Here is a 103,492-nt window from a genome sequence, read left to right as displayed (position 1 = left end):
GGATCACCCGCGCTGGATCGCGCGGATCGGCAATACAAGCCGCCAGGCGCTGGCAAATCCCCATCGCGCGCTCGGCCTGTGCAAGCAGTAGAACACCGCCATCCGAGGTAAGCCGGCCACCGTCGAACGCAGCTGTGATTTTCTTGCGGCCGACTGCTGGGAATCCAAATGAGCTTGCGATATCATCGTTCATGGCGGGTGTGGCCCGTGGCATTTTCTGCCCTGCGGCAGGTTCGGCTTAGACACCCAGTTCCTAATTCAGATCAGAGGCTTACGCCACTCCCGCCAACCCTTCAGGACACTTTTGGTGAATAAGGCGGGCTAAATCAGCGATTCGAGCAGCCCGATCAACGGCAGGTCGGCGGGCGGCATGTCCAGCGCATACATCTGCGCCGGGCGCACCCATTGGAGCGCCGTGGCGTGGCGCGCTTCGGGCACGCCCTGCCATTTGCGGCATACATAGAGCAGCAGCAGCAGATGGCGCTCCCCCAGCGGCGCGCTCGCGAAGGTCGCGGGGGCGAGGCAGCTTGCGTGGGCGTTGATGCCCAGTTCCTCTTCCAGTTCGCGCACCAGCGCCGCTTCGGGCGTTTCCTGCGGCTCCACCTTGCCGCCGGGAAACTCCCACAGGTTGGGCAGGGACGTGTGGGGCGGCCGCTGTTGCAGGAGCACGCGGCCGTCCGCATCGACCAGCGCGGCGGCCACAACCAGAAGGGGAGAAATCTGCATCATATCGGTCCAGCGAAAGGGCTTTGTTAACCGCGCCTCCTTTACACAGCCAGCCGGGACTGTCTGCAACGGACTGGAATGTAAATGCGGGGGCTTATCGACAGTATCGTCCGATGCGGCCTCGCGCGGTGCCAGCGCGGCGCGACGGCAATTGAATATGGCCTGATCCTCACGCTTATTTTTCTGGCGATTATTTCGGCGGTTGGTCAACTGGCGAATGAAAATATCGAGATGTGGGACCATGTGGCGGAAGAAGTTAATTCCCACTAACCATCAATGTTTGACAAAATGGACCCGTCATTAAGTTTTTCTCAACTGAAACTGCCTAAATCGGATTTTGCTTATCTTCCGGTCAAAGAAGAGAAGCCGGGTAGTTGAACGATTTCTCTGGGAATGGAGACAAGACATGCAGTTTATTCGCAAGATGCTGAAGAATGAAGAAGGCGCGACCGCCATTGAATATGGCCTGATCGCCGCTCTGATCGCCGTCGCCGCCATCACTGCGATGACCAATCTGGGCAGCAGCATTAAAAACACCTTCGCGACAGCGGGCGCATCGCTTGATGGCGCTTCCACCAAAGAACAGACAGCAGGCACTGGCACGGACCATACCAGCACGGGTGGCTAATAAGCCGCTATTCATAGCTTAATAGATAAAGGCAGGGGGAGCAATTCCCCTGCCTTTTCTTATGCGCCAACGCCGTCAAACAATAATCTTCACTCGCTGCCCCGGCCGCAACACCGATTGCGCCGTCAGCGCGTTGATCGTCAGGAATCGTTCCAGCGGAGAGTCGGAATAGGCCATCCGCTTCGCCAGCGACTGCACGGTGTCGCCCGCCTTTACGGTGACGACCTCCACCCGGCGCGGCCGGATCGCGGCGGCGTCCTGCGCGGACAGGCGCTGCACCGACTGCACCATGGACGCGAACGGCCCCACGCCCTGCCCCGCGCCGGTCAGCAGCAGGAAATGATAGGCTTTACCGCCCCCGAAATCATAAGCGAACACCGTGGCGTCGACTTGCCCCGACTGGGTATTGGCCCGCACCGTGCGCCATGCCGCGGGCAGGCCGTTGACGGTGGTGCGGCTGACATCACCCTCCGGCGCCTTCCCGCCGCCCAGCCTGGCTAGAACCGAGTCGATATAGGCGGCCAGATTGCCCGAATAAGGCGCGGCGCTGAATTGCGCCTGCCCGCCCGATCCCGCGACCGTCACCGCAGTCGCGCCGTTTTCCATGCCGAAACCGGACGGTGCGGTGAAAGCGAGGCGCATGTCGGGGTGGCGGAAACGGCTGCCTTCGATCACGCCCTGTTTGGGATCGTCGCCATAGAGCACGCCATCCACCGCGTTCAGGAAGGCGTCGCGATTGCGGACGGTGCTCGTCGAGCCGCTGCGCTGCGCCTCGCGCGCGGCCCGGCCGACGCGGGATGCCGGGTCGGGGTGCGTGCTCGCCCATTCCGGCATGGCCCCCGCATTGCCCATCACGCGGCTGTCGAGGCTGCTTTGCGCGGCCAGCGAAGCCAGCATATCGGACAGCGCGCGCGGGTCATAGCCGCCTGACGCCAGATAGCGGATGCCCAGATCGTCCGCTTCATATTCCTGCGAGCGTGAGAATTTGAGGGTCAGCAACTGGCTGCCCGTCCCGATCCCCTTTTGCAGCAGGCCGCCGATCGCGGAATCACCCAGCAGCGCGCCGGTCAGCACCTGAAGCAGGGCGCCGCCCACGGCGTTGCGCTGCGCGGTCTTTTGCCGCCGCTGGCCGTGCTGGGCGGCGACATGGCCGATTTCATGGCCCAGCACGCCCGCCAGTTCCGCCTCGTCGTTCATCAGGGCCATGAGTTGGCGCGTCACATAGACATAGCCGCCGGGAATCGCGAAGGCGTTGTTCACCGGCGAATTGAGCAGGGTGACGGTGAAGTCGCCTTGCGCGTTGGAAAGACCCGACTGGACGGCGATGCGGCGGCCCACGCCCTCCACATATTTCGCCTGCGGTCCGGCATAGGCGCCGCCGAATTCCTCCAGCAGTTGCGGATGCTGCTTCGCGCCCGCTTCCTTTTCCTGCGGGTTGATCGAAGATACGGTGCGGATGGCGCGCTGCTGCCCGATCACGGACGGCGCGGCGGCCATGGCGCCCGCCAGCGCCAGCGTTCCCGTTGCGGCACAGGTCCAAAAATATCGTTTCTTCACGGCTGACAGTCCCTTTCCACTGCCCATGATGGCGGAAGGATAAGGGGCTGTCACCTGTTCGTGGAAGCGATTCATGCGAGGCGGGCTTGGGTGGATTTCAGGCACCCGTCCGTCATGCCAGGTTGATAAATAGCCTAAATCGGGAAGCGTCAGGCGCCGATGGCCAGGAACTTGTCCGCCCGATCCGTCCGCAATGCGTCGGCGCTCATGCCGGAGAGCGCATCCAGTTCCTCGCCGATCGCCGCGGCGAGGTTGGCGGTCGCGACGGCGGGCTGGCGATGCGCGCCGCCCAGCGGTTCGGGCACGATGCGGTCTATGACTTCCAGCGCCCGCAGATGCTGCGCCGTCACTTGCATGGCCGTGGCCGCTTCGCTCGCCTTGTCGGCGGTGCGCCACAGGATCGAGGCGCAGCCTTCGGGCGAGATCACCGAATAGATCGCATGTTCGAACATCAGCACGCGGTTCGCCGCCGCCAGCGCCACCGCGCCGCCCGATCCGCCTTCGCCCACGACAGCAGCCACCATCGGCACGCCAAGAGCCAGGCATTGTTCGGTCGAACGGGCGATGGCTTCCGCCTGCCCGCGCTCCTCCGCCTGCACGCCGGGGAACGCGCCGGACGTATCGACCAGCGTGACGACCGGCAGGCCGAAGCGGTCCGCAAGCTGCATCAGGCGGATCGCCTTGCGATAGCCTTCGGGTTTGGCCATGCCGAAATTGTGGCGGACGCGGCTGGCGGTGTCGTCGCCCTTTTCATGGCCGATCACCATGACGCGCCGCTCACCCAGCGTGGCAAGGCCGCCCAATATCGCCTGATCGTCGGCAAAGGCGCGATCCCCGGCCAGCGGCATGAAATCGTCGAACATGCCCGCGACATAATCCTTGAAATGCGGGCGTTCGGGGTGGCGGGCCACCTGCGTCTTCTGCCACGGCGTCAGCTTGGCATAGGTGTCCGCCAGCATCTTGCCGGCGCGCTGCTCCAGCTTGTCGATTTCGCCGTCGATGTCGATGTCGCCCGCATCGGCAGTGGCGCGCAGTTCGATGATGCGGGCCTCAAGCTCCGCGATCGGCTTTTCAAATTCCAGAAAGCTTACCATGGGCAGAGGCGTTAAGGCGCAGAGGCTCCGCCGTCAACGCGCCGATGGGGCATGGCGGCCAAAGGATGGCGGCTGTTGACCAGTTCGACCAGCCGGCGGCTGTCGACATGGGTGTAGATCTGCGTCGTGGCGATGTCGGCATGGCCCAGCATGGATTGCAGCGCGCGCAGGTCTGCCCCCCCCTCCAGCAGATGCGTGGCGAAGGCATGGCGCAGCACATGGGGGCTGACCCGTTGCGGCGCGATCCCGGCGGCGGCGGCGAGCGCCTTGATGAGCTGATAGAGACGGATGCGGCTCAGATGGCTCTTGCCGGAGGGGAACAGCCACGGGCTGTCGGCAGGCACATGGGCCAGCCATGCCGCCACCGCCGCCCGCGCCCGGTCGGAAATGGGGACGAGCCGCTCCCGCCCGCCTTTCCCCTTGAGGATCAGGAAGGGCCTGTCCGCGGCCAGCGCCCGGCGGGGCAGCGATACCAGTTCGGTGGCGCGCAGGCCGGAGCCGTAGAGCAGTTCGATCAGCGCGGCCAGGCGCAGGTCGAGCGGCGAAGGAGAAGAGGCTCCGGCGCGTTCCTCGATCCGGTGGAAGAGCCTTTCGACATCCTGCACGGACAGGATCTTCGGCAGCGGACGGCGCGTGACCGGACGGGGGAGGCTGGCGGATGGATTGTCGCTCCGCAGCCCCTCTTCCTCCAGAAAGGCGTAGAAGGCGCGCAGGGCGGACGCTTTGCGCGCCACGGTGGACGCGGCCAGTTGCGCCCAAGCCTCCGGCAGCGCGGCCAGCCTTTCCTTGCCAGCCGCCGCAAGCCCGCCGACAAGAGCGCCCGCGCCCTCCAGATCGGTGCGATAGGCCAGCAGCGTGTTGCGCGACGCCCCCCGCTCCGCCGCCATCATTTCCAGGAAGCGGTCGATCAGGACGGCGTCGTCGTTCATGAGTCAGGCGCGGGCATGAGTCAGGCGCGGGTCAGCGCTTCCGCCGCGATCATCCGCGCTTCGGGGTCCAGCCCGACGCGATGCAGCGCCGCGACGATGTGGAACAGATGCGCGGGCGGCAGGCGGCTCCATTCCCCCGCCTGCATCCCGACAGCCGCCAGCAGGGCGACGGTCGCCTTCTCTCCGCGCTGCGCCGCCGCGCCGATGGCGCGCGCCCAGCGGCTGTTGGCCGCGAGGGTGAAGCCATTGTCCTGCGCCAGCGCGGCCGCATCGCCCTGCGGCAGGCGCGACAATCCGGCCAGCGCCGCGATCAGCAGGCGGCCGCGTTCCGGCCCGGCTTCCCCGATGAAGTCCGACACCCGGCTGCGGCCGATATCGACGACCGCGCTCGGCGCGCCGACGGACAGCAAGGCCCAGAGATCGGACCCGCCTTCTCCATTCAGCTTTCCAGCCGCGCCCGCCCAGCGCGCCGCATTGCGATCATAGCCCGCCGTCAGCATGGCCGCGACCAGATTGGCCGCGTCGCGGGCCTCCACCTGCGCAAGGGGCAAGGCCGCCGCCGCCCGCGCCGTGGCGATCAGGCCGACATAATCGGGCCGGGCATTGTCCTGCCAGGCCATGTGCATCCCTTGCAGCCGCGCGGCGATGCTGGGTCCGCCATAAGCGGCGCGCAGCGCGTCGACCCTGTCGCCAAGGGCGGCCGGGACGTCGCCGTCCCCGCCAAGCTGGCTATAGAAACCGACAAGCGCCTTGCTCGAAAACACGCCCAGCCGCGCGGCGATATCCGCGCCCGGCTGGCGGCGGACGGCGGACAAGGCGGGCGCGCGCGCCTCCCACGCCCGGACATGCTGTCCCGCCGTCCCATAGAGCGCATCGGGAATCTCGACATTCAGCGCGGTCGCAAGGCCAAAGCGCCACGCCGTCAGCCTGTCGACCCCATCCCATTCGATCTTCACCGACCGGCGGGCATTGAAGCCGGTGCCCACGACCTTCTCCGCCAGCCGGTAGTCGATCCCGCGCGCGACGCCGCGCCGCCTCGTCTGATTGAGCGCGCCGCTGGCCGAACCCTGATCCCCCGAAAGCGCCGCGCAGATCGCGCGCGTCATGTCCCAGCCCGGTTCCTTGCTGACCTTCAGCGCGCCGGCGGACAGCGGACACAGCCCCGCCGGGTCCGCCGTCGCCAGATAGGTCTGCATCGCCACCGCATAGAGGCGCGGGGTGAAGCGGTCCGGATCGACGCTCTGCACCAGCAGCCGCGCGCTGTCGGCCTCGCCCATGCGCAGCAGCAGCCAGGCGCGCTCCGCCACCCAGTCCGCGCCGTCGATGCCGCGCGGCGTATCGGTCGCGCTCAGCAAAGCGCGGCGCAGCAGGATGCTTCCCCAGCGCGACACGATGGGCGCGCGCGTTTCCTTCATCAATATGGCAAGGAATTGCCCCGATTCCGATCCGAACGCACCCGGCTCCATCCCCAGGGTCCGGGGCGTCAGCGGGCCGACCCGGTCCAGCGACCGGCGGGCGCTGTCCGGCAGATCATATTTCGCCTTCTGGGCGGCCAGTTCCTCCTCGCTGCGTTCTTGCGCCGCGCTGTTGTTCGCTCCCTCCTCCGGCAAGGTCAGCGAAAGCGCGGGCGGGGGCGTCGGCGCGGCGGGCGTCGCGGGCGACGGCGTTCTTCCAGGCTGCGATGGAGTTGGAGCGGGAGCAGGCGCGGCCGGCGCGTCGCCGAAACCGGGGGGCAGAAGGGATTCAGGCGCGTCCTGCGCCACAACGGGCACGGCCAGCGCCAGGGCAAGCGTGCCCAGCGTCCACTTCGCATTCCCCCGGCGGCGCGGCATCTGCCTTATTTGCCCAGCTTTTCGGCGGGAACGACCTTTTCCACGCGCTGCTGCGGCCGTTCCCCGCCGCGCGACCAGAGGAAGGCAATCAGCGCAACCAGCACGATCACCAGCACGATGGGAATGACTGGCAACCGCGTGCGGCGACGCGAGCTGCCTTCGAAACTGCTGTGGGAACGATTATTCTTCATGTGTCCTTCTGCGGCCTGTTGCCGTTTCGAGAAAGCAAAGTTGCGATTTGCCTGGCTGACGGCTGGCTGTATAGCCCCGGTCGCCATGCAGCGAAACAGCAAATCCACGGCAGCCGCCCTGAAGCGCGGGCCGATCGTCCTGGTCGGCATGATGGGCGTCGGCAAATCCACCGTCGGGCGCCGCCTTGCCGCGCGCCTCGGCCTCGCCTTCGTCGATGCCGATGAAGAGATCGAAAAAGCCGCCGGCATGACGGTGAGCGAGATTTTCGAGCGCTTCGGCGAAGCGCATTTCCGCGACGGCGAGCGGCGCGTGATCGCCCGCCTGATGGACGGCGCGCCCAAGGTCATCGCGACCGGCGGCGGCGCCTTCATGCAGGCCGACACGCGCGCCGTGATCCTGGAGCAGGCGACCGCCGTGTGGCTGGACGCGGACATCGACATATTGGTCGACCGTGTGTCCCGCCGCGAAGGGCGCCCGTTGCTCAAGAACAAGGACCCGCGCGTGGTGCTGACCGAGCTGGCGGCTGTCCGCAATCCGGTCTACGCGCTCGCGCCCATTCATGTGAAAAGCATCGCCGCGCCGCACGAAGTCGCGGTCGAGCGGATTTTGGAGCAGCTTCCGGCATGGCAATAGTGCGAGTCGCGCTGGACGCGCGCAGTTACGATATCGTGATCGAACAGGGCGCGCTGGACCGCGCGGGCAGCCATCTGGCGGGCTATGCGCGCAAGGGGCGGCTGGTTGTCGTGACGGACGCCCATGTCGCGGCCGCGCAACTTCCCCGGCTGGACACCAGCCTGCGCGCCGCCAATGTGGCGGTGGAACCCATCATCCTTCCCCCCGGCGAACAGACGAAAAGCTGGCGGCACCTGGAAAGCCTGCTGGACGATCTGCTGGCGCTGGAGATCGAGCGGGGCGATCATATCGTGGCGCTGGGCGGCGGCGTGATCGGCGATCTGGTCGGTTTTGCCGCCTCGATCCTGAAACGCGGGTGCCATTTCATTCAGGTGCCGACAACCCTTCTGGCGCAGGTCGACAGTTCGGTCGGCGGCAAGACCGCGATCAACGCCAAGGCTGGCAAGAACCTGATCGGCAGCTTCTATCAGCCCGGCCTCGTCCTGATCGACCCGTCCACGCTCGACAGCCTGCCCCAGCGCGAAACCCGCGCAGGCTATGCCGAAGTCTTGAAATATGGCTTGATCGACGACCCTGATTTCTTTGCCTGGTGCGAACGGGAAGGCGAACGCCTGCTGGCGGGCGATCCGCAGGCCCGCGAATATGCCATCGAACGCAGCGTGCGCGCCAAGGCCGCCATCGTCGCCGATGACGAGCGGGAAATGTCGGGCCGGCGCGCCCTGCTCAACCTGGGCCATACGTTCGGCCACGCGCTGGAGGCGGACACGGGTTTTTCCGACAGGCTGCTCCACGGCGAAGGCGTGGCGGCGGGCATGGCGCTGGCCTTCCGCTACTCGGCCCGCCTCGGCCTGTGCCCACCCGCCGATGCGGAGCGCGTGACGGCGCACATCAAGGCGGTGGGCCTGCCCCAAGACCTCGCCAGCGCACATGTGCGGGCGGACGGCGCGGCGCTGGTCGCGCATATGCTGCATGACAAGAAGATGGCGGCGGGCACCCTGCCCTTCCTTCTGGCGCGGGGGATCGGTCAGACGTTCCTGTCGAAGGATGTAGCGCTGGACGACGTGGCGGCGTTTCTCGAAGAGGACCGCGCCACCGCCGGAGCGTGAGGATAGGCTTGCCATCCATTATGTTGGTTTTGGCGGCAAACGGCCATTTGCGGTCATCCACCCATCACTGCCATTCGACATGCGAGTGTGCGAACCGCATGCCGTCAAAACAAAAAGGGCGCCGTCGCGGGCGCCCTTCCCTTCATCCTTGCGGAGGATATTATTTCTTCAGCGTCAGACCGCCGAAACGCTTGTTGAAGCGCGCCACCTGGCCGCCCTGGTCGAGCTGGCGCTGGCCGCCGATCCATGCCGGGTGCGACTTGGGATCGATGTCGAGCGCCATCGTGTCGCCTTCCTTGCCCCAGGTGGAGCGGGTGCGGAAGGTCGAACCGTCGGTCATCTGGACGGTGATGAAGTGATAATCGGGATGCGTATCGGCTTTCATGATCTGCTCCGTTCATGACCGGTTTCCGACCGGCCGGGGATGCCAAAAACTTGCGAAGGCGCGCGGTTACATGCCTTTCCGCCCGAAAGCAAGGGGAAAGGCCGCCCTTTCCCCTGCCCGGTCAGTCCTTCGGCGGGTCCGATATCATGGCGACGAAATTGGCTTCCGCCACCAGCTTGCCCTCGATCATCGCCTTGCCCGCGAACTTGCAGATCGCACCGCGCGACTGGGTGATCTCGACATGCAAGTCAAGCAGGCAGCCCGGCTCGACCGGAGAGCGGAATTTCGCCCCGTCGATGCTCATGAAATAGACCAGCTTGCCGGAATTGGCGAGTTGCATGGTTTCGACGGCAAGCACGCCCGCCGCCTGCGCCATGGCCTCCACGATCAGCACGCCCGGCATGATCGGCCGCGTGGGGAAATGGCCCTGAAAGAACGGCTCGTTCGCGGAAACCGCCTTCACCGCGTGGATCGCGCTGCCCGGCACGAGCGAAACCACGCGGTCGACGAGCAGCATCGGATAACGGTGCGGGAGCGCCGCCATGACTCCACGGACATCCATGGAGCCAGGGGAGGCGGCGGCCGCTTCAATCTGATCCGTCATGCCCGATCAGCGCGAGGTCGGCTGCTGCGAGGGATTGGCGGGCGCGGCGGCGGGTGCCTGACCCTGCTGCTCCTGACCGCCCGGACGCCAGCCGGCCGGCGGCGTGATACCGACGGAGGGAACCAGCGCATTAAGCTCAGTCACCACATTCTGCGTGATATCGACACCGGGCTGATAGGACACGGTGGCGTCGGGACCGAGCACCAGGTCGACCTTTGCCTTGGTCATCGCGGTCTTGAGCGCGTCGGACAGCTTCGCCGTGATCTGCTCTTCGACATAGGCGTTCGCAAGGCCGATGGGCTGGCCCAGTCGCTGCAATTCGGCCTGGCCGTCCTGCTGGGCTTTCTGGGCCGCTTCATACTGGGCCTGGATGGCCGGCGTCGGCTTGCCGCCCGCCGCCTTCATCGCGGCGTCGAGTGCCGTGCTCTTGGCGCGCAGGTCGGCGTCGATGGCGTTCTTGCGCGCGGTGAAGCTGTCGATCTGCGCCTTGTAAGTGGTCTGGATCTGGCTGCGGGCCGTGGTGTAGGCGTTGCTGGTCGCGACGGCGCGCTGGATGTCGACCACGGCGATGCCCTGTTTCGACTGGGCGACGGCCGGCGCGGACGCAAGCGCGATGACGGAAACCGGCGCGAAAGCGATCGCGGCCGCCTTGAAGATCATGTTCATCAGAATTGAGTCCCTACGTTAAAGGTGATCAGTTTGGTGTCGTCGCCCGGTTCCTTGAGCAGCGCCTTGGCGATGTCGATGCGGAACGGCCCGAAAGGCGAGTTCCAGTTGACGCCGAAGCCGACCGACACGCGGGGCTTGAGCGTGTCTCCGAGATATTCTTCCACGAAGCCCGTGCCACTTATATGGCTGTAGCCGGAAGGACAGGTTGGCGCAGCGGCTGTCCCGCCTGCCTTTTCCGACGTTGCCGTCGTCGAGCCACTAGGAGGGCTGCAATACCCCCCAAATCCCGCAGCACCATTTACCAGAGCGGGATTCTTCAACCCCGCGACGGCACCAGCGTCGACGAAAACGGAAGGCCGCAGGCCCATTTCCCGTGCGCCGGAACCCAGCGGAATTTCGACTTCCGCGCGCGCCATATAGTAGATTCGGCCACCCAGCGCGTCATCAGTCCGATTGTTGTTAGCGGTGGACGGCGTGGCGGTAATGACTCCCCCGTCCGTTGTGCTCTCATAATATCTGCGAATAACGCGCGGGCCGATGCCGCGAATGTCGAAGCCGCGTATCTGCGGTTCGCCCAGAAAAAAACGGTCCGTGAGACGCACCGGATCGACAAGAGCGCCGGTGGAATCACGGCGGTCACCTTCCAGGCTGTGGATATAGCCACCCTCGCCCGAAATCGAGAAGATGAAACCACCTCCCAGCGGCCAATATTTCGATCCGTTGAGGCGGGTGCGGACATATTTGACGCTGCCGCCTAACCCCGCGAAATCCTGACTGAGGACGACATTATGCCCCCGCGTCGGACGGATGCGATTGTCACGCGTGTCGTAGATCAGCGAATAGCCGACCGAGGATGTCGTGCGCTTGCCGATCGCATCGCACAGATAACGGCCCGCCAGCAGCGGGTCGCACTCGATGCTTCCGTCGCCGTCCGTGTCCGAATAATAGGTATCCTTGTTCAGCGTCACGTCGTCGAAGTTCAGGCTGTAGCGCAGGGCCAGCGACATATATTCGGTGATCGGCACGCCCGCGCGGATCTGAAAGCCGGTGGTGGTCTGTTCATAGGTCGTATCGCGGTCGTTATTGTTGAGATAACGGAAACTGTTGAGGTCGCGGCGGTAGATGTCGCCGCCCAGCGCGATGTTCTTGTCCATGAAATAGGGTTCGGTGAAACCGACTTCGACGGACTTGGAATAGTTCGACCAGTTGACGCTGGTGCGCAGTTCCTGCCCCTTGCCGCGGAAGTTTCGCTGCGTGATCGACGCGGACAGGATGAAGCGTTCGAGCGAAGAGAAACCGGCCGACAGCGACAGTTCGCCGGTTGATTTTTCCTGCACATTGGTTTCAAGCACGATGCGGTCGGGCGCGGACCCCGGCTTCTGTTCCACATCCAGCTTTTCCTGGAAGAAGCCGAGCGAGTTGATGCGATCCTTGGACCGCTTGACGAGGAAGCTGTTGAAGGCGTCGCCTTCCGCCAGACGGAATTCGCGGCGGACGACCTTGTCCTGCGTCAGCGTATTGCCGTTGATGTCCACCCGCTCGACATAGACGCGCGGCGCGTTGGCGATGCGGAAATTGATCCCCATCGTCAGCGTGTCCTTGTCGCGGTTGAAGTCGGGCTGGACATCCGCGAAAGCATAGCCGAACAGGCCCGCCGTCTCGCTCAGCGTGTCGACCGTGTCCTCGACCTGCTTGGCGTTGTACCACTGCCCCTTCTTCATCGGCAGCATCCTGGTCAGCGAATCGCCCGACAGGTCGCGAATGTCGCTTTCGACCTTCACGTCGCCGAACTTGTAGCGGTCGCCTTCCTCCACCACATAGGTGATGATGAAGTCCTGCTTGTCGGGCGTCAGTTCCGCCACTGCCGATGTCACGCGGAAATCGGCGTAGCCTTCGGTCAGATAGAACTGGCGCAGCTTCTGCTGGTCATAGGCGAGGCGGTCGGGGTCGTAGCTGGTGCCGGAGGAGAAGATGCGGAACCAGCGCGACTGCTTCGTCACCATCTGGCTGCGCAGTTCGCCGTCGCCGAACTTCTCGTTGCCGATGATGTTGATCTGGCGGACCTTGGACTTGGGTCCTTCGGAAATCTCGAAGACGATGTCGACGCGGTTCTGGTCGAGCTGCACCATCTTGGGTTCGACCGTCGCGGCGAAGCGGCCCTGGCGGCGATAGAGTTCGATGATGCGGGCGACGTCCGCGCGCACCTTCGACCGGGTGTAGATCTGGCGCGGGGCGAGCCGGATTTCCGGCCGGATCTTTTCTTCCTTCAGGCGCTTGTTGCCTTCCAGGACAATGCGGTTGATGACCGGATTTTCCTTCACCTCGATGGTGAGCGCGCCATTGTCGTTGCGGATCTGAACGTCGGCGAACAGTTCCGTTTCATAAAGGTCGCGCAGCGCCTGATCGAGCGACTCCTGCGTGAAGGGTTCCCCCAGACGCAGCTTGGTGTAGGAGAGCACCGTGTCCGGCTCCAGCCGCTGCTGCCCGGCGACGGTCAGGCCGCGGATGGTTCCGGCGGGCGTCGCGGGCGGAGCGGGGGCGGCGGCCCGCGCAGGCGCGGCTGCCTGCCCATAAGCCGGCACGGCGGACAGGCCCGCGATCATCGTTGTCGCCAGCAAGGCCGCAACGACCGGACGCTGCCTGCTGCTGCTCATCATCGCTGTCACCCGCTCCACCCTCAAAATAAAGTTTGTTACCGTCCATACAAAAGACGATACGAAATCGCGTCTCCCTGCCCGATGCGGCTCAGCCGATCAAGTCGGACAGACGCTCCCAGAGCCCGAAAGAAGACAAATCGTTGAAAGTCACCAGCATCATCACGGTCAACAGCAGCGCCAGACCGGACCGATAGGCCCATTCCTGCACCTGCGGGCTGACCGGCCGCCGCTGTATCGCCTCCAACCCGTAAAACAGCAGATGACCGCCATCCAGCATTGGGATTGGCAACAGGTTGATGAACCCCAAATTAATCGAGATGAGCGCCATGAAGAAGACGAAGCTCTCCACGCCCAGCGTCGCGGCCTGACCCGACACCTCCGCGATCTTGAGCGGCCCGCCCAGTTCCTTGACCGATCGGCCGCCGCCGACGATCTGGCCCAGCGTTTCCACCATGGTCCGCACGATATCGCCCGTGCGGTCAACGGCGACCACAGGCGCGCGCCACAGGCTCACAGGCTCGATCACCGGCTCGCCCGGCGCGATGCCCAGCCGCCCGATGCGGAAACTGTTGCCGAAGCCGTCCTTCTCCTCGACGCTGCCGATCTCGCCCTGTTGCGTGAGCCGCGCGCCGTCGCGCTCCAGCACGATCGCCACCGGTTCGCCGGGACGTATCTGGGCATAGAGGCGGATATCGTCGAAGGTCGCCATTTCCCGACCGTTGAGCGAGACGATGCGGTCCCCGGCCACGATCCCCGCCGCCGCGGCGGCGCTGCCGGGCTGGACATGCCCGGCTATGGCGGGGGTGCGGCTTTCGCCGTGGATCAGGGCGAAGGCGGCGAGAATCAGGATCGCGAACAGGAAATTGATCGCCGGGCCTGCCGCGACGATCGCCGCGCGCTGCCACAGCGGCTTGGCGGGGAAGCTTTCCGCCCGTTCGCGCGCGGAAAGCTCCAGCCATCCCGGATCGGTCTGGCTCGCGGCGTTCATGTCGCCCTTGAATTTCACATAGCCGCCCAACGGGAAGGCGGCGATGCGCCAGCGCGTTCCCCGACGGTCCACCCATGCGGCCAGTTCCGGACCGAAGCCGATGGAAAAGGCGTCGGCCTTCACCCCGCACCAGCGGCCGACCAGATAATGCCCCATCTCATGCACGAAGACGAGGGGCCCGATAACCGCGACGAAAGCGAGAACGGTCAAAAGGAAACCGGGATTCTGGATCAAACCGTCAATCTTTCCATCACCTGCCTTGCCATGGCGCGCGCTTCGGCATCGGCAGCCAGCACATCGTCGATCCGACGAGGCGCAGCCGTGCTATAGCGGTTCACTACATCTTCCACAATTGCGGCGATATCAAGGAAGCCTATGGCCCCTTCGAGAAAGGCGGCGACGGCGACCTCATTGGCGGCGTTCAATATGGCGGGGACAGCGCCGTCCGCCCGCGCCGCCTGCCGCGCGAGGCGCAGGGCGGGAAAGCGGTCCTCATCGGGCGCCTCGAAATCGAGCCGGCCGATCCGCGCCAGATCGAGCGGCTGGCACGGCGTGGCGATCCGCCGCGGCCAGGCCAGCGCATGGGCAATCGGAATCCGCATGTCGGGCGACCCAAGCTGCGCCAGCGTGGAGCGGTCGCGATATTCCACCATCGAATGAATGACCGACTGGGGATGGACCAATATCTCGATCCGGTCGGCGCCGATGGGGAAGAGGTGCGCGGCCTCGATCAATTCCAGGCCCTTGTTCATCATCGTCGCGCTGTCGACGCTGATCTTCGCGCCCATGGACCAGTTGGGATGCGCCACGGCCTGCGCGGGGGTGATGGCGCGCATCTCCTCACGGGTGAAGGTGCGGAACGGCCCGCCGCTGGCCGTCAGGGTGATGCGGGCGACGTCCTCCAGCCTGCTTCCCGCGAGGCACTGAAAGATCGCATTATGCTCGCTGTCCACGGGCAGCAGCGTCGCGCCCGACGCGGCGGCGGCGTCCATCATCAACATGCCCGCCGACACCAGGGATTCCTTGTTCGCCAGCGCCACCGTGCCGCCCGCCTGGAGCGCCGCCATGGTCGGGCGCAAGCCCGCGCAGCCGACGATCGCCGCCATGCTCCAGTCCGCCCCGGCCTGGGCTGCGTCGACAAGGGCGCTTTCCCCCGCCATCGCCGCCACCCCTGAACCGCTGAGGGCATCCTTGAGGGGACCGTAAAGCTCTTCCCGCGCGATCACGGCCATGGCCGCGCCGCACGCCCTTGCGAGGCGGGCCAGCCCCTCCACGTCGCTATGGGCAGTCAGCGCCACGACGTCATAATCCTGGCAGTCGCGCTGGATCAGGTCCAGCGTCGACAGGCCGACCGATCCGGTCGCGCCGAAGACGGAAACCTTGCGCATCATGCCGCACCCAGCAGCAGGAAAAACGCGGCGGCAAGCGGCGCGGCGGCAACCACGCCGTCCAGCCTGTCCATGACCCCACCGTGACCGGGCAGCAGATTGCCGCTGTCCTTGACGCCCGCGCGGCGCTTCATCCCGCTTTCCAGCAGATCGCCAAGCTGCGCCGCCACGGCCAGCAGGCCGCTGGCGGCGGCAAGCTGGATCGGCAGGCCCGCGAAACGATGCAGCAAAAATCCGGTCAGCAGCGCCGCCAGCACGCCGCCGGCCAGCCCCGCCCATGTCTTCGATGGGCTGACGCGCGGGGCGAGCTTCGGCCCGCCGATGGAACGGCCCGCGAAATAGGCCCCGATGTCCGTCGCCCACACTAGCGAAAGCGCCCAGAAGGCCAGCAGCAGTCCCTGTCCGTCCGGCGCCTGCCCGCGCAGCAGCAGCAGTGCCATGACCGGCACGCAGACATATAATATGCCGAGCGCCAGAGCGAACGAGCGCGCCGTCAGCAGCACGAAGAAGAACGCGGTGGCCATCAGGACGAAAGCGACCCACGACACGCCTGCCGCCAGGGGGCACAAAATGGCGAGCGGCACGGAAACGGCGAACATCGCCATCTTCCGATGCTGTTCGGACGCCCCGACCAAAAGGCCCCATTCCCCCTGCATCAGCACGCCCGCCACGACCAGCAGCAGCCAGAAGGGGAAGCCGCCCATCCACAGCGCACCGAGCGCCACGATTATCAGAGCCAATCCGACGACCGTCCGCGTTCGCAATTCGTTCGTCATGAACTCACAATCCGCCAAAGCGCCGGACGCGCAACCGAAAGGCGTCCAGCGCCTGCGCGAGCATCTTTTCGTCGAAATCCGGCCATAGCGCGTCGGTAAAATACAGCTCCGCATAGGCGGCTTGCCACAGCATGAAGTTGCTGAGCCGCTGTTCGCCAGACGTGCGGATCAGCAGGTCGAGCGGGGGCAGGTCGCTGGTGTACAGCGCGCTGTCGATATCCTCTATGCCGATCCGGTCCGGCGCGATCTCCCCGTCCGCCGCCTTTTTCGCAAGCATACGGGCGACACGGACCAGCTCGTCCTGCGCGCCGTAATTAAGCGCGATGGCGACGATCGGCCCGGCGTTCGCAGCCGTGCGCGCGACCGCGCCGTCGATCAGCGCGACGAGCGAAGGGTCGAGCGCCCGGTAATTGCCGATGACCCGCAGCCGCACGCCATTGGCATGGAACTCGTCCAGATCGGACTGGATGAAATGCCGCAGCAGCGCCATCAGGTCGGCCACTTCGTTCGCCGGGCGCTTCCAGTTTTCCGAGGAGAAAGCATAGAGCGTCAGGCACTCCAGCCCCAGCGATTGCGCCGCGCGCGCAACGCGGCGCACCGCCTGCACCCCGGCCCGATGTCCCGCGATTCGGGGCAATAGCCGCTTCTTCGCCCAACGGCCATTGCCGTCCATGATGATGGCGACATGGCGCGCACCATGGGCAGGTCCGGATGGGCGGATATCGGGCTGGGCCTGGCTTGCCATCAGAAGAGGATGCTCGTGCAGGTCACGCAGGACAAGCCCCGGCTCAACGGCCGAGGATTTCCTTCTCCTTGGCCGCCGCGGTCGCATCGATGTCCGCGATGATGCTGTCGGTCAGCTTCTGGACTTCGGTTTCCTTGCGTTTGCGCTCGTCCTCGCTGATTTCGCCCTTCTTCTCGTCGGCCTTCAGGCTGTCCATGCCGTCGCGGCGGACGTTGCGGACGGCGACGCGCGCGCCTTCGGCATATTTGCTGGCGAGCTTGGCCAGTTCCTTGCGGCGGTCCTCGGTCAGATCCGGGATCGGCAGGCGCAGCGTCTGGCCGTCGACGATGGGGTTGAGGCCAAGGCCCGCAGACCGGATCGCCTTGTCCACCGGGCCGACATTGCTCTTGTCCCACACCTGCACCGACAACATGCGCGGTTCGGGCGCGGAGACGGTCGCCACCTGGTTCAAAGGCATATGCGCGCCATAAACCTCGACCGTCACCGGATCGAGCAACTGCACATTGGCGCGGCCGGTGCGAAGACCCGCCAGATCCCCTTTCAGCGATTCGACGGCGCCCGCCATGCGGCGCTCAAGGTCCGCTTTGTCATATTGAGCCATGGGTTTTCAGCGCTCCTGGTTTTGCACGATCGTCGCGACGCCGTCACCCGCCAGCACCTTGGCCAGGTTTCCGGTTTCGCGGATGTTGAAGACGACGATGGGAATATTGTTTTCACGGCAAAGCGCAATGGCGCTCGCGTCCATGACCTTGAGATTGTCGTTCAGCACCTTGTCGAAGCTGATCGCCTCATAGCGAGCCGCGTCCGGCACCTTCTTGGGATCGGCATTGTAGATGCCGTCGACGCTGGTGCCCTTGAACAGCGCGTTGCAATTCATTTCCGCCGCGCGCAGCGCCGCCGTGGTGTCGGTAGTGAAGAAGGGGCTGCCGGTGCCCGCCGCGAAGATGACGATCCGGCCCTTTTCCATGTGCCGCACCGCCTTGCGCCGGATATAGGGTTCGCACACCGACGCCATCGGGATCGCCGACTGGACGCGCGTGTCGTAACCGATCTTTTCCAGCGCGTTCTGCACCGCCAGCGCGTTCATGACGGTGGCGAGCATCCCCATATAGTCGGCGCTCGCCCGGTCGAAGCCTTTCGCCGCGCCCGCAAGCCCGCGGAAGATGTTGCCGCCGCCGACCACCACGCAAAGCTCGAACCCCGCATCCTTTGCGGCGGCGATTTCGCCCGCCACACGATCCACCGTTTCGGGATCGATGCCGAACTGGCCCTGCCCCATCAGCACCTCGCCCGACAGTTTGAGGAGGATGCGCTTGAAGGCCGGGCGTGTCATGCGGGGCAATATTCCATTTATAAACGGGCAAGGAAATGGCGCGCACCTTAGGCAGTGCGCGCCATTCTGTGAAGTCCCTAGCGTCCGCTTCGGACTTGTCGAGAAACGCGGCCTCCCGACAACGCCCGAACGGAACGTTCTGTCAGATCAGCCCCGGAAATCAGGCGACGCCGGCAGCGGCGGCGACTTCGGCCGCGAAGTCGCTCGTTTCCTTCTCGATGCCTTCGCCAAGCTGGAAGCGGACATAGTTCTTCAAGCTGATCGACGCGCCCGCATCCTTCGCCGCCTTGGCGACGACGTCGGCAACGGGGGTCTTGTTGTCCATCACGAAGAGCTGCGACAGGAGAGCGTTCTCCTTGGCGAACTTCGCGACCGCGCCGTCGACCATCTTCGCGACGATCTCGGCGGGCTTGCCCGATTCGGCGGCCTTTTCGGCGGCGATCGAACGCTCGCGCTCAAGCTGGGCCGGATCGATGTCCGCAGCCGACAGCGCCAGCGGGAAAGCGGCGGCGATGTGCATCGCGATCTGCTTGCCCAACGGCTCCAGCACGTCGGCGGGCGCATCGCCTTCCAGCGCGACCAGCACGCCGATCTTGCCCAGGCCCGGCGCGGCGGCGTTGTGGACATAGGAAACGACGACGCCCTGGTTCACTTCAAGCTGGGCGACGCGGCGCAGGGTCTGGTTCTCACCGATGGTGGCGATGTTCGACACCAGCTTTTCGGCCACGGTGCCGCCGGCGGGATGCGCCTGCGCGCCCAGGGCTTCGGCATCGGCCGCGCCGCTCTTGAGCGCGATTTCGGCGACGGTGCGGACGAAATCCTGGAACTGGTCGTTCTTGGCGACGAAGTCTGTTTCGCTGTTCACTTCGACGGCAACGCCCTTGGCGCCCGCGACGGCGACGCCCACCAGACCTTCAGCGGCGGTGCGGCTCGACTTCTTCTGCGCGGCAGCGAGGCCCTTGGCACGCAGCCAGTCGACGGCGGCTTCCATGTCGCCATTGGCTTCGGCGAGCGCCTTCTTGCAATCCATCATGCCCGCGCCCGAACGGTCGCGCAGTTCCTTGACGGCGGCGGCGGTAATCTCGGCCATGTTTCGGCTCCTAAGTTCTATGGGGTTCAAATAAGCGCAGGGCGCGTTCCGGTGGAGCGCGCCCTGGCCTGTCTACATTGCAGTTCGAAGACCGCGTGTCAGGCTTGCGCGACGACCTCTTCGGCCTCGGGCTCGTCCAGAGCGCCCAGGTCGACGCCGGCGGCCTGCTGCGCGCCACGGTTGCCCTTGGTCGCTGCCGTGGCGATGGCGTCGCAGTAAAGGCGGATCGCGCGGCTGGCGTCGTCATTCGCCGGAACCGGGAAGGCGATGCCGTCGGGCGAGACGTTCGAATCGAGGATCGCGACGACCGGGATGCCCAGCGTGTTGGCTTCCTTGATCGCCAGCTCTTCCTTGTTGGCGTCGATCACGAACATCACGTCGGGGATGCCGCCCATATCGCGGATGCCGCCGAGCGACAGCTCCAGCTTCTCGCGCTCGCGGGTCATCTGAAGGACTTCCTTCTTGGTGAGGCCGTGGGTGTCGCCCGACAGCTTCTCTTCCAAGGTCTTCAGACGCTTGATCGACTGGCTGATCGTCTTCCAGTTGGTGAGCATCCCGCCCAGCCAGCGATGGTTGACGAAATGCTGGCCCGACTTGCGCGCGGCTTCGGCGATGGGGTCCTGCGCCTGGCGCTTGGTGCCGACGAACAGAACCTTGCCGCCCGCGGCGACCGTGCCCGACACGAAGTCCAGGGCGCGCGCGAAGAGCGGCACGGTCTGCGACAGGTCGAGGATGTGGATGCCGTTGCGCTCGCCGAAGATATACGGCTTCATGCGCGGATTCCAGCGGTGGGTCTGGTGGCCGAAATGCGCGCCGGCCTCGATCAACTGATTCATGGAGACGACAGGAGTCGCCATAACTTCTTCTCCTTCCGGTTGATGCCTCTGGGAATCAGGAACCGAAGGAAGCCTGCGGCACCGGATATGTGCGATTCCCATGTGGAATAGGGCGGGCCTTTAGCGGCGCGCGCGCGGCGATGCAAGAGGGCTTGACGCTCCGGCGAGAATAGAACATATAGAGAACATTCGGAACAAAAGGCCATTTCGGGCCGTTTGCGCCATCATACTGGGTCAAGCCGTGCGAATGGCAAGATAGAAAGCGAACGTCATGTTCACCCTCGTCGCAGCAGTTGTTTTCTTCGCTTCCTTCCTGTTGGCGGCCGCCACGATCATCGGAATGTTCGCGCTTTACCGCGACAAGATGGTCGCCGCGCTGCTGTTCGAGCCGATCCCGCAGGAAAGGCCGGTCTATCGCCTGCGAATCAGCCGCCGCCGTGCATCGGCCGGGGAGCGGCCAGGCGCGCGAACCTCTCCCGTTCACGCCATGGCGGCATGAATCTGGGCGAATGTCAGGAAACAGCATTTAATTGCTGATGCCTGATCCGGGCATAGGACAACATGCCAAACGGAATGGTCGCGATATAGCCAGCGCACAGGACCAGCAGCGTTAGCCACGGATCGCTGATCAGCAACGCCGCGAGCAGGCCGGCAAGGGCGATGGCCTCCAGCCTGATCCGTTTCCGCAAGCGCAGCGCCGACCAGCTATAGGTCGCGACGCTGGAGATCATCAGGAACGCGGTAAAGGCGGCCCAGGGCGCGACCACATACCATTCACGGAAAATCGGCTCCCCCGTCACCAGCCACAGATACATCGGCATGAAGGCAATGCCTGCCCCCGCAGGCGCCGGAACGCCGGTGAGAAAGCCCGCCGATTTATGCGGCTGCTCATCCGCGTCGATATTGGCGTTGAAGCGCGCGAGGCGCAGGGCGCAGGACAGTGCATGGGCGAGCGCGAAGATCCAGCCGAATTTCGGCATGGCCTGCAACGACCAGAGATACAGGATCAGCGCCGGCGCGACCCCGAAGGCGATCGAATCGGACAGCGAATCCAGTTCCGCGCCGAATCGGCTCTCCCCGCGCAGCAGCCGCGCGATCCGTCCGTCCAGCCCATCGAGCACGCCCGCGAACAGGATGGAGAGCACCGCCCTCTCCCACTCGCCCGAAATGCCGTAGCGCACGCCGGTCAGGCCGAAGCACAGCGCCATCGCCGTGACGGCGTTGGGCGCGACCATCCGCAGGGTGATCCCCCGGCGCAAGCCGCGCGGGATGGTGCGCCGCCGCCTCACCGACGCCCCCTCATTGCTGAATGCCCTTGATGACGCGCATGTCGCCGATCTGGCCCAGGATCGTTTCGCCCGCGACCGTCCTCTGGCCCAGCACCACGCGCGGCGCGGTCCCGGCGGGCAGGTAGACGTCGACCCGGCTGCCGAAGCGGATAAGGCCGATGCGCTGCCCCGCCGCGACCATGTCGCCCGGCTTCACGAAGGGCACGATCCGCCGCGCCACCAGCCCCGCGATCTGGGTGAAGCCGATGCGCACGCCGTCATGCCGCTCGACCAGGATGTGCTGACGTTCATTATCCTCGCTCGCCTTGTCGAGATCGGCGTTCACGAACTTGCCGGAGATGTAGACGACAGCCTTCACCGTCCCGCCGATGGGCGTGCGGTTGATATGCACGTCGAACACGCTCATGAAGATCGACACGCGGATCATCGGCCGGTCGCCAAGGCCGTCCGCCCCCGCCATCTCGCGCGGCGGCGGCACGCGCTGGATCAGCGTGACGAGGCCGTCGGCGGGCGCGACGATCGCATTTTCATCCTGCGGCACGGCGCGGACGGGATCGCGGAAGAAGGCCAGCACCCACATGGTCACGATGACCATCAGCCAGCCCGCGATTTCCCAGCCCAGCAGGAACAGAACCCCGGTGATCGCGGCGGCAATCAGACCGAATTTGACGCCTTCGGGATGCACCGAGGGAAAGCGCCATTTCACATTGCCGCCCAGCGCGACGGTCAGTTCGTCATTTTCCATGGGATCGTCTTTAGGGAGAGTGTGGTGCAGTGACAACGTCCGATGGCGCGCGGGCGGTCCGACGCTCAAATGATCTCGCCCCGCAAAGGCGACTGGGCGGTTGAACATTGCCGCCGCTTTCCCTAGGGCAAGTCCCAAATTCCACCCGAAGCGAAGAAAGCGAAGCAGGCGCATGGCGAAGATCAAGGTCAAGAACCCGGTCGTTGAGATCGACGGTGACGAAATGACGCGGATCATCTGGGAGTGGATTCGCGAGCGCCTGATCCTTCCCTATCTCGACATCGACCTTAAATATTACGATCTTTCCGTTCAGAAGCGTGACGAGACAAACGACCAGATCACCATCGATTCCGCGAATGCGATCAAAGAATATGGCGTCGGCGTGAAGTGCGCCACCATCACCCCCGACGAAGCGCGCGTGGAGGAATTCAACCTCAAGCAGATGTGGAAGTCGCCCAACGGCACGATCCGCAACATCCTGGGCGGCGTCGTCTTCCGCGAACCCATCGTGATCCGCAACGTGCCCCGTCTGGTTCCGGGCTGGACCGACCCGATCGTCGTGGGCCGTCACGCCTTCGGCGACCAGTATCGCGCCACCGACTTCCGCGTTCCCGGCCCCGGCAAGCTCACCATGAAATGGGTCGGCACGGACGGCAAGGAACTGGAATATGAGGTGTTCGACTTCCCCTCTTCGGGCGTCGCCATGGGCATGTACAATCTCGACGAATCGATCCGCGATTTCGCCAAGGCCAGCATGAACTATGCGCTCGACCGTGGATGGCCGCTCTATCTGTCGACCAAGAACACCATCCTCAAGGCCTATGACGGCCGCTTCAAGGACCTGTTCCAGGAAGTGTTCGACGCCGAATTTGCCGACAGGTTCAAGGCCGCCGGCATCGTCTACGAACACCGCCTGATCGACGACATGGTCGCTTCCGCCCTCAAGTGGAGCGGCAAGTTCGTCTGGGCCTGCAAGAATTATGACGGCGACGTGCAGTCCGACACGGTGGCGCAGGGCTTCGGCTCGCTCGGCCTCATGACCTCCGTGCTGATGTCGCCCGACGGCAAGACCATCGAGGCGGAAGCGGCGCATGGCACCGTCACCCGCCACTATCGCCAGCACCAGCAGGGCAAGGCGACCTCCACCAACCCGATCGCCTCGATCTTCGCCTGGACGCAGGGCCTGTCCTTCCGCGGCAAGTTCGACGACACGCCGGACGTCACCAGGTTCGCCGAGACGCTGGAGAAGGTCTGCATCCAGACCGTCGAAAGCGGCGCGATGACCAAGGATCTGGCGCTGCTGATCGGCCCGGATCAGGCGTGGATGACGACGGAGCAGTTCTTCGAGCAGATCCGCGTCAACCTGGAAACCGAAATGGGCAAGTGGAACTGATCGCCTTCTCAGGCTTTCAATACGGAAACGGAACGAGGGCGGCGCTGGGTATCAGCGCCGCCTTTTCCATGACCGTCAGCCCAAGGGAACGACATAATGACGAAGACAGCCCGCCAGCGCCTGCTTGAGGTTCGCGCCGCCGTTCCGTCCGACGTGCGCGGCATCCAGCGGCTGATCGCCCGCGTCTATCCGGGGATGCCCAATTATTCGCTGGCCACCATAAGGGGGCAGATCAACAACTTCCCGAACGGCTGCTTCGTCGCGCTCTACGACAACAAGGTCGTGGGCTATTGCGCGACCATGCGGGTCAGCAAGGCGATGGCTTTCGCCGCCCATGACTGGGAGGAGATCACCGCCAACGGCTTCGGCACGCGGCACAGCGCGGCGGGCGAATGGCTCTATGGCTATGAGATGGCGGTCGACCCCAAGCTGCGGGGCCTGCGCATCGGCCAGCGCCTCTATGACGAGCGCAAGGAGCTGGCGGAGGAGCTGGACCTGCACGGCATCGTCATTGCCGGGCGGATGCCCGGCTATGCCCGCGCGCGGCGGCGAGTGGAGGGACCCGCGGATTATCTGGACAAGGTCGTCACCGGCAAGCTGCGCGATCAGGTGCTCAGCTTCCAGCTCAAGAACCAGTTCGAACCGCTGGGCGTGCTGGAAAACTACCTCCCCGAGGACAAGCAGTCGGTGGGTCATGCCGCGCATCTGGTCTGGCGCAACCCCTATGTCGATCCGGACGAAGCGCCCGAAATGCGGGTGCCGCGCGGGGTGGAAAGCGTCCGCCTCGCCACCTGCCAGCTACAAGCACGCGCGGTGAAGGATTTCGAAGAGTTCATCCGCAACATCGAATATTTCGTGGACGTGGCGGCGGATTACCGGTCGGACTTCATCGTCTTTCCCGAACTGCTGAGCCTCCCCCTCCTCTCCTATGAGACGAAGAAGCTGTCGCCCATCGAGGCCATCGACAAGCTGACCGGCTATACCCCGCGCCTGACCAAGGAACTGGAGCGGATGGCGCTGGAATACAACATCAATATCATCGGCGGCTCCCACCCGACCCGCGCCGAGGACGGCGACATCCAGAACATCGCCTATGTCGCGCTGCGCGACGGGTCGCTCCACCGGCAGGAGAAGATCCACCCGACGCCCAACGAAGCCTTCTGGTGGAACATCAAGGGCGGGGATTCGCTCGACGTGATCCAGACCGACTGCGGCCCTATCGGCGTGCTCATCTGCTACGACAGCGAATTTCCCGAACTGGCGCGGCGGCTGGTGGATCAGGGCGCGCGGATCATCTTCGTCCCCTTCTGCACCGACAGCCGCCTGGGCTATATGCGGGTGCGCTATTGCTGTCAGGCGCGGGCGATCGAGAACCAGTGCTATGTCGTCATGTCGGGCAATGTCGGCAATCTGCCCAATGTCGACAATATGGACATCCAATATGCCCAGAGCGCGATCCTAACGCCCTGCGACCTGCCCTTCGCGCGCGACGGGATCGCGGCGGAATCGACGGAAAATGTCGAGACGCTGACGATGGCGGACGTGAACCTCGCGGACCTGAGCTGGGCGCGGGCGGAGGGCACGGTCAGGAACCTGCGCGACCGGCGGTTCGATCTCTATCATATCGACTGGGACAGCGACCCCGACCACGCCCATGCGCCCAGCGGCGGGCCGGTCCCGGCGGGCGGGCACAATGCGCCGGGCGGAGGCTGAGGAACCCGTTCTTGAGCAGGCGGTTGACGTTTCATGCCGTCGACCGTCATCCGCCGCTTCGATTATGACGCCAGCGCCCATGCGCTCGACATCCAATTCGTCAGCGGCCGCCGCTACCGCTATTTCGACGTGCCGGAAGAAATCGTCGAACGGATGCGAGTTGCGCCATCAAAGGGCCGTTTTTTCAACGCCCGCGTGCGCGACCGTTACGACTTTACCGAACTGCACTGATCCTCATTCGACCGTCACGGATTTTGCAAGGTTCCTTGGCTGATCGACGTCCGTGCCCTTGGCCACGGCGACATGATAGGCGAGCAACTGCACCGGCACGGCGTAGACCATCGGCGCGATCAGCGGATGGACCTTGGGCATGGTGATGGTCGCGATGCAGCCCTCCCCCGCCGCAGCCACGCCGTCATAGTCGGAGATCAGCACCACCTTGCCGCCGCGCGCCTGCACTTCCTGCATGTTGCTGACGGTCTTTTCAAAGAGCGGCCCGCTGGGGGCGAGGACGATCACCGGCACGGACTCGTCGATGAGGGCGATGGGACCATGCTTCATCTCTCCGGCGGCATAGCCTTCGGCATGGATGTAACTGATCTCCTTGAGCTTCAATGCCCCTTCCAGCGCCAGCGGATAGTCCGGCCCGCGTCCCAGATAGAGCACGTCCCGCGCCCCGGCGATCAGATGCGCCATCGCCTCGATCGATTCGTCATAGGCCAGCGCGGCGTTCAATGCGGCGGGCGCTTCGGCGAGATGGCGGACCAGTTCCTTCTCCGCCTTTTCGTCCAGCCGTCCCTTGGCGCGGGCGAGATTGGCGGCGAAGGCGGCCAGCACCGCAAGCTGACAGGTGAACGCCTTGGTCGAAGCGACGCCGATCTCCGGCCCGGCATGGGTGGGAAGCAGCAGGTCCGCCTCCCGCGCCATGGAGCTGGTGGGGACGTTGACGACGGCGGCGATCTTCTGCCCCTCGGCCCGGGCGTGGCGCAGGGCGGCGAGCGTGTCGGCGGTTTCGCCCGACTGGCTGATGACGATCATCAGCCCCCCATCCTCCATCACCGGCGCGCGGTAGCGGAACTCGCTCGCCACGTCGATGTCGGCGGGGACGCGGGCGAACTGCTCGAACCAGTATTTCGCGACCATGCCCGCATAGAAGCTGGTGCCGCAAGCGACGATGGTGACGCGGCGGATCGCGCTCAGGTCGAAATCGGGGACCGGCAGCGACACCTGATCCTCCATGCGGCGCAGGTAGGAGCGCAGCGTTTGCGCCACGACCACCGGCTGCTCGTAAATCTCCTTGAGCATGTAATGGCGGTGATTGCCCTTGGAGATCAGCTCGCCGGTGACGCCGGAAATGGTGACGGGACGCTCGACGGGATTGTTGTCCTTGTCGAAGATTTCCGCGCCGTCGCGGGTGACGACGACCCAGTCGCCCTCTTCCAGATAGGCGATGCGCTGGGTCAGCGGCGCGAGCGCGAGGGCATCGGAACCCAGATAGGTTTCCCCCTCGCCATAGCCGACCACCAGCGGCGATCCGAGGCGCGCCCCGATCAGCATGTCGGGATGGCTGCGGAATAGGATGGCCAGCGCAAAGGCGCCATGCAGGCGGGGAAGGACCTGTTCGACGGCCTCGCGAGGGGACGCACCCTGCTCGACCAGTTCGCTGACCAGATGGGCGACGACCTCCGTGTCGGTCTGGCTGTCGAAGACGCGGCCCCGCGCGATCAGTTCCTCGCGCAGCGGCTTGAAATTCTCGATGATGCCATTGTGGACGAGAGCGACTTCGCGCGTGGCATGGGGATGGGCGTTGCTGGTGGTCGGCGCGCCATGGGTGGCCCAGCGGGTGTGGGCGATGCCGATGGTGCCGGGGAGCGGCGCATCCTCCAGCGCCTTCACCAGATTGACGAGCTTTCCCTCGGCGCGGCGGCGGTCGATCAGGCCGTCATGGACGGTGGCGACGCCCGCGCTGTCATAGCCGCGATATTCCAGGCGCTGGAGGCCGTCCACCAGCCGCTGCGCCACGTCGTCCCTGCCGATGATCCCGATAATACCGCACATGGATGTGAAAGCCCCGTGAAGAGAAAGATGCGCCTGTCATCCGCCTATAGCGGGGTCATTTCCACAAGGCATTAACGAAGGCGGAAGATGGCGAAGATTTCACGCCACAGAACGAAGGTCCCACCCTCCCCCCTCCCGCCAGCGGAAGGGGGAGTGAAGGCGTCGCCTATTGCGCCGTCCAGCCGCCGTCGATGCTCATATTGGCGCCGGTGATGTTGGCGGCGGCGTCGCCGCACAGGAACAGCGCCATGGCGGCGACCTGATCCACGGTCACGAATTGCTTGGTCGGCTGGCCCGCGAGGAGGACGTCGTTCATCACCTGCTCGCGGGTCATGCCCCGCGCCTTCATCGTGTCGGGAATCTGGTTTTCCACCAGCGGCGTCCAGACATAGCCGGGCGAAATGCAGTTGGCGGTGATGCCGAAGGTCGCCGTTTCCAGCGCCACCGTCTTGGTGAAGCCCGCAAGGCCGTGCTTGGCGGTCACATAGGCGCTCTTGAAGGGCGAGGCAGTCAGCGAATGGGCGGACGCGGTCTGGATGATGCGGCCCCATTTCCGCGACTTCATATAAGGAATGGCAAGCCGCGTAGTATGGAAAGCCGCATTGAGGTTCAGCGCGATGATGAGGTCCCATTTGTGGAGCGGAAATTCCTCCACCGGGGCGACATGCTGCATCCCGGCATTGTTGATGAGGATGTCGACGCCGCCAAAGGCGTCCGCCGCTTCCTTCATCATCGCTTCGATCTGGTCGACCTTGGTGAGGTCATGGCCGGAATAGAGCGCCCTGGCGCCTGACAGTTCCTCCAGCCCCTGCCGCTCCTTTTCTATCGCATCCGCGTCGCCGAAGCCGTTGATGACGACATTCGCGCCCTCCCCCGCCAGCGCCTTGGCATAGGCAAGGCCGATGCCGGACGTGGAGCCGGTGATAAGCGCGGTCTTGCCGGACAGGGATTTGCTCATGCCTTTTTCTCCTTGAGATGATCGGGGGCGTCGAGGTCGAAGGTCGCGCTCTTGCCGTCCAGGATGTTGCGGGCGATCAGGTCGCCCTTGTGCATCACTTCCTCCACGGCTTCCCGGCCCTGACTCCAGTGGTCGAGCATGGTGGAGCGCGAAAACTCGAAGTCGCGCGCGCCGCTTTCCCAATTGCGGCTGCGGTAGATCAGGTGGACGATGTTGACCGATCCGCAATCCATCATGCTGCGCAGGCGCTGCGCGTCGGGATCGTCCTGCAATTCGGGCGGCAGCTTGTCGAGCAGCGCGCGAATCGCGCCATGTTCGCGGCGCAGGCGCAGATATTGATCCGTCACCTGCCGGGTGCGGCTGGAATATTGGATGTCCTTGGTGCGGGAATAGACGTCGGTGATCTGCCGGGGCCTCGGCCCGGCGGCGGGGAACAGGTCCACCTGGAACACCAGCATGTCGTCGGTCTGGTGATCGAGCACATGGGCAAGCGGCGTGTTGGACACGATACCGCCGTCCCAATACCAGCGCCCATCGATCTCCACCGGCGGCAGGCCGGGCGGCAGGGCGCCCGACGCCATGATATGCCGCGCGTCGATGCGGGTCGAATTGCCGCCGGGGCCGCGCGTGTCCCAATAGGCGAAATTGCCGCTTTCCACGTCCACAGCCCCGACCGACAGCCGCACCGGCCCGTCGTTCAGAAGATCCCAGTCGACGCAGGCGTCCAGCATGTCCTTGAGCGGCGCGCTGTCATAGAAGCTGATCGCGCCCGGCGTTCCTTCGGGCATCAGCGGCGTAGGCCACAGGCGCGGGCGGAACATGCCCGGCACGCCGAAGGTCGCGACCGTGCCCGCCGCCATCAGATGCGCGAATTCGCGGATATGGTCGATTTCCGGCAGGACGACATTGGGTATTCCGCCCGACACGGTCAGCCAGAATTTCTTGAGGCGGCTCAAGCGCCGGTGCGGCGGATTGCCCGCGATGATGGCGGCGTTGACCGCGCCGATGGAGATGCCCGCAACCCACGTCACGTCGATTCCCAGCGCATCCAGCCGCTCATAGACCCCCGCCTGGAAGGAGCCGAGTGCGCCGCCGCCCTGCAGCAGCAGCGCGACCTGCCGGGGAAGCGGCAGGGGCGCAGCGCGCCGCCGGGGCCGGGAGGGAGCGGATTCTGTTTCGATATCTGCCATATCGCAGTGCAATATAGTCTTTGCGGGCGGCATTCCAACTTAATCTCCGATACGCCATGCTTTCATGACAGTTCCCAGCCCTCCCCGAATCGCGTAGGCAATGGGCGAGCAAGCGCACAGGAACGAGGACGCGATGCGGCTGGACGACGAACAGGAAAGCTCCAATTTCGAGGTGCAAAGCGGCCGTGGAGGCGGCTTTGGCGGGGGAGGATTGGGCGGCGGCCTTGGCATGTTGCTGCCGCTGATCGGCAGCCGTTTCGGCTGCGGCGGGATCGTGGTGGTGCTCATCATCCTCGCGGTGATGGGGGTCAATCCGCTGAGCATGATAGGCGGCGGCGGCGCGCCCCAGCAGCAGAGCGCGCCCGCCAGCCGCGATCCCGGGCAGTTGTCCGATATCCAGCACTGGTCGCTGAAGGTGCTGGGATCGACCGAGCGGGTGTGGGGACAGGTCTTCAAGGAGTCGGGGCAGAATTATCAGCCGACCATCCTCTCCTTCTACAGCCAGAGCGGCACGTCGGGATGCGGCGCGGCGCAGAGCGCCATGGGGCCGTTTTACTGCCCCAACGATCAGAAGGTCTATCTGGACACGGATTTCTTCACCGAATTGCAGCAACGCTTCGGCGCTCCGGGCGATTTCGCGCAAGCCTATGTCATCGCGCATGAAGTCGGCCACCATGTGCAGGATCTGGAAGGCACTCTGGGTCAGGTGAACAAGCAGCAGCGCGCCGTCAGCGAGGCGCAGGGCAATGCGTTGCAGGTGCGCGTCGAATTGCAGGCGGATTGCTATGCGGGCGTATGGGCCAAGCGCACAGGCCTTATGGAAGCGGGCGATCTGGAGGAAGGGATGAAGGCGGCGCAGGCGATCGGCGACGACACCCTCCAGAAGGCGGCGGGACGGCGGCCGGTGCCCGAAAGCTTCACCCACGGCAGCAGCCAGGAGCGGATGGAATGGCTGCGGCGCGGCCTCGACAGCGGCGATCCGGCCCAGTGCGACACATTTGGGCGGAGCGGGTAGCGGTCCGTCACCTTTTCGAACGCCGAAACGCCTGCCTTAAAGGCCGGATACCCAAGGATTCCGCCACATTGACAAATATGGCCCGTCCCGCCAAGCCGGTCAGTGCTTGTCCAGCTTGGCCAGCAGCGCGAGCATGTCGTCGGGCAAGGCGTCACTTGCTAGACGATAGGCGTTCCGCAACGCCCTGCTCACTCCCTCTCCCGGCGAGGGCAGGGCGATGGTCACGATCCCGGTCCCCCTGCCGGGGCCTTGCGCTGGTCGGCCATCTGCTTTGCGATGCATATCCATGCCCTAGAGAACGGCCAAAAGGCGCAAAAGTTTCTGGATTTCGTCGCAAGCGGACGCGATAGGCTGTGCCGATGGGAGACGGAATGGTGGAAGAGTGGGCGGACGTGGAGACGCGGATACGGGCGCATTCGCCCTTTCTGGCGCGGCTGATGGATCGCTTTCCGGCGGTGACGGAGGTACTGGCAAGCGGCGATCTCGACGCGGCCATGACGGCTGCGCGGGCGGTGGCGGAGGGCGACGACAATGTCGCGCGCGCGCTGCGGCGGCGGCGCGGGGCGCTGGCGCTGGTGACGGCGGCGGCGGACCTTGCGGGCGCATGGGGCCTCGACCGCGTGACGCGCACCCTGTCCGACTTCGCCGACGAGGCGCTGGAGCAAGCGCTGCGCACGGCCATGGCGGAACGCTATCCCGACGCGGAGCCGCGCGGTTTTGTGGTGCTGGCGCTGGGCAAGCATGGCAGCCGGGAACTCAATTATTCGTCCGACATCGACCCCATCCTGCTTTATGACCCCGCCACCCTGCCCCATGGCGAGCGGGAGGATGTGGCGGACGCCGCCGTCCGCATCGGGCGGCGGATGAGCGAATTGCTGAGCGCGCGGGACGGGGACGGCTATGTCTTCCGCGTGGACCTGCGGCTGCGCCCCTCCCCCGAAGCCACGCCCATCGCGCTCCCTATAGAGGCAGCCATCGGCTATTATGAATCGACGGCCCTGGGATGGGAGCAGGCCGCCTTCATCCGCGCGCGCCCTGCCGCGGGGGACATCGCGCTGGGCGACTATTTCATGCAGGCGATCCGGCCCTTCGTCTGGCGGCGGAATCTCGATTTCGGGGCTATCGACGCGATCACCGACATATCGCGCCGCATCCGCGACCATTATGCGCAGGGACAGGCTTTCGGGCCGGGCTATGACCTCAAGCGCGGGCGCGGCGGCATCCGCGAGGTGGAGTTCTTCGCACAGGTGCATCAACTCATCCATGGCGGGCGTAATCCGGCGCTGCGGCCGGGCAACACGCGCGAGGCGCTGGCGGCGCTGGCGCAGGCGGGCGTGTTCGAGCCGGAGGTTTCGGCCCGGCTGGACGAAGCCTATGTCCTCTTCCGCACCATCGAGCATCGCTTGCAAATGGTGGAGGACCGGCAGACCCACGAACTGCCCAAGCAGGCCGAAGCGCTGGATAATGTGGCGCGGCTGCACGGGCTGTCGGACGGCGGCGCGCTGCTGGATCTGCTACGGCCCGATGTGGAATGGGTCGGGCGCAATTATGACCGGCTGACCCCGGAGCAGGAGGATGCCGGCCTTTCCCATGACGAGGGCAAGCTGAAGGCACAGCTTGGCGAGATGGGCTTTGCCGATGCGGAAACGCCCTTCGCCCGCGTGGCCCGATGGCGCAGCGGCAATGTGCGCGCGCTCCGCAGCGCCCCGGCGCGCGAGGCGTTGGAGGAACTGCTGCCCGGCCTGATGCGCGCGCTGGGGCAAGCGCCGGACCCGGACCGGGCGCTCAACCGGCTGGATGACATGATCGGGCGGCTGCCGAGCGCGATCAATTTCTTCAAGCTGCTGGCCGCGCGGCCCGGCCTTGTCGAATTGCTGGCGGAGATATTGAGCCATGCGCCGACGCTGGCCGATGCATTGGGGCGGCGGGCGGAATTGCTCGACGGGCTGATCGACACATCCGCCTTCGACCCGCCGCCTTGCGTGGAGGCGCTGGCGGAGCAGTTCGCGCATCTCGAACGGGGCGAGGATTACCAGACGCTGCTGGACCGGGTGCGGCAGAAGGTGGGCGACCGGCGCTTTGCGCTGGGCGCGCAGATCATCCGGGGCAGCGACCCGCTGGAGGTCGGGCGCGGCTATGCCCGCGTCGCGGAGGCCGCCATCGAGGCGCTGGGGCGGGCCACCATCAAGGAGTTCGAGGCGCAGCATGGCAAGGTGCCGGGCGGCGAACTGGTCATATTGGCGCTTGGCCGGATGGGCGGCGGCGTGCTGACGCACGCATCGGACCTCGACCTCGTCTATCTCTTCACCGGCGACTTCATGGCGGAATCGGATGGGCGCAAACCGCTGGGCGCGACGCAATATTACAACCGGCTGGGACAGCGGATCACCAATGCGCTGTCCGTCGCGACCGCCGCCGGGCCGCTCTATGAAGTCGATACGCGGCTTCGGCCTTCGGGCGCGCAGGGGCTGCTCGCCGTCAGCCTCGACAGCTTCGCCAGATATCAGCGGGAGGATGCGTGGGATTGGGAGCATCTGGCGCTCACCCGCGCACGGCCTGTCTTTGGCTCCGCGCAGGCCCGCGAAGCGTTGAACGCCATCCTCACCGAAACGCTGGAGCGGCCACGCGATTTCGACGATCTGGCGCGTCATGCGGTGAAGATGCGGGCCGACATCGCGAAGCACAAACCGCCGGTCGGCGAGATGGACGTGAAGCTGGTGCCGGGCGGCCTTGTGGACCTCGAATTCCTGATCCACATCTCGCAATTCCATTACGGCACGGCGTTCGATCCCGATCTGGGCAAAGCGCTGGCCGAACTGGTCGAGGCAGGCCGTCTTCCCCGCGATCTGGTCGACGCACATGACCTCATCACCCGCTATCTGGTGGTATCGCGGCTCGTCTCGCCCAAATCGACCGAACCGCGCGAAGCCAGCCGGGCGCTGGTGGCGCGGGCCTGCGGCAAGGAAAGCTGGGACGCGCTGCTGGACAGCTACACCCATGCGCGGCAAAGCGTGCGCGCGGCATGGCAAGCGCTTGCCGCGCCATTCGAGGAGAACCGATGATGCTGGAACAAGGCGACAGCGCGCCCGACGTGGCGCTGAAGGACGCGGACGGCGCGGATTTCACGCTGGACCGCTATCGGGGCAAGCCGGCGGTCGTCTATTTCTATCCCAAGGCGGACACGCCCGGCTGCACCAATGAGGCGAAGGATTTCACGGAACTGGGCGCGGATTTCGCGAAGCTGGGCGTGCCGGTGGTCGGCATTTCCAAGGACAAGCCTGCGAAACTCAAGAAATTCGCGGACAAATACGGCCTCACCGTCACGCTCGCCTCGGACGAACCGGGCGCGGCCTGCGAAGCCTTTGGCACATGGGTCGAAAAGTCGCTTTATGGCCGCAAATATATGGGGATCGAACGGTCCACCTTCCTGATCGGCGCGGACGGCAGGATCGCACGCGTCTGGCCCAAGGTGAAGGTGAAGGGCCATGCCGCCGATGTGCTGGAGGCGGCGAAGGCGCTTTGACCCTGCCTGCCGCCATCGACAGCGTGGGGGCGGCCTGCGCCCATGTGCTGCTGACCCCCCATCCGCGCGGCAAGCTGATGGCAGCGCGGGCGGCGGCGCGCGCGTGGCGGCTGGGAACGCTGGCGCATCGGTTCGATGCCGCGATGCCGGATCGGCCCGCGCGCCCGGACGCGCCGGAACTGCTGCCGCCCAACCGGATGCCGCGCCGGGGGAAGATCGGGTCGGAGCGGGCCCGGATCGCGATGCTCCATGCGCTCGCTCATATCGAGTTTGTCGCCATCGACCTTGCCTTCGACCTGATCGGGCGGTTCGGTGGGCGATTCCCGGCGGCTTTCACCGGCGACTGGATGCAGGTGGGCGCAGAGGAGGCGATGCACTTCGCCCTGCTCGACCGGCGGCTGCGTCAGATGGGGAGTTTCTATGGCGCGCTGCCCGCTCATGACGGCCTCTGGCAGGCGGCGATAGAGACAGCGGGCGACGCGCTCGCCCGGCTCGCCATCGTGCCGATGGTGCTGGAGGCGCGCGCGCTCGACATCACGCCCGCCACCATCGAGCGGTTCGAAGGCGCGGGCGACGTAACGTCCGCGCGCATGTTGGGCCGAATCATGACAGATGAGATTCGCCATGTCGCCGCAGGGACGAAATGGTTTTGCGCCGCGACGGAACGAATGGGGGGCGGACCCCGCCAATCATTACCAAATCCTTGTGAAAAGGCATTTTCGTGGTCCGATTAAACCGCCGTTCAACGACTCGGCGCGGCGACAAGCCGGTTTAACGCGCGATTTTTATGACGCGCTTGCAACATGAGCCGGTATTTGCACTGTGCACTCAGTCGCGGGGTGATTGAGTTCGCTTGAAGTCAAACGGAGAGGGCCGAGAGGCAATAAGCCTCCGGGAAAAGTCGGGGTCGGCATGTCAATTCGTTCGATAAATGATCGTGGTGCGCGTTTGTTCCATTCTGCCGTGAAAGCAGTGAAATTCATGGGCGGCGTGGGCATCGCGGGCGCATTGTGTGCGGCGGCTCCGGCCCATGCTTCGGACGACGACGATCCCTATGGCGACGCATCCGAAATCAACATGAGCGCCCTTGGGCCGTCGGATGTCGGTTTCTCCAACCTTTTCTCCAGCCTCCAGCGCATGGATGGCAACGCCAAGTCGACCGCTTATATCCCTTCCGGCCGTCCCGTTCAGAAACTGTCGCTGACATCCAATTTCGGCGTGCGTTCCGATCCGTTCAACGGCGGCGCGCGAATGCACAAGGGCGTGGATATCCCCGGTCCCGTCGGCACCCCGATCTACGCCACCGCCGACGGCATCGTGAACCGTTCCGGCTGGGCCAGCGGCTATGGCAACCTCGTCCAGATTTCGCACGGTCACGGCATGGAAACGCGCTATGGCCATATGTCGAAGGTGCTGGTGGCCGCGAACAGCTATGTGCGGCGCGGCCAGGTCATCGGCCTGATGGGTTCGACCGGCCGTTCGACCGGCAGCCACCTCCATTATGAGGTCCGCGTCGACGGACAGGCCATCAACCCGATCCCCTTCGTCGCCGGTCCCGACTATCTGATCGCGATGAACACCCGGCCGCCGGTCGCCATGGGCGGCCCCACCAAGGCCGAGGAAAGAGCGGCGGACTGATCAGGGTTCCTGCGGCTGGTTTCGGCCATAACAGACCTTCAACCTCCGTCATGCCAGCGAAAGCTGGGATCTCGTTAGGTTTGGTTGTGCCCTAGGAAGAGAGATGGGAGATGACCGCTCCCCACCCCCATAACCGCCTCGCCTAAGCCGGCCGATACCCCTTGCGCCATTTGGTCAGGAGGTGCCGCGCCAGCATCAACGGGGGCATCCGCAGCCAGTGGGAGCGGAGATAGAAGGCGAATCGCAGCCCCTTGCGCGTCTCCCTTCCCCAGCCGTCGCGAGCCAAAAGGCGGGCAATGACGATGCGGTCCCACAATGTCAGCCGCGTCCGCCCCTCGCCGTAAAGCGCATCAGCCAGACGCCTTGCCTGCCGCACATGGGGCAAGAGACCATGCCGCTCTGCGCGCGTCTCCAATGCCGCCGGGTCAGCCTCCCCCAGCAGGCAATATATGTCCCACAGGTTCCGCAAGCCGCCCGCCAGATCGCCGTCAGCCAGCATGTGCGCCACCGCATGGCAGACCCGGTCCTCCGACGACAGGATGTATAAGCCATCGGATACGGGAACGGCGTCGGCGATCATGGCCTCGGCATCGGGCGTCTGCCTCGCCGTCAAGGGCAGGACGGTGTGATGCACGTCGATCATCCGGTCCCGATCCCGATGGATCAACGGGGGCAACTCATGCATCCACTGCCGGTAATAGGCGTCGTCATAGGGATCGGACTTCACCCACTCCCATCCCGCCGCGATCAGATGCTTCTCCACCGCATCCATGGAATCGCGCGGCACGAGAATATCGAGATCGCCGATGAAGCGCCCCGCCCCCGCTTTCAGCCCCGCCGCGGCATAGGCCGTGCCCTTGAGCAGCACGACCCGCAAGCCCAGCGGAGCTAGCGCCGCCGCCGCGCGATCCGCTTCCCAAAGAGCCTGCCGCGCCTCCCGCTCCGCATCCAGCCGCGCGTCTGCCAGAACGGCGCGCACCTCGCCAGGCACCGCCCCGTCGCCGATCCGCAAGGCCAGCGTGCCGATCAACCGTTCCGCCCGCGCCATGGCGATGAGCACGTTCCATTGCTCCGGCGAGAAGGCGGCGGCGCTCTCCGGCCTCCGCAAGGCGCGCACGAGCGGCAGGGCGCTCATGCCCTCTCCTCCCACAGCCGCTCGACCATGGCGATGGCCTCGTCGCCGGATGGGAAGTCCATCGCCATAGCGGGCACTTCGTCCACGAACCGGCCCAGCGCGGCAAAGGCCGCTTCCCCCAGTGCCACATAATTGGTCGACGCCTGCGTCAGGCGCATGAATGTCTCGCCCTGTCCCATCGGCCGGATCGCGGAGGCATGACCGAAGCGCGGGAACAGCAGCAGCGCGGGCGGCGCGCCTTCATCCATCCGCGCCACCGCATCGGCGCGGGGACGCATGTGCCGAATATCGCCCTTGGCCGTGCCTTCAAGCAGCGGTCCCATGCGCGCGGCGGGCACGTCCGCCGCGATCACGTCTATCGCCCGGTTCTTGAGCGAGACGAGGCGAGGAAAGGGCAGCACGGCTCCCGCCGCCAGATCGATCAGCGCGAACTCGTCCCCCATCAGCCGCCAGCCGCGTTCGCCCAATTGCGCGGCGAGGGTGGATTTCCCCGACCCCGACTCGCCGCTCATGAGGAGGACGCGCCCGTCTTTCTCCACGCTCGATGCGTGCAGCAGCAGGTGCCGCCGCCAGCCCAGCGCCATTTGCAGGTTCATTCCCATTTCCGCCGCCAGCAGGCTATGGGCAAGGCTCATCGGCGCGGCGTCCGCAAGGCCATGGTCCCCGGTGATGAAGATGGACGGCCGCAGCCAGCGGCGCAGCAGGCCGGCAGGCTCCAGCCGGACGGTGAAATCGGCCAGGCCGCCCGAAGGCGCGGGATAGTCCGCATAGAGGCGCCTCAACTCCCCTATCGGTCCCGACCATGCCGATCCGATACGGAACGTCGCCGGACCGATGCGAAGGGTGACGCGATGCTTCATGCGACGGCGCGGATCAGGCCCAGCGCGGCCATATCGGCCAGATGCGCCGCGATCTTCGGCAAGGCGGTCTCCTGCGGGCCAAGATCAAATCGCCGGGAGAGGCGCTGGAGCAGATCGCCCACGGAAACCGGGCTGTCATCCTCCATCGCCTCCAGGATTTCCGGCACGGGACTGATGACTATGTGGGTCTGGCCCGAGGGGCGATGATAGAGCAGCCCTATGTCGCCAAGCGTTCGAGACAGGATGTTCCCTTCCCTCTCCCGACAATAGCGTTGATCGACTGTCACGGCTCTGCCCCCGATGATTGCCGCCCCGCCATAGCGCAAAGGGGTAAGCAGGTGCCTAACGCATCAGGGGCGGATGAGCGAGCTTTCCCTGAACCGGTGCGGCCTGTTTCCGGCCAGGCTGCGGCAAGCGCCGGCATATCCGTCCAGCGCATCGGCCAGACGATAGGGCGCGGTGGCGGATGCAAGTTGCGGGAGCGGCGCGGGATGGCCCAATGCCCATTCGACGGCCCGCGCGAAAGCGGCGTCATCGCCGACGGGCACAGGATCATGCTGCCCCGCGGCCTGGAGGAGGGGACGGATGTTGGGCGTGCTGTCGGTCGCCACCACGCCGGCGCCGCAGCCCAGCGCTTCGATGACGGTCCCCGCCAACCCCTCCCAGCGGGACGGCTGGAGCAGCAGGTCGGCCTGTCCCATCAGTGCGGCGACATGCTGCGGATCGGCGATGAAACCCGGAAAGGCGACCCTGTCGCTTATGCCCAGCGCTCCGCAAAGCTGGATCAGTTCATCGCGCAACGGACCATCGCCCGCGATTTGCAAGCGCCAGTCCAGGTGCGGCAGGCGAGCCACCGCACGTAACGCCGTCGCATGATCCTTCTGCACGGCAAGACGGCCAACCATCAGCAGGCGGCAAGGATCGCCCGGCTGGCGAGGCTTTCGCGCCGCGAACGCAGCGTCCATCGCGGGCGTCACGCTGGGACGCGGCAACAGGCGGACATCGGTCGCTGCCAACGGCCCCGCCGCGGTCAGCAGGCGGCGGTCCGCCTCGCCCATCACGATAGTCATCGCGCTGGCGCGCGCTATGGCGCGGAAGCGGCGCAGGCGGAAATGAGCGGCCAGCCTCTTTTGACCGGGACGGATCAAGGGATTGGAAATGCGTCCCACCGCGCGCGTGCCGGTTCCCAGCGCCGCCAGGGCCACCAGCATGTTGCTCTGATTCCCGGCGGAATAGAGGACATCGGGGCCATGCCGCCGTACCATGACCGCCAAACCGGGAAATTGCGCGATCATGGCCAAGCGCCGCTCCAGAGGCGGCGAAGGCACGCGGCGCACCGTGACGGCGGGGTCGATCAGCCTCGCGACCGGCCCTTCCGTTCGCGCCATCCACAATTCGGCCCGCACGCCGCGCTGAACGAGATGATTGGCGAACAGAATCGCGACCCGATCCAACCCGCCGTCGCTAGGCTCATAGAGATAGATCGCGATGAAAAGGGACGCCGCCATCGGCGGATGGGCATGAAACATGAAAGCCTCTCAACGATGCGCCGCAATATGGCGACGTCAACGCGCGGAAGCTCCATCCGCTCCCTTTCAATCAGCGCGGCATCTGGAGCGAGGCGTAGCAGGTAAAACCGCTGGTGCCCGATTGCAGGCGGCGGATATAGTTCAGATAAGCCTGATTCTGCTCATAGCCGGCGCCGGGCAGCGGCCGTCCCCGCAACGCCTGCTTCACCTGTTCCCCGGTATAGCTGCGCCCGGCCGCCGGAAAGGCACCGGGCGTTCCGGCAGGCACGACCTGCCCGTTGGGCGCGATATAATTGCCCGCCCGCGCCTGATCCGGCACGGGAATGGTGCAATTGAGCACGGAGGCCGCCGTGTTGGCGAGCGCCGGACGAATCGACACGATGGCGGACGCCGCGACCGCGCCGCCCATCAGCAACTGCCGCCGGGACGACACCGGCTCGTGCGCGGCGTCTTCCCGCTCCTGCGGGAGGCGCTGCTGGGGATCGTCCTGTCCGGTCATGGGCTCGCTCATTTCGTCATGATCCGCTATCGCGCTTGCCAAAGCGTAAATTCTACGCGCTATGCCCTTAGCCATCGCAGCAAATGCGGGAAGAATCCAGCGCGGTAACCATGAATCGACTGAGCATATCGCAGATCACGGCTTCCATCGCCATGCTGTTGCTCGGCACGGGCGGCGCGCTTTTGCTGGGCGCATCGCCGCTGGCCATCGCGCTGCCTGTGCTGGCGGGCTTGCTCGTCCTGCTGATCTGCACCCGGGGCGGCGAACATGACGTCTCCGAACAAAGCGCGGAGCGCGTGCCGCAATCGCCCAGGCTGATCAACCATCCCGGCTTTGCCGACCTGCTGGAGGGCATAGCCGATCCGCTTCTGCTGATCGGGAAAGGGCGCATATTGCGCGCCAATCGCGCCGCGCGGCTGCTGCTGGGCGCGCATATCGAGGGAGAGGACGCCCGCATCGCCATCCGCCATCCCGCAGCCGCCGAAAGGCTGACGGACATGGCGGCGATGACCGAAGCGGACATGGTGGAGCTGGTGGGCCTCGGCACGCGGGAACAGCGCTGGCAGATGCGGATCGCGCCTTTTGGCGCAGCGGAGGATATGGGACGGCTGGTCCATCTGGTCGATCATAGCGGCGCCCATGCGGCGGAGCGGATGCGGGTCGATTTCGTCGCCAATGCCAGCCACGAATTGCGGACTCCGCTGGCCGGGATATTGGGCTTCATCGAAACGCTGGCCGACCCGGAACTGGGCAAGGACACCGAAACACGCCAGCGTTTCCTGAAGATCATGGACGGCGAGGCGCGGCGGATGCAGCGCCTGATCGACGACCTTATCTCCCTGTCGCGGATCGAAGCCGACAAATATCGCGCGCCCGACAGCGCGGTCGATCTCTCTGGCCTGGTGGCGGAAGTCGCGGGCGTGTTCCGCACCAGCCATGGCGAGCGCGGGGCGGAGGTGGAAATCAGTATCGACGCCGGTCTGCCGCCCGTCCGGGGCGATCGCGCGCAGCTTTCCCAGTTACTGCACAATCTGATCGGCAATTCCGCCAAATATGGCCGGCCCGGCACGCCGATCCGCGTGACCCTGACGGAAGGACCGAGCGGCATGACGCGCCTCATCGTGGCGGACGAGGGCGAAGGGATCGCGCCCGATCATCTGCCGCGCCTGACGGAGCGTTTCTATCGCGTGGATTCGGGCCGAAGCCGGGCCATGGGCGGCACCGGGCTGGGCCTGGCCATCGTCAAGCATATCGTGGAGCGCCATCGCGGGCGGATGGACATCGCCAGCATCGTGGGAGAGGGCACGACGATTTCCGTGCTGCTGCCGAAGATGCCTGCGGGCGAAATCAAGAGTGAGATGAAGAAAGGATAGCGTTTTTCCGGCTTTCCTATCCTATTGTCATGAAACTGAAACCTGAGTGTCACAAAGGCGCGATGAACCGCAGCTAGGCGCAGACCCATCGGGGGGCGGCGACCAGCGAATCGCGGCCTTTGCAATGATGGAGGTTTCCGTGAAGCATTTCGCTCTCTTTGCCGCGACGGCCGTGGCCGCGCTTACCCTTGCCGGCTGCGGCGATCAGGGCGGCGGCGGCGCGGGCGGAACCCGCGACCAGATCCGCGCGGTCGGTTCCTCCACTGTCTATCCCTTCGCCACGGCGGTCGCCGAACTGTTCGTGCAGGGCAATCCGGGCATGAAGTCGCCGATCATCGAATCGACCGGCACGGGCGGCGGCATGAAGCTGTTCTGCGCGGGCGTAGGCGCGCAATATCCCGACATCGCCGATGCATCGCGCCGCATGAAGAAGGCCGAGTTCGAGATGTGCCAGCAAAATGGCGTCAAGGACATCGTGGAGATCCAGATCGGCGTCGATGGCCTCGCCTTCGCCGAATCGAGCAAGGGACCGGGTTTCAAGCTGACCCCCAGGATCGTCTATGAGGCGCTGGCCGCCAACCCCTATGGCAAGGGCCCGAACAAGGCGCAGAGCTGGAAGGATGTAGACCCCAGCCTGCCCGCCATTCCCATTTCCGTCTTCGGCCCGCCGTCGACCAGCGGCACGCGCGATTCGCTGGCCGAACTGATCCTGGAGAAGGGCTGCCAGAGCGATGAGGCGATGAAGGCGCTCAAGGAAAAGAATGAGGACGAATATAAGGCCACCTGCACCCGCATCCGCGAGGACGGCAAATATGTGGACTCGGGCGAAAACGACAATCTGATCGTGCAGAAGCTGGGCGCCAATCCCAACGCGCTGGGCATCTTCGGCTTCAGCTTCCTGGAAGAAAACAAGGATACGCTGAAGGACGTGCCGATCAACGGCGTCGAGGCGACCTATGAAATGGTGTCGACCGGCCAGTATCCGGGCGCGCGTCCGCTCTACATCTACGTCAAGAAGGCGCATATGCAGGCGGTTCCGGGGCTTCAGGCCTATCTGAACGCCTTCGCCGCCAATTGGGGGCCGGACGGCCCGCTGACCAAGCGCGGCATGGTCGCAGCGCCCGACGATGTGCGGAAGGCGAGCGCGGAAGCGGTGAAATCGCTGACCGTGCTGGATGGTTCGGTCCTGAAATAAGCGACAGCGATGACCGGACCTGCAATCTTCCTGCTGCTGGCTGGCCTTGGCGCGATCGCCTGGGTCAGCGCACGCGCGCGCGCGCTGCGGTTGCAAACCGTGGCGCGGACGTCGGGGCGGCGTGATGCCGTACATAGCCTGCCGGGCTATCATGGCTGGTATGTGGCGCTGTGGACACTGATCCCCGCCGCCATTTTCCTCGCCATATGGGCCAATGTGTCGCCCGGCCTGATCACCCAGACGGTGCTGAGCGACCCGGCGGCGCAGAGCCTGCCCGCCGATGCCTTCTCCCGATCCGCCATATTGGGCGAGGCGCGCAACATCGCGTCGGGCGCGCAGGCCGCCGCCTTCAACCCCGCCGCGCAGGCGCTGGTCGAACCCTATCGTTCGGCGATCAGCGAATATGGCGTCATCGGCGCGGTGCTGGCGCTGGTGCTCGCCTTTGCGGGCGGAGCCTATGCCTTCACCCGCGTCCGGCCGGATTTCCGGGCGCGCACGCGGGTCGAGCGGCTGGTGATGGCGTCGCTGCTGATCGCGTCGCTGCTGGCGATCGTGACCACGCTGGGCATCGTCGTGTCGCTGCTGTGGGAATCGATCCGCTTCTTTTCGATGGTGAACCCGGTCGACTTCCTGTTCGGGACCAAATGGTCGCCGCAATCGGCGGCGCTGGGTTATGGCAACAAGGATGCGTTCGGCGCGGTGCCGCTATTCTGGGGCACGATCTTCATCGGCGCGATCATCGCCATGGTGGTCGCCATCCCGCTGGGCCTGATGAGCGCCATCTACCTGACCCAATATGCGCGGCCGCAGGTCCGCAAATGGATGAAGCCCATCCTTGAGGTGCTGGCCGGCGTCCCGACCGTGGTTTACGGCTATTTCGCGGCGCTCACCATCGCGCCTGCGCTCCGCGACTTCGCGGTGAGCGTCGGCATTCATGGCGCGAGTTCGGAAAGCGCGCTGGCGGCGGGACTGGTGATGGGGGTGATGATCATCCCCTTCGTGTCGTCCATGGCGGACGACAGCATCGCCGCCGTGCCGCAGTCGATGCGCGACGGCAGCCTCGCCATGGGCGCGACCACCAGCGAGACGATCCGCAAGGTGCTGATCCCTGCGGCGCTCCCCGGCGTGGTCGGCGGCGTGCTGCTGGCCGTGAGCCGCGCCATCGGCGAAACGATGATCGTGGTGATGGCGGCGGGCCTTGCCGCGAACCTGACGCTCAATCCCTTTTCCAGCGTGACGACAGTGACGACGCAGATCGTCCAGCTTCTGACCGGCGACCAGGAGTTCGACAGCGCCAAGACGCTGGCGGCCTTCGCGCTGGGGCTGGTGCTGTTCATCGTCACCCTGCTGCTCAACATCGTGGCCCTGCGGGTCGTGAAGAAATATCGCGAGGCTTACGAATGAGTGCGACGCGCAACCCCACCGACTGGAAGTCGGACGTGATGCAGAAGCGGATCGCGCGGCGTTATGCGGCCGAACGGCGCTTCAAGCTCATGGGCCTGTTCGCGGTGATGCTCTCCGCCGCTTTCCTCGCCTTCCTGCTGTTCACCATGCTGGGCAACGGGCTGCGCGGCTTCACCCGGACGGAGATCGCGCTGCAAGTCGATTTCCCGGCCTCGCCGCTGCTGCTCGACCCCGCCAATATCACCGATCAGGGATTGGTCGGCGCGAACCTGCCCATGGTGACGAGCGAGGTCGCGAAGAAGGCGCTGGGGCCGGACGCCGACGCGCTGCTGTCGCCGACCGCCTGGACCAGCATCCGCGACGCGATCAAGGCCGACCCGAAGATTCTCAGCCGCACCGAAACCATCAGCGTGCCCGCCTCGACCGTGATCGACCTGGCCGCCAAGGGCAAGGGATCGCCGCAGGCCGAAGCCGCCGTCGCGCGGCTGAAGCAGCAGGGCGTGTTGTCGACCGGGTTCAACGCGAGCTTCCTGACAGGGAGCGACGGCACCGATCCGACGCAGGTCGGCATCTGGGGGGCGTTCAAGGGATCGTTGCTCACCATGCTGGTGACGCTGCTGCTGAGCTTTCCCGTGGGCGTGGCGACCGCGCTCTATCTGGAGGAATATGCGCGCAAGAGCTGGTGGACCGACATTATCGAAGTGTCGATCAACAATCTGGCGGCGGTGCCTTCGATCATCTTCGGCCTGCTGGGGCTGTCGATCTTCCTCAACTTTATGCATCTGCCGCGTTCGGCCGCGCTGGTGGGGGGCATGACGCTGGCGCTGATGACCATGCCGGTCATCGTCATCGCCGGGCGCAACGCGATCAAGTCCGTGCCGCCCAGCATCCGCGACGCGGCGCTCGGCATCGGTGCCAGCCCCGTGCAGGTGGTGTTCCAGCATGTGCTGCCGCTGGCGCTGCCCGGCATCCTCACCGGCACGATCATCGGCATGGCGCGCGCTTTGGGCGAAACCGCGCCGCTGCTGATGATCGGGATGCGCGCCTTCATCGCGACGCCGCCGGGCGGGATCACCGACCCCGCGACCGTGCTGCCGGTGCAGATATTCCTGTGGTCCGACGAAGTGTCGAAGGGCTTTGTCGAAAAAACGTCCGCCGCCATCATCGTGCTGCTGGTCTTCCTGCTCGCGATGAACGGCCTGGCCATCTACCTGCGTAACAAGTTTGAAAAACGGTGGTAAATATGATGCATGAACCGCAAACGCTGGCCCCCGCCACCGAAACCAAGATGACCGCGCGCGACGTCAAGGTGTTCTATGGCGACAAGCAGGCGATCAAGGGCGTGTCGATCGACGTCGACATGGACAATGTGACGGCCTTCATCGGCCCTTCAGGCTGCGGCAAGTCGACCTTCCTGCGGACGCTCAACCGCATGAACGACACGGTGGCGAGCGCCCGCGTCGAAGGCGCGATCACGCTGGACGGGGAGGATATCTATGCCCCTTCCATGGATGTGGTGCAGTTGCGCGCACGGGTGGGCATGGTGTTCCAGAAGCCCAATCCCTTTCCCAAGTCGATCTACGAGAATATCGCTTACGGGCCGCGCATCCACGGGCTGGCGGCGGGCAAGGCCGATCTGGACGTGATCGTCGAAAAGTCGCTGCGCCGCGCGGGGCTGTGGGACGAGGTGAAGGACCGGCTGCACGACAGCGGCACGGCGCTTTCGGGCGGGCAGCAGCAGCGGCTTTGCATCGGGCGGGCCATCGCGGTGGAACCCGAAGTGATCCTGATGGACGAACCCTGTTCCGCGCTCGATCCCATCGCGACGGCGAAGATCGAGGAACTGATCCACGAATTGCGGGGGCGCTACGCCATCGTGATCGTCACGCACAATATGCAGCAGGCGGCGCGCGTGTCGCAGCGGACGGCCTTTTTCCACCTGGGCGAGCTGGTGGAATATGGCGTGACGTCCGACATCTTCACCAATCCGCGGCAGGAACGGACCAAGGATTACATCACCGGGCGCTACGGCTGACTTTGGGGCCGACCGGCGCGGGAGAGAGACGAGACATGGCTGAACATACGATCAAGGCGTTCGACGAGGAAATCGACAAGCTGCGCGGCCTTATCGCCGAGATGGGCGGGCGCGCGGAGGCGGCGATAGAAAATGCGATGCTGGCGCTGCAACGGCATGACAAGAAACTGGCCGCGCAAGTGGTGGCCGACGACAAGCGCATCGACGCGCTGGAATCGGAGGTCGAGAAGCTGGTGATCCAGATCATCGCCCTGCGCGCCCCGATGGCGAACGACCTGCGCGACGTGATCGCCGCATTGCGGATCGTGAGCGTGGTGGAGCGGATCGGCGACTATGCCAAGAACATCGCCAAGCGCGTGCCCTCCATCGCCACCAACAGGCGGACGCTGGAGCCGATGTCGATGCTGCCGTCCATGGGGCAGGTGGCGGGCGAGATGGTGCATGATGCGCTCAACGCCTTCGCCGCGCGGGACGCGGACCTGGCCGTGGCGGTGATCGAGCGGGACACGGTGGTGGACGATTTCTACGACAGCGTATTCCGCTCGCTCGTTACCTACATGGTCGAAAACCCCAAGACGATCAGCGAATGCGCGCATTTGCTGTTCGTCGCCAAGAATATCGAGCGGATCGGCGACCATGCGACCAATGTGGCCGAGATGGTCTATTACGCCGCGACCGGCCAGACGGCGCCCGACCGCGAACGCGGCGGCAGCGGCCAGGCGGAGGATTGAGCGTGGCCCGTGCCAAGATGCTGCTGGTCGAGGATGACGCGGCGCTCGCGGAACTGCTCATCTGGCATTTCAAGCGGGAGGATTTCGAGGTCGCCCATACCGTCGACGGCGAGGAGGCGCTGCTGCTGGCGCAGGAGAACGCGCCGGACATCGTGCTGCTCGACTGGATGGTGGAAAGCCTGTCGGGGATCGAGGTGTGCCGCCGCCTGCGCCGCATGAACGGGACCGCGAACGTGCCGATCATCATGCTGACCGCGCGGGGCGAGGAAGAGGACCGCGTGCGCGGCCTGGAGACGGGCGCGGACGACTATGTGACCAAGCCCTTTTCGCCGCGCGAACTGGTGGCGCGCGTGGGCGCGGTGCTGCGGCGGGTGCGGCCCGCGCTGGCCGGCGAGACGCTGAGCTTCGCCGATGTCGAGATGGACACGGTGGGTCACAAGGTCCGGCGCGGCGGACAGGTGGTGCCGCTGGGGCCGACCGAGTTCCGCTTGTTGAAGCACTTTCTGGAGCATCCGGGCTGGGTCTTCTCGCGCGAGCGGCTGCTCGACAGCGTGTGGGGGCAGGACAGCGACATCGAGCTGCGGACGGTGGACGTGCATATCCGGCGGCTCCGCAAGGCGATCAACGCGGACGGCAAATATCAGGACATCATCCGGACGGTGCGCTCGGCGGGATATGCGCTGGATACGGATGGGGTTGCGTAGCGGCGCTATCCGATTTGGGTGGCGGGAAATGGTCGCGACCAGACCAGGCCCATTCCGCCAAAACAGAAGCGCCCCAGCCTTTCAGCCGGGGCGCTTTTGTTTACGCGCTATGCTGAATTCAGGCCGCCGCCTTCCGCGCCTTGTCGAGTTTCTTCAGCAGCATGTCGCGCTTCAGGCGTGAGAGGTGGTCGATGAAGAGGACGCCCTGCAAATGGTCCATCTCATGCTGGAGGCAGGTGGCAAGGAGGCCTTCCAACTGTTCCTCATGGATGCGGCCGTCGCGGTCCATCCAGCTTGCGCGGATGGTCGCGGGGCGCTCCACCTCGGCATATTGGTCGGGGACGGAGAGACAGCCTTCATTGTAGACCGACAGGTCGTCGGAGCCTTCGAGGATTTCGGGATTGATGAAGACCAGCGGCTTCTTGACCGACGGCGCGCCTTCTTCGTCGGACTCCGGTTCCTGGAGGTCGATCACCAGCACGCGCCTGGGCACGCCGACCTGGATCGCGGCGAGGCCGATGCCGGGCGCGTCATACATCGTTTCGAACATGTCGTCGATCAGGCGCTGCAAATCGTCGTCGATCGCCTCAACGGGCGTCGAAATGGTACGCAGGCGCGGATCGGGCGCCTCAAGGATGGGAAGAATGGCCATGATCGCAAAATAAGCGGATCGGCGGTTTTTTTCAAGCGACCGGACGGCGGGCGCGCAACGCCTGCGCCAAAGTGCCTTCGTCCAGATAATCCAGCTCTCCGCCGACCGGCACGCCATGGGCCAACTGGGTAAGGCGGATGGGGAAACGCTCCAGCCTTTCGGCGAGATAATGGGCGGTCGTCTGCCCCTCCAGCGTGGCGTTCATGGCGAGGACGACTTCGTCTATGCCGCCCGCCTCCACGCGGGCGACCAGCGTGTCGATGCCGAGGTCTTCGGGCCGCACGCCCTCCAGCGCGGACAGGCGGCCGCCCAGCACATGGAAACGGCCGGGGAAAAGGCGGGACTTGTCGAGCGCCCACAGGTCCGGCACATCCTCCACCACGCAGAGCGCGCGGGCGTCGCGGCGCGGATCGGCGCAGATGCCGCAGGGATCGACCGTGTCGACATTGCCGCATATGCCGCAGGTGACGAGCCGTTCGTTCACGGCCTCCAATGCGCGCAAGAGCGGTTCGAGCGCGGTTTCGCGCTTCTTGAGCAGGTGCAGCACGGCCCGCCGCGCCGAACGGGGGCCAAGGCCCGGCAGGCGGGAAAGCGCCTGCGTCAGCGCGTCGATTTCTGGAGAAGCCATGGAACCGAGATAAGGGCTTGCAAGCTGAGGGTCAAAAGAGTTTGAGAGGCTTCCTCGGAAATGCGCCGGCAAGCGCATTTCGGATGCGGTGCCAGCCCGCTCCCCCACCCGGCCACCCAACGGCAGTATTCTATGGGTGGCCGGGTGGGGGAGCGGGCTGGTGCGGGAAACAAGCAAGAAGGCCGTTATGCGTATCGTCTATATGGGCACCCCCGATTTCGCCGTTCCGGCGCTCGACGCGCTGGCGCGGGCCGGGCATGAGATCGTCGCGGTCTATAGCCAGCCGCCGCGTCCGGCGGGCCGGGGCAAGGCGCTGCGCCCCTCCCCCGTGCACAGCCGCGCCGAGGCGATGGGGGTCGAGGTGCGAACACCGCTGACGCTGAAGGACGCGGCGGTGCAGGCCGATTTCGCGGCGCTCAAGGCCGATGCGGCGGTCGTGGCGGCCTATGGGCTGATCCTGCCCAGGGCGATATTGGATGCGCCGCGTTTCGGGTGCCTCAATATCCATGCCTCGCTGCTGCCGCGCTGGCGGGGCGCCGCGCCGATCCAGCGGGCGATCCTGTCGGGCGACAATCTGAGCGGCGTCACGATCATGGACATGGAAGCGGGGTTGGACACCGGTCCGATGCGCGCCAAGCATGTGACGCCGATCGAGGACAAGACGGCAGGCGAATTGACGCAGGAACTGGCGGAGGCGGGCGGCGCGTTGATGGTGGAGGTGCTCGATGACCTGTCGCTGCATCCGCCGGTGCCGCAGCCGGAAGAGGGCGTCACCTACGCCGCGAAGATCGACAAGGCGGAAGCGCGGATCGACTTTTCGCGGGACGCGCATCAGGTCGAGCGGCAAGTGCGCGCCTTCAACCCCTTTCCCGGCGCGTTCTTCGAATATCGCGGCGAGCGGTTCCGGGTGCTCGCGGCGCAGGTGGAGGAGCATGGCGGAGCGGCGGGCGAACTGCTCGACAACAGCCTGCTGATCGGGTGCGGGCATGGCGCGATCCGGCCCACGCTGATCCAGCGGGCGGGCAAGGGCGCGATGTCGGCGGGGGAATTGCTGCGCGGGTTCGACATGCCCGCGGGCAGCCGGGTCGATGGCTGAGCCCTACATGGCCGTTCGATAATCCATGACCCGCTTCGCTTTCACCGTGGAATTTGACGGGCGGCCCTTCATGGGCTGGCAGCGGCAGGCGCATGGGCCAAGCGTGCAGCAAGCCATGGAGGACGCGATCTTCGCTGTCACGGGCGAGCGCGCCGTGATCCATGCGGCGGGGCGGACCGATGCGGGGGTGCATGGGCTGGCGATGCGGTGCCATGCCGATGTCGAAAAGGACATGCCGCCCTTCCGGCTGATGGAGGCGGTCAATGCGCGGCTGCGGCCCCATCCCGTCGCCGTGCTGGCGTGCGAGGCGGTGCCGGATGACTGGCATGCGCGCTTTTCCTGCGTGGGGCGGTCCTATGTCTATCGCATCGTCAACCGGCGCGCGCCGCTGACATGGGAAAGCGGGCTGGCGTGGCGGGTGATCCAGCCGCTCGATGAAAAGGCGATGCAGGAAGCGGCGCAAGTCCTCGTCGGGCTGCATGACTTCACGACGTTCCGTTCGGCCCATTGCCAGTCGGCAAGTCCCGTCAAGACGCTCGACCGGCTGGACGTGGAGCGCGCGGGCGACCGGATCGCGATCCATGCGGCGGCGCGGTCCTTCCTGCATCATCAGGTGCGGTCGATGGTGGGCTGCCTCGCCATGGTGGGCATGGGACGGTGGAGCGCGGCGGATATGCAAAGGGCGCTGGAGGCGCGGGACCGGGCGGCGCTGGCGCTCAACGCGCCGCCGGACGGGCTGTATTTCGTGCGGGCGGATTATCCCTAAAGACGCGTGCGGAAGGGGGTGAAGTTCGTGCCCTCGTCATACACGTCCAGCCCTTCCCGGCGCTTCAGCGTGTTGACGGCGAGATAGGTGACGGGCGTCAGCACCGCTTCCCACGTCACCTTCATCGCCCAGTTCGTGACCATCACCGTCAGCACCTGCGCATTGGTCCAGTCGCCATAGAAGGCCAGCGGATAGAAAAGCAGGCTGTCCACACCCTGCCCCACGATCGTCGAGCCGATGGTGCGGGTCCAGAGATATTTACCCTTGGTGAGCAGCTTCATTTTCGCCAGCACAAAGCTGTTCGCCAGTTCCCCCGCCCAGAAGGCGGCGAGCGAGGCGAAGACGATGCGCCAGGTGCTGCCGAACACGGCTTCATAGGCCGCCTGGTCGGGCCAGCCCTCCGCCGGGGGGAGCGCCACCACGACCCAGCTCATCAGCGCCATGAACAGCATCGCGCCGAACCCCGCCCAGACGCAGCGCCGCGCGCGGGCGTAGCCATAGACTTCGGTCAGGACGTCGCCGATCACATAGCCCAGCGGGAAGAACAATATGCCCGCGCCGAAGGTGACGCCGCCCAGCGAGGACAGCTTGGCCGCGCCGATCAGGTTGGACAGCAGCAGGATCGCGACGAAAGCCGCCATGAAGAAATCGAAATAGCGCAGCGGGCGTGCACCCAGCGCCGTTGCATCGATTTTCCGGACTTCCACGTCGTTCATGCACGCTGCATATCGTGCGCGCGCGGGATTGCAAATGGCGCTGACGATTGCGCGCGCGCGCAAGCGCCGCTATCGAGCGCAGCGACGGCCCCGTAGCTCAGCTGGATAGAGCATTCGCCTTCTAAGCGAATGGTCGCAGGTTCGAATCCTGCCGGGGTCGCCACGCAAAGCAGGGCGTGCTTTTTCGGCCCGGGCGGGTGCATCGCCGACCCGGCCATGGCGAGAGGGCGGTCGAGATCGGAGATTGCCGGTCCATAACCGCATCCAGTTCATTGGAACGGACCCCGGAGGGCCACTCTACACGGCGGTAGAAATCCGCTCTAAGGCGACACATCCCTCACAAGTCTGGTCACGGAAATGGAAAACATGCAAGGCCCGCGTCATAGCGACGACAAGATGAACAGCTTGATGATGGCGGCGCGCTCCATCGTTGCGGAGAAAGGCCTGTCCGCCTTGAGCTTGCGCACGCTGGGGAAAGCCTCTGGATGGACGCTGGGCGATCTGACTTATCACTTCGGTAAAAAACAATATCTGCTTGACGCCTTCGCGGATCATGAAGCGAAAGAGCAGATTGAGGCAATAGGCGGTTTCGCCGCACTGGCAAAACTGATGACGCCGCTGGACAACCAGACCCTTGCGGCGCTGACGAACCTCTGCATCGATGATGCCGTTTCCAACAGAAGGGCATTGTCGCTCAGTTGGTTTGAGCTTCTGCTCGATCGCGAACATAGCGACGCGACGGCGGCCGCGATCGAATCGGTCCGCAAGGAGCAGACCGCAGCGTGGCAAGAGCTGCTGGAGCAAGGCGGGCATCCCCATGCCGGCTGGCTTGCACCCGCCATAGCGGCATTCGTTGCCGAAGAAACGCTGCACAGCCTTTCGCTGGGCGCCCTGCCGGAATATCGATTGCTGAGGAACGCCAACATCGCCCGCATGTTGGACGGCGTTTTCCCGGCCTCCCACGCTTTGGACTTCGCGCCCCTCATCGACCGTCTGCATTCCCAATTGCGGCGCGAGCCTTCCGACCATAGTGGACGGCGAGGGACGATTTCCCAGGCAATCGGAGATCTTGTCGCGACATCCGGCGTCGGCGCGATAAGCCATCGGGCGGTAGCGATGCGGGCCGATGTTCCTCCGTCCACGGTTGCGCACTATTTTCGGACGCGGGCGGATATTCTCCACGCCGGGATCGAATGGCTCTATGCCGCTTTGCAGGACGGACTGCAGCAGGACATGCCGCGCGGTCCCCGCGACAGCATGGGTATCCGGAAAATTCTCGATCCGGCCCCGGGCGCCGTCGTTCGAACCCTTTCACGCGTGGGACATCAGATCAGTCTTGCGGCGGCGCGCGACCCGGCCCTCGCCCCCTTCGCGGCAATGGCGCGCAGCCGCCGCGGCCGACATGCCAGAATTGTGTTTCCGGCCGCCGCCGCAACAGGAAACATGGATATCGGAGCCGCACAGGTGTTATCTCTGGTGGCATCCGGCGCACATATAACAAGCGGGATATGGGATAAAACCATGATCCGTTCCGTTGCGGAAATACTTGAAAACCTTATTAAATACTACAGAACATCACATGAATGATTAAATTCATGACGCATTGAACGAATCCAGCGCGCCATGTACTCCCTTGAGTAAGCCGTACACTTGTTATGTAGGCAGAGGCGGCTCAGGACATGAAATGGGGGAGGGCGCCATGCATCTCGTGCAAATTCTTGCAAGAACGAATTTTCGGACGGCTCTGGCCGCGGGCGTATCGTTGTTGGCCATGCCATTGGCCGAAGTCCGGGCGCAGGACGCGGCCGAACAGCATAGCGGACTGGAAGAGATCATCGTGACCGCGCAGAAGCGCGCGGAAAATATCCAGGACACGCCGATCTCCATGTCGGTGCTGGGCGAGTCGGCGCTGGAACAGCAGGGCATCACCGGGCTTCGCGATCTGATGGGCGGCGCTATTCCGTCCTTGCGCATCGCGCCATTTTCGGGCCGGCCATCCGCCCTCAACATCGCCATGCGCGGCATCAGCTCCGGCGACGCTACCCAGATCAGCCGTGACGGCGCCATCGCGCTCTATGTGGACGGCGTATATCTCGCCCGCGTCCAGGGGCTGGGCACCGAACTGTTCGATCTGGAGCGGATCGAGGTCTTGCGCGGTCCCCAGGGCACGCTGTTCGGCCGCAACGCCGTGGGCGGCGCACTGAACATCATATCGAAGCGCCCGAGCGGCGAGTTCGGGGTCGACGCCAAGGTGGGCCTGGCCAATTATGACGGACGCACTGCGGAGGCGCATGTCAATCTGCCCGAATTCGCCGGCATCCGCATCAAGCTGGACGGCATGGTGTCGCGGCGCGACGGGCTGGTGGACAATCCGCTGCGCGGGGCATGGGATTGGGGCGCCTATCGCCGGGAGGGTTTTCGCGCCCAGGCGCTCTGGCAGCCGACCGACGCCATCGAACTGCTCTATTCGTTCGATGTCTCCCGGGATCGCTCCAGCCCCAATTATATGCAGATCGAAGGCACCATAGCAGGAGGCGCCCCGATCGCCCTTCCGCCCATCTTTTCCCTTGAACCCGATCGTGTCCGCCGGGCGCGGATCGGCGTGCCGCTGGAGCCGAGCGTCGCGAAGGTTTCAGGGCATAGCCTCAACGCGAGCTGGGAGCTTTCCGACGCGCTGACCCTGCGGTCGATCACCGCCTATCGCAAATTGTCCCAAACCCAGGAGGACAATGACATAGGGCATCAGACCGGATATCGCCCGAACGGCAATTTCGCCCGCAGCAGCGCCGCGCGGGTCGACCAGGATCAGTTCAGCCAGGAACTGCAACTGATCGGCACGACGGATCACCTCAACTATGTGCTCGGCGCCTATTTGTTCAACGAGGACGCCAGCGACTGGGCCTATGCCTCCTTCGTCTATCGCTGGAACGACGATGGAACGGCCTATACGGTGAACAATCCGCCGTCGGGCGGCGTCTGGCCCGATCGGGCGTCGGATAACCACGCACGATCACGCGCCCTGTTCGGGCAGGCGACCTGGACGCCGGCCATTCTGGACGAACGCCTTCACTTGACAGGGGGCCTGCGTTACACCCACGACAAGAAACATGGCCGCATCCCGTTGCTGCGCGGGGCGCCGGCGGCGCTGACCTATCAATTCACCTCGTCGCGATTGGACCCGATGGCCACGATCGCTTTCGACTTCAGCCGCGACGTGAACGCCTATGCCAAATATAGCATCGGCTATCGGGCCGGCGGCGCCAATGGACGGTCGGCCACATACCGTCCCTTTGCGGAAGAAGAAGTGCGCAGCTGGGAGGTCGGCCTGAAATCGGAATTCTGGGATCGGCGCGCGCGGTTGAACATCGCGGCCTATTCGATGGATTATCGCGACATGCAGATCGATTTCTCCAATCCGGCCAATCCATCCGCGGTCGAAACGTTGAACACGAATGCGACGGCGAAGATCAAGGGTATCGAGGTCGACCTGACCCTGGCGCCCCTCCAGGGATTCACGCTGACCGGCAGCTATTCCTTCACCGACGCCAAGATCCCGCCGCTCGTCAACCCGTTCAGCGGCGTCCTGGCGAACCTGCGTCCCGCATTCACGCCGCGCAATGCCGCCAGTCTTTCGGCGGACTATGCCGTGCCCGTCGGCGACATGACCTTGAAACTGCATGCCGATTTCAACTATTCCGGCACTTTCCCGACAAGCGCGAGCTCGCCGGTCCTGGCCGACAGTTATCTGCTGACCAATGCGCGCATCACCCTGGCGGACATCGCGCTGGGCGGCGCGCCCAAGCTTTCCCTGTCGCTTTGGGGCAAAAACCTGTTCAATGAGGATTTCCAGACCTTCCGATTCAACTTTGGAGGCAGCGGGTTGACCAATGACCGGGTGGCGGCCCTGAACGACCCGCGGACTTATGGCGTCGAGCTGAGCACGCGGTTCTGATGGCGATGCGGTTCAAATCCTCTCTCGCGGCCGGCCTCTCCGTCGCCCTGGTGCTGGCCGGCTGCGCCGGTCAGCCGGTCGAGCGGCCGGTCAGCACCGCCGCGGCCGTCAACCAAGCCGTCATCCCCTTCGTCGAGGCGCAGGCGCACGCCGAGGAAGGGGGCGGGTATCGCCTCCGCTGGTCAGCCCCGGCGGCGGCCGGCGCCGTCACCGTGCTGGCGGGCCTGCAAGCCGACGGGCGGGATGGCCGGATCGTGGCGCATGGCGGATCGGCCGGGGATATCCGGATCGCCTCGCCGGGCAGCGGGCAGCGCTGGTATTTCACGCTCAAGCCGGAAGCCGGCGCGCCGCTGACGATTGCCGACCGCGGCCTGGGCCTTGTCACGGCGCCCAACTTCCGCGACGCGGGTGGGTACAGGACGACAGATGGCCGCTGGGTACGCATGGGGGCCATCTATCGGTCCGACCAGATGGACCGGATCAGCACGGAAGATATGGCGACGATCACCGCCCTGGGCCTTGACCTCGTCATCGATCTTCGCACGGAAAAGGAGCGGACCCGCGAGCCGGACCGCCTGCCGCCCGGCGCCGCCCCCCTGGTGCTGGACGTCATGCAATCGACCGGCGAGAAGGGCGGCGATATCGACCGCGCCATGGAGGCCATCGCCTCGGGACGGGGCGCGGAGTTCCTGATCGAACTGAATCGGGATTTCGTCGTCACCGATAGCGCCCGGAAAGCCTATCACGCCCTGGTGGCGCGCGTGTCGGCCGCGCCATTGCGGTTCGTCTATCATTGCACCGCCGGCAAGGACCGCACGGGATGGGCGACCGCCGTGTTGTTGACGGCGTTAGGGGTGCCCCGCGAGACGGTCTTTGCCGACTATCTGGCGAGCAATAGCTACCTCGCCGACAAGAACGCCGCCAGCTATGCAAAATTGGCCCCGCTTACCCGCGAGCAGCTTGAACCCATATTGACCGTACGGCGGGAATATCTGGAAGCGGCCTTCACCGCCGTCGACCGCCGATATGGGTCGTTCGACGCCTATCTTCGCGATGGCCTCGGCCTCGACAGCGCCGCGCTTCAGGCGATGCGGGACCGCTATCTCGTCGGCGCAAGCGCAGGGCCGGCGGAATAGCTGTATTCACGTTAAACACGATCCCGGCCCATCGGCCCTCTTCCCGATGCCATAATGGACGTCCCTGAAACATTTTCATGGGCCGTCCTCATGGCGGGACCGCAGCAGCAGGTCGTCCGTCACCGTCATGGTGAAGATGGGGTCCGCATCGGGCGGGACTTCGGCGATGGCGTCGACGAAGGCGGCGCGGGTTTCAGGGTCGTCATAGACCATTTTCCGGTCGAAGGCCGCGCGCCAGGTCGCCTCGTCCGGCCATTCGGCATAGCCGACGAAGCGCCCGTCCGCGTCGCGGTGCAGGCGCGATCCATAGCTGCCATATTTTTCGCGGATGAGGTCGGTGCCGCGTCGCCAGGCGCTGCGGAACTGGTCTTCCTTGCCGGGATGGACGCGCCACCAGTAGATCGCGACGAACATGGCCTTTTCTCCCCTGGTTGCACAGGAGAGAATGAACGGGGGCCGGAGATGTTTCCAGCCCCCGGACCATAATCAGAGCAGCGACTGGCCGGTCTTTTCCCAATCGGCGAGGAACCCGGCGATGCCCTTGTCGGTCAGCACATGGTTGAACAGCGCCTTGATGACGGCGGGCGGCGCGGTCATCACGTCCGCGCCGATCTTCGCGCTTTCGAGCACATGGATCGGATGGCGGACCGACGCGACCAGGATTTCGGTATCGAAGGCGTAATTGTCATAGATGAGGCGGATGTCCTCGATCAGCTTCATGCCGTCGAAGCCATTGTCGTCGTGACGGCCCACGAAAGGCGAAATGAAGGACGCGCCCGCCTTCGCCGCCAGCAGCGCCTGATTGGCCGAAAAGCACAGCGTCACATTGACCATGCAGCCATCGTCGCTCAGCGCCTTGCAGGTCTTGAGGCCGTCGATGGTGAGCGGCACCTTGATGCAGACATTGTCCGCGATCTTCCGCAGGATGGCGGCTTCCTTCATCATCGTTTCATGGTCGAGCGCGACGACTTCGGCGGAAACCGGGCCTTCGACGATGCCGCAGATCTCTTCCACCACTTCAATGAACTTGCGGCCCGACCTGGCGATCAGCGAGGGGTTGGTGGTCACGCCGTCCAGCAGGCCGGTGGCGGCCAGTTCGCGGATTTCGGCGGTGTCGGCGGTGTCGACGAAGAATTTCATGGGACTTTGCTCCGGGGGCGATGGGACGAATCGTTCCTGCCCTTTAGCGGCTGACCGCCGGAATCGCCATCGCCCTGCCCGCAAAGGCTTTGCATCGAAACGGACGCAACATTATGGCGGCGCAACCTTTCCAAAGGACCGATCCATGCCTTTTTTCGCGCGTCCACGCATGCTGTGGGGCGTTTTCCTTTCGCTGGGCCTGCCGACGGCCCCGCCCGCCCTTGCCGCGAGGGAGGAAAATCAGGCGTGGATCACCGAATCGGTGGCGATCAGGGCGAGCGAGACCGACATCGTGACGCTGGACATGAGCCAACGCTTCCGGCGCGCGGAGTCGGACGACGAGCAGGCGCTGTTCCGGCTGGCGCTGGATCATCGCGTGGCGCGGGGCGTGCTGGTCGGCGGCGGCATCGCTTATGTGGAGGGCAAGGCGGAAGAGGAAATGCGCCTGTTCCAGCAGGTGACGCTGAACCAAGGCATCTGGCTGGCGCGCACCCGGCTGGAGCAGCGTTTGTTCGACACGGCCGATCGCGCGAGCTGGCGATTGCGGCAGCGGGTGCAGGCCAGCGTGCCGGTGGATCGCGACAAGCGATGGGCGCTGGTGGGCGCGATGGAAGTCTTTTTCCACCTCAACCGCGCGCGGCCTTCGGATAAAAGCGGCCTTGCCGCCATGCGTCACCAGATCGGGCTGCGCCATGCGGTGGGCAAGGCGATGGACGTGCAACTGCTCTATATGCGCCAGCAGAATTTCCGCGATCATCGCCCGGATGCGGTGGCGCATGTTCCCTGGCTGACGCTCGCCTGGAAAATCTGAACGGGCGGCTTTGCCTCCTTCCCCCAGGCGCGTTAGGGACATGCCCATGAGTTCGCGCGCCCGTGTCCTGTTGCTGAACGCCGCCTTGGGGCCGCTCGACTATCGCGTGCCGCACGGGATGAACGCCAAGCCCGGCAGCATCGTCGTCGCGCCGCTCGGGCCGCGCCAGATCGTCGGCGTGGTGTGGGAGGAGGATGCTTTCCCCGATGTGGAGAGCGTGGGCGACAATCGCCTGCGCAACCTCGTCGCGCTGGTCGACGCGCCGCCGGTGCCGGAGACGCTGCGGCGGCTGATCGAATGGACGGCGGATTATTATCTCGCGCCGCCCGCCGCCGTGCTGCGGATGACGCTGGCGTCGATGGCGGCGCTGGAGGGCGCGCGGACGGTCATCGAATATCGCGCCACCGGCACCCTGCCCGACCGCATGACCGAGCAGCGCACGCAGGCCATGGAACGGATCGGCGAGCGGCAGGGGCTGATCCGCGAGCTGGCGATGATCGGCGGGGTGAGCGACGCGGTGATTCGCGGCCTCATCAAGGCGGGCGCGTTCGAGGCGATGGAGGTGAGCGTCGACACCCCCTTCCCGCAGCCCGACCCCGATCATGCGCCGCCCGCTTTGTCGGACCAGCAGCGCGCCGCCGCCGACAGCTTCGTGGAGGCGGTTCATGCACGCGACTTCGCGCCGTTCCTGCTGGACGGCGTGACGGGATCGGGCAAGACGGAGGTCTATTTCGAGGCCATCGCCGCCGCGATCCGCGAAGGGCGGCAGGTGCTGGTGCTGCTCCCCGAAATCGCGCTGACGGAGCCTTTCCTCGAACGCTTCGAGAAGCGGTTCGGCACGGTGCCGGTCAACTGGCACAGCGGCCTGCGGCAGAGCGAGCGGCGGCGGGCCTGGCGCGCCATCGCGGCGGGCGAGGCGCGGGTGGTGGTGGGCGCGCGATCGGCCTTGTTCCTGCCCTATCCCAATCTGGGCCTGATCGTCGTCGATGAAGCGCATGAGGCGAGCTTCAAGCAGGAGGATGGCGTCCACTATCATGCCCGCGACGTGGCGGTGATGCGCGGGCTGATCGAGAAATTCCCGGTCGTCCTCGCTTCCGCCACGCCCGCCATAGAGACGCGGCATCAGGTGGAGCTGGGCCGTTATCGGGAAATCAAGCTGCCGGGGCGCTATGGCGGGGCGGAAATGCCGGACATTGCGGGCATCAACCTGCTGACCGACCCGCCCGAACGAGGGCGCTGGATCGCGCCGCCGCTGGTCCTCGCCATCGACGAGACGATGGCGAAGGGCGACCAGAGCCTGCTGTTCCTCAACCGGCGGGGCTATGCGCCGCTGACGCTGTGCCGCCATTGCGGTTATCGCTTCCAATGCCCCAATTGCACCGCGTGGATGGTCGAGCACCGGCTGACCCGGCGGCTGGCCTGTCATCATTGCGGGCATGTGATCCCCTCACCCCGCTTCTGCCCGGAGTGCAAGGAGGAGGACAGCCTCGTCGCCTGCGGTCCGGGCGTCGAGCGGATCGCGGACGAGGTGAAGGCGCTCTGGCCGCAGGCGCGCACCGCCATCGTCACATCCGACACGCTCTGGTCCCCGGCGAAGGTGGCGGAGTTCGTGAAGTCGGTGGAGGCAGGCGCGGTCGACATCATCATCGGCACGCAGCTCGTGACGAAGGGCTATCATTTCCCGAACCTGACGCTGGTGGGCGTGATCGACGCCGATCTGGGGCTGGAGGGCGGCGACCTGCGCGCGTCGGAGCGGACCTTCCAGCAGATCGTGCAGGTGGCGGGGCGCGCGGGGCGCGGCGTGAAGCCGGGGCGCGTCTTCATCCAGACGCGGATGCCCGAAGCGGAGGTCATCCAGGCGCTGATCGCGGGCGATGCGGAGCGTTTCTATGCGGTGGAGACGGAGAATCGCCGCCACGCCAACGCGCCGCCCTTCGGCCGCTTCGCCGCGATCATCGTGTCGAGCGAGGATGCCGACGAAGCCGCGCAGGTCGCCCGCCTGATCGGCAAATCCGCGCCGCTCATCGACGGGATGCGGGTTTACGGCCCCGCACCCGCGCCGCTCTCGGTGCTGCGCGGGCGGCACCGGCACCGGCTGCTGATCCACGCCGCGCGGCAGGTGGATGTGCAGGCGGCGATCCGCGAATGGCTGGGCAATCTTACGTGGAAATCCGGCACGCGGGTCGCGGTGGACGTCGATCCCTATAGCTTCATGTGAGCGGGATCGTGATCGAAAGCCCCTGCATCAAGGTCTGCCTGCTCGACGAAACCGGCCGGACGTGCACGGGATGCGGACGCACGCTGGAGGAAATCGCCCGCTGGAGCCGCATGACCGATCGGGAACGCAGCGTCATCATGGCGCGGCTGAAATCCCCTTCCCTTTCGCCGCCGCGTCGAACTGCGCCTTGAGTTGCAGCGCCATGTCGCGCCCTTCGGAAGCATGGGGCGAATAAGCCAGCGGATCGAGCAGGCGCGATGCCGCGGCATAATCCCCCTTCGCGGCAAGGGCATGAACAAGCGCCAGGCGATAGTCCGGGTTTTGCGGCAGCAGGCCATAGGCCTTGTAAAGCCCGTCATAGGCCACTTCCGGCATCGGCCCGCCCCGCATGGCGTGATAACGATAGAAAAGCGCAAGCGGCACGGGGTCTTCCATATCCGCGCGATTGGCCTTGAGGATCGCGCCGCGCGCCGCAAGCCAATCCTCTTCCTTGCCGCTCTCCTGCGCGCGCTCCAGCCATATCTGCGCTTTTGTGCCAAAGGCGCGTGAAAGCCCCGGATCGATCGCAATGGCGCGATCCGCGTCCGCCAGAGCGGCGTCCGCCTGCTCCGCCTGCCGCTCCGCTTCCGCCAGCAAGGCCATCGCATAGGCGCTGGAGGGGAATTTTGCCGCCGTCTGGCGGATGGACGCCACGAGGGCAGGAAATTCGTCGGTCCGGGGATGGCCCATCAACCGCAGTTCGTCCCCGACCAAGGCTGCTCGCGCCGGTTCGACCGGCGTGATCGCAATCTCTCCAACGGTCGCGACATTGGGCGCGAGGCGGGACATGGTCAGGCGCTGACGCATATAGGCGCGCAGATCCCTTTCCATTCCAGCCAGCCCGCCAGCGAAATAGCTGTCGAGCTGCATATCCGGAACGCCCTTCGCCAGATCGTTCAGATAATGGACGAATTCCTCTCTACGGCTGTCCCGATATTGGAAATAATGAACCAGCAGCCATGCCGTGCCATAATAGCGGTCGCCATCGGCCCGTTTGAGGCCTTCGGTATCGCGGGCGAAAAGCTCTTTCAGGGGATAGATCGACCCCAGCACCAGACCCGGAACACGCGCTACGGGTATGTGGCCGAATTCGATGGCCCCGTCGCGCGGGAATTTGACGGTGGAAAAGAACTCCGCAAACCCCTCCACATACCAGGCGGGATAGGCCGCCGGGAAATGATGCAGCATGAAATGGTGCGTATATTCGTGGAACAGGATTTCCTGCGCGCCGAAATCGAACGCGCCGTCCTTTTCCCCGCGCGCCAGCACCGCATAGGCGAAACGGTCCGACGTTGTGTAGAATCCCCCGATATCGGGATTGCGGGCGAGTCCCTTCACCTTGGCCTCATTGGCCAGCAGGTAAACATGGACCGGGCTGCCTGCTTCCGGGTCGTCCACCCCCGTCACATGGCGCAGGAGAAAATCGAACTTTTCGAGCTTTTCCGCGAAGTCGCGCAGCTTCTTTTCGTTGTCTTCGCTGTAGATGGTGAAATGGCCGCTTCTGGCCTGAAGCCATTCCGCCCGCGCCGATCCCGGCGACAAGACCGTTAGCGCGGCGAGAAGGACCAGCAGCCTGAGAAACGTCCCCATGTCCAGCCATCCCCCAATGACACCGAATCACATGCAAAGTGGTGACGCACGGGGTCCGGGAAGGAAAGAGGATTGATCCCTTAACGCCCCTTTTCCCGCTCCAGCAGTTCCCGTTTCCGTTCGATCCCATAGGCGTAGCCGCCCATGCCGCCGTCGCCGCGCAGCACGCGGTGGCAGGGGATGAGGACGGCGAGATTATTGTCGCCGCAGGCCGTCCCCGCCGCCCGCACCGCGCCGGGCCTGCCGATGGCGGCCGCGATCTCGCCATAGCTGCGCGTCTCGCCGGGCGGAATGGCGCGCAGGGCCGCCCAGACCGCCTGCTGGAAAACCGTGCCGCGCACATCGACGGGAAGATCCGCACTGCCCGCCGGATCGTCGATCAGAGCCGCGACCTGCTTCGCCAGCGCATGAAGGCGCGCGTCGGCGGGCAAGATCTCCGCCCTGGGGAAGCGGCGGCGCAGATCGGCTTCATCCTCCTCGAAGCTGATCCGGCACAGCCCCTTTTCCGTCGCGGCGATCAGCGCGCGCCCAAGACTGGTGAGGACGATCATATGGCGAATCGTCGCGCCCTTGCCGCCGTCCTTCCAGGCGCTCGGCGTCATGCCCAGATGGCGCTCCGCATCGGCATAGGCGCGGCTGGGGGCGTTATAGCCCGCTTCGTAGATCGCTTGAGTCACATTGTTCTCCTTTCCCAGCGCCGATTTCAGCCGCTCGGCGCGCAGGGCGCGGGCATAGGCGGCCGGCGTCATCCCCGTTTCCCGCTTGAACAGGCGATGGAAATGATGCGGCGCATAGCCCGCATGGGCGGCAACCTGCTCCAGCGATGGCGGCGTTTCGGCGGCGGCTATCAGGTCGATGGCCGCTTCCACCGCCAGCCGATCGCGCCCGACCTCATCGGGACGGCAACGCAGACAGGCGCGGAATCCCGCCGCCCGCGCAGCCGCCGGATCGGGCAGGAAGATCATATTTTCCCGCCTGGGGCGGCGCGCCGCGCAGCTTGGCTTGCAATAGATGCCTGTCGTCAGCACCGCGCCAACGAACCGGCCGTCCATGGATCGGTCGCGGCGCAGGAAGGCCGCCCAGCAGGCGTCGGGATCGGGCATGGTCCGCACGGAGGCATCGGGGCGAGTCATCTGGTTCATGCATATGGGATAAGCCGAAGGGAATCGCCACGCTTCCCGCCGCTTGCGGTCAAAAAGCCGCTTCCTTGTCCTTCCGCATATTTCCCGATTGCCTAATAGCGGCCTTAGCATATGTATGCGCGCCACTATGGTCGCTTTTCTCCGCCGCCTCTGCCTGGTCCTTGCCCTCGCGATGCCCGCCATGGCGCGCGCCGAACAGCAGGACATCGCTGCCGCCGCGCGCGGCGTGGTCCGCGTCGTGCTGGTCGCGACGGACGGAAGCGAGGCCTATTTCGTGGGCCATGGCAGCGGCCTTGCCGTCGCGCCGGACAAGGTGCTGACCAACGCCCATGTGGTCGAACTGACCCGCGAGGAGAAGAATCTCGTCATCGGCGTGATCCCGTCCGAAGGGCGCAAGACCTTTGGCGGGCGCGTCATCGCCTATTCGCCGGGCAACGACCTGGCGCTGATCCAGTTGGAGGAAGGCTCCCTGCCCGTCAGCACCTTTTACGCCGGGGCGGTGGGCGACGGACAGCATGTGACCGCCATCGGCTATCCCGGCACCGTCGACCGCGCGCAGGGACTGGGCCTCAAGCAGATGGTGGAGCCGCTCGGCACGGTGAAGACCAGCGGCAACACCTCCTCGGGCCGTTCGACCCAGAGCTTCGACACGATCCTCCACACCGCGCCGCTCGCCGCCGGGAATAGCGGCGGGCCGCTGGTCGACGATTGCGGACGGGTGCTGGGCGTCAACAGCTTCGGTTCGGTGTCGGACGGCAATGATGCGGAATTCGGATTCGCCGTGTCATGGCGGGAGGTCGCCTCCTTCCTGCGGCAGGCGGGCGTGTCGTCGCTGCACACCGTCGTCCCCTGCCGATCCATGGCGGAGGCGGACGCGGCCGAAGCGGCGATCACCCAGCGCGAGGCGCAGGCGACCGAACAAAGCGAACGCGCGCAGGCCGATGCCCATGAAGCCGCGATGGACAAGGCCCGCGACGATGCCGAACGCGGCGTGATCTCCGCCCGCGAAAACGCCATGGCGGGCGCGGCGGTGCTGCTGGCCATCGCGGTGCTGTGCCTGGGCGCGGGCGGGCTGTTCTACACCCAGAAGCGGGAAAGACGCGCGACATGGTGGCTCGCCGGGGGCGGCATAGCCCTGTTCGGCGCGCTGGGCCTGTTCTTCCTCAAGCCCAGCTTTTCCAGCATCGACGAACGGATCGTCCTTCCCGACGACCATAAGGCGGTCGGCAACAACGCCTATGCCTGGGCGGGCGACAATATCTGCCGCATCGATGTGAACCGCAGCCGCCTCACCGTGTCGCAGGCGAACGACGTCCCGTTCCACTGGGCCGAAGGCGGCTGCGTCGACGGGCAGACGCAATATGTCTCCGTCGGCACCAAATGGCAGCGCCCGACGATTCCCGACAAAGGCCATTTCGTCAGCATCAGTGAATTCGACCCGGCGACGGGGCAGCTCCGAATCCAGCGCTGGCTCCCGGACATGGATGTGATGGACAAGGCGCGCGCGCTGGTGAAGGATATGTCCGTCAAGGGCTGCGGCGCCGATTCCGACCGGCTCGCGCGGATTTCCGCGCTCCGCTCCGATCTTTCGGCCCTTCTGCCCGCCCAGCCCAATGAACGGCTGGTCTATCGCTGCCAGAAGGGCCGCCTGACCCCCGCCGGTCCGCAAAACTGACCATTTGGCCGGCGGGCGCGCACGCGGCCGCAAGGCCATGCTTTACCCTGTGCGAAGGAATCGCGCGCCATGGCTTGCATCATCATAATCGCGCTGCTAACCGGCCCCGCAACAGGGGAACGGGCATGACTGCTCCCCTTTCTTTGCATGACCGGCATATTGAGTGGAGGACGGTAAGCGCGTGGAGACTACCGGCGGTATTCAGGCTAGCCTAAGCGGCCGCTATGCGGTGGCGCTGTTCGATCTGGCCCGCGACGGCAAGACGCTCGACACCGTTGCCGAGAGCCTTGCCGCGCTCAAGGCCGCGATCGCGCAGTCGGCTGATTTCAGGGAGCTTATCAACAGCCCCGTGCTGAGTCGCGATGCGGCGGGCAAGACCATCGCCGCCGTGGCCGCGTCGATCGGGACGGACCCCCTCACCGCCAAATTCCTGGGCGTGCTGGCGCAGAACCGCCGCCTGTCGCAGCTTCCCGCGGTCATCCGCGCCTATGAAACGCTGCTGTCGAATCACAAGGGCGAGGTTCGCGCCGAAGTGACGAGCGCCCATGCGCTCACCAAGACCCAGATCACTGCCCTGAGCAAGAGCCTCAAGGCGCGTGTCGGCCGCGATGTCACGGTCGATCCGAAAGTCGATCCCGCAATCCTCGGCGGGCTGGTCGTCAAGATCGGCAGCCAGATGATCGACAGCTCCATCCGTACCCGTTTGAATAGTCTCGCCCTGGCGATGAAAGGCTGAACATGGATATCAACGCCGCAGAAATTTCGAAGGTCATCAAGGACCAGATCGCCAATTTCGGCACCGAAGCGCAGGTGAGCGAAGTCGGTTCCGTGCTGACCGTGGGTGACGGCATCGCCCGCGTCCATGGCCTCGACAACGTCCAGGCGGGCGAAATGGTCGAATTCGCCAACGGCGTGCAGGGCATGGCGCTGAACCTGGAAGCCGACAATGTCGGCGTCGTGATCTTCGGATCGGACAGCGAGATCAAGGAAGGCGACACCGTCAAGCGCACCGGCACCATCGTCGACGTTCCGGTGGGCAAGGGCCTGCTGGGCCGCGTCGTGGACGGCCTGGGCAACCCGATCGACGGCAAGGGCCCGATCGAATATACCGAGCGCAAGCGCGTGGAAGTCAAGGCGCCGGGCATCATCCCCCGCAAGTCGGTGCACGAACCCGTGCAGACCGGCCTCAAGGCGATCGACGCCCTCGTCCCCGTGGGCCGCGGCCAGCGCGAACTCATCATCGGCGACCGCCAGACCGGCAAGACCGCCGTCGCCATCGACACCTTCATCAACCAGAAGGGCGTCAATGCGGGCGACGATGAGTCGAAGAAGCTCTATTGCATCTACGTCGCCGTCGGCCAGAAGCGTTCGACCGTCGCGCAGATCGTGAAGCAGCTTGAGGAAAATGGCGCGATGGAATATTCCATCGTCGTCGCCGCGACCGCTTCGGAACCCGCTCCGCTCCAGTATCTCGCGCCCTATGCCGGCGTCACCATGGGTGAGTTCTTCCGCGACAACGGCATGCACGCCGTCATCGTCTATGACGATCTTTCCAAGCAGGCTGTCGCCTATCGCCAGATGTCGCTGCTGCTGCGCCGTCCTCCGGGCCGCGAAGCCTATCCGGGCGACGTTTTCTATCTGCACAGCCGCCTGCTGGAACGCGCCGCGAAGATGAACGACGCCAACGGCGCAGGCTCGCTGACCGCGCTGCCGATCATCGAGACGCAGGCGGGCGACGTGTCGGCCTATATCCCGACCAACGTGATCTCGATCACCGACGGCCAGATCTTCCTCGAAACCAACCTCTTCTATCAGGGCATCCGTCCGGCCATCAACGTCGGCCTCTCGGTGTCACGCGTCGGTTCCGCCGCGCAGACCAAGGCGATGAAGAAGGTCAGCGGCTCGATCAAGCTGGAACTGGCGCAGTATCGCGAAATGGCGGCCTTCGCCCAGTTCGGCTCGGACCTCGACGCTTCGACCCAGAAGCTGCTGAACCGTGGCGCGCGCCTGACCGAACTGCTCAAGCAGGCCCAGTTCTCGCCCCTGCCCTTCGAGGAGCAGACCGCGTCGATCTTCGCGGGCACCAACGGCTATCTGGATAGCGTGCCGGTCAAGGACGTGACCCGTTACGAAGAACTGATGCTGGCCTATCTGCGTCACGATCACCCCGAAATCCTCGCGGAAATCCGTGACAGCAAGGATCTGGGCGATGGCGCGAAGGCAAAGCTCGTCGCCGCGCTCGACGCGTTCGGCAAGACGTTCGCGTAAGATTGTAACCGTCATCCCGGTCCCCATGCCGGGATGACGAACCAGAAGGTTCGTCATGGCCAGCCTCAAGGAACTGAAGCTCCGCATCGGGTCGGTGAAGTCGACCCAGAAGATCACCAAGGCGAAGCAGATGGTCGCCGCCGCGAAGCTGCGTAAGGCGCAGGCCGCGGCCGAAGCCGCGCGCCCCTACAGCCAGCGCCTCGAAGCCGTTGTCGCCTCCCTCGCGTCCAAGATCGCGGGCGGATCGGGCGAAGGCGCCTCTCCGCTGCTGGCAGGCACCGGCAAGGATGAAGTGCATCTGCTGGTCGTCGCCAACTCCGACCGCGGGCTTGCCGGCGCGTTCAACGCGAACATCGTCAAGGCAGCGCGCGCGCGGGCCGACGAACTCATCCAGCAGGGCAAGACGGTCCGCTTCTACCTGATCGGCCGCAAGGGCCGTCCGGTCATCAACCGCACTTTCCCCGGCATGATCGTCGCCCAGTTCGACACCACCGGCGCGAAGGAACCGGGCTATAGCCAGGCCGAGCAGATCGCCCACGAACTGACCGACATGTATCTGAACGGCAAGTTCGACGTCGCGCATCTCTTCTTCTCGCGCTTCAAGTCGGCCCTCGCCCAGATCCCGACCGAGCAGCAGATCATCCCGGTCAAGATCCCCGAGGACGCCGACCGCAACGCCATCGCCGCGACGGTGGAATATGAACCGAGCGAGGAAGCGATCCTCGACGATCTGCTGCCGCGCAACATCACGGTGCAGCTTTTCAAGGCGCTGCTGGAAAACAATGCGTCCGAACAGGGCGCGTCGATGACCGCCATGGACAATGCGACGCGCAACGCCGGCGACCTCATCAACAAGCTGACGATCCAGTACAACCGCAGCCGTCAGGCCGCGATCACCACCGAACTCGTCGAAATTATCTCGGGCGCGGAAGCTCTGTAAGTGACTAAGGGCCGATGGGCGCTTGCTGCGCTGATCGTCCTGATTGCCACACTGTTCTGGTTTTGGAACAGCAAATGGCTAGAAATAGACGCCTGCCTCGATAGCGGCGGCAGGTGGGACAAGAAGACGGCATATTGCCAGCATCAGGTTGGCGCAGAAGGTTAGAAGGCAAGGAAACGAAGTCATGGCAACCACCAACAATGTAGGCCGCATCTCGCAGGTCATCGGCGCCGTCGTCGACGTGACCTTCCCCGATGCGCTGCCCTCGATTCTCTCGGCGCTGGAAACCAGCAACAACGGTCAGCGTCTGGTGCTGGAAGTCGCCCAGCATCTGGGCGAAAACACCGTCCGCACCATCGCGATGGATTCGACCGAGGGTCTGACCCGTGGTCAGGAAGTGACCGACACCGGCGCGCAGATCAGCGTTCCCGTCGGCCCCGCGACGCTCGGCCGCATCCTGAACGTCGTCGGCGAGCCGATCGACGAGCGCGGTCCGGTGCAAACCACCCTCACCGCCCCGATCCACGCCAAGGCTCCCGAGTTCGTTGACCAGTCGACCGACGCCAGCATCCTCGTCACCGGCATCAAGGTCATCGACCTTCTCGCCCCCTATGCGAAGGGCGGCAAGATCGGCCTGTTCGGCGGCGCGGGCGTGGGCAAGACCGTGCTCATCCAGGAACTGATCAACAACATCGCGAAGGGCCATGGCGGCACTTCCGTGTTCGCGGGCGTGGGTGAGCGGACCCGCGAGGGTAACGACCTCTATCACGAATTCCTCGACGCGGGCGTTATCGCCAAGGATGCCGAGGGCAATGCGATCTCCGAAGGCTCCAAGGTGGCGCTGGTCTACGGCCAGATGAACGAACCGCCGGGCGCCCGCGCGCGCGTCGCCCTTTCCGGCCTCACCATCGCGGAATATTTCCGCGATCAGGAAGGGCAGGACGTGCTGTTCTTCGTCGACAACATCTTCCGCTTCACGCAGGCGGGCGCGGAAGTGTCGGCGCTGCTGGGCCGTATTCCCTCGGCCGTGGGCTATCAGCCGACGCTGGCGACCGACATGGGCCAGCTTCAGGAACGCATCACCTCCACCAACAAGGGGTCGATCACCTCGGTGCAGGCCGTCTACGTTCCCGCGGACGACTTGACCGACCCGGCGCCCGCGACCTCGTTCGCGCACTTAGACGCCACGACCGTTCTCAACCGCGCCATTTCCGAACTCGGCATCTATCCGGCGGTCGATCCGCTCGATTCGACCAGCCGCGTTCTGGAACCGCGCGTCGTGGGTCAGGAACATTACGACACCGCCCGCGCCGTTCAGGAAATCCTGCAGAAGTATAAGTCGCTGCAGGACATCATCGCCATTCTGGGCATGGATGAGCTGTCGGAAGAGGACAAGGTGACTGTCGCCCGCGCGCGCAAGATCCAGCGCTTCCTGTCGCAGCCCTTCCACGTCGCCGAAGTCTTCACCGGCATTTCGGGCAAGTTCGTCCAGATCGAAGACACGGTGAAGTCGTTCAAGGCCGTGGTCGAAGGCGAATATGACCATCTGCCCGAAGCGGCCTTCTACATGGTCGGCGGCATTGACGAAGTGGTCGAAAAGGCCAAGAAGCTGGCCGCCGAAGCCGCGTAAGTCGCAAGCTCAAAGCCCCTCCCCCGGCGGGAGGGGCCAAGGAAAAGAAGATGGCACTGCATTTCGAACTCGTGACCCCGGAAAAGCTCGTCCGTTCGGAGGAGGTCTGGCAGGTCGTGGTGCCCGGCACCGATGGCGACTTCGGCGTGCTGGAAGGCCATGCGCCCTTCATGTCGACTGTCCGCGACGGCGCGATCCAGATTTTCAGCACGGCGAACGCCGCGCCGGAGGTCATTCCCGTGCAGGGCGGCTTTGCAGAGGTCAATGAAAAGGGCCTGACCGTTCTCGCTGAACACGCCGGCTGAAATCGCCGCTTTCCGGTCCAATCGCAGGATTGGTATGGATATGGGAATAAACCCCGCGCCCTTTCGGTGCGGGGTTTTTCTTTTGAATGCTGGCTGATTGAGGGGCCTTCGTATCGCGAGACGACCGGTTACGGCCAGAGGCGAACTTCTCCCCTTCGTTCGGCCTGAGTAGGGGCTGATTCCTTGGTCAAGCTTGTCGAAGGGGCGTATCGAAGGACAGTGACGCGCGAGAAACCCTTCGATACGAGTCTTCGGCTTCGCTCAGCCCCTACTCAGGACGAACGGAGATGGGAATGGCGGGCAGGCCACTCCCCCTAACCGCCAGCGCCGCCGCTGTTTGCGACCCGCGCGCTCGGCCGCATTAGCCATTTGTCAAAGTTTCCGCCCTATTCACCTTTTCCAGCCATATCCGGTCGGCCTTGCCCTGCATGGCCAACCTGAACACGCAATTTGCGGTGGAGAGTCATGAGCGCATTTGGACGGAAAAATGGACCTGCCGGCATCAAGCCGGGTTTCGGCGTCGCGCGACCCATGCATGCCCCGGTGCGCGAAGAGGCGCGGGGCGGGGAACAATTTCCGCCGCTCGAAACGGTCGCTCTGCCGGGTGAAATGCCCCTCGACCCCCTGTCCGCGCCCACCAGCCAGATGCAGCGCAACGCCGACGCGATGCAGCGCCTGGCCGATCGCGCGAACCTGGAACATGCGGCGGATACCGGACCGCAGGGCTTTGAAGCGTCGGTCCACAAGATCAAGGAGCAGGTGCTCCCCCGCCTGCTGGAGCGCGTCGATCCCGAAGCCGCCGCGACCCTTACCAAGGATGAACTGGCCGAGGAGTTCCGGCCGATCATCATGGAAGTGCTGGCGGAACTGAAACTCACCCTCAACCGGCGCGAACAGTTCGCGCTGGAAAAGGTGCTGGTGGACGAACTGCTGGGCCTTGGCCCGCTGGAGGAATTGTTGGCCGACCCGGACGTCACCGACATCATGGTGAACGGCCCGGACCAGACCTATATCGAAAAGAAGGGCAAGCTCCAGATCGCGCCGATCAAGTTCCGCGACGAGGAGCATCTGTTCCAGATCGCCCAGCGCATCGTGAACAAGGTGGGCCGCCGCGTCGACCAGACCACGCCGCTGGCCGACGCGCGCCTGCCCGACGGCTCCCGCGTCAACGTGATCGTGCCCCCGCTCTCGCTGCGCGGCACCGCCATTTCGATCCGTAAATTCTCCGCCAAGCCGATCACCATCGACATGCTGTCCCAATGGGGCGCGATGAGCCAGAAGATGGCGACCGCGCTCAAGATCGCGGGCGCCTGTCGGTTCAATATCGTGATTTCGGGCGGCACGGGTTCGGGCAAGACGACGATGCTCAACGCCCTGTCGAAGATGATCGATCCGGGCGAGCGCGTGCTGACCATCGAGGACGCGGCCGAACTGCGCCTGCAGCAGCCGCACTGGCTGCCGCTGGAAACCCGCCCGCCGAACCTGGAAGGACAGGGCGCGATCAGCATCGGCGACCTCGTCAAGAACGCCCTGCGTATGCGCCCCGACCGCATCATCCTGGGCGAAATCCGCGGCGCGGAATGTTTCGACCTGCTCGCGGCGATGAACACGGGCCATGACGGCTCCATGTGCACGCTCCACTCCAACAGCCCGCGCGAATGCCTGGGCCGTATGGAGAATATGATCCTGATGGGCGACATCAAGATTCCGAAGGAAGCGATTTCCAAGCAGATCGCGGATTCGGTCGACCTGATCGTGCAGGTGAAGCGCCTGCGCGACGGCTCCCGCCGCGTCACCAACATCACCGAGGTGATCGGCATGGAAGGCGATGTCATCGTCACGCAGGAACTGTTCAAGTTCGAATATCATGACGAGGACGACAGCGGGAAGATCGTGGGCGAATATCGCTCCATGGGCCTGCGCCCCTATACGCTGGACAAGGCGCGGCAGTTCGGGTTCGACCAGCCTTTCCTGGAAGCCTGCCTTTAAGCCTCTGTAACGAAACATGGCTGACGGGCGTGGTCCGCCATATGTCCTTGCACTGACGCAGCGAAGCCGCCATCTTCGGGCCTGTCCGGAAAAGGGAGGATGTCCGATGAACCGCTTCGCCTGTATCGGCCTTGTGCTGACGGCCGCCTTGCCCGTCGCGCCGCTCGCCGCGCAACATGCCGGCCAGGGCGATCATGCCGCGCACATGGCGGCCGATCCGATCGCCGCCGCTGTCGCCGGCCGCGGTCGCACGCCCGCCAATGTGGCGCGCGACCGTTACCGCCATCCGGCTGAAACGCTCGCCTTCTTCGGCGTCACGCCCGATCAGACCGTGGTGGAATATTCGCCCGGCGGCGGATGGTATAGCGAGATACTGGCCCCGCTGCTGCGCGATCGCGGCACCTTCTACGCATTGCAGCCCAGCGGCCGCTATCTGGACGGATACAAGGCGTTTCTGGCCGCGAAGCCGGACGCCTACGACCGGGTGAAGCTGGTCGCCTATCCGGAGCAGGCGGGCCAGATTCCCGCAGGCTCCGTCGACACGGTGCTGACCTTCCGCAATGTGCACAACATGGTGACGGACGGGTCCGAAGCGGCGACGTTCCGGGCCTTTTTCGATATGCTCAAGCCGGGCGGCACATTGGGGGTCGTTGACCATCGCCTGCCCGAGGATCGCGACAGCGCGTCGGAAAAGAGCAGCGGCTATCTGAAGGTTTCGACCGTCCGCAAGATCGCCGAAGCGGCCGGCTTCGAATATGCCGGCGCATCGGAAATCAACGCCAATCCCAAGGATACGGCCGATTGGGAAAAGGGTGTCTGGACCCTGCCGCCGACCCTCAGCCAGCGCGATGCCGACCGGGACAAATATCTGGCCATCGGCGAAAGCGACCGGACGACACTCAAATTTCGCAAGCCGGCGAAATAGGGAATAATCGGCAAGTTTGCGATTAAACCGCTGCCTCGTCTTGCCACTCAGCCAAGAAGTTCCGCATCCAGACCGATCTGCGTATCCAGCAGCTTCGATATGGGGCAATTCGCCTTGGCCTTGCCCGCCAGTTCCTGAAAGGCGGCCTCGTCGGCGCCCGGAATCTTCGCCTTCAGCGTCAGCTTGCTGGCGGTGACGGCAAAGCCGCCTTCCTGCTGCTCCAACGTCACCACGGCGGTCGTTTCCATCTTTTCGGCGGTCAGCCCCGCTTCGCCCAGGATCATCGACAGCGCCATGGTGAAGCAGGCGGCATGGGCCGCGCCGATCAGCTCCTCCGGATTGGAGCCGGGCACGCCCTCGAAACGGGAGGCGAAACCATAGGGATAGGCGTTCAGCGCACCGCTCTGCGTGGAAATCGCGCCCTTGCCGTCTTTCAGCCCGCCGCTCCACACGGCCGATCCGCTGCGATTGATTTTCATGACCTTCTCCTGCTCCGTCGCGAGTGGAACTCCGCCCCGTTCTCATGGTTGCATTATCGGGACGCCAATTTTTGGAGCCTTATCTTACAGGAGAATGGCAATGGCCGACATGGTGAAAGAAAGTGGCAGCGACCTGATCGCCTCCGACCGCGTGGAAGGCACCGCCGTCTTCGATCCGGCAGGCGAAAAGCTGGGCCACATATCCAATTTCATGGTGGAAAAGCGGAGCGGGCAGGTGCGCTACGCCACCCTGTCCTTCGGCGGATTCCTGGGCATCGGCAACGATCATTATCCGCTGCCCTGGTCGATGCTGAACTATGACACGGACAAGGGCGGCTATGTCGTCGAACTCAGCAAGGCGGTGCTGGAGGACGCCCCCCGCCATACCGCCGACGAGCGCCCGGACTATGACGAAAGCTATGGGCGCGATGTGTTTCAATATTATGGGCTGATCTATCCCTGGTGACTATGCCGGACCGGGCGCGGTCCGACGGGAATCGCGCCCGGTCCCGTTCCTGTCCCCATGCGGCCAACCGCCGCAAGGCACAGCCCGTCGCTTTTTAATTGTCTACCAAAATAATAGAATTATTATAGCCTCTCTATCGGCATGAGGATGAGGCCGCTGACCATGGAACATTTCGGACATGCGCGTGACAGCAGACAGCCTGTCGTGCTTACCATTCCGGGGCTGAACAACAGCGGACCGGACCATTGGCAGAGCGTATGGGAAGCAAAGCGCGGCGATTGCCAGCGCGTCGATCTGGGCAGTTGGGCCAGCCCGAATCGCAACGCCTGGGTCACGCGACTCGATGCGGCGATCCGCAGCGCCGACGGGCCTGTGGTGCTGGCCGCGCACAGCCTGGGCTGCCTGGCCGTGGCATGGTGGGGAGCGCTGCAAAGCCAGGCCTATGGCTGGCCGGTGACGGGCGCGCTGCTGGTGGCGCCGCCCGATTGCGACCGGATGGAGACGCCCGAAACCATCGGCGGCTTCGGTCCGACGCCGCGCGCGCCGCTGCCCTTTCCATCCATCCTCGTGGCGAGTCGGGACGATCCCTATATTTTCTTCGAGCGCGCGCACAGCATCGCCAAGAACTGGGGCAGCAGCTTCGTGGATGCAGGCCATAGCGGCCATATCAATGCCGATTCCCGGCTGGGCGAATGGAGCTTCGGCCAGGGCTTGCTGGAAAATCTGATCGACCGGGCGCAGGACCAGGCGAGCGCCATGCGGCAAATCCGGCCCGCCCTCCATCCGGTGCATCAGGACGCGCATCCCATCAGTACCGGCCTGCCACGCTGATCCCAAGGGGCGCTGCAAGACAAACTTGTGCGCCCCTTATATTTGCTTTTTTGTCTATCATAATAGTTGAGATATAGCGAGCAACACCTTATGAGTGAAAAGGCTATGACAGACATCCGCAACGATCCAGCCGCGGCAACGCGCCACGACATCGCGCTCAGCATCGACAAGGTGCGCGGCGTCCTGGAAGCGCTCCGCTTCGGCTCCATCACGCTGACCGTGCATGACGCGCGCGTGGTGCAGATCGACGTGACGGAAAAGACGCGCCTCCACGCCTGACGGCGGAAACGGGGGGCAACGGAATTTTGGCGTCGCAGCAAAGGGCGGCGCGCGGCTTGGGGGGGTAAGCCGCACCGATGAGATTACCCCAGTATCGGTTTTGACCGGACCACCGGAAAGGCCGCGATCAACGTTCACCGGACAGCCGGAAGGGGAAGACTATGATTGCGCGTTTCCTGTTGCTCGCCAGCGTGGCGGGTACATCCATCATCACGCCCAGCGTCTTTGCGCAGGAAGCCGCTCCGTCCGCTGCGGACGGGGTCGAACAAACCAATGCCCGGGGCGACGTGATCATCGTCACCGCCCGCCGCCGCCAGGAAACGGCGCAGGAAGTGCCGCTGGCGATCTCCGTGATCCGGGGCGACAGCATCGAAGCCACCGGCAACTTCAATGTCGTGAAGCTCCAGCAGCTGGCGCCGACGTTGCAGGTATACACCACCAATCCGCGCAACACATCGGTCAACATCCGCGGTCTTGGCGTGCCGTTCGGCCTGACCAGCGACGGCTTTGAACAGGGCGTCGGCATCTATGTCGACGACGTCTATAATTCGCGCGTCGCCGCCGCGACCTTCGACTTTCTCGATGTCGCTCAGGTCGAAGTGCTGCGCGGTCCGCAGGGCACGCTGTACGGCAAGAACACCACCGCCGGCGCGATCAACATCACGACCAACCAGCCGACCTTCGATTTCGAGGGCCGCGCCGAACTGACCGTCGGCAATCTCAACTACAAGCAGGCCAAGGCCGCCATCTCCGGCCCGCTGTCGGACACGGTCGCCGCCCGCATCGCCGTCGCCGCGACCAGCCGGCGCGGCACGCTCTACAACACGACGACCGACCGCTGGATCAACGAACAGGACAATCTGGGCATTCGCGGCCAGTTGCTGTTCAAGCCCAACGAGAATTTCAGCGTCACGCTGTCGGGCGATTATAGCAAGCAGGACCCGGAATGCTGCGGCACCGTGTTCGTGCGCGTCGGCCGGACCCAGCGCGCGCTCACCCGCCAATATGATGCGCTGGTCGACGCGATCAACGCCGCCAATCCCGGCCGCAACTATGCGGCCAGCCGCAATCCCTACGACCGCCTGACCGATCTCGACAGCAGCCTGAGCGCGGGCAACAAGATCGGCGGCGTATCGGCCAAGGTGAAGTGGGATATCGGCCCCGGCACCCTGACCTCCGTCACCGCGTGGCGCTTCTGGGACTGGAAGCCGGAGAACGACCGCGACTTCACCGGCCTTTCGGTCGTGTCGAAGTCCCAGAACCCCTCGCAGCAGGACCAGTATAGCCAGGAGTTCCGTTACAATTATGAAAGCCAGAAGATCGACTTCGTCGTCGGCCTGTTCGGCTTCAAGCAGCGGATCGACACGCAGGGCACCGAGCAGCAGGGCGCCGACGCCGTCAAATGGAGCCTGGCGCCTTCGACGGATCCGGCCAACCCCTATAACAGGCCTGAAGTGCTGGCCGGCCTGACCGCCACCAACACGCAATATCTCAAGAGCACCAGCGCGGCGCTGTTCGGCCAGTTGAGCTGGAAAGTGACCGACGCGCTGACCATCCAGCCGGGCGCGCGCCTCAACTATGACAAGAAGTCGGGCTTTTATGAGCGCATCGTGACCAATGGCGCGGGCCAGGTCATTTCCTGCACTCCGGCCCCGGCTTCCGGCACGGATCTGGCGGCGCAATGCGGCGTCTACCAGCCGCAGGTCAGCGCGCCGTCCGACAGCGCCTGGAATTTCACCTACGACTTCAACGTCAATTACAAGGTCGCGCGCGACATCCTCGCCTATGCGACCTATGCCAAGAGCTTCAAGACGCTGGGCATCAACCAGAACGGCTTGCCGCTCAATGCCGACAATACGGTGAATTACGACGCGGGCACGGTGAAGCCGGAATCGGTCAACCATTTCGAAGTGGGCCTCAAGACCCAGTTCTGGGATCGCCGGGCCACCTTCAACCTTTCCGCCTTCCGCACCGAAATCAAGAACTTCCAGGCGACGGTGAACGGCGGTCAGTTCGGCACCGTGCGCGGCTACCTCGCCAATGCGGAGAAGGTCCGGTCGCAGGGTATCGAGGCGGACTTCAAGGTCGTCGCCAGCGAACGCTTCACCGCTTATGCCAACGGCGCCTATACCGACGCCAAATACAAGAAATTCACCAACGCGCCATGCCCGCCCGAATTGTCCGGCGGCACGTCGCAGCCGGCCGACGCCACGCCCGATTATTCGCAGCCCGGCGTCCCCGGCGCGCTCAGCCCGCGCCAGTGCGACATTTCCGGCCAGGACCTTCCCGGCGTGTCGAAATGGGCCTTCTCCTATGGCGCGGAATACAACATCCCGGTCACGCTGCTGGCGAAGGAAGGCCAGGTCTATCTGGGCGTCGACGGCAATTACCGTTCGCACTGGAATTCGAACGCCTCCCCGTCGATCTATACGGAGGTAAAGGGCTATGCGCTGACCAACTTCCGCGCCGGCTTCCGCGGCGAGGGCTTCGATCTCTTCGGATGGGTGCGGAACGCCTTCGATGTGAACTATATCGACAACCTTCAGGTCGCGCCCGGCAATACCGGCCTCATCGCCGGCACGCCCGGCGACCCGCGGACCTGGGGCGGGACGATCAAATTCTCGTTCTGACACCATCGCGGCCGGCATTTGCGCCGGGGAAGCGGCTGGGGTAGAGCACATCCCATGTCCACGACCTTCACGCTCGACACGTCGACCAGCCGCGCCAATCCCACCCCCGCGCCGATGAAGCGGCTGACCGTGCCCGCCATCCAGCGGCGCAAGTTCGAGGGGAAGACGGACGAGCCGCTGGTGATGCTGACCGCCTATACAGCGCGGCAGGCCCAGATCCTCGATCCCCATTGCGACATGCTGCTGGTGGGCGATTCGCTGGCGCAGGTGATTTACGGCCTGCCCTCCACTTTGCCCGTCACGCTCGACATGATGATCGCCCATGGCGCGGCGGTGGTGCGCGGCAGCTATCACAGCGTCGTCCTCGTCGACATGCCGTTCGGCGCTTATGAAGCCTCCCCGCAACAGGCTTTCGCCGCCGCCAGCCGCATCCTCGCCGAAACCGGCTGCGCCGCCGTCAAGCTGGAAGGGGGGCAGGCCATGGCGGAAACCATCGCTTTCCTCAGCCAGCGGGGCATCCCCGTCATGGCGCATATCGGCCTTACGCCCCAGGCGGTGAACGCGCTGGGCGGCTATGGCGCGCGGGGCAAAAGCCAGCAGGAACACGCCAAGATCATGGCCGACGCCCGTGCCGTCGCGGATGCAGGGGCCTTCGCCGTCGTGCTGGAAGGCGTGATGGAGGAACTGGCCGACGCCATCACCAACAGCATCGACATCCCCGTCATCGGCATCGGCGCTTCGGCGCAATGCGACGGGCAGGTGCTGGTGATCGACGACATGCTGGGCATGTTCGACCGGGTGCCGCGTTTCGTGAAGCGCTATGGGAATCTCGCCGAAACCATCGAGGGCGCCGTGAAGAATTATGCCGCCGACGTGCGTTCCCGCGCCTTTCCGACCGAAGATCAGGTCTATCGGCCCAAAAAGTGATTTGCGCCTAGCCGCGCGACCGCTAAAGATCGCGCTTTTCGCCATCCTTGCCATCTCATTTCCCGGAGACGACCGTGGCCCTGACGCCGCAAAATAGCGAAGCCTTCATGCGCGAGGTGGACGATGCCGTCCGTCAGGACCAACTGCTGACCTTCTGGCAGCGGTTCGGGCGCTGGCTCGTGGCGGCGGTGGTCGTCGGCCTCGCGGCCTTCGGGGGCTGGCTCTATTGGCAGCATCACAGCAAGACCCGATCGGAAGCCGTGTCCGAACAGATGGACAAGGTGCTGGATACCGCCATCGGCGGCGGCACGCCCGATGCGAAGGAACTGGATGCGCTGACGCAAGCGGGCCAGCCGGGCTATCGCGCCTCCGCGCAGCTCATCAAGGCGGGCATGGCATCGCGCAAGGGCGATGCGAAGACCGCCATCGCCCTCTATCAGGCGATGGCCCAAGACGGTTCGCTCGACCAGCCCTATCGCGATCTGGCGCTGATCCGGCAGACGGCGCTGGAATATGAAGCCTTGAAGCCCGAGCAGGTCGTCGACAGGCTGAAGCCGCTGGCGGTGGAAGGCGCGCCGTGGTTCGGCAGCGCCGGGGAAATGGTCGCCATCGCCTATATGAAGATGGGCAAGCGCGATCTCGCCGGGCCGCTGTTCGCCGCCATGGCCAAGGACAGGAATGTGCCGCAGTCCATCCGTTCACGCGCGCGACAGATGGCCGGGCTATTGGGGGTAGACGCGGTCGAAACGCCGACCGAAGGCACCGAGGGATAAGCGAGCGCATGGGGATGCAGAAAATGACCAGATTTTCGGCCATGGGCCGTGCCCTGACTATTGCCGCGATGGTGACGATGGTGGCCGGATGCGGCATCGTCGGCGGCAAGAAGGGCGGGCCAAAGACGCCCGTGGTCGGCAAGCGGACATCGATCCTGTCCGCCGAACAGGGCGTCGAGGTCGATCCCACGCTGGCGGACGTGCCCATCACGCTGCCCGAACCCTATGCCAATGACCAATGGTCGCAGCCGGGCGGAGCGCCCTCCAAGACCATGGGGCATCTGGCGCTGGGCGCGTCGCCCCGGCAGATCTGGTCCGCGTCCATTGAGGGCAGCACACCCAAGGCCCGCCTTGCCGCCGCGCCGGTGATTGCCGGGGGCAAGCTCTACGTCATCGATGCGGGCGCGCATGTCATCGCCTATGACGCCAATAGCGGCGCGAAGCTGTGGCAGACCCCCCTGCCCTCCGAAGGCAATGGCCGCGCGCTGTTCGGCGGCGGCGTCAGCGTCGTGGGCGATCGCGTCTTCGCCAGCACCGGCATCGGCGACGTGGCCGCGCTCAATGCCGGCAATGGCGCCGTCCTCTGGAAAAAGCGCCCCGGCGGCCCGCTGCGCGGCGCGCCGACCCTCGCCAACGGCCATGCCTATGTGATGGGGCAGGACAATCAGATCTTCGCGCTCAACCAGTCGGACGGCGAAGTGCAGTGGACCGACAGCGGCACCTTGCAGGTGACCGGCGTGTTCGGCGTCGCGGCCCCCGCCGCCGCGCAGGGCACGGTGATCGCGGGCTACAGCTCGGGCGAACTTACCGCCTATCGCTATGAGAATGGCCGCTCGCTCTGGGGCGACGCCTTGTCGCGCACCAGCATTTCCACGGCCGTCGCCTCGCTGACCGACATCGACGCCGATCCCGTGATCGACCGCGGCCGCGTGTTCGCCATCGGACAGGCGGGGCGCATGGCCTCTTACGAACTCGTCACCGGCCAGCGCCTGTGGGAAATCAATATCGGCGGCATTTCGACGCCCTGGGTCGTAGGCGAATGGGTGTTCGTCGTCACCAGCGACGCCAAGCTGCTCTGCGTCGCGCGCGCCACCGGCAAGATCCGCTGGATCAGCCAGCTTCGCCGCTGGCAGAAGGAAAAGAAGAAGGACAAGGCGATTCGCTGGACCGGCCCGGTGCTGGCGGGCAATCGGCTGGTTCTGGTGTCGACACATGGCGATCTGGTCTATGCCGATCCGTCGACCGGCAATGTGCAGGCCGATATCGAAATGGGCAAACGCATGTCGCTGTCGCCCATAGTGGCGAACAACACGCTCTACATCCTTGCCGATGACGGCAAGCTGACGGCGCTGCGGTAAGGCGCCACGCAAGGAAGGAAACGGGCCAACATCATGCTGCCCACAGTTGCCATTGTCGGGCGGCCCAATGTGGGCAAGTCCACCCTCTTCAACCGGCTTGTCGGCAAGAAGCTGGCGCTGGTCGACGACCAGCCCGGCGTCACGCGCGACCGGCGGGAGGGGGAGGCGCATCTCCTCGGCCTCGACTTCACGATCATCGACACCGCCGGCTATGAGGATGAAGACCCCCAGACCCTGCCCGGCCGGATGCGGATGCAGACGCAGGCGGCGGTCGCGAATTGCGATATCGCGCTGTTCCTGATCGACGCGCGCGCAGGCATCACCCCGCTGGACGAGGAAATCGCCCGCTGGCTGCGCGAAAGCCCCGCCCCGGTCGTGCTGGTCGCCAACAAGGCGGAAGGCAAGGCGGCCGATCCGGGCGTCATGGAATCCTTCAGCCTGGGCCTGGGCGAACCCATTCCCTTTTCCGCCGAACATGGGCAGGGCATGGCCGACCTGTTCCAGGCGCTCCTCCCCCATCTCGAACGCGAGGATGGCGACGAGCATGAGAGGGAGTTTTATGAGGACGATGAAAGCGCGCCGCTGAAGCTCGCCATCGTCGGCCGTCCCAATGCGGGCAAGTCCACGCTCATCAACCGGCTGCTGGGCGAAAACCGCCTGCTGACCGGCCCGGAAGCAGGGATCACCCGTGACAGTATCGCGGTCGACTGGATGTGGACCGACCCGGACGGCCTGGATCGCCCCGTCCGCCTGATCGACACCGCCGGGATGCGCAAGCGCGCCAAGGTACAGGACAAGCTGGAGAAGCTGGCCGTGTCGGACGGCCTTAACGCCGTCAACTTCGCGGAGGTCGTGGTGCTGCTGCTCGACGCCACGCGCGGGCTGGAGGCGCAGGACCTGCGCATCGCCGACAAGGTGCTGGAGGAAGGGCGCGCGCTCGTCATCGCCCTCAACAAATGGGACACGGTGGAAAACGGCTCGGCACTCTATCAGGGCATCAAGCAGGCGCTGTCGGACGGCCTGGCGCAGGTGCGCGGCGTGCCGATCATGACCGTATCCGCCACGACGGGCAAAGGACTGGACGACCTCATCCGCGTCGCTTTCGACACGCGCACGTCATGGTCGCAGCGCGTGTCGACCGGCATCCTCAACCGCTGGTTCGAGCGCGCGCTGGAGGCCAATCCTCCCCCAGCGCCCGGCGGCAAGCGGATCAAGCTGCGCTACATCACCCAGAACAAGACCCGGCCGCCGACCTTCGTGCTGTTCGGCACGCGGCTGGACGAGCTGCCGGAAAGCTACCGCCGCTATCTGGTGAACGGCATCCGCAAGGAACTGGGTTTCGGCGCGGTGCCGGTGCGCCTGACGCTGCGGAGCGCCAAGAACCCCTATGCCAACCGATAGCGCCGCGCTTTCCCCTGCCCCCATCCATGTGAACGCGCGCGGCATGAAGTGCCCATGGCCCGCGCTGCGCGCCGCCCGCGCCATGCGCAGCGCCGACGCGATCGTGATCGAGGCGGACGATCCTATCGCGCCCGGCGAACTGGAAGCGCTTGCCCGACAGCAGGGCTGGGCTTTCCAGGCGCTGGACGGCGGACGCTTTTCGCTCGCCCGCCCCGCATAGGCAGGCATCGCGCGCCTTAACCAGCTATTTACATGGTTTCCCTAGGGTCGTTCCGCTTAAGCAAGGAGTGGTGAGAGGTGTCCTACGACGATGCCGAATTGGTGAACCGGCGGGAATTTGCGCGGGCGCAATCCGAACTCGGAGCGGCGTTCATGCGGATTCTGGGTTATTTCCGCGAGGATGGCGAAAAGGCGGTCAGCCTGATCGAACAGGCTTTCCGGAACCGCAGCGCCGCCGCTCTGGTCGGTCCGGCCCACAAGCTGAAAGGGGAATCCGCCCAATTCGGCGCCCATCGGCTGAGCGCCATGGCGGAACGGATTGAAATGGTCGCCCGCCGCTGCGTCGAATGTCACGAAAGTCCGGAAGAACTGATCGAGATCGTGGTCGCCCTGCGCCGCTGTTTCAGCGAAACCCTGATGCTGCTGGATGGGGAAGCCAATCCCCCGGCCATGCGGAAACCGGTTCCGTTCGGCCGCCGACCGACCGGAACGGCAAGCGGATTTGGCAGGGCGGGCTGAACCCGTCGAAATTTTCGTATTGAAACAAAACTGGTCCTGTCCCCATATGCAGACCATGACCCGTCTTTCCCTGCTCGATCTCGTCCCCGTCGCTGAAGGCAGCGACGTCGCGACCGCCCTTTCCCATGCCGCCATGCTGGCCGCCCATGCCGAAGAGCTGGGCTATCGCCGCTATTGGGTGGCCGAACATCACGGCATGGCGGGCATCGCTTCGGCCGCGACCGCCGTTGTGCTGGCCCATGTCGGACATGCGACGTCGACCATCCGCATCGGCGCGGGCGGGATCATGCTGCCCAACCATGCGCCGCTTCTGATCGCGGAACAGTTCGGGACGCTGGCCGCGCTCTTTCCGGGGCGTGTCGACCTGGGTCTTGGCCGCGCGCCCGGATCGGACCAGCGCGTCGCGCAGGCGATGCGGCGGACATTGACGGGCGGGCCGGACCAGTTCCCCCGCGACGTGATGGAGCTTCAGGCCTATTTCGCGGACGACCCGCGCCTGGGCATACAGGCGACGCCCGGCGCGGGCGCGGACGTGCCGCTCTGGATATTGGGTTCCAGCCTGTTCGGGGCGCAGCTTGCCGCCGCGCTGGGCCTGCCCTATGCATTCGCCTCGCATTTCGCGCCCGCCGCGCTGGACGAAGCCATCGCCATCTACCGCCGCGATTTCCGTCCCTCGGCGCAGCTTGACAGCCCTTATGTCATGGCGGGCTTCAACGTCTTCGCGGCCGACACGATGGACGAAGCGCAGTTGCTCGCCACATCGATGCAGCAAGCTTTCGTCCGCCTGCGCACCGGCCAACCCGGCAAGCTCCAGCCGCCCGCGCGCGGCTATTATGAAACGCTGCCCGTCCAGGCCCGCATGATGCTGGACGATGTGCTGAGCGTTTCCAGCATCGGCACGCAGGCCGATGTGGAACGCGATCTTACCGCCTTCATCGACCGGACGGGCGCCGATGAAATCATCGTGAGCGGCCAGATCTTCGATGCGGCGGCGCGGCGGCGCAGCTTCGCCATCGCCATGGCCGCCGCCCGGGCGATCGACGCGCGGAAAGCGGCCTGACCCTTAGGTCTCGCGCAGCCGGCCCCCGCTCAGGAACGCAGCCGCGCCGGGCGCCACGCGGCTGAGCAGCGTGCCCAGCAGCACCACCGCGGCAAGTATGAGGAAGGGCTGCGCGATCAGGTAGAAGGGGTAGAAGGGCGATCCCATCTTCCCGAACAGCATCCCCAGCAGCGGCCCGCCCAGCCAGATCAGGATCAGGTGGACGCAGAACAGCAGGAAAGCATAGGGTTCGATCTTCAGCAGCAGCCCGCGCGCCGGACTGGCCGCCAGCGCCCAGGACAGCCGCCAGAAGAACAGGGCGGCCGCGATCCGGACCGCCATGTCCAGCGCCGCGCCCGGCACGCCGGACGGATCGGGACCGGGCCGCAGGATGAGGATAAGCTGAAACGACATCAGCAGGATGAAGGGCACGGCCGCCGCCGCAAAGGGCAGCGCCGCCGTCCGGTCCGCCAGCGTTCCACGCCGCGCCAACATGCCGATCACGAAAAAGAACAGGATCGACGGCCGCATCAGCACCGGCGGTCCCAGTCCCGTGATCTGGCAGGCGAGCGCAATTCCCGCCACCGTCATCAGCAGCCAGCGCGGCAACCGCACCAGCAAGGGCGCGGCGAGCATGCACAGGAACAAGTCGCGCAGGAACGGCATCTGCACATTGATGTCGGGATTGCGGCTGACGATGAAAAGTTCCTGCACGATCCATTCCGCCGAATGCGGCACGGGCGCGAGCATATGGAACAGGAAGGCCGCGCCGGACACCAGCAGGATGCCCAGCGCATTCCACGTCAGCATGGGCAGCAGGATGGTCTGCATCTTGCGACCGACATGGCTGCCCCAATCCCGCGTGCGGGACGAACCGCTCACCAGCCAGCCGGAAATCAGCCCCAGCAAGGGCACCGCGCTATGGCCGAAAATCTCCATCAACACCCAGCGGAGGCTTTCCTGCGACGTGCCGCGGAGCTGCTCCAGGTCGGCGCCGCTCAATCCCGTCCACGCATGGACATAGACCACGCCCAATATGCACAGCACCCGGGCGATGGAAATGGCGTCCGACTGGCGCGCAGCGTTCATCGTCAATCTTGTCTGCACGCACGCTCCTGATCGTTACGCATGTTCAATGCCCTGACGCAACTCCGGTTCCTCCCGCCTGTCCGCTCGCAATCCGATCCGAAACGGACTTTCCGCAACCCGCGCTTAACCCGTTTGCGCCATGCTGCCGTCATGTCCGCGCGCCTCGCGCTGCATAAGCCTATCTTTACCAATCGGCGCTAGCCTCCTTCTGTTTGCCGGAAGATGAACCGGCCTTTTCGGGGGGTAGGAAATACAGATGAGCTATATGCCGGACGCTGCCCATTTCAAACCCGCCGCCGCGCCCGTTCCCCCGTCCCTCGTCGGCCCGGTCGGCATGGTGTTCGAAGCAGCCGGATCGAGTTCCAGGATCATCCTCGACGCTGTCCGCCTGGAACAGCTTTCCGAACATGACGACCCGTGCATCGCCATGGCCGGGCAGGTCGGCAGCCAGGTGAAGATGCGCGTCGGCCAGAGCTGGCTGATTGCCAGCATCCGCGCCATGGCGCTGGATCGCGACGGTAACGGCACCATCGTCGCGGACATCGATTTCCTGGGCGAAGGCGAAGAAGAACCGATCACCCGCTGTATTCGGAATTTCCGCCGCGGCGTCACCCGCTATCCCCGGCCCGGCGCGGAAATCCACCCGGTTTCCAGCGAAGACATGCGGCAGATCTATGCCGCCGCCGATCAACCGCATGTGCAGATCGGCACGGTCTATCCCACCACCGACACGCGCGCGGCGCTCTATGTCGATGCCATGCTGGGCAAGCATTTCGCGCTGCTCGGTTCCACCGGCACCGGCAAGTCGACCAGCGCCGCGCTGATCCTGCATCGCATCTGCGACTTGTCGCCGCAGGGGCATATCGTCATGATCGACCCCCATGGCGAATATGGCGCGGCCTTTGCCGCCAATGGCGCCGTGTTCGACGTCGGCAATCTGGCGCTGCCCTATTGGCTCATGAATTTCGAGGAGCATTGCGAGGTGTTCGTGACGTCGCAGGGGGCGGAGCGCACCGTCGACAGCGACATCCTCGCCAAATGCCTGCTCGCGGCGCGCTCGAAAAACCGTCTTGCCGAAAGCATCGGCCGCCTGACGGTCGATTCGCCCATCCCCTATCTGCTGTCGGACCTTACCAACATCCTGCAGAACGAGATGGGCAAGCTGGAAAAGGGCACGGGCGCCCTGCCCTATATGCGGCTCAAGACCAAGATCGACGAAATACGGTCGGACCCGCGTTATTCCTTCATGTTCTCCGGCATGTTGGTGGCGGACACCATGCAGGACTTCCTCGCGAAGATATTCCGCCTGCCCTCCGGCGGAAAGCCGATCTCCATCATCGACGTATCCGCCATGCCGTCCGACATCACGTCCGTCGTGGTGTCGGTGCTCTCCCGGCTGGTGTTCGACTATGCGCTCTGGGCGCGGGACGAGCCGCAGCGGCCCATCCTCCTCGTCTGCGAAGAAGCCCACCGCTATATCCCCAGCACCACGGCCGGATCGGGCCAGGCCGTGCGCCGCATCCTGGAACGGATCGCCAAGGAAGGCCGCAAATATGGCGTATCGCTGGGCCTCATCACCCAGCGTCCGTCCGACCTTGCCGAAGGCGTACTGTCGCAGTGCGGCACCATCATTTCCATGCGCCTCAACAACGACCGCGACCAGGCTTTCGTGAAGGCCGCCATGCCCGAAGGCGCGCGCGGCTTCCTCGATTCGATCCCCGCGCTGCGTAATCGGGAGGCGATCATCTGCGGCGAAGGCGTCGCCGTGCCGATCCGCGTCGCGCTCGACACGCTGGAGGAAGAACGGCGTCCCGCGTCGGGCGACCCCAGCTTCACCGAGTTGTGGCGCGAAACCGGAGGCGAGGCCGACATACTCGACCGCACCATCACCCGCTGGCGCAGTCAGGGGCGCTGAACCCGCCTCATCCGGCCGGTGCGATGCGTCCGGCCGGTTCGCTTTCGGCATGGACGGATTCGCGGCATTCCTCCTCGTGCAGCGGCACGATCAGCTTGGCCTTGCGCCATCCCCCGTGCAGGTAGACGGCGGCCGCCAGCGCCAGCGACACGCCCGATCCCACCGGGAAGCTGTACCACAGCGCATTCGCGCCGATATGCGGATAGGTCCAATAATAGAAGCCCAGCCGCACGCCGAACAGGGTGAAGATCAGGATCAGCAGCGGGCGCACCACCACGCCATTGGCGCGCATCACGCCGAACAGGATCATGACCAGCCCGAACAGCATGAAGCTCCAGCTCGCGCGAAGCTGCATCTCCCATGCGGCAGCGCTGGCAGCTTCGTTGCTGCCGAGGAACAGGGCCAGCAAGGGTTCGTGGAACAGCAGGATCACGGCAATCATCGCGCCGGTGATCGCAAGCAGATAGAGTATGCCGTAACCGGCGATCCGGCTGATCCTGTCCCACCGTCCCGCTCCGATATTCTGCGCCGCCATGGCGCTGACCGCCGCGCCCATCGCCATGGCGGGCATCTGGAGATAGGTCCAGACCTGCTGCGCCGCGCCATAGGCCGCGGTAATGAGGAACCCTTCGCGATTGACGAGGCCGATCATCACGAGGCCGGAGGCGGACATGACGATCATCTGCAATCCCATGGGCAACCCCTTGCCCATCATCACCCGCACTTCCTCCCACGCCGGACGGAGATAGGCGATCTCGCGCCCCCTCAGGCGCAGCGGCAGGTCCTTGGCATAGCTGTAGCAGACAAGACCGATCAGGCTGGCGAAACCCGCGATTGCCGTGGCCGCCGCCGATCCGCCGATGCCCAGCGCCGGAATCGGCCCCAGCCCCAGGATCAGCACCGGATTGAGCACCAGATCGATAGCCACGCTGACGATCATGAAGATCAGCGGCGTGCGCGCATCGCCCGTGCCGCGCAGGCCCATCATCATCATGACGCTGAGCAATGTCGCCGGCATCGCCACGAAGATGACACGCAGATAGACGAGCGCGAGATGAAACGCCTCCGGCGGCGTCGCGAGCAGGCGCAGCAGGGCGGGACTGCCGATCCACCCGCCGATCGCAACCGCCATCGCCAGCACGAAGCAGAAGCCGATGGCCGACCCGAAGGCCCGCCGCGCCGCGTCCACATTCCCCGCGCCCATGGCCTGCGCGACCATCACCGTGGACGCCATGCCAAAGCCGAACACCACGGAGAACATCAGGAACATGATGATGTTCGCATTGGCCGTCGCCGCCAGCGCCTGCGCGCCCAGGAAGCGGCCGACCCAGATCGCGTTGATCGATCCGTTCAGCGACTGGAGCACGTTGGACGCGAGGGTCGGAATGGCGAACAGCAACAGGGTCGATGCGATCGGTCCCTGTGTCAGATCTTTTCCGCTCTTGCCCGCAGCCGCCGTCGCCATCCTGCCATCCCCTCTTTTTTATGCCGGCAGGATAGCCGATCAGCCGAGCCGTTCCAGCGCCGCTTTCAGCTTTTCCGCTTCGGCGCTCTTTTCGGCGTGGTCCTCACGGGCCTTGGCGACGGCTTCGGGCTTCGCCTTCTCGACGAAGCTCGCATTGTTCAGCCGCCCGGCAAGCGCATTCCGCTCCTTCTCCGTCGCGTCGAGCGCCTTGGCGAGGCGCGCTTTTTCCGCCGCGATGTCGATCACGCCTTCCAGCGGCAGGATGAAGGTCGCCTCGTCCACGACGATCTGCGCCGCGCCGCCTTCCTGCGGCTCGCCGAAGGACAGGCTTTCCACCCGTGCCAGCCGCGCCAGCGCCGCGCCCTGCCGGTCCAGCCGCCGCCGCGTCTCTTCCGAAGCGTCGCGCACCAGCGCCTTCATCTTCGCGCCCGGCGGCACGTTGAGTTCGGTCCGCGCCGCGCGGATGGCGCTCACCAGCCGGATCAGCCAGTCGATCTCCGCCTGCGCCTCGCTGTCCACGGCGTAAAGCGCCTGCGGCCATTGGGCGACGATCAGGTCGTTCGGGCGCGGGTGGGCGGAACCGGACATAGCATGCCATAACTCTTCGGTAATGAAGGGCATGAAGGGGTGCAGCATGACGAGGATCTGGTCGAAAGCCCAGCCCGCGACGGCGCGGGTTTCCTCATCCATCTGGCCCTTGGAAAGTTCGATATACCAGTCGCAGAACTGGTCCCAGACGAAGTGGTAGATGGCGTTTGCCGCCGCGTCGAAGCGCAGTTCCTTCATCGCGGTGTCGATCGCCTGCACCGTCGCAACCGTCTCCGCGACAATCCAGCGGTTGACGGGCGCCTGCGCCGACGGCGCTTCATGGCTGGCGGATGCGCCCACGCCATTGGCTTGCAGGAAACGCGCGGCGTTCCACAGCTTCGTCGCGAAATTGCGGTATCCCTCGACGCGCTTCTCATCCATTTTCACGTCGCGGCCCTGGCTTTCCATCGCCGCCATGAAGAAGCGCAGCGCATCCGCGCCGAAGCGGTCAATCAGACCCAGCGGATCGACCACATTACCCTTGGACTTGGACATTTTCTGCCCATCCGCAGCCCGAACGAGGCCGTGGAGGTAGAGCTTGCGCCACGGCACGTCGCCCATGAACTCCAGCCCCTGCATCGCCATGCGCGCATCCCAGAAGAACAGGATGTCGAAGCCCGAAATCAGCAGGTCGTTGGGATAATGCCTGGCAAGCGTTTCGGTCTGCTCCGGCCAGCCGAGCGTGCCGAAGGGCCACAGCGCGGAGGAGAACCATGTATCGAGCACATCGGGATCACGGATCAGCTTCCTGTTGCCCGCAAGAGCCTGCGCCTCGCCCTCCGTCTCCGCGACATAGGGGGTGCCGTCCTCGTCATACCAGGCCGGAATCTGGTGCCCCCACCAGAGCTGGCGCGACACGCACCAGGGCTGGATATTTTCCATCCAGTTGAAGAAGGTCTTTTCCCACGTCTTCGGCACGATCTCGATCCGCCCGTCGCGCACCGCCTGCATCGGCGCGACGGCGAGCTTTTCGGCGTCGACATACCATTGGTCAGTCAGCCACGGTTCGATCACCACGCCCGAACGGTCGCCATAGGGCGTCTGGATCGTGCGCGGTTCGAAGTCGGCCTCTTGCGGTTCGCCGTCCTTGTTCTTCGTGACATGCGGCACCAGCAGGCCCAGCCCCTTCATCTCCGCGACCACCAGTTCGCGCGCGCCGTCGACGCCATCCCTGCGGAAACGGTGCAGGCCAAGGAAGCGATCCGGGATCAGGCCGTCCGCCGTCTGGATCACATTGGCGTCGGCATCGAACATGTTGAGCATGTCGGCGGCCTTCATCCCCGCGCGCTTGCCAACCTCGAAATCGTTGAAGTCATGGCCGGGCGTGATCTTGACCGCCCCAGATCCCAGTTCCGGGTCGGCATGGTCGTCCGCCACCACCCTGAAGCGGCGGCCGGTGATGGGTTGGAGAATGTCCTTGCCGATCACATCCTTGTAGCGCGGATCGTCGGGATGCACGGCCACCGCCATGTCGGCCAGCATCGTTTCCGGGCGGGTGGTGGCGACAACGATATGATCCGACCCATCGGCCAGCGTCACTCCGTCCGCCAGCGGGTATCTGAACCGCCAGAAGCCTCCATTCGTCTCCTTCGTCTCGACCTCAAGGTCGGAGATGGCGGAGCGGAAATGCGGGTCCCAGTTCACCAACCGCTTGTCGCGATAGAGCAGGCCGCGCTTGTGCAGTTCCACGAACGTCTTGATGACGGCCCGCGAAAAGCCCTCATCCATGGTGAAGCGCTCATTGGCCCAGTCCATCGAGCAGCCCAGCCGCCGAAGCTGGCCGGTGATCGCGCCGCCGCTCTCCGCCTTCCACTCCCACACCTTCGCGACGAAATCCTCGCGGGTGAAGTCCGTGCGCTTGCTCCCGGCGGCGTTCAATTGCCGCTCCACCACCATCTGCGTCGCAATGCCCGCATGGTCGGTGCCCACGACCCAAAGCGCATCCTTGCCGCGCAGCCGCTCGTAACGGATCACGATGTCCTGCAACGTATTGTCGAGCGCATGGCCGATATGCAGGCTGCCCGTCACGTTCGGCGGCGGATTCACGATGGTGAAGGGTTCCGCGTCGGGCCGTTCCGGGCGGAACAGGCCATTGCTCTCCCAATGGGCATACCAGCGGGATTCGATTGCGGCGGGGTCGAAGGTTTTAGGCAGTTCAGTCATGGGAAGGCGCCTTAGAGCATCACGCGAAAAAGTGGGAACCGGTTTTTCGCTTTACGCGATGCGGCAATCAAAAAAACGCCCTCCCTTTACCATTCAAGCCTTCTTTACTTGCGCGTCCACTTGTCCAGCCAGGACAGCGCCTCATCATACCATTGCAGTGAATTGCGAGGCTTGAGCACCCAGTGATTTTCATCCGGGAACACCAGCAGCTTCGACGGCACACCGCGCCGCTGGAGCGCGGTGAAGGCCGCCAGTCCCTGCGTATAGGGGATGCGGAAGTCCTTTTCGCCGGTCACGACCAGCATCGGCGTTTTCCACGCGGCCACATGATTGACCGGGTTCCACTTCTCGAACTCTTCGGGCTTTTCATAATAGGGGCCGCCATGTTCCCATTCATCGAACCACAGCTCCTCGGTTTCATAGGCCATGGCGCGGGCGTCGAACACGCCGTCATGCTGGACGAGGCATTTGAAGCCGTCCGGCCAGATGCCCGCGATCCAGTTCATCATATAGCCGCCATAGCTGGCCCCCAGCGCGCAGGCATTGCCCGCATCGACATGGGCATCCTTTGCCGCTGCCGCCGCCAGCCCCAGTTTCAGGTCTTCCAGCGGCTTTCCGCCCCAATCCTTGTTGATGCTGTCGGTGAACGCCTGGCCATAACCCGTGCTCCCGTGGAAATCGACGATGACGGCGGCATATCCATGAGCCGCGAAAGCCTTGGGATTCCAGCGATAGGACCAGCTGTCGTTGAAGCTCCCCTGCGGACCGCCATGGACAAGGAAAGCCACCGGCAGCTTGCCCGCAACCCCCTTGGGCTTCACGATCTGACCCCAGACGGTATCGCCATTCGCGCCCTTGAAGCTGAACCGCTGGACCGACACGTCATCGACGCCCGCCAGCTTGTCGGCGTTGACGCTGGTCAGGCGCATAGCCTTGCCCTGGGCCGGCATCTTCCAGAAATCGGCAGGCGACTGGATGCTGTCGAGCGCATAAACGAAGCCGCCATCGGGCAGCGGCGTCACGCTGCCGACATGGCCCGCCTGCGTCAGGCGCGTGACCTTTCCGGAGGCGACATCGACGCGAAAGACGGGATGATCCAGCACATCGTCAGCGGTGACGAGGATGCCCTTGCCATCCGCTTCCCATACGATCGACGCCACGGAGCGATCCCATGCTTCGGTCAGCGCCTTCGTCTCGCCGGTCGCAATGTTGCGGAGCATCAGCACCAGCCGGTCAGCCTCATAGCCCGGACGCTTCATCGCCGCATAGGCCAGCCACTGACCGTCGGGCGACACCGCAGGCATGGTGTCGGCCGCGTCATTGGCGTCGGTCAGGTTGATCGGAGCGGCGCTGCCATCCGCCGGGGCCGCGAAAATATCGAGGTTGGTGGAAAGCGGTTCGATCCGCCCTGCTTCCCGCAGGGCGAAGAACAGCGTCTTGCCATCCCTGCTCCACGCAATTTCTTCCGCTCCGCCAAAGGGCTTGGATGGGCTATCCCCGACAAGGCCACCCATCACAGACACTGCCTTGCCGCCCGGCTGCCCGCCCGACAGGGGCATGACGAAGATCCGTGACCGCTGGCCGTCCGCCCATGTGTCCCAATGGCGCACGAACAGTTGCTCATAGACGCGGCCCGTTCCCGCACTTGGCGGGTCGGCGGGCTTTACATCGTCCAGCACCTTCGCGCCCACCGGCCGGTCGGCCCAAAGCGCCACTTTCTGCCCATCGGGGCTGAGCAGATAGCCGGAAACACCGCCCGGCGCCCGGCTGACCTGCTCCGGCTGTCCGCCAGCAAGGGCCACGCGCCAGAGTTGATCGTCACCGCTGGCGTTCGAAACGAAATAGAGCGATGCGCCATCCGCCGAGAAGGCAGGTGAAGCCTCATTTTTGTCCGGGTTCGACGCGATCATTTTCGGCGCCTGCCCCTTGCGGCTGATGTCCAGCAGATACAGGTCCGTGCGTCCCCGATTACCCGACAAATCAGTGACGCGAAGCTGATAGGCCAGCCATTTGCCGTCGGGCGACGCCACCGGCGCGGAAATGCGGTTGAGACCGACCATGTCGCTCGGCGTAAAGGGTCGCGCGACCGCTGGAGCCTGCGACAATACCAGGACAGCCAGTCCGGCAAGCAATATATGTTTCATGAATGGTCCCTTGCTATCGGACGGCGCGGGCTTTCATCCGTGCCGCCATGATGGAAGGGTATTAGGCCGACAATACAGCGTCGGCAAGAACCGGAGAGCCGCCTGCTCAGCGTCCGGCGATGCGCTGGATTTCCTTCGCCACCATATCCTCGACCAGCGCGGGCAGGCGGGCGTCCAGCCATTCCTTCAGCATCGGGCGCAGCATCGCGCGGACCAGCCCTTCCAGCGTGTTCTCGCCGCCGTCCTTGGGCGTCACCAGCATGGAGGACAGCGCCGACAGCGAATGACGCGCGGCGACTTCGCTTTCGACCGACAGGATGCCGTCGCCTTCCACCGCTTCCGGAGCGGCGGCGGCGGCGGATTTGGAAACGGGCATGGGTTCATCCTCCATCCCGACCTGGTCGGTCAGTTCCAGCACTTCCTCGATAGCGGGTTCGACCGCCGGGGCAGGCACGCCCAGTTCGACCGGCGCTTTCGCCGATTCGCCCCGGCCACGGCGCGGCGCGGCCTGCTGCGCGGCTTCCTCGCCTTCCTCGGCGATGATGCGCTTGATGGAGGAGAGGATCTCTTCCATCGAGGGTTCCTTGCTCATGTCGCCCATGGACGTCCCCTATCGGCTTTCCTCAGCCCGGCCCGCTCTTGAACCCGTGCAAACAAAGCCCGCCAGCTCAAGGCTGTTCGGCTCCTTCCTGCACATTGGCGTTTTGCGCGGGCGTGTCAACGGTGCGCGTCGCCTGCGGGACAGGCGCGCGGTCATAGTCCCAGTCGAACCATTTGCCCTTCACCCGGTCATAATTGACCATCGGATCGTAAAGCGCGCCGCCCTCCAGCCCCAGGTCGCGCGCTTCGGCATGGCCCATGGCGGCGAGCAGGGTGAAGCCCGCGACATAGGCGTTGCGCCGCGCGGACACCAGTTCCACGCGGGCGTTCAGCGATTCCTGCTCAGCGTTGAGTATGTCGAGGATCGTGCGGCTGCCGACCGAATTTTCCGCCCGCACGCCTTCCAGCGACAGGCTGGCGGCTTCCACCGCCTTCTGGCTGGATGCGATGGTCTGGAGCGAAGCCTGCCAACTGGCATAGGAGGCACGCGTCTGCGCGATGACGCCGCGCTCGATCTCGATCTGCTGCTCCATCGCCTGCGATTCAAGCGCCTGGTTCTGCCGCACCTGCGCCGCCGGACGCCCGCCCTGATAGAGCGGGAGATTGATCTGGACCCCCGCGACAGCCTGCTTGTTGATCTGCGTGCCCGTGCTGTTTTCCAGCGAATCCAGATAATTGGTGTAGCCCGCCTGCGTAAAGGCCGACAGGCGCGGCGACGTGCCCGCCCTGGCGACCTTCACATCGTAACGGGCAGCCTCGCTCGCCTTCTTCGCCGCGAGGATGTCGGGATTGTCGCTCAGCGCCACCTGCACCGCTCCCATAGGCGAATCGGGCAGGCCCGGCAGAGCGGGCGGCGGCTCCAGATTGTCCGGGACATCCCCTACCAGAGCGACATAGTTCTCCCGGCTGGAGATCAGGTTCGCTTCGGCGGTCTGGAGGTCGGACCGGGCAAGCGCCAGCCGCGATTCGGACTGCGCGACATCCGTGCGCGTCACGTCGCCCACCTCGAACCGATCGTTCGTCGCCTGGAGATTGACTTCCAGCACGTTCACATTGGCGCGGTTCAGCGACACGATCGCGCTGTCGCGGATCACGTCCATATAGGCCGCGACCACTTGCGAGAAGATGCTTGCCTCCGTGCCGCGCAGGTTCGCCTGCCCCGCCTCGACCCGGACCTTCGCGGCCTTGACGCCGTTCCGCACCGCGCCGCCGGAATAGATCGGCACGCTCAATTGCGCGTTGGCGTCGATGGTCCGCTGCGGCGAGGTGAAGCTGATCGTCGGCTTCAATATGCTTTCGGAATAGCTGCCCGTCGCGTCCAGCGCGGGCCGCCCCGCCGCCTTTTGGATCGGGACATTCTCGTCCGTCGCCCGCTGTCCCGCCCGCGCGCCGGTCAGCGTCGGGTTGGAACGATACGCCTTGACGAGCGCGCCCTGCAACGTCTCGGCCCATGCCGGGCCGGTCATTGCGGAGGACACCAGCAGCAAAGCCGTGGCAGCGCAGAGCCGGATGGAGGATAGCTTCGCTGTCATGGCGTCCCGTCTTCTAGAAGGTAAATCGCTCCGGCTCGGCGAAACCGGGCAGGACGGCCATTTCCATGTCGGCCAGCCGCGCCAGGCCCAGCGCGCCCGCGACCGCCCGGCCGCTGCACAGGCGCGTGACGCCGCGCTCGGCAAGGCCGGTCACGACCCGCCCGCCCTCGGCGAGCTGGGCGACGAGCGCTGCGGGCACGTTCTGCACCGCGCCGTCGATGAACAACAGATCATAGGGCGCGCCATCCGCTGCCCCGGCGTTGAGCGGCCCGCGCACGACCGTCACGCCCGGCACCGAAATCTCCGGCCCGCCTTCTTCCTCGACGGCGGTGACGCTGGCGCCCAGTTCGGCCAGCAGCGCCGCGCCATATCCCGTGGCCGCGCCGATCAGCAGCACCCTGTCGCCCGGTTCGACCTGCGCTTCCTTGAGCAGCCGCCCCGTCGCCACCGGCGGATTGAGCGCCCGCCCGTCCCACAAGGGGACCGCCCGGTCGATATAGGCCATGGCGCGGCGCTCGGCGGGCAGGAAGTCCTCCCGCGGCACGCGCGCCATCACGGCGATCACACGCTGGTCGTCCACATCGCTGGTGCGAAGCTGGCTCTCGACCATGGCGGCCCGCATCGATGAAAAATTCTGCTCGGTCACGACGATTCCCCGCTTGGCATAACTGTATTGACAATGCAATACAGCAAGGCGTTCACCGGACCTCTAGATCAGCGCAAGGCCCACGCCAAGCGGCTTTGCGCCGGACCAACCCAGATTCTTGGCTCTCCCGCCCACGACCGCGCTTGACTTTGCCGCCAAAGCCGCACATTTGCCGCCCCCACCACCCAGGACGGCCCGATGGCGGAGTGGTGACGCAGCGGACTGCAAATCCGTATACGCCGGTTCGATTCCGGCTCGGGCCTCCAGTATCCTGTCAGCAGACGTGTGCTGATGGTTGAAAAAACCTTAGATTTCCGCTGATTTCGGCCATTCATCGATTGGCGGCGGATCGCCTGACCAAGCCCCCTATGGCGCATGCCGGCCAAGGCCGGCCGCGCCGTACCGCTGTCTTTTCGTCTCCATTTCCATAAAGGTCCGTCAAGTCCGGAGTAGCTTAACAGCCCGTCCGAATGTCCGGCGCCGCCTCACACGCCAACTGGTCGAGGATATTCAGCAGCGCTGGCCGCAATCTTTGCACTTCCTCGCGGTGAATCGCGGACAGCGTCTCCAGCTTGGCATAAGCGCTGTGCGTCAGACGTAGAAAGACCCGGCGGCGATCGTCCGCCGCACCCTCGCGGACAATCAGCCCCAGCGCCACCAGACGGTCGACAAGGCCTGTCGCGCTATGGGGCTTCAGGATCAGCCGTTCCGCCACATATCCGACCGTCGCCTGCTCCGGCGCCGCGGCCCGGATGGCCAGCAACGCCTGATGCTGCTGCGGCGTCAGCCCGGCCTGCGCGGCCTGTCCCTCGCTGAATGACTGAAATCGGCGGATCACATGGCGGAACGCCGCAAGCGCCCGATAATCCGCGTCGGTCAGCCCCTTGTCCTGCGTCACTCCGATCTCCATCATTGAATTATATCGCATTGCGATATAATTGGCACTCCTTCCGACCCTCCAAAGAGTGCCATTCCGCATGTCCTTTACGCCAATGCGCGCCATCGAAACACATCGGCTGGCTGATCATAGCGCGGATCGCCGCATGGCGCTGCTCGCGATGATGGCGCTCGTCGTCGGCACGGGCGGCGCGATGGGCGCGTGGATATTGGTCAAGCTCATCGCCATCGCCACCAACCTCTTCTGGTTCGGCCGCCTGTCCGCCGATGCCGTGGCGATCACCGACGCCTCGGTCGGCTTCATGGTGGTGTTCATCCCGATCATCGGCAGCCTGATCGTCGGGCTGATGGCGCGCTTCGGGTCCGACAAGATCCGGGGGCACGGCATTCCCGAAGCCATCGAAACGATCCTGTTCGGTGAAAGCCGTCTTTCGGTGAAGGTCGCCCTGCTCAAGCCCCTGTCCTCCGCCATTTCCATCGGCAGCGGCGGGCCATTCGGCGCGGAGGGACCGATCATCATGACCGGCGGCGCCATCGGCTCCCTCTTCGCCCAATGCTTCCACCTGAGCGCGGCCGAACGCAAGACATTGCTCGTCGCGGGCGCGGCTGCGGGCATGACGGCGATCTTCGGAACCCCGCTTGCCGCCATCCTGCTGGCGGTGGAGGTGCTGCTTTTCGAATGGAAGCCGCGTAGCTTCGTCCCGGTGGTCGTGGCGGTGCTCATCTCCTTCGCATGGCGGCCTTTCATCATCGGGTCCGGCCCCATGTTCGCGACGGCCCTGGCGGTGCCCGCATCGGCCTGGAATCTGCCGGCGGCGACCGGCATCGGGATCGTCGTCGGTCTGGAAGCGGCCTTCCTCTCGACCGCCCTCTACCGGATCGAGGATCTGTTCCACAGGCTCCCCGTCCACTGGATGTGGTGGCCCGCCATCGGGGCGGTCGCGGTAGGCATCGGCGGCCTGATCGACGCGCATGTGCTGGGCGCGGGCTATGCCAGCATAGAGGCGCTGCTCGCCGCCGCCCTCCCGCTTCGGGTAGTTGCCGCGCTGCTTGTGGTGAAGGGCATCGTATGGCTGATCGCGCTGGGGTCCGGCACATCGGGCGGCGTTCTCGCTCCCCTTCTCATCCTCGGCGGCGCGGCAGGCTTTCTTGTCGGGCAATTCCTGCCCGGCGATCCCGGCTTCTGGGCCATGATCGGCATGGCCGGGATCATGAGCGGCGCGATGCGCGCGCCCATGACAGGCGCGATCTTCGCGGTCGAACTGACCGGCCATTTCGAAGCGGTGCCCTGCACCGTCGCGGCCGCGGGCGGCGCCTATGCCATCAGCGTGCTGCTGATGCGCCGGTCCATATTGACGGAGAAGATCGCGCGGCGCGGGCGTCACATCCTTCAGGAATATACGGTGGACCCGCTCGACCTGTTGCAGGCGGGTCAATTGATGACCCGCGATCCCGCGACCTTGCCGGGTTCGATGACGATCGCGGAGGCGGTTTGCTTCTTTGCGGCGGATGCCGTCCACCGCAGCTATCCGGTGGTCGATGCCGAAGGGCGCCTGCTGGGCCTGGCATCGCGAACCGACGCCTTGCGCTGGCAGATGGAGGCGGACGCCGGCCCCATCGCTCTGGCCGATGCCATATCGGACGCCGCGCAACCCGCAGCCTATCCCGAGACGCCAAGCGGCGTGGTGGCTGACCTCATCATCGAATCGGGCGTCGGCCGGATACCCATCGTCGACCCCGACAGCCGCCGCGTGCTCGGCATCCTGTCGCGGCAGGATCTCCTCAAGGCCCGCAGCGCGCATCGGCAGGCGGAAACGGGGCGAAAGCGCTTCATCGGCCGTCGGGAAGACACGCCCTTCGCATACCGCACAAACGGGCATATGGCGGCGCCGGAAGATTATTCATAGCCGACATCATGAGCGTGGGCCTTGGCGTGGCCATGCATTCGGAGGTAACGCGCCTCGATCGAAGCGATCAGCGCCTGCGCCTTTTCGCCGAACCAGCTCCATCATGGCGCATTGACGCGGCGCGCCTGCCGCCCGGCTGCGCCGACGTCTTTCATGCCGGAATAGCAATGAATTGCCATTTGGAAGCAACATATTGCGCGGAGCGGCGTTACGTGCTCGCAACAGGACGGGACAGGCGCTTTGCCGAATATATGGTTGTCGCACGTGACCGAGCGTGAAGCGGTGATCGGGCGATGAATATCATGGAACGGCTGAAGCGGCTCGGGCCGGGACTCGTCACGGGCGCGGCCGACGACGATCCAAGCGGTATCGCAACCTATTCGCAAGCGGGCGCCCAATTCGGCCCCAGCTTGATGTGGACGATGACGCTGGCCTATCCGCTCATGGTCGCTGTGCAGCTTGCCTGCGCCCGGGTAGGCCGAGTCACCGGTCACGGTCTTGGCAGGAGTTTGAACGCCGTCTTTCCGCGGTGGCTCGTGATCGGGCTGATCGCGCTGCTCTTCATCGCCAATACGATCAATGTCGGCGCCGACCTTGCCGCCATGGGGGAAGCGTCCGCACTGGTGATCGGCGGTTGGAAGCGGACGGCCACCGTCGCATTCGCGCTCCTCTCGCTGCTGCTGCAGATCTATGTGCCGTATCACCGCTATTCCTCCATCCTGAAATGGATGACCCTCGTGCTCCTCGCCTATGTCGCGCTGATCCTGATGGTGAAGGTCGATTGGAGCGCGGCCGCGCGGGGACTGGTGATCCCAACGATTGCGGGGGCCGGCGCCATCACGACGATCGTTGCGATATTCGGCACGACGATCAGCCCCTATCTTTTTTTCTGGCAAGCGGCGCAGGAAGTCGAGGAACTCGACCAGATCAAGGAACGGCAACCGCTCAGCCGCGCGCGCGCGCAGGCATCCGACGCATTGAGACGCATCCGCTGGGATACGTTTACCGGCATGGCGGTATCGACCATCGTTGCGCTCGCCATCATTCTTGGGACGGCAACAACGCTCCACGCGGCCGGCAAGACCGATATTCAGAGCGCCGCGGACGCCGCGCAGGCGCTGAAGCCCATTGCCGGCAAATTCGCTTTCGCGCTTTTCAGTCTCGGCATCATCGGCACGGGCCTGCTCGCCGTTCCCGTGCTCGCGGGATCGTCGGCCTATGCCGTGTGCGAAATCGGGGGATGGAACGGCAGCCTGGAGGCCAAGCCTCTGCGGGCCAAGGCATTCTATGCGGTCATCATACTGGGCATGATATTGGGTCTGGCGCTCGACTGGACACCGATCAACCCGATGAAGGCGCTGTTCTGGAGCGCGGTGATCAACGGCGTGGCGGCGGTCCCGGTCCTGATTGGATTGATGATTATCGTGTCCAAGTCCAGCATCATGGGTGAGTTCGTCGCGCCTCCCCTCCTCAAATTCCTCGGCTGGCTCGCGACAGCCGTGATGGGCGCGGCGGCAGTGGCCATGATCGCCTTTCCCGGCTAGTTGCAAGAAGCCATGAAGACTCATGCTCATGACTGGATGGGACGGATCGGCCGCCCGGCCAGGCGCGTTCTGGAGCGCATGGCGCATCCTGCCGGTCTGCTCCAGCCCAACCGCTATCCGGATTGAACCATATGGCGAAGTCAGGCTCTGCCATCCATTTCCGCGAAAATATCGTTCTCTATGGCGCGCTGGCGGCTAATGTCGGCATCGCCGTCGCGAAGTTCATCGCCTCGGCATTGACCGGCTCATCCTCCATGCTGACCGAAGGCGTGCATTCGCTGGTCGACAGCGGCAACCAGCTTCTGCTGCTCTATGGGCAAGCCAAGGCAAAAAGGCCCGCCGACGCGGCGCATCCCTTCGGCTATGGCAGGGAACTCTATTTCTGGGCTTTTGTGGTCGCGATCCTGATCTTCGCGGTCGGCGCCGGGGTATCGGTCTATGAAGGCTGGGCCCACATCAAGGCGCCCGAGCCGCTCCGCGATCCGGGCGTGAATTACGCGGTCCTCTTTGTCGCCTTCCTCCTGGAAGGCACCTCCTGGACGATCGCGGTCCGGGATTTTGGCCGAAAGCGCGGATCGAACAATTGGTGGCAGTCGATCCGGCGCTCCAAGGACCCGGCGGGATTTATCGTGCTGTTCGAAGATAGCGCGGCGCTGTTCGGGCTGCTGATTGCGGCCATCGGGATATGGGCAAGCCATCATTATGACGAACCGCGTCTGGACGGGATTGCGTCTATCGCGATCGGACTGGCCCTGGGCGCCGTGGCCGTCCTGCTGGCGCGCGAGGCCAAGGGTCTGCTGATCGGTGAAAGCGCGGATATCGCCATGATCGAAACCGTGCGGCGATTGCTCGACCAGCGGCCGGAAATCACCGCCGTCAATCATATCCGCACCATTCACACGGCGCCCGATGCGGTCTTCGTCGCGATCAGCGCCGACTTTGCCGACGACCTGCCCATGGGTCGGGCGGAGGGCCTTATCGAAGAGATGGAAAGCGCGATGAAGCTGGCCATTCCTTCACTGACATCGATCTACATCCGGCCGGAAAAGCGGGAGAATGCAATCGTCCAATCGCTGCCGAAAGGATCGGAATCGTCCTGATTCGGTGCCGCAAAAATGCTTGCGAAAGCTCCGGTGCGACCCAAGGGCGCCGGATCATCCGTTCACGACCGTTCCGCCATTGGGATGCAGCACCTGGCCGGACATGTAGCTGGAATCGTCGCACGCCAGGAACAGGAAGGAAGGCGCGACCTCGTTGGGCTGGCCGGGCCGGCCCATGGGCGTGTTCTCCCCGAAATGCTCCAGCTTTTCCGGGCTCGCGCCGCCGGAGGGATTGAGCGGCGTCCAGATCGGTCCGGGCGCCACGGCGTTCACCCTTATGCCCTCTCCCACCAGATTTTCGGAAAGCGATCGGGTGAAGGCGGTGATGGCGCCCTTGGTGCTGGAATAGTCCAGCAGTTCCTTGGACCCCTGATACATGGTGACCGACGTGCAGTTGACGATCGCCGCCCCGCGCCTGAGATGAGGCCGGACCGCCTGCGTCAGAAAGAACATGGCGAAGATATTGGTCTGGAAGGTGCGGCGAAGCTGCTCCTCGCTGATGTCGGTGATATCCTTGTCGGGATGCTGCTCACCGGCATTGTTGACCAGAATGTCTATGCCGCCATATTCCTTCACCACGTCCGCCACGGCCCGGTCGCAGAAAGCGCTGTCGCCCAGATCGCCCGCGATGGTTATGGCCCGCCGGCCTTCCGCCTTCACGATCTCGGCGGTTTTGGCGGCGTCATCATGTTCGCACAGATAGAGGATGGCGATATCCGCCCCCTCCCGTGCATAAAGCGCGGCAATCGCGCGGCCGATGCCGCTGTCGGCGCCGGTCACGACGGCCACCTTGCCGGCGAGACGGCCAGAGCCGGGATAACGCGGTTCCCATTCGGGCTTGGGTTCCAGCGCACTTTCGTGGCCGGGCAAGGCGTCCTCGTGAATCATGTCCTGGGTTTCGGTCATCGCCAATCTCCTCATCCCTGCACAACGCCTTTCATCCCGAAGAGTTCTGCGGAGGAAGGCGCCGTCGTTCAATTCCGTCCCGCCGGTCGGCCGACGGGCCGTGGTGAACGGAGCGTCATCCCGCTCTCGACTTTCTCCCCGCGCCGTCTAAAGCTTAGGCCATGATGAAGCTGTTCATTGGCAACAAGGCCTATTCGAGCTGGTCGCTGCGCGGCTGGCTGGCGTGCAAGCTGTCGGGCCTGCCCTTCGAGGAGGTGGTCGTCCCCCTCTATGACGAAGCCTGGGAAAAGCGGCGGGAGGGCGACGAATTCGCGCCGTCGTCGGGCAAGGTGCCGATCCTTTGGGACGGCGACGACATCGTGGTGTGGGACAGCCTCGCCATCATCGAATATCTGAACGAAAAGACGGGCGGCGACCAATTCTGGCCCACCGATCCCGCCGCGCGCGCCATGGCCCGTTCCATGGCGGCGGAAATGCACAGCAGCTTCGCCGCGCTCCGCCGCGAGCACAGCATGAATATCCGCCAGATTTACGAGGCCGTCCCGCCATCCGAAGCGGTGGCGCAGGACATTGCCCGCATCATGCAACTCTGGGCGCAGGCGCGCGCGCGCCACGGCGGCGAAGGCGACTTCCTGTTCGGCGCGTTCGGCGCCGCCGATGTGATGTTCGCGCCGGTCGTCACGCGCTTCATCACCTACCAGCTCCCCGTTGCCCGCTTTGCCCAGGCTTATATGCACGCGGTCATCGCCCATCCGTGGATGCAGGAATGGATCGGCGGCGCGCAGGCGGAAGAATGGGTGATCGACAAATTCGAAAGCCCGCCGCAGACGGTGTGAAGCCGGTTGCATGGGCAGCCAACGACCGTAGCGGGTTTCTTCGAGTTGGAAACGCATGTAATCCGCTGGTCAGGACACCCGCTTCGGCGGCTCCTGTTTCCAGCAACCCGCCAGGCTGGACAATGCAGCCTCCACCCAGCGGGCCAACGGCGTGCCTCTATTCGTCCTCAGCGTGATGCGCCCATTGCCGAATGGCGGCGCGCTTTGCGCGTCCAGTCGGTAGGTGACGCCATCGGCCATCATCACGATGTCGTCTCTGCCATCCAATCCGTAAACGTGCGGACGGGGAACTTCCAATGCCGCCAGTTCCTCAAGCACGGAACGGCCGCCCGGACAGGACAGGGTATCGGCCCACAATGTTTCGGCGATTTCGCCCCCGTCGGGTTGCACCGTCTTGCGGAACCAGTAATCCTTCGTTCCACGCCCACCCGCCAGCAAACCGACATCCACGCGCGTGGTTACACGG

General features: G+C 65.0%; 99 protein-coding genes, 2 tRNA genes and 1 pseudogene (1 of these 102 only partly in view). 54 read left to right on the top strand and 48 right to left on the bottom strand.

What is annotated here, in order from left to right; translation table 11 throughout:
* Both IQ35_RS04300 and IQ35_RS04295 read right to left on the bottom strand, forming a co-directional pair.
* Positions 1 to 214: transposase (locus IQ35_RS04300; RefSeq protein ID WP_199739911.1), on the bottom strand; the 214-nt coding region annotated here is incomplete at its 3' end.
* A 107-nt stretch (positions 215 to 321) separates the two neighbouring features.
* On the bottom strand, positions 322 to 729 hold the full coding sequence (locus IQ35_RS04295) for a (deoxy)nucleoside triphosphate pyrophosphohydrolase (RefSeq protein ID WP_021245664.1): 408 nt from the start codon (positions 727 to 729) through the stop codon (positions 322 to 324).
* An 81-nt stretch (positions 730 to 810) separates the two neighbouring features.
* On the opposite strand from IQ35_RS04295, the gene IQ35_RS04290 reads away from it, so the two are divergent.
* Positions 811 to 996 carry a Flp family type IVb pilin gene (locus IQ35_RS04290; RefSeq protein WP_145072053.1) on the top strand — a complete coding sequence of 62 codons (186 nt, stop codon included), beginning with the start codon at positions 811 to 813 and terminating at the stop codon, positions 994 to 996.
* 136 nt (positions 997 to 1,132) lie between these two features.
* Positions 1,133 to 1,354: a Flp family type IVb pilin gene (locus tag IQ35_RS04285; RefSeq protein WP_145072052.1), complete on the top strand. Its 222-nt coding sequence runs from the start codon at positions 1,133 to 1,135 to the stop codon at positions 1,352 to 1,354.
* Positions 1,355 to 1,429: 75 nt separating this feature from the next.
* Here IQ35_RS04285 and IQ35_RS04280 read toward each other — a convergent pair whose 3' ends face one another.
* The 5 genes from IQ35_RS04280 to IQ35_RS04260 form a co-directional block, all read right to left on the bottom strand.
* Positions 1,430 to 2,851 carry a M48 family metalloprotease gene (locus IQ35_RS04280; RefSeq protein WP_145072077.1) on the bottom strand — a complete coding sequence of 474 codons (1,422 nt, stop codon included), beginning with the start codon at positions 2,849 to 2,851 and terminating at the stop codon, positions 1,430 to 1,432.
* Positions 2,852 to 3,060: 209 nt separating this feature from the next.
* Entirely contained in the window at positions 3,061 to 4,005 is a 945-nt protein-coding gene (locus tag IQ35_RS04275; RefSeq protein ID WP_145072051.1) for an acetyl-CoA carboxylase carboxyltransferase subunit alpha, read from the bottom strand.
* Between the two features lie 11 nt (positions 4,006 to 4,016).
* A complete protein-coding gene (locus IQ35_RS04270; RefSeq protein WP_145072050.1) occupies positions 4,017 to 4,934 on the bottom strand; it encodes a tyrosine recombinase in 918 nt (305 codons plus the stop codon).
* 20 nt (positions 4,935 to 4,954) lie between these two features.
* A complete protein-coding gene (locus tag IQ35_RS04265; RefSeq protein WP_021245670.1) occupies positions 4,955 to 6,766 on the bottom strand; it encodes a hypothetical protein in 1,812 nt (603 codons plus the stop codon).
* A gap of 5 nt (positions 6,767 to 6,771) precedes the next feature.
* Positions 6,772 to 6,957: a cbb3-type cytochrome oxidase assembly protein gene (locus IQ35_RS04260; protein ID WP_021245671.1), complete on the bottom strand. Its 186-nt coding sequence runs from the start codon at positions 6,955 to 6,957 to the stop codon at positions 6,772 to 6,774.
* A gap of 85 nt (positions 6,958 to 7,042) precedes the next feature.
* Between IQ35_RS04260 and IQ35_RS04255 the strand changes: the two genes are divergently transcribed.
* Together IQ35_RS04255 and aroB are read left to right on the top strand one after the other, a co-directional pair.
* Positions 7,043 to 7,591, top strand: coding sequence for a shikimate kinase (locus IQ35_RS04255; protein ID WP_021245672.1), 549 nt, complete (start codon positions 7,043 to 7,045; stop codon positions 7,589 to 7,591).
* Complete coding sequence (gene aroB / locus IQ35_RS04250) at positions 7,582 to 8,697, top strand: 3-dehydroquinate synthase (protein WP_145072049.1); 1,116 nt, start codon at positions 7,582 to 7,584, stop codon at positions 8,695 to 8,697. The genes IQ35_RS04255 and aroB overlap by 10 nt, the downstream gene beginning before the upstream one ends.
* Positions 8,698 to 8,857: 160 nt before the next feature.
* Here the strand turns inward: aroB and rpmE are convergent, their stop codons facing one another.
* The 12 genes from rpmE to rpsB form a co-directional block, all read right to left on the bottom strand.
* A complete protein-coding gene (rpmE, locus tag IQ35_RS04245) occupies positions 8,858 to 9,082 on the bottom strand; it encodes a 50S ribosomal protein L31 (protein WP_021245674.1) in 225 nt (74 codons plus the stop codon).
* 121 nt (positions 9,083 to 9,203) lie between these two features.
* Complete coding sequence (gene fabZ / locus IQ35_RS04240) at positions 9,204 to 9,686, bottom strand: 3-hydroxyacyl-ACP dehydratase FabZ (protein WP_031291532.1); 483 nt, start codon at positions 9,684 to 9,686, stop codon at positions 9,204 to 9,206.
* Between the two features lie 6 nt (positions 9,687 to 9,692).
* Positions 9,693 to 10,352 carry an OmpH/Skp family outer membrane protein gene (locus IQ35_RS04235; RefSeq protein WP_021245676.1) on the bottom strand — a complete coding sequence of 220 codons (660 nt, stop codon included), beginning with the start codon at positions 10,350 to 10,352 and terminating at the stop codon, positions 9,693 to 9,695.
* Positions 10,352 to 13,012, bottom strand: coding sequence for an outer membrane protein assembly factor BamA (bamA, locus tag IQ35_RS04230; protein ID WP_145072048.1), 2,661 nt, complete (start codon positions 13,010 to 13,012; stop codon positions 10,352 to 10,354). Before bamA ends, IQ35_RS04235 begins: the two co-directional genes overlap by 1 nt.
* An 88-nt stretch (positions 13,013 to 13,100) precedes the next feature.
* A complete protein-coding gene (rseP, locus tag IQ35_RS04225; protein ID WP_145072047.1) occupies positions 13,101 to 14,234 on the bottom strand; it encodes an RIP metalloprotease RseP in 1,134 nt (377 codons plus the stop codon).
* Entirely contained in the window at positions 14,231 to 15,388 is a 1,158-nt protein-coding gene (locus IQ35_RS04220; RefSeq protein WP_145072076.1) for a 1-deoxy-D-xylulose-5-phosphate reductoisomerase, read from the bottom strand. The genes rseP and IQ35_RS04220 overlap by 4 nt, the downstream gene beginning before the upstream one ends.
* Positions 15,388 to 16,164, bottom strand: a complete 777-nt coding sequence (locus tag IQ35_RS04215) for a phosphatidate cytidylyltransferase (protein WP_145072046.1) — start codon at positions 16,162 to 16,164, stop codon at positions 15,388 to 15,390. The genes IQ35_RS04220 and IQ35_RS04215 overlap by 1 nt, the downstream gene beginning before the upstream one ends.
* Positions 16,165 to 16,168: 4 nt before the next feature.
* Entirely contained in the window at positions 16,169 to 16,909 is a 741-nt protein-coding gene (gene uppS / locus IQ35_RS04210; protein WP_021245681.1) for a polyprenyl diphosphate synthase, read from the bottom strand.
* Positions 16,910 to 16,952: 43 nt separating this feature from the next.
* Positions 16,953 to 17,510, bottom strand: coding sequence for a ribosome recycling factor (gene frr / locus IQ35_RS04205; protein WP_021245682.1), 558 nt, complete (start codon positions 17,508 to 17,510; stop codon positions 16,953 to 16,955).
* A 6-nt stretch (positions 17,511 to 17,516) separates the two neighbouring features.
* Positions 17,517 to 18,242: a UMP kinase gene (gene pyrH, locus IQ35_RS04200; RefSeq protein ID WP_021245683.1), complete on the bottom strand. Its 726-nt coding sequence runs from the start codon at positions 18,240 to 18,242 to the stop codon at positions 17,517 to 17,519.
* A 160-nt stretch (positions 18,243 to 18,402) separates the two neighbouring features.
* On the bottom strand, positions 18,403 to 19,332 hold the full coding sequence (gene tsf, locus IQ35_RS04195; protein WP_021245684.1) for a translation elongation factor Ts: 930 nt from the start codon (positions 19,330 to 19,332) through the stop codon (positions 18,403 to 18,405).
* A 98-nt stretch (positions 19,333 to 19,430) separates the two neighbouring features.
* On the bottom strand, positions 19,431 to 20,189 hold the full coding sequence (rpsB, locus tag IQ35_RS04190; RefSeq protein WP_021245685.1) for a 30S ribosomal protein S2: 759 nt from the start codon (positions 20,187 to 20,189) through the stop codon (positions 19,431 to 19,433).
* 250 nt (positions 20,190 to 20,439) lie between these two features.
* On the opposite strand from rpsB, the gene IQ35_RS04185 reads away from it, so the two are divergent.
* Complete coding sequence (locus tag IQ35_RS04185; protein WP_021245686.1) at positions 20,440 to 20,667, top strand: hypothetical protein; 228 nt, start codon at positions 20,440 to 20,442, stop codon at positions 20,665 to 20,667.
* Between the two features lie 13 nt (positions 20,668 to 20,680).
* Here IQ35_RS04185 and IQ35_RS04180 read toward each other — a convergent pair whose 3' ends face one another.
* Together IQ35_RS04180 and IQ35_RS04175 are read right to left on the bottom strand one after the other, a co-directional pair.
* Positions 20,681 to 21,403 carry a CDP-alcohol phosphatidyltransferase family protein gene (locus IQ35_RS04180; protein WP_051187185.1) on the bottom strand — a complete coding sequence of 241 codons (723 nt, stop codon included), beginning with the start codon at positions 21,401 to 21,403 and terminating at the stop codon, positions 20,681 to 20,683.
* 64 nt (positions 21,404 to 21,467) lie between these two features.
* On the bottom strand, positions 21,468 to 22,202 hold the full coding sequence (locus IQ35_RS04175) for a phosphatidylserine decarboxylase (protein ID WP_021245688.1): 735 nt from the start codon (positions 22,200 to 22,202) through the stop codon (positions 21,468 to 21,470).
* A gap of 172 nt (positions 22,203 to 22,374) precedes the next feature.
* Between IQ35_RS04175 and IQ35_RS04170 the strand changes: the two genes are divergently transcribed.
* The 3 genes from IQ35_RS04170 (at position 22,375) to IQ35_RS04160 (ending at position 25,539) form a co-directional block, all read left to right on the top strand.
* Positions 22,375 to 23,595 carry an NADP-dependent isocitrate dehydrogenase gene (locus IQ35_RS04170; RefSeq protein WP_145072045.1) on the top strand — a complete coding sequence of 407 codons (1,221 nt, stop codon included), beginning with the start codon at positions 22,375 to 22,377 and terminating at the stop codon, positions 23,593 to 23,595.
* A gap of 96 nt (positions 23,596 to 23,691) precedes the next feature.
* Positions 23,692 to 25,308 (top strand): GNAT family N-acetyltransferase, encoded by a 1,617-nt coding sequence (locus IQ35_RS04165; protein WP_021245690.1) that lies wholly within the window; start codon positions 23,692 to 23,694, stop codon positions 25,306 to 25,308.
* 33 nt (positions 25,309 to 25,341) lie between these two features.
* Positions 25,342 to 25,539, top strand: a complete 198-nt coding sequence (locus tag IQ35_RS04160) for a KTSC domain-containing protein (protein ID WP_145072044.1) — start codon at positions 25,342 to 25,344, stop codon at positions 25,537 to 25,539.
* A gap of 3 nt (positions 25,540 to 25,542) precedes the next feature.
* On the opposite strand, the gene glmS is transcribed toward IQ35_RS04160, so the two are convergent.
* The 3 genes from glmS to IQ35_RS04145 all read right to left on the bottom strand — a co-directional run bounded on the left by glmS (position 25,543) and on the right by IQ35_RS04145 (position 29,514).
* A complete protein-coding gene (gene glmS / locus IQ35_RS04155) occupies positions 25,543 to 27,366 on the bottom strand; it encodes a glutamine--fructose-6-phosphate transaminase (isomerizing) (RefSeq protein WP_021245692.1) in 1,824 nt (607 codons plus the stop codon).
* 166 nt (positions 27,367 to 27,532) lie between these two features.
* Positions 27,533 to 28,324, bottom strand: coding sequence for a 3-hydroxybutyrate dehydrogenase (locus IQ35_RS04150; RefSeq protein WP_145072043.1), 792 nt, complete (start codon positions 28,322 to 28,324; stop codon positions 27,533 to 27,535).
* Positions 28,321 to 29,514 (bottom strand): patatin-like phospholipase family protein, encoded by a 1,194-nt coding sequence (locus IQ35_RS04145; RefSeq protein ID WP_021245694.1) that lies wholly within the window; start codon positions 29,512 to 29,514, stop codon positions 28,321 to 28,323. Before IQ35_RS04145 ends, IQ35_RS04150 begins: the two co-directional genes overlap by 4 nt.
* 133 nt (positions 29,515 to 29,647) lie before the next feature.
* Between IQ35_RS04145 and ypfJ the strand changes: the two genes are divergently transcribed.
* Positions 29,648 to 30,529, top strand: coding sequence for a KPN_02809 family neutral zinc metallopeptidase (gene ypfJ / locus IQ35_RS04140; RefSeq protein WP_145072075.1), 882 nt, complete (start codon positions 29,648 to 29,650; stop codon positions 30,527 to 30,529).
* Between the two features lie 99 nt (positions 30,530 to 30,628).
* Here the strand turns inward: ypfJ and IQ35_RS04135 are convergent, their stop codons facing one another.
* On the bottom strand, positions 30,629 to 30,811 hold the full coding sequence (locus IQ35_RS04135; protein WP_236614781.1) for a hypothetical protein: 183 nt from the start codon (positions 30,809 to 30,811) through the stop codon (positions 30,629 to 30,631).
* Positions 30,812 to 30,888: 77 nt separating this feature from the next.
* Between IQ35_RS04135 and IQ35_RS04130 the strand changes: the two genes are divergently transcribed.
* The 4 genes and pseudogenes from IQ35_RS04130 to IQ35_RS04115 all read left to right on the top strand — a co-directional run bounded on the left by IQ35_RS04130 (position 30,889) and on the right by IQ35_RS04115 (position 35,690).
* Entirely contained in the window at positions 30,889 to 33,591 is a 2,703-nt protein-coding gene (locus tag IQ35_RS04130) for a bifunctional [glutamine synthetase] adenylyltransferase/[glutamine synthetase]-adenylyl-L-tyrosine phosphorylase (protein WP_376699482.1), read from the top strand.
* Positions 33,591 to 34,052 (top strand): thioredoxin-dependent thiol peroxidase, encoded by a 462-nt coding sequence (gene bcp / locus IQ35_RS04125; RefSeq protein WP_145072074.1) that lies wholly within the window; start codon positions 33,591 to 33,593, stop codon positions 34,050 to 34,052. Before IQ35_RS04130 ends, bcp begins: the two co-directional genes overlap by 1 nt.
* Positions 34,049 to 34,859: pseudogene (locus IQ35_RS04120) on the top strand (ferritin-like domain-containing protein). Before bcp ends, IQ35_RS04120 begins: the two are co-directional and overlap by 4 nt.
* Positions 34,860 to 35,033: 174 nt before the next feature.
* Positions 35,034 to 35,690, top strand: coding sequence for a M23 family metallopeptidase (locus IQ35_RS04115; RefSeq protein ID WP_236614782.1), 657 nt, complete (start codon positions 35,034 to 35,036; stop codon positions 35,688 to 35,690).
* A 142-nt stretch (positions 35,691 to 35,832) separates the two neighbouring features.
* Here the strand turns inward: IQ35_RS04115 and IQ35_RS04110 are convergent, their stop codons facing one another.
* The 5 genes from IQ35_RS04110 to IQ35_RS04090 all read right to left on the bottom strand — a co-directional run bounded on the left by IQ35_RS04110 (position 35,833) and on the right by IQ35_RS04090 (position 39,725).
* Complete coding sequence (locus IQ35_RS04110) at positions 35,833 to 36,825, bottom strand: nucleotidyltransferase domain-containing protein (protein WP_145072041.1); 993 nt, start codon at positions 36,823 to 36,825, stop codon at positions 35,833 to 35,835.
* Positions 36,822 to 37,685, bottom strand: a complete 864-nt coding sequence (locus tag IQ35_RS04105; protein ID WP_021245702.1) for an HprK-related kinase A — start codon at positions 37,683 to 37,685, stop codon at positions 36,822 to 36,824. The genes IQ35_RS04110 and IQ35_RS04105 overlap by 4 nt, the downstream gene beginning before the upstream one ends.
* A complete protein-coding gene (locus IQ35_RS04100; RefSeq protein ID WP_145072040.1) occupies positions 37,682 to 37,972 on the bottom strand; it encodes an HPr-rel-A system PqqD family peptide chaperone in 291 nt (96 codons plus the stop codon). Before IQ35_RS04100 ends, IQ35_RS04105 begins: the two co-directional genes overlap by 4 nt.
* A gap of 63 nt (positions 37,973 to 38,035) precedes the next feature.
* Entirely contained in the window at positions 38,036 to 39,214 is a 1,179-nt protein-coding gene (locus IQ35_RS04095; RefSeq protein ID WP_021245704.1) for a glycosyltransferase, read from the bottom strand.
* A 70-nt stretch (positions 39,215 to 39,284) separates the two neighbouring features.
* Complete coding sequence (locus IQ35_RS04090) at positions 39,285 to 39,725, bottom strand: hypothetical protein (protein WP_031291543.1); 441 nt, start codon at positions 39,723 to 39,725, stop codon at positions 39,285 to 39,287.
* Between the two features lie 98 nt (positions 39,726 to 39,823).
* Between IQ35_RS04090 and IQ35_RS04085 the strand changes: the two genes are divergently transcribed.
* From IQ35_RS04085 to phoB, 7 genes are all read left to right on the top strand, one after another.
* Positions 39,824 to 41,086, top strand: coding sequence for an ATP-binding protein (locus IQ35_RS04085; RefSeq protein WP_145072039.1), 1,263 nt, complete (start codon positions 39,824 to 39,826; stop codon positions 41,084 to 41,086).
* 139 nt (positions 41,087 to 41,225) lie between these two features.
* Positions 41,226 to 42,281 carry a substrate-binding domain-containing protein gene (locus IQ35_RS04080; protein ID WP_145072038.1) on the top strand — a complete coding sequence of 352 codons (1,056 nt, stop codon included), beginning with the start codon at positions 41,226 to 41,228 and terminating at the stop codon, positions 42,279 to 42,281.
* A 9-nt stretch (positions 42,282 to 42,290) separates the two neighbouring features.
* Positions 42,291 to 43,685 (top strand): phosphate ABC transporter permease subunit PstC, encoded by a 1,395-nt coding sequence (gene pstC, locus IQ35_RS04075; RefSeq protein WP_021245708.1) that lies wholly within the window; start codon positions 42,291 to 42,293, stop codon positions 43,683 to 43,685.
* Positions 43,682 to 44,926 (top strand): phosphate ABC transporter permease PstA, encoded by a 1,245-nt coding sequence (pstA, locus tag IQ35_RS04070; RefSeq protein ID WP_062063876.1) that lies wholly within the window; start codon positions 43,682 to 43,684, stop codon positions 44,924 to 44,926. The genes pstC and pstA overlap by 4 nt, the downstream gene beginning before the upstream one ends.
* 5 nt (positions 44,927 to 44,931) lie before the next feature.
* Positions 44,932 to 45,720: a phosphate ABC transporter ATP-binding protein PstB gene (pstB, locus tag IQ35_RS04065; protein WP_373886186.1), complete on the top strand. Its 789-nt coding sequence runs from the start codon at positions 44,932 to 44,934 to the stop codon at positions 45,718 to 45,720.
* Between the two features lie 35 nt (positions 45,721 to 45,755).
* Complete coding sequence (gene phoU / locus IQ35_RS04060) at positions 45,756 to 46,451, top strand: phosphate signaling complex protein PhoU (protein WP_145072036.1); 696 nt, start codon at positions 45,756 to 45,758, stop codon at positions 46,449 to 46,451.
* Positions 46,452 to 46,453: 2 nt separating this feature from the next.
* On the top strand, positions 46,454 to 47,155 hold the full coding sequence (gene phoB, locus IQ35_RS04055; protein WP_031291547.1) for a phosphate regulon transcriptional regulator PhoB: 702 nt from the start codon (positions 46,454 to 46,456) through the stop codon (positions 47,153 to 47,155).
* A 118-nt stretch (positions 47,156 to 47,273) separates the two neighbouring features.
* Here phoB and def read toward each other — a convergent pair whose 3' ends face one another.
* Both def and recR read right to left on the bottom strand, forming a co-directional pair.
* On the bottom strand, positions 47,274 to 47,807 hold the full coding sequence (gene def, locus IQ35_RS04050) for a peptide deformylase (RefSeq protein WP_021245713.1): 534 nt from the start codon (positions 47,805 to 47,807) through the stop codon (positions 47,274 to 47,276).
* A 31-nt stretch (positions 47,808 to 47,838) separates the two neighbouring features.
* Positions 47,839 to 48,435, bottom strand: coding sequence for a recombination mediator RecR (gene recR / locus IQ35_RS04045; protein WP_062063866.1), 597 nt, complete (start codon positions 48,433 to 48,435; stop codon positions 47,839 to 47,841).
* A 187-nt stretch (positions 48,436 to 48,622) separates the two neighbouring features.
* Between recR and fmt the strand changes: the two genes are divergently transcribed.
* Positions 48,623 to 49,531, top strand: coding sequence for a methionyl-tRNA formyltransferase (gene fmt / locus IQ35_RS04040; protein WP_145072035.1), 909 nt, complete (start codon positions 48,623 to 48,625; stop codon positions 49,529 to 49,531).
* Positions 49,532 to 49,556: 25 nt separating this feature from the next.
* Complete coding sequence (truA, locus tag IQ35_RS04035; protein WP_145072034.1) at positions 49,557 to 50,297, top strand: tRNA pseudouridine(38-40) synthase TruA; 741 nt, start codon at positions 49,557 to 49,559, stop codon at positions 50,295 to 50,297.
* On the opposite strand, the gene IQ35_RS04030 is transcribed toward truA, so the two are convergent.
* The gene (locus tag IQ35_RS04030; RefSeq protein ID WP_031291549.1) at positions 50,294 to 51,013 is read right to left on the bottom strand and encodes a queuosine precursor transporter; all 720 of its coding nucleotides are present in this window, start codon (positions 51,011 to 51,013) and stop codon (positions 50,294 to 50,296) included. The two genes, truA and IQ35_RS04030, sit on opposite strands and share 4 nt — an antisense overlap.
* 86 nt (positions 51,014 to 51,099) lie before the next feature.
* On the opposite strand from IQ35_RS04030, the gene IQ35_RS04025 reads away from it, so the two are divergent.
* From IQ35_RS04025 to IQ35_RS04010, 4 genes are all read left to right on the top strand, one after another.
* A tRNA-Arg gene (locus tag IQ35_RS04025) sits at positions 51,100 to 51,176 on the top strand.
* A 194-nt stretch (positions 51,177 to 51,370) separates the two neighbouring features.
* A complete protein-coding gene (locus IQ35_RS04020; RefSeq protein WP_145072033.1) occupies positions 51,371 to 52,600 on the top strand; it encodes a TetR/AcrR family transcriptional regulator in 1,230 nt (409 codons plus the stop codon).
* Between the two features lie 184 nt (positions 52,601 to 52,784).
* Positions 52,785 to 54,965 carry a TonB-dependent receptor gene (locus IQ35_RS04015; protein ID WP_242003282.1) on the top strand — a complete coding sequence of 727 codons (2,181 nt, stop codon included), beginning with the start codon at positions 52,785 to 52,787 and terminating at the stop codon, positions 54,963 to 54,965.
* Complete coding sequence (locus IQ35_RS04010) at positions 54,965 to 56,101, top strand: tyrosine-protein phosphatase (RefSeq protein ID WP_145072031.1); 1,137 nt, start codon at positions 54,965 to 54,967, stop codon at positions 56,099 to 56,101. Before IQ35_RS04015 ends, IQ35_RS04010 begins: the two co-directional genes overlap by 1 nt.
* Before the next feature lie 75 nt (positions 56,102 to 56,176).
* On the opposite strand, the gene IQ35_RS04005 is transcribed toward IQ35_RS04010, so the two are convergent.
* Both IQ35_RS04005 and fsa read right to left on the bottom strand, forming a co-directional pair.
* Positions 56,177 to 56,515, bottom strand: a complete 339-nt coding sequence (locus IQ35_RS04005) for an antibiotic biosynthesis monooxygenase family protein (protein ID WP_145072030.1) — start codon at positions 56,513 to 56,515, stop codon at positions 56,177 to 56,179.
* Between the two features lie 72 nt (positions 56,516 to 56,587).
* Positions 56,588 to 57,241, bottom strand: a complete 654-nt coding sequence (fsa, locus tag IQ35_RS04000) for a fructose-6-phosphate aldolase (protein ID WP_021245722.1) — start codon at positions 57,239 to 57,241, stop codon at positions 56,588 to 56,590.
* A 145-nt stretch (positions 57,242 to 57,386) separates the two neighbouring features.
* On the opposite strand from fsa, the gene IQ35_RS03995 reads away from it, so the two are divergent.
* From IQ35_RS03995 to IQ35_RS03985, 3 genes are read left to right on the top strand one after another with little or no spacing between them, the layout of a single operon-like run.
* Positions 57,387 to 58,052, top strand: a complete 666-nt coding sequence (locus IQ35_RS03995) for a DUF2490 domain-containing protein (protein WP_145072029.1) — start codon at positions 57,387 to 57,389, stop codon at positions 58,050 to 58,052.
* Between the two features lie 46 nt (positions 58,053 to 58,098).
* The gene (locus IQ35_RS03990; protein ID WP_145072028.1) at positions 58,099 to 60,270 is read left to right on the top strand and encodes a primosomal protein N'; all 2,172 of its coding nucleotides are present in this window, start codon (positions 58,099 to 58,101) and stop codon (positions 60,268 to 60,270) included.
* Positions 60,267 to 60,461 carry a DUF1289 domain-containing protein gene (locus tag IQ35_RS03985; protein ID WP_199739910.1) on the top strand — a complete coding sequence of 65 codons (195 nt, stop codon included), beginning with the start codon at positions 60,267 to 60,269 and terminating at the stop codon, positions 60,459 to 60,461. Before IQ35_RS03990 ends, IQ35_RS03985 begins: the two co-directional genes overlap by 4 nt.
* Here the strand turns inward: IQ35_RS03985 and IQ35_RS03980 are convergent.
* Positions 60,406 to 61,899 (bottom strand): hypothetical protein, encoded by a 1,494-nt coding sequence (locus tag IQ35_RS03980; protein WP_145072027.1) that lies wholly within the window; start codon positions 61,897 to 61,899, stop codon positions 60,406 to 60,408. The two genes, IQ35_RS03985 and IQ35_RS03980, sit on opposite strands and share 56 nt — an antisense overlap.
* An 80-nt stretch (positions 61,900 to 61,979) precedes the next feature.
* Complete coding sequence (gene ada / locus IQ35_RS03975) at positions 61,980 to 63,041, bottom strand: bifunctional DNA-binding transcriptional regulator/O6-methylguanine-DNA methyltransferase Ada (RefSeq protein ID WP_145072026.1); 1,062 nt, start codon at positions 63,039 to 63,041, stop codon at positions 61,980 to 61,982.
* 127 nt (positions 63,042 to 63,168) lie between these two features.
* On the opposite strand from ada, the gene IQ35_RS03970 reads away from it, so the two are divergent.
* From IQ35_RS03970 to IQ35_RS03935, 8 genes are all read left to right on the top strand, one after another.
* A complete protein-coding gene (locus tag IQ35_RS03970) occupies positions 63,169 to 64,716 on the top strand; it encodes a S1C family serine protease (RefSeq protein WP_021245728.1) in 1,548 nt (515 codons plus the stop codon).
* A 181-nt stretch (positions 64,717 to 64,897) separates the two neighbouring features.
* The gene (locus tag IQ35_RS03965) at positions 64,898 to 65,452 is read left to right on the top strand and encodes a F0F1 ATP synthase subunit delta (RefSeq protein ID WP_021245729.1); all 555 of its coding nucleotides are present in this window, start codon (positions 64,898 to 64,900) and stop codon (positions 65,450 to 65,452) included.
* 2 nt (positions 65,453 to 65,454) lie between these two features.
* Positions 65,455 to 66,984 (top strand): F0F1 ATP synthase subunit alpha, encoded by a 1,530-nt coding sequence (gene atpA, locus IQ35_RS03960; protein ID WP_145072025.1) that lies wholly within the window; start codon positions 65,455 to 65,457, stop codon positions 66,982 to 66,984.
* 55 nt (positions 66,985 to 67,039) lie between these two features.
* Positions 67,040 to 67,924, top strand: coding sequence for a F0F1 ATP synthase subunit gamma (locus IQ35_RS03955; RefSeq protein WP_062063846.1), 885 nt, complete (start codon positions 67,040 to 67,042; stop codon positions 67,922 to 67,924).
* 184 nt (positions 67,925 to 68,108) lie between these two features.
* Positions 68,109 to 69,554 (top strand): F0F1 ATP synthase subunit beta, encoded by a 1,446-nt coding sequence (gene atpD, locus IQ35_RS03950; RefSeq protein WP_062063844.1) that lies wholly within the window; start codon positions 68,109 to 68,111, stop codon positions 69,552 to 69,554.
* A 50-nt stretch (positions 69,555 to 69,604) separates the two neighbouring features.
* Positions 69,605 to 69,859 carry an ATP synthase F1 subunit epsilon gene (locus IQ35_RS03945; protein ID WP_021245733.1) on the top strand — a complete coding sequence of 85 codons (255 nt, stop codon included), beginning with the start codon at positions 69,605 to 69,607 and terminating at the stop codon, positions 69,857 to 69,859.
* A 465-nt stretch (positions 69,860 to 70,324) separates the two neighbouring features.
* Positions 70,325 to 71,848 carry a TadA family conjugal transfer-associated ATPase gene (locus IQ35_RS03940; protein WP_021245734.1) on the top strand — a complete coding sequence of 508 codons (1,524 nt, stop codon included), beginning with the start codon at positions 70,325 to 70,327 and terminating at the stop codon, positions 71,846 to 71,848.
* A 106-nt stretch (positions 71,849 to 71,954) separates the two neighbouring features.
* Entirely contained in the window at positions 71,955 to 72,773 is an 819-nt protein-coding gene (locus tag IQ35_RS03935) for a class I SAM-dependent methyltransferase (RefSeq protein ID WP_145072024.1), read from the top strand.
* 47 nt (positions 72,774 to 72,820) lie between these two features.
* Here the strand turns inward: IQ35_RS03935 and IQ35_RS03930 are convergent, their stop codons facing one another.
* Entirely contained in the window at positions 72,821 to 73,252 is a 432-nt protein-coding gene (locus IQ35_RS03930; protein ID WP_021245736.1) for an OsmC family protein, read from the bottom strand.
* Positions 73,253 to 73,352: 100 nt separating this feature from the next.
* On the opposite strand from IQ35_RS03930, the gene IQ35_RS03925 reads away from it, so the two are divergent.
* The 11 genes from IQ35_RS03925 to IQ35_RS03875 all read left to right on the top strand — a co-directional run bounded on the left by IQ35_RS03925 (position 73,353) and on the right by IQ35_RS03875 (position 83,715).
* Positions 73,353 to 73,718 (top strand): PRC-barrel domain-containing protein, encoded by a 366-nt coding sequence (locus IQ35_RS03925; RefSeq protein ID WP_145072023.1) that lies wholly within the window; start codon positions 73,353 to 73,355, stop codon positions 73,716 to 73,718.
* Positions 73,719 to 73,880: 162 nt separating this feature from the next.
* Entirely contained in the window at positions 73,881 to 74,549 is a 669-nt protein-coding gene (locus tag IQ35_RS03920; protein WP_031291557.1) for an RBBP9/YdeN family alpha/beta hydrolase, read from the top strand.
* A gap of 105 nt (positions 74,550 to 74,654) precedes the next feature.
* Positions 74,655 to 74,828 carry a YezD family protein gene (locus IQ35_RS03915; protein WP_021245739.1) on the top strand — a complete coding sequence of 58 codons (174 nt, stop codon included), beginning with the start codon at positions 74,655 to 74,657 and terminating at the stop codon, positions 74,826 to 74,828.
* A 161-nt stretch (positions 74,829 to 74,989) separates the two neighbouring features.
* Positions 74,990 to 77,458, top strand: coding sequence for a TonB-dependent receptor (locus IQ35_RS03910; RefSeq protein WP_145072022.1), 2,469 nt, complete (start codon positions 74,990 to 74,992; stop codon positions 77,456 to 77,458).
* Between the two features lie 54 nt (positions 77,459 to 77,512).
* Positions 77,513 to 78,385: a 3-methyl-2-oxobutanoate hydroxymethyltransferase gene (gene panB / locus IQ35_RS03905; RefSeq protein WP_145072021.1), complete on the top strand. Its 873-nt coding sequence runs from the start codon at positions 77,513 to 77,515 to the stop codon at positions 78,383 to 78,385.
* 74 nt (positions 78,386 to 78,459) lie between these two features.
* On the top strand, positions 78,460 to 79,158 hold the full coding sequence (locus IQ35_RS03900) for a tetratricopeptide repeat protein (protein ID WP_145072073.1): 699 nt from the start codon (positions 78,460 to 78,462) through the stop codon (positions 79,156 to 79,158).
* A gap of 41 nt (positions 79,159 to 79,199) precedes the next feature.
* Positions 79,200 to 80,516 carry an outer membrane protein assembly factor BamB family protein gene (locus IQ35_RS03895; protein ID WP_051187188.1) on the top strand — a complete coding sequence of 439 codons (1,317 nt, stop codon included), beginning with the start codon at positions 79,200 to 79,202 and terminating at the stop codon, positions 80,514 to 80,516.
* Between the two features lie 33 nt (positions 80,517 to 80,549).
* The gene (gene der, locus IQ35_RS03890) at positions 80,550 to 81,917 is read left to right on the top strand and encodes a ribosome biogenesis GTPase Der (RefSeq protein WP_145072020.1); all 1,368 of its coding nucleotides are present in this window, start codon (positions 80,550 to 80,552) and stop codon (positions 81,915 to 81,917) included.
* Entirely contained in the window at positions 81,904 to 82,137 is a 234-nt protein-coding gene (locus tag IQ35_RS03885; RefSeq protein WP_021245745.1) for a sulfurtransferase TusA family protein, read from the top strand. Before der ends, IQ35_RS03885 begins: the two co-directional genes overlap by 14 nt.
* 77 nt (positions 82,138 to 82,214) lie before the next feature.
* The gene (locus tag IQ35_RS03880; RefSeq protein WP_145072019.1) at positions 82,215 to 82,655 is read left to right on the top strand and encodes an Hpt domain-containing protein; all 441 of its coding nucleotides are present in this window, start codon (positions 82,215 to 82,217) and stop codon (positions 82,653 to 82,655) included.
* A gap of 55 nt (positions 82,656 to 82,710) precedes the next feature.
* Positions 82,711 to 83,715, top strand: a complete 1,005-nt coding sequence (locus IQ35_RS03875; RefSeq protein ID WP_031291563.1) for an LLM class flavin-dependent oxidoreductase — start codon at positions 82,711 to 82,713, stop codon at positions 83,713 to 83,715.
* Positions 83,716 to 83,718: 3 nt separating this feature from the next.
* On the opposite strand, the gene IQ35_RS03870 is transcribed toward IQ35_RS03875, so the two are convergent.
* Complete coding sequence (locus IQ35_RS03870) at positions 83,719 to 84,783, bottom strand: acyltransferase family protein (protein WP_145072072.1); 1,065 nt, start codon at positions 84,781 to 84,783, stop codon at positions 83,719 to 83,721.
* Between the two features lie 256 nt (positions 84,784 to 85,039).
* Between IQ35_RS03870 and IQ35_RS03865 the strand changes: the two genes are divergently transcribed.
* On the top strand, positions 85,040 to 86,698 hold the full coding sequence (locus tag IQ35_RS03865) for an ATP-binding protein (RefSeq protein ID WP_021245749.1): 1,659 nt from the start codon (positions 85,040 to 85,042) through the stop codon (positions 86,696 to 86,698).
* A gap of 7 nt (positions 86,699 to 86,705) precedes the next feature.
* Here the strand turns inward: IQ35_RS03865 and IQ35_RS03860 are convergent, their stop codons facing one another.
* The 6 genes from IQ35_RS03860 to IQ35_RS03835 form a co-directional block, all read right to left on the bottom strand.
* Positions 86,706 to 88,163: an MATE family efflux transporter gene (locus tag IQ35_RS03860; protein ID WP_145072018.1), complete on the bottom strand. Its 1,458-nt coding sequence runs from the start codon at positions 88,161 to 88,163 to the stop codon at positions 86,706 to 86,708.
* 39 nt (positions 88,164 to 88,202) lie between these two features.
* Positions 88,203 to 90,914, bottom strand: coding sequence for a valine--tRNA ligase (locus tag IQ35_RS03855; protein WP_145072017.1), 2,712 nt, complete (start codon positions 90,912 to 90,914; stop codon positions 88,203 to 88,205).
* Positions 90,915 to 91,018: 104 nt separating this feature from the next.
* Positions 91,019 to 93,058 (bottom strand): alpha/beta hydrolase family protein, encoded by a 2,040-nt coding sequence (locus tag IQ35_RS03850; RefSeq protein WP_145072016.1) that lies wholly within the window; start codon positions 93,056 to 93,058, stop codon positions 91,019 to 91,021.
* A 106-nt stretch (positions 93,059 to 93,164) separates the two neighbouring features.
* Positions 93,165 to 93,659: a DUF2497 domain-containing protein gene (locus IQ35_RS03845; protein WP_145072015.1), complete on the bottom strand. Its 495-nt coding sequence runs from the start codon at positions 93,657 to 93,659 to the stop codon at positions 93,165 to 93,167.
* A 67-nt stretch (positions 93,660 to 93,726) separates the two neighbouring features.
* Positions 93,727 to 95,190 carry a TolC family outer membrane protein gene (locus IQ35_RS03840; RefSeq protein WP_021245754.1) on the bottom strand — a complete coding sequence of 488 codons (1,464 nt, stop codon included), beginning with the start codon at positions 95,188 to 95,190 and terminating at the stop codon, positions 93,727 to 93,729.
* A gap of 13 nt (positions 95,191 to 95,203) precedes the next feature.
* The gene (locus IQ35_RS03835; RefSeq protein ID WP_031291565.1) at positions 95,204 to 95,836 is read right to left on the bottom strand and encodes a protein-L-isoaspartate O-methyltransferase family protein; all 633 of its coding nucleotides are present in this window, start codon (positions 95,834 to 95,836) and stop codon (positions 95,204 to 95,206) included.
* 192 nt (positions 95,837 to 96,028) lie between these two features.
* On the opposite strand from IQ35_RS03835, the gene IQ35_RS03830 reads away from it, so the two are divergent.
* Positions 96,029 to 96,102, top strand: a tRNA-Cys gene (locus IQ35_RS03830).
* Between the two features lie 188 nt (positions 96,103 to 96,290).
* Here the strand turns inward: IQ35_RS03830 and IQ35_RS03825 are convergent.
* Complete coding sequence (locus IQ35_RS03825; RefSeq protein WP_021245756.1) at positions 96,291 to 96,749, bottom strand: MarR family winged helix-turn-helix transcriptional regulator; 459 nt, start codon at positions 96,747 to 96,749, stop codon at positions 96,291 to 96,293.
* A 64-nt stretch (positions 96,750 to 96,813) separates the two neighbouring features.
* Here IQ35_RS03825 and IQ35_RS03820 point away from each other — a divergent pair, with 64 nt between their 5' ends.
* From IQ35_RS03820 to IQ35_RS03810, 3 genes are all read left to right on the top strand, one after another.
* Entirely contained in the window at positions 96,814 to 98,640 is a 1,827-nt protein-coding gene (locus IQ35_RS03820) for a chloride channel protein (RefSeq protein WP_145072014.1), read from the top strand.
* Between the two features lie 293 nt (positions 98,641 to 98,933).
* Positions 98,934 to 100,184: an NRAMP family divalent metal transporter gene (locus tag IQ35_RS03815; protein ID WP_021245759.1), complete on the top strand. Its 1,251-nt coding sequence runs from the start codon at positions 98,934 to 98,936 to the stop codon at positions 100,182 to 100,184.
* Positions 100,185 to 100,315: 131 nt separating this feature from the next.
* Positions 100,316 to 101,284: a cation diffusion facilitator family transporter gene (locus tag IQ35_RS03810; RefSeq protein ID WP_021245761.1), complete on the top strand. Its 969-nt coding sequence runs from the start codon at positions 100,316 to 100,318 to the stop codon at positions 101,282 to 101,284.
* A 54-nt stretch (positions 101,285 to 101,338) separates the two neighbouring features.
* On the opposite strand, the gene IQ35_RS03805 is transcribed toward IQ35_RS03810, so the two are convergent.
* Positions 101,339 to 102,190 (bottom strand): SDR family oxidoreductase, encoded by an 852-nt coding sequence (locus IQ35_RS03805; protein WP_021245762.1) that lies wholly within the window; start codon positions 102,188 to 102,190, stop codon positions 101,339 to 101,341.
* Between the two features lie 161 nt (positions 102,191 to 102,351).
* Here IQ35_RS03805 and IQ35_RS03800 point away from each other — a divergent pair, with 161 nt between their 5' ends.
* Positions 102,352 to 103,026, top strand: coding sequence for a glutathione S-transferase N-terminal domain-containing protein (locus IQ35_RS03800; RefSeq protein ID WP_021245763.1), 675 nt, complete (start codon positions 102,352 to 102,354; stop codon positions 103,024 to 103,026).
* A gap of 69 nt (positions 103,027 to 103,095) precedes the next feature.
* Here IQ35_RS03800 and IQ35_RS03795 read toward each other — a convergent pair whose 3' ends face one another.
* A protein-coding gene (locus IQ35_RS03795; RefSeq protein ID WP_145072013.1) for a hypothetical protein crosses the window boundary here: on the bottom strand, positions 103,096 to 103,492 show its 3' portion. Its footprint extends 92 nt past the window's final position; 397 of the gene's 489 nt are visible here — the last part of the coding sequence; its start codon lies off the right edge, out of view; the stop codon is at positions 103,096 to 103,098.

It is taken from the genome of Sphingobium wenxiniae, assembly GCF_007830065.1.
GTDB classification, from domain to species: Bacteria; Pseudomonadota; Alphaproteobacteria; order Sphingomonadales; family Sphingomonadaceae; genus Sphingobium; species Sphingobium wenxiniae.
The sequence above is the reverse complement of the archived record's forward strand: the minus strand, read 5'-3'. Positions and strand labels throughout refer to the sequence as shown.

Bases quoted from the DNA above. Each gene is read 5' to 3' on its own strand.
- IQ35_RS03995 (WP_145072029.1), top strand. From the start codon at position 57,387: ATGCCTTTTTTCGCGCGTCCACGCATGCTGTGGGGCGTTTTCCTTTCG.
- IQ35_RS04090 (WP_031291543.1), bottom strand. From the start codon at position 39,725: ATGAGCGAGCCCATGACCGGACAGGACGATCCCCAGCAGCGCCTCCCG.
- IQ35_RS04255 (WP_021245672.1), top strand. From the start codon at position 7,043: ATGCAGCGAAACAGCAAATCCACGGCAGCCGCCCTGAAGCGCGGGCCG.
- IQ35_RS03990 (WP_145072028.1), top strand. From the start codon at position 58,099: ATGAGTTCGCGCGCCCGTGTCCTGTTGCTGAACGCCGCCTTGGGGCCG.
- IQ35_RS03815 (WP_021245759.1), top strand. From the start codon at position 98,934: ATGAATATCATGGAACGGCTGAAGCGGCTCGGGCCGGGACTCGTCACG.
- IQ35_RS04280 (WP_145072077.1), bottom strand. From the start codon at position 2,851: ATGGCCGCCGCGCCGTCCGTGATCGGGCAGCAGCGCGCCATCCGCACC.
- IQ35_RS04085 (WP_145072039.1), top strand. From the start codon at position 39,824: ATGAATCGACTGAGCATATCGCAGATCACGGCTTCCATCGCCATGCTG.
- IQ35_RS03870 (WP_145072072.1), bottom strand. From the start codon at position 84,783: ATGAACGCTGCGCGCCAGTCGGACGCCATTTCCATCGCCCGGGTGCTG.
- phoU (WP_145072036.1), top strand. From the start codon at position 45,756: ATGGCTGAACATACGATCAAGGCGTTCGACGAGGAAATCGACAAGCTG.
- IQ35_RS03935 (WP_145072024.1), top strand. From the start codon at position 71,955: ATGAACCGCTTCGCCTGTATCGGCCTTGTGCTGACGGCCGCCTTGCCC.
- IQ35_RS04270 (WP_145072050.1), bottom strand. From the start codon at position 4,934: ATGAACGACGACGCCGTCCTGATCGACCGCTTCCTGGAAATGATGGCG.
- IQ35_RS04170 (WP_145072045.1), top strand. From the start codon at position 22,375: ATGGCGAAGATCAAGGTCAAGAACCCGGTCGTTGAGATCGACGGTGAC.
- IQ35_RS03925 (WP_145072023.1), top strand. From the start codon at position 73,353: ATGGCCGACATGGTGAAAGAAAGTGGCAGCGACCTGATCGCCTCCGAC.
- IQ35_RS04110 (WP_145072041.1), bottom strand. From the start codon at position 36,825: ATGAGCGCCCTGCCGCTCGTGCGCGCCTTGCGGAGGCCGGAGAGCGCC.
- IQ35_RS04215 (WP_145072046.1), bottom strand. From the start codon at position 16,164: ATGACGAACGAATTGCGAACGCGGACGGTCGTCGGATTGGCTCTGATA.
- IQ35_RS04275 (WP_145072051.1), bottom strand. From the start codon at position 4,005: ATGGTAAGCTTTCTGGAATTTGAAAAGCCGATCGCGGAGCTTGAGGCC.
- fmt (WP_145072035.1), top strand. From the start codon at position 48,623: ATGCGTATCGTCTATATGGGCACCCCCGATTTCGCCGTTCCGGCGCTC.
- IQ35_RS04185 (WP_021245686.1), top strand. From the start codon at position 20,440: ATGTTCACCCTCGTCGCAGCAGTTGTTTTCTTCGCTTCCTTCCTGTTG.
- fsa (WP_021245722.1), bottom strand. From the start codon at position 57,241: ATGAAATTCTTCGTCGACACCGCCGACACCGCCGAAATCCGCGAACTG.
- IQ35_RS03945 (WP_021245733.1), top strand. From the start codon at position 69,605: ATGGCACTGCATTTCGAACTCGTGACCCCGGAAAAGCTCGTCCGTTCG.
- IQ35_RS03930 (WP_021245736.1), bottom strand. From the start codon at position 73,252: ATGAAAATCAATCGCAGCGGATCGGCCGTGTGGAGCGGCGGGCTGAAA.
- IQ35_RS03885 (WP_021245745.1), top strand. From the start codon at position 81,904: ATGCCAACCGATAGCGCCGCGCTTTCCCCTGCCCCCATCCATGTGAAC.
- pstA (WP_062063876.1), top strand. From the start codon at position 43,682: ATGAGTGCGACGCGCAACCCCACCGACTGGAAGTCGGACGTGATGCAG.
- def (WP_021245713.1), bottom strand. From the start codon at position 47,807: ATGGCCATTCTTCCCATCCTTGAGGCGCCCGATCCGCGCCTGCGTACC.
- IQ35_RS04105 (WP_021245702.1), bottom strand. From the start codon at position 37,685: ATGAAGCATCGCGTCACCCTTCGCATCGGTCCGGCGACGTTCCGTATC.
- IQ35_RS04180 (WP_051187185.1), bottom strand. From the start codon at position 21,403: ATGGTCGCGCCCAACGCCGTCACGGCGATGGCGCTGTGCTTCGGCCTG.
- atpD (WP_062063844.1), top strand. From the start codon at position 68,109: ATGGCAACCACCAACAATGTAGGCCGCATCTCGCAGGTCATCGGCGCC.
- IQ35_RS03855 (WP_145072017.1), bottom strand. From the start codon at position 90,914: ATGACTGAACTGCCTAAAACCTTCGACCCCGCCGCAATCGAATCCCGC.
- IQ35_RS04175 (WP_021245688.1), bottom strand. From the start codon at position 22,202: ATGGAAAATGACGAACTGACCGTCGCGCTGGGCGGCAATGTGAAATGG.
- panB (WP_145072021.1), top strand. From the start codon at position 77,513: ATGTCCACGACCTTCACGCTCGACACGTCGACCAGCCGCGCCAATCCC.
- IQ35_RS04015 (WP_242003282.1), top strand. From the start codon at position 52,785: ATGCCATTGGCCGAAGTCCGGGCGCAGGACGCGGCCGAACAGCATAGC.
- glmS (WP_021245692.1), bottom strand. From the start codon at position 27,366: ATGTGCGGTATTATCGGGATCATCGGCAGGGACGACGTGGCGCAGCGG.
- IQ35_RS03820 (WP_145072014.1), top strand. From the start codon at position 96,814: ATGTCCTTTACGCCAATGCGCGCCATCGAAACACATCGGCTGGCTGAT.
- IQ35_RS04005 (WP_145072030.1), bottom strand. From the start codon at position 56,515: ATGTTCGTCGCGATCTACTGGTGGCGCGTCCATCCCGGCAAGGAAGAC.
- aroB (WP_145072049.1), top strand. From the start codon at position 7,582: ATGGCAATAGTGCGAGTCGCGCTGGACGCGCGCAGTTACGATATCGTG.
- IQ35_RS04265 (WP_021245670.1), bottom strand. From the start codon at position 6,766: ATGCCGCGCCGCCGGGGGAATGCGAAGTGGACGCTGGGCACGCTTGCC.
- IQ35_RS03970 (WP_021245728.1), top strand. From the start codon at position 63,169: ATGGTCGCTTTTCTCCGCCGCCTCTGCCTGGTCCTTGCCCTCGCGATG.
- IQ35_RS03865 (WP_021245749.1), top strand. From the start codon at position 85,040: ATGAGCTATATGCCGGACGCTGCCCATTTCAAACCCGCCGCCGCGCCC.
- IQ35_RS03940 (WP_021245734.1), top strand. From the start codon at position 70,325: ATGAGCGCATTTGGACGGAAAAATGGACCTGCCGGCATCAAGCCGGGT.
- IQ35_RS04150 (WP_145072043.1), bottom strand. From the start codon at position 28,324: ATGAGCAAATCCCTGTCCGGCAAGACCGCGCTTATCACCGGCTCCACG.
- truA (WP_145072034.1), top strand. From the start codon at position 49,557: ATGACCCGCTTCGCTTTCACCGTGGAATTTGACGGGCGGCCCTTCATG.
- IQ35_RS04010 (WP_145072031.1), top strand. From the start codon at position 54,965: ATGGCGATGCGGTTCAAATCCTCTCTCGCGGCCGGCCTCTCCGTCGCC.
- IQ35_RS04160 (WP_145072044.1), top strand. From the start codon at position 25,342: ATGCCGTCGACCGTCATCCGCCGCTTCGATTATGACGCCAGCGCCCAT.
- IQ35_RS04165 (WP_021245690.1), top strand. From the start codon at position 23,692: ATGACGAAGACAGCCCGCCAGCGCCTGCTTGAGGTTCGCGCCGCCGTT.
- IQ35_RS03850 (WP_145072016.1), bottom strand. From the start codon at position 93,058: ATGAAACATATATTGCTTGCCGGACTGGCTGTCCTGGTATTGTCGCAG.
- ada (WP_145072026.1), bottom strand. From the start codon at position 63,041: ATGAACCAGATGACTCGCCCCGATGCCTCCGTGCGGACCATGCCCGAT.
- IQ35_RS04285 (WP_145072052.1), top strand. From the start codon at position 1,133: ATGCAGTTTATTCGCAAGATGCTGAAGAATGAAGAAGGCGCGACCGCC.
- IQ35_RS03860 (WP_145072018.1), bottom strand. From the start codon at position 88,163: ATGGCGACGGCGGCTGCGGGCAAGAGCGGAAAAGATCTGACACAGGGA.
- IQ35_RS03805 (WP_021245762.1), bottom strand. From the start codon at position 102,190: ATGACCGAAACCCAGGACATGATTCACGAGGACGCCTTGCCCGGCCAC.
- rpsB (WP_021245685.1), bottom strand. From the start codon at position 20,189: ATGGCGACTCCTGTCGTCTCCATGAATCAGTTGATCGAGGCCGGCGCG.
- IQ35_RS03920 (WP_031291557.1), top strand. From the start codon at position 73,881: ATGGAACATTTCGGACATGCGCGTGACAGCAGACAGCCTGTCGTGCTT.
- recR (WP_062063866.1), bottom strand. From the start codon at position 48,435: ATGGCTTCTCCAGAAATCGACGCGCTGACGCAGGCGCTTTCCCGCCTG.
- pstC (WP_021245708.1), top strand. From the start codon at position 42,291: ATGACCGGACCTGCAATCTTCCTGCTGCTGGCTGGCCTTGGCGCGATC.
- ypfJ (WP_145072075.1), top strand. From the start codon at position 29,648: ATGCGGCTGGACGACGAACAGGAAAGCTCCAATTTCGAGGTGCAAAGC.
- IQ35_RS04295 (WP_021245664.1), bottom strand. From the start codon at position 729: ATGATGCAGATTTCTCCCCTTCTGGTTGTGGCCGCCGCGCTGGTCGAT.
- IQ35_RS03845 (WP_145072015.1), bottom strand. From the start codon at position 93,659: ATGGGCGACATGAGCAAGGAACCCTCGATGGAAGAGATCCTCTCCTCC.
- tsf (WP_021245684.1), bottom strand. From the start codon at position 19,332: ATGGCCGAGATTACCGCCGCCGCCGTCAAGGAACTGCGCGACCGTTCG.
- IQ35_RS04260 (WP_021245671.1), bottom strand. From the start codon at position 6,957: ATGAAGAATAATCGTTCCCACAGCAGTTTCGAAGGCAGCTCGCGTCGC.
- IQ35_RS04020 (WP_145072033.1), top strand. From the start codon at position 51,371: ATGGAAAACATGCAAGGCCCGCGTCATAGCGACGACAAGATGAACAGC.
- IQ35_RS04290 (WP_145072053.1), top strand. From the start codon at position 811: ATGCGGGGGCTTATCGACAGTATCGTCCGATGCGGCCTCGCGCGGTGC.
- IQ35_RS03800 (WP_021245763.1), top strand. From the start codon at position 102,352: ATGATGAAGCTGTTCATTGGCAACAAGGCCTATTCGAGCTGGTCGCTG.
- rpmE (WP_021245674.1), bottom strand. From the start codon at position 9,082: ATGAAAGCCGATACGCATCCCGATTATCACTTCATCACCGTCCAGATG.
- pyrH (WP_021245683.1), bottom strand. From the start codon at position 18,242: ATGACACGCCCGGCCTTCAAGCGCATCCTCCTCAAACTGTCGGGCGAG.
- fabZ (WP_031291532.1), bottom strand. From the start codon at position 9,686: ATGACGGATCAGATTGAAGCGGCCGCCGCCTCCCCTGGCTCCATGGAT.
- IQ35_RS03825 (WP_021245756.1), bottom strand. From the start codon at position 96,749: ATGATGGAGATCGGAGTGACGCAGGACAAGGGGCTGACCGACGCGGAT.
- IQ35_RS03955 (WP_062063846.1), top strand. From the start codon at position 67,040: ATGGCCAGCCTCAAGGAACTGAAGCTCCGCATCGGGTCGGTGAAGTCG.
- pstB (WP_373886186.1), top strand. From the start codon at position 44,932: ATGCATGAACCGCAAACGCTGGCCCCCGCCACCGAAACCAAGATGACC.
- IQ35_RS03895 (WP_051187188.1), top strand. From the start codon at position 79,200: ATGGGCCGTGCCCTGACTATTGCCGCGATGGTGACGATGGTGGCCGGA.
- atpA (WP_145072025.1), top strand. From the start codon at position 65,455: ATGGATATCAACGCCGCAGAAATTTCGAAGGTCATCAAGGACCAGATC.
- IQ35_RS03915 (WP_021245739.1), top strand. From the start codon at position 74,655: ATGACAGACATCCGCAACGATCCAGCCGCGGCAACGCGCCACGACATC.
- bcp (WP_145072074.1), top strand. From the start codon at position 33,591: ATGCTGGAACAAGGCGACAGCGCGCCCGACGTGGCGCTGAAGGACGCG.
- IQ35_RS04220 (WP_145072076.1), bottom strand. From the start codon at position 15,388: ATGCGCAAGGTTTCCGTCTTCGGCGCGACCGGATCGGTCGGCCTGTCG.
- IQ35_RS04235 (WP_021245676.1), bottom strand. From the start codon at position 10,352: ATGAACATGATCTTCAAGGCGGCCGCGATCGCTTTCGCGCCGGTTTCC.
- IQ35_RS04115 (WP_236614782.1), top strand. From the start codon at position 35,034: ATGGGCGGCGTGGGCATCGCGGGCGCATTGTGTGCGGCGGCTCCGGCC.
- bamA (WP_145072048.1), bottom strand. From the start codon at position 13,012: ATGATGAGCAGCAGCAGGCAGCGTCCGGTCGTTGCGGCCTTGCTGGCG.
- frr (WP_021245682.1), bottom strand. From the start codon at position 17,510: ATGGCTCAATATGACAAAGCGGACCTTGAGCGCCGCATGGCGGGCGCC.
- IQ35_RS04145 (WP_021245694.1), bottom strand. From the start codon at position 29,514: ATGGCAGATATCGAAACAGAATCCGCTCCCTCCCGGCCCCGGCGGCGC.
- der (WP_145072020.1), top strand. From the start codon at position 80,550: ATGCTGCCCACAGTTGCCATTGTCGGGCGGCCCAATGTGGGCAAGTCC.
- IQ35_RS03910 (WP_145072022.1), top strand. From the start codon at position 74,990: ATGATTGCGCGTTTCCTGTTGCTCGCCAGCGTGGCGGGTACATCCATC.
- IQ35_RS03810 (WP_021245761.1), top strand. From the start codon at position 100,316: ATGGCGAAGTCAGGCTCTGCCATCCATTTCCGCGAAAATATCGTTCTC.
- IQ35_RS03980 (WP_145072027.1), bottom strand. From the start codon at position 61,899: ATGGGGACGTTTCTCAGGCTGCTGGTCCTTCTCGCCGCGCTAACGGTC.
- IQ35_RS03875 (WP_031291563.1), top strand. From the start codon at position 82,711: ATGACCCGTCTTTCCCTGCTCGATCTCGTCCCCGTCGCTGAAGGCAGC.
- IQ35_RS04030 (WP_031291549.1), bottom strand. From the start codon at position 51,013: ATGAACGACGTGGAAGTCCGGAAAATCGATGCAACGGCGCTGGGTGCA.
- uppS (WP_021245681.1), bottom strand. From the start codon at position 16,909: ATGGCAAGCCAGGCCCAGCCCGATATCCGCCCATCCGGACCTGCCCAT.
- IQ35_RS03840 (WP_021245754.1), bottom strand. From the start codon at position 95,190: ATGACAGCGAAGCTATCCTCCATCCGGCTCTGCGCTGCCACGGCTTTG.
- IQ35_RS04130 (WP_376699482.1), top strand. From the start codon at position 30,889: ATGGGAGACGGAATGGTGGAAGAGTGGGCGGACGTGGAGACGCGGATA.
- IQ35_RS04095 (WP_021245704.1), bottom strand. From the start codon at position 39,214: ATGTTTCATGCCCATCCGCCGATGGCGGCGTCCCTTTTCATCGCGATC.
- IQ35_RS04135 (WP_236614781.1), bottom strand. From the start codon at position 30,811: ATGCATCGCAAAGCAGATGGCCGACCAGCGCAAGGCCCCGGCAGGGGG.